Here is a 113483-nt window from a genome sequence, read left to right as displayed (position 1 = left end):
AGCTGCCCCACGGCGACAACGGTGTGGACATCGCGCTGGAATGCACCGGATTCTTCACGGATCGTGACAAGGCTGGTGCTCATCTCACTGCCGGCGCAAAGAAAGTGCTGATCTCGGCCCCCGCTAAAGGCGTCGACCTTACCGTCGTTTTCGGAGTCAATCACGACAAGCTGTCGGCCGATCACACGATCGTCTCGAATGCCTCCTGCACCACCAATTGCCTGGCGCCCGTCGCCAAGGTGCTGAACGACGCGATCGGCATCGAGCGTGGCCTGATGACCACCATCCACGCCTACACAAACGACCAGAAGATCCTCGACCAGATTCACCCGGACAAGCGGCGCGCCCGCGCCGCGGCCATGTCGATGATCCCCACCACCACCGGGGCGGCGCGTGCGGTCGGCGAAGTGCTGCCCGAACTCAAGGGCAAGCTCGACGGCTCGGCGATCCGCGTTCCAACGCCCAATGTCAGCATCGTCGACCTGACCTTCACGCCGGCGCGCGAAACCAGTCTCGACGAGGTCAACGGCGTCCTTCGCGCGGCTGCCGAAGGCGCGTTCAAGGGCATTCTGGCATATTCCGAAGAGCCGCTGGTCTCGATCGACTACAACCATGACTCGCACAGCTCGACCGTGGACAGCCTCGAAACCGCTGTGCTCCAAGGCCGCCTTGTCCGCGTGCTGAGCTGGTACGACAATGAATGGGGATTCTCCAACCGCATGGTCGACACGGCCGGCGCGATGGCCAAGCTGATCTAGCTCGATGGCGAGCTTTCGCACGCTTGACGATCTGGGCGACGTTTCGGGACGGCGCGCGCTCGTGCGCGTGGACCTGAACGTGCCGATGGCGGACGGGCGACCCTCGGACGACACCCGCCTGCGGGCGACGTTGCCGACGGTCACCGAACTGGCCGATCGCGGCGCTATCGTGCTCCTGCTCGCCCATTTCGGCCGGCCGAAGGGGCAGCGCAGCCCGGACATGTCGCTCTCGCTGGTCACTCGCGCTTACCAGGACGTGCTTGGCCGTCTGATCCGCTTCGTCGGCGACTGCGCCGGCCCGCTTGCGAGCGAGGCGGTCGCCGCCATGCAGCCGGGCGATGTTGCCATCCTGGAGAATACCCGCTTCCACGCAGGCGAGGAGAAGAACGACCCCGAGCTTGCCCGCGCCATCGCCGAACTCGGCGACTTCTACGTCAACGACGCCTTTTCCGCCGCTCACCGCGCGCACAGTTCGACCGAAGCCCTGGCGCATCTGCTCCCCGCTTATGCGGGGCGAGGCATGGAAGCCGAACTGACCGCGCTGGAAAAAGCGCTGGGCGCGCCCGAGCGCCCGGTCGCGGCGGTGGTCGGCGGGGCCAAGGTCTCCACCAAGCTCGACGTGCTGCGTAACCTGGTAGCCAAAGTCGACCACCTCATCATCGGCGGCGGCATGGCCAACACCTTCCTCGCGGCGCGCGGAGTCGCGGTCGGCAAGAGCCTTTGCGAGCATGACCTGACGCAGACGGCGCTCGACATTCTCGAAGCCGCAGACCGGGCAAACTGCACCGTGCATCTCCCTTACGACGTCGTCGTTGCCAAGGAGTTCGCGCCCAATCCAACCAGCTTGCGCACTTGCAACGTCCACGAGGTCGCACCCGACGAGATGATCCTGGACGTGGGACCCGCCGCGGTCGAAGCGCTTGCCGACGCGCTCAAGACGTGCCGCACCCTTGTCTGGAACGGCCCGCTCGGCGCGTTCGAGACGCCGCCCTTCGACGCCGCCACTGTCCAGCTCGCCCGGACGGCCGCTGCGCTGACGCAGGCCGGGGCGCTCGTATCCGTCGCCGGCGGCGGCGACACGGTCGCGGCGCTCAACCAGGCCGGGGTCGCCGATCAGTTCAGTTTCGTCTCGACCGCGGGCGGCGCCTTCCTGGAATGGATGGAAGGCAAGGAACTGCCCGGGGTCGCCGCGCTGCGGCAGCCGCACTAATTGCAGATCAGGAGCTTACCCAATGACCTTCACGCCTGTCATCAAGCAGATCCTTGCGAATTACGAATCCGATAACCCGGGAGTGAAGGCGAACCTCGCGCGGATCCTGACGCAGGGGCGGCTCGGCGGCACCGGCAAGCTCATCATCCTGCCGGTCGACCAGGGCTTCGAGCATGGCCCTGCGCGCAGCTTTGCGATTAACGAGGCGGCCTACGACCCGCACTACCATTTCCAGCTCGCGATCGACGCGGGTCTTTCCGCCTATGCCGCCCCGCTGGGGATGATCGAGGCGGGCGCCGACACCTTCGCCGGCCAGATCCCAACCATTCTCAAGGTCAACAGCTCGAACAGCTGGGCGACCTCGATCAACCAGGCGGTCACCGGGACGGTCGATGATGCGCTGCGCCTTGGCTGCGCCGCGATCGGCTTCACCATCTACCCGGGCTCCGACAACATCTTCGAGATGATGGAGGAGATTCGCGAGATGTCGGCCGAGGCCAAGTCGGTCGGCATCGCCACCGTGATCTGGTCCTATCCGCGCGGCGGCAACCTTTCCAAGCAGGGCGAGCTCGCGCTCGACGTCGGTGCTTATGCCGCGCACATGGCGACCCTGCTCGGCGCGCACATCATCAAGGTCAAGCTGCCGACCGACCATGTCGAGCAGAAAGACGCGCAGAAAGTCTATGAGAAGTTCGACGCATCCACCCAGGCCAAGCGCGTAGCCCATGTGGTGCGGAGTTGCTTCAACGGGCGGCGCATCGTCGTGTTTTCCGGCGGCGCGTCCAAGGGTGTTGAAGATGTGTTCCAGGACGCGCGCGATATCCGCGACGGCGGTGGCCACGGCTCGATCATAGGCCGGAACACCTTCCAGCGCCCGCGCGAGGAAGCGCTCGCGATGCTCGACCGCCTGGTGCGCATCTACAAGGGCGAGGAGTGAGCCAGGCGAGCGCAGGGAGGGGTGGCGCGTATCGCCTCTACCTCGGCCTGGCGCTCGTCGGCGCGGTCCTGCCTTACGCGATCCTTCTGCCCTGGCTCGCTCGGCACGGATTGGACGTCACGCAGTTCCTGGCAGGTCCGTTTGCGAATGGACCGGCCAGCATCTTCTCGGCTGACGTGCTGTTCTCCGCCGCCGTGTTCCTGACCTTCGTCGCTGTCGAGGGCCGTCGGCTGGGCATGCGCCGCCTCTGGGTTCCGCCGCTGATCGTCGTCGCCATCGGGCTTTGCTGTGCGCTGCCGCTCTTCCTGGCACAGCGGGAGCGAGCGCTCGCCCCACATGGCTGACCCGGAGTTGATGCGCGCGCGCTACCTCGCCGGCCAGTTTGCCCGCCCGCGCGGGCGGATCGGGCGTTGGCTGATCGCCCCCTGGCTCGACCGGATTGCCGGTCCCAGCAATCGGCTTGCGTTCCGCAAGCTCGACGTCCGCTCCGGCGACCGGGTGCTCGAGGTCGGTTTTGGAGGCGGTGGGCTGCTCGGGCGGCTGTTGGCCGCCGGCGCGGACGTGGTCGGGGCCGACATTTCGGAAGCGATGATTGCCCGGGCTCGGCTGCGCTTTCGGCGCGAAGCGGGGCAGGGCCGGCTCCGCTTGCTGCATTGCTCCGTCGATCGGCTGCCGCTCGACACGGCGAGCATCGACAAGGCCGTCAGCGTCGCAAGTCTTTACTTCTGGCCCGATCCGGCGGCCGGGATAGCCGAGCTTGCGCGAGTGATCCGGCCGGGCGGGCGGCTGGTCCTTTGCTTCGAGCCTGCCGAAGAGTTGCGGAAATGGCCCGGTCACCGCTTCGGCTTCCGTTTGTTTGGTCAAGAGGAGGTGGAGGCACTGCTCGAGGCAGCAGGGTTTCAGGTGCTCGACGTCCAAGTCGGGCATGGGCGCAAACCGGATCGCTTTCTTTGCTTGAGCGCCGAGCGGGTTGCTGCGAACGGCTGAACGCATGGAAATCGAAGACGATCTCAGCCTGGACCCGAATTTCGCGGGGATGTTCCAGCCGGTCGAGCGGCCGGCCTGCCAGCTTTACTTGATCTCACCGGTTCAGACGGGACCGGGTCTCGGGGAGTCGCTCAAGGCCGCGCTCGATGCCGGCGACGTCGCCGCTTTCCAGTTGCGGCTCAAGGGCCTCGACGATCATGCGGTCGCCAGGGCCGCCGAGCCGCTCCAGCGCATCTGCGGGGATCGCGAGGTCGCCTTCATCGTCAACGACAGCATGGCGCTCGCCAAGCGTCTCGGCGCCGACGGAGTCCATCTGGGGCAGGGGGATGGCGATCCGCGAGAGGCGCGGGCGCTGCTCGGACCATCGGCACAGATTGGGGTGACCTGCCATGACAGCCGCCACCTTGCCATGGCGGCGGGCGAGGCGGGGGCCGACTATGTCGCGTTCGGCGCCTTCTTTCCGACGAGCACCAAGGACACCCGCCACCGTCCGGACCCGTCTATCCTGTCCTGGTGGTCGCGACTGTTCGAGCTGCCATGCGTGGCAATCGGCGGCATTACGCCGGAGAATGGGCGCGTGCTGGTCGAGGCGGGAGCCGACTTCCTGGCCGTCTGCAGCGGCGTCTGGGCACATCCTGAGGGCTCTGCGGCGGCCGTGCGGGAGTTCCAACGCATCCTCGAACGTTAAGCCGAGACTTCTCGTTCAACGCAGCGCCTGCGCCACCATGGCCCGCAGGGTCAGGGCATCGTCGATCGCATGGGCGTGGATGTCGTTGTTGAAATAGGCCCAGACTTCCCGGCCGGCACGCGCCTGGCCCACCATCCAGTCGCTCGCCGTAAGCAGGCGCTCGTCGGGATATCGGCCCCAATATTTGCCTTCCCCGCCATGAAAGCGAAGATAGGCGAGCGGGCCCGAAGCCCAGAACGGCGTGGTCGACCCGGCCATGTCGTGGACGCAAAAGCCGATGCCGCTCGCATCGAGCAGCTCCAACATTTGCGGCTCGATCCAGCTCGGTTCCCGAAACTCGAAGACGTGATGGAGGTCGGGCGGAAGCAGCGCAAGGAAGGCTTCTACCCGCTCGCGATCGAAGACCCAGCGGGGTGGCAGCTGGTAGAGGATCGGCCCGAGCGTCGGCCCCAGCTTCCGTGCCCGACCGAGAAACTCCTTCACCGGCTCCGCGCATTCGCTGAGCTTCTTCATATGAGTGATGAAGCGCGGCGCCTTGACCGCATAGCGGAAGCCGGGCGGCGCCTGGTCCTGCCACTTCGCGAACGTCTCGGGCTTGGGCAGATGGTAGAAGCTGGAGTTGAGCTCCACTGTCCCGAACGTATCCGCATAATGATCGAACCACCGCTTCTGGGCGAGCTTGTCCGGGTAGAAGAGGCCCCGCCAGTGCCGGTAGGTCCAGCCTGAACAGCCGATCCGGATCGCGTGCCTCGGGTGCATCGTCGATCAAAGCCGCGGCGGTGGAAATAAGTTTCGGCTGCCGCGTTTGAGGTTCCGATTCCCTAGTCAGTTGCGGAGCGTACCTCGTGAACAAAACTCATCTCGTGAACGGCTTTCTTCTCGGCAGCATGGCGATGGCGGTCGCCGGGGCAGCCGTCGCGCAGGATCCGGCGGCCAAAGCGGGCGCTCAGCCCAGAGCTGCGCAGGCGCGGCCCGGCGGAGCTGCGGCCGAGGACAAGTTCGACGGCCAGGTCTTCCATGCCCAGGTGCTGCTGGATCGGGCCGGCTTCTCGCCCGGAGTGATCGACGGCATGGCGGGCACCTCGCTCCAATATGCCCTGAAGGGCTTCCAGGAAGCGCGCGGCCTCCAGGTCAACGGCCAGCTCGACGGGCCCACCCGCGCCGCCTTGCTGCAGGACCGCGCGCCCTCCTCGCTGACCCTTCGGATCGCGGAGAGCGACGCGCAGGGGCCCTTCACTCCCATCCCCAAGGAGCCCGAGCAGCAGGCCAAGATGGAGCGGCTCGCCTACCGCAATCTGCTCGAGAAGTTGTCCGAGAAGTTCCACACTACGCCGGCAACGATCATTGCCCTCAATCGCCCGGACATGATCCTGCGCGCCGGCACCGTGCTTCGGCTGCCCAACGTGCTTCCGGCCTCGCGCAGCTACTCGAACGTGAAGCCCGATGTCGCCCAGCTGCTCAGTGACTTGAACGTCAACGGCACCCAGCCCAAGGCCGACCGGGTCGTGGTGGACAAGTCGGACAAGGTGGTGCGGGTGCTGGGCGAGGACGGCCGCCTGCTGGCGCAGTTTCCGGCGACCCTCGGCAGCGACAAGGACCCGCTCCCGCTCGGCAACTGGAAGGTCAACGCGCTGTCCTACAACCCGCCGTTCAAGTACCAGCCCAAGCTGTTCTGGGACGTTGACGACAAGGAAAAGGAGCAGATGCTCCCGCCTGGCCCGAACGGGCCGGTCGGCCTGGTCTGGATCGATCTCAGCAAGGAGCATATCGGTATTCACGGCACGAACAGTCCGGAGACGATCAAGCGGGCGGAGAGCCATGGCTGCGTGCGGCTGACTAATTGGGACGCGGCGCGCCTGACGCAGATGATCGGCAACGGCACGCCCGTGGTCTTCCAGGCCTGATCCGTGTAAGCTTCGCGTATGGGTAGGCTAAAGCTGATCGGCAGCAACCTGGTCACCGCGACACTGGTATGCGCGCTGACCAGCGCCTTTTGGATCAATGCTTACGGAGGCGAGAGCACTCAGCACGCCAAGGTGGAGCCTGCGCCGGAAGCCGCGGAGAAGCAGGCCTCAGCGGCAACCGCCAAGCAGGAAGTCGCGCTCGCTCCGTCCGGGCTCGCTGTTCCCGTTGCCGGTATCACGGTCGATCAGCTGACCGACACCTACAAGCAGTCGCGCGGCGGCGGCAGCCGCGTGCATGATGCGATCGACATCATGGCCGATCACGGGACCCCGGTCGTGGCGGCGGCGCCCGGCCGGCTGGAGAAACTCTTCTACAGCAAGGGGGGTGGCGGGATAACCGCTTATGTACGCTCCGACGACGGCAAGTGGCTCTATTACTACGCTCATCTCCAGGATTACGCCCCGGGCCTCAAGGAAGGGCAGGCGATCAAGCGCGGCGATCCGATCGGGCGGGTCGGCGTCACCGGCAATTCCAACCCGGACGGCCCCCATCTTCACTTCGCCATAAACCGTATGGCGGACGGTGAGAAATGGCATCAGGGCAGGCCGGTCAATCCATATCCGCTGCTTGCCGGCAAGAACGGGCGCTGACTGCGGTCGTCTGTCAAAAACCGAGAGCGCAGCATGGTGGCAACGATCCAGGAAGGGGGATGCGAATGCGGCCGCAGCCGCTACCGGCTGAAGGCCAGCCCCATTGCCGTGAATTGCTGTCACTGCCGCGATTGCCAGAAGCTCAGCGGATCAGCTTTCGCTCTCAACGCCCTGGTCGAGGCGGAGTATGTGCAGCTTCTTTCAGGGAGCGATGCTGTCGAGAGCGGCGCTGGCGGTGCCACGCGGTGCGGGACCTGCGGCGTGCTCCTTTGGGCAACGCACCCCATGTTCGGGGATCGCATCCTGTTCCTGCGTGCCGGGACGCTGGACGAAGCTGAGCACATGGAGCCGGATGCGCATTTCTTCGTTCGCAGCAAGCATCCCTGGATCGTGCTGCCAGCCGACTCTCGCGTGTTCGAGACCCTTCCGGGTGACGCGGACCCGCCGTTGTTTGGGCCCGAGGCTCTGGTCCGCATCGAAGCGGCGCGCGGCGGCTGACTTGCTCCGCTTCGGAGCGGCGGCTAAGGCCGCTGCGGCTCCCCCATTCATTCTTCTCAGAGACACGGCATGAAGATCAGCGGCGTGGACATTCGTCCCGGCAACATCATCGAATATGAAGGCGGCATCTGGCGCGCGGTGAAGATCCAGCACACCCAGCCCGGCAAGGGCGGCGCCTACATGCAGGTCGAGATGAAGAACCTCATCGACGGCCGCAAGAACAACGTCCGCTTTCGCTCGGCCGAGACGGTGGAGCGGGTCCGGCTCGACACCAAGGATTTCCAGTTCCTGTTCCGCGACGGCGACATGCTGACCTTCATGGACAAGGACAATTACGAGCAGATCACACTACCCGCCGACCTGCTCGGCGACGCCGCCGCCTTTCTTCAGGACGGCATGGACGTGGTGATGGAGCTTTATGACGAGCGGCCGATCTCCGTGCAGTTGCCCGACACGATCGAGGCGATGATCATCGAGGCTGACGCGGTGGTGAAGGGGCAGACCGCTTCGTCCAGCTACAAGCCCGCCATTCTCGAGAACGGAGTGCGAGTGATGGTCCCGCCGCATATCGGCGCCGGCACTAAGATCGTCGTCGATGTTTATGAGCAGACGTACGTGAGGCGCGCTGATTGATGCTCGCTTGGCGGCTCCTGCTTGCACCTGTCTTGCTGGCTCAGGCGGCTGCGCTCGCGCAACCGGCCTACGATCCGGCTGCCGAGGTCGGAGCGTGGGCGGCCGGTTTTATCGAAGCGGTGAGTGAGCCCAATATCGTGGCGGCACGGTGCGCGCCGGCGATGAACGCGGCACTGGCATCGATGCGGGACTCGGCCTCGGCGCGCGCGGCAATGGTCAAGGTTCGCCCGTGCGGGGAGCAGATTCGCTCCGCCTACGCCGGCGTGAATGCGAAGCTCGACGGTCTCCACCCACTGCCTCCGGAGATTGAGGCCAAGACGGGCTTCTCGTCCGCGCGCTTCATCGCCGATCAGCGACGGCTCGCTGCTGCAACGACCGCCTATGTCGATGACTTGAATCGCTTCATTGACGCGATGGCGGCCGGCGATCGCGCCGCTCTACCCGGATTGCTGGCCCGTGTGCGCACTGGCGGCGGCTCGCTGATGGATGCGAGTATCCTGATGCTCCGCCTGCAGCAATCGGCCTCGCGGCTTGCTTTCGTGCGGCGTGCGATGGAGCTGCGGATCGTGCTGGCGGAGGCGGCGAAAGGCTTGTTGGTAGCGGTGCCAACCGCTGCCGGGTTGCCCGTCGGCAACACGATGCGCGTGCTCGCCGGCCGCGCTCGGGCCGCCGTCCCGGCAGCCCGGATGGCCTGGCAGGAGGATCGAGTCATATTGACCCGGCTCTCCGGGCACGAAACTTCATCGGTGACGCGCGTCCTCGCTGCGGGAGGCCAGCTGACCGAGGATATGCTGAGTCGGGGCGATCGGCTTGCCACCCTGCTCGACGCGGCCGGACGTCGACCGGTGCTTCCGCACTTGGAGGCGCAGCGGTTGGCGACTGAACTGAACAATCTTGAATTAGACATGCTGCGCTCGGGCCAAGCATTTGCGACCGCGCTACAGGCCGAGGGCTGAGCATGGTCGCCCACTCAGGCCTGATCACCGTCATGGAGCGCGCCGCACGCAAGGCGGCGCCGCGCATCCGCCGTGATTTCGGGGAAACCGAGCAGTTGCAGGTCAGCCGGAAAGGGCCGGCGGATTTCGTCTCGATGGCCGATCGCCGCGCTGAGCAAACGCTGGTCGAGGAATTGCGCAAGGCGCGGCCGGACTGGGGCTTCCTGCTTGAGGAAGGTGGAACGGTCGCGGGCGATCCGGTCAAGCCGCGCTGGATCATCGATCCGATCGATGGCACCTCCAACTTCCTGCACGGCATCCCCCATTTCGCGATGTCGCTTGCCGTCCAGGAGCCGAAGCCGGGGAGCGGCGGCTGGGGGGAGATCACGCAAGGGCTGGTTTATCAGCCGCTCACCGACGAGAGCTTCTGGGCCGAGAAGGGCAGGGGCGCGTGGCTCAGTGACCGTAGGCTGCGCGTGTCCTCCCGCCGCGACCTCGGCGACGCGCTGATCGCGACCGGAATACCCCACAAGGCGCATGGCGATCTGGAGCGCTGGCAGAAGATCCTGGATGCCGTTTCGCCCGAAGTGGCCGGCGTCCGACGGTTCGGCTCCGCCGCGCTTGATCTCGCCTGGGTTGCCGCCGGCCGGTATGACGGCTTTTGGGAAGAAGGCTTGCAGCAATGGGATATTGCGGCGGGCATCTTGCTGGTCCGCGAAGCGGGTGGCTTCGTGTCCGATTTCCGCGGCGCCGACCGGGCACTGGAAACGGGACAGGTGCTCGCCGCCAATGACGGGCTCCAGACGAAGCTGCATAAGCTCGTCGCGGGCGCGATCCGGACCTAGTAGCGGCTCGCTTCGGCTCGCCGCCCGGGCCGTTGATCTATTGCGACGGAGCGCAGTGAGCTTCCAATTCGCTGTAGCGGCATGTCAGGAAGTGCGCGCACCGGATCGGGCCGCTTCAAGCGGCTAAGAGCGCTCAAGCGCCTGCGGGTTCAGCGCCGTCATCTCAAGCGAGCGCTGCTCGCCACCACCCCGGGCATCGCTCTGTTGAGCGGTGGGAGCATCCCGGTTGCCAAGCTGGCGGTGCCGATCGCCATGTCGGCGACCGTCATCCCGATCGACTCTCAAGCTCGCGCGGCGATATCGCAGCAAGCCGCGCCGAGCCCCACACCGCCAGGGGCCGTCATCGCCGAAGCCGTGGAGGCCAGCTATTATGGCGACGGGTTCGCCGGCCGGCCAACGGCGAGCGGCGAAATCTTCGATCCAGCGCTTCTCACGGCAGCGCACCGGACCCTGCCATTGGGCAGTCTCGTTCGGGTTACGGAAGTGTCGAGCGGCCGCACTGTGGTTGTCCGGATCAACGATCGTGGTCCTTTTCACGGTGATCGAGCGATCGATCTGTCGACCGCAGCGGCTCATCAGATCGGGTTGCTGGAGCGCGGGACGGGCAACGTGACCTTGCACCTGATCGGAGACGTCTGACCTGCCAGTCCTTCACTCTCGCGTAAGTCTTTGCTTTGGGCAGGTTTAAAGCCGGCTTTCGAGCCGCCATATCCGCCCTGCAGCCGCCTTGCCGTTCGCGATCCCGCTCTGTCCGAGCGGTTGCGGTCGAGGGGCGGCTGGCCTAGAAGCCCGCGCGAAACGTCTCTTCCCGGAGTCCTGTCGATGGCGTCCACCGCCGCCGAATATCTGCCGATCATGCTGTTCATCGCTGTGGCGCTGGCGCTGTCCACGGCGTTCGTGTTCCTGCCGATGCTGGTCTCGCGTCTGACCGGGGCCAACAACCCGTATCCCGACAAGCTCGCCGAGTATGAATGCGGCTTCCCGGCCTTCGAGGACAGCCGTTCGCAGTTCGACGTGCGCTTCTACCTGGTGGCGATCCTGTTCATCATCTTCGATCTGGAAGCTGCTTTCTTGTTCCCGTGGGCGGTTTCGCTGGGGTCAATCGGCATCGCCGGTTGGGCCGCGATGATGATCTTCCTGGTCGAGCTCACCTTGGGCTTCGTTTATGCCTGGAAGAAGGGAGCTCTCGAATGGGAGTGATCCTCGATCCCCGGCACGAGAATCAGCGTCCTGCCGACCTGCAGCAGCCGGACCCCGAGTTCTTCAACCAGCTTCAGGGTGAGGTGGCGGACAAGGGCTTCCTCGTCACCTCCACCGAGGATCTCTTCCAGTGGGCAAGGACCGGCTCGTTGTGGTGGATGACCTTCGGCCTGGCCTGCTGCGCGGTCGAGATGATTCACGTGAACATGCCGCGTTACGACCTTGAAAGGTTTGGAGTTGCACCCCGTGCATCCCCCAGACAGTCGGACGTGATGATCGTCGCGGGCACGCTCTGCAACAAGATGGCCCCGGCGCTCCGCCGCGTCTACGACCAGATGTCGGAGCCGCGCTACGTCATCTCGATGGGCTCGTGCGCGAATGGCGGCGGCTACTATCACTACAGCTATAGCGTGGTGCGCGGCTGTGATCGGATCGTGCCGGTCGACATCTATGTCCCGGGTTGTCCGCCCACTGCCGAAGCCTTGCTCTACGGCATCATGCAGCTGCAGCGGAAGATCCGCCGCATCGGCACGATCGAGCGCTAAGCTCATGGCACGCAGCTCCGCACCCTGTGTCGCCCCGCGCGAGGGGATCATCGACGAGGTCAGGGCCGCGATCGGCGGCGCGTTCCTGGACGCCAAGGACGCTGCCGGCGAGGTCTCGATCACGGTCACGCGCGAGAGCATCGTCGAGGTCTGCCGGACGCTGCGCGACCGCTTCGAATATCAGCAGCTGATGGAAATCGCCGGCGTCGATTACCCGCAGCGGCCGGAGCGTTTCGAGGTCGTCTATCACCTGCTCTCGCTGACGCGGAACCACCGTGTCCGTGTCCGGGTGCTGACCGACGAAGAGAAGCCGGTCCCCTCGGTCACCGGGCTATGGCCGGTCGCCGGATGGCTCGAGCGCGAAGTCTTCGACCTGTTCGGCGTGCTATTCGACGGGAACGACGATCTGCGTCGAATCCTTACGGACTACGGATTCCGCGGCTATCCGCTGCGCAAGGATTTCCCGCTCTCCGGCTATGTCGAGATGCGCTACTCCGAGGAGCAGAAAAGGGTGGTCTACGAGCCGGTCAAGCTCGCCATGGACTTCCGCAGCTTCGATTTCCTGAGCCCCTGGGAGGGCGCGCAATATATCCTGCCCGGTGACGAGAAGGTCGAGGGCCAGGCGCCCGGTGCCCCCACTCCGGCCAGCGCGGGAGAGAAGAAATGAGCACCAACGCCACGGAGATCTGGACCGAAGAGGAGGCCGCCAGCTCCGGCGCCACCCAGTCCGAAATCGCCAACTACACGATCAACTTCGGCCCGCAGCACCCGGCCGCGCACGGCGTTTTGCGCCTCGTGCTCGAGCTGGACGGCGAGATCGTGGAGCGTGTCGATCCGCATGTCGGCTTGCTTCACCGCGGCACCGAGAAATTCTGCGAGTACAAGACGTACTTGCAGGCGCTCCCTTACATGGATCGGCTCGATTACGTCTCGCCGATGTGCATGGAGCACAGCTATGTGCTCGCCATCGAGAAGCTGCTCGATCTCGAAGTGCCGATCCGGGCGCAATATCTGCGCGTTTTTTTCGCTGAGCTGACCCGCATCAAGAACCACCTGCTCAACATCGGCTCCCACGTCATGGACGTCGGCGCGATGACTCCGAACCTGTGGCTGTTCGAGCTTCGCGAAGACATCATGCAATTTTACGAGCGGGCGTCGGGCGCGCGGATGCACGCGGCTTATTTCCGACCAGGCGGCGTTCATCAGGACGTGCCGCTGAAGCTCCTCACCGACATTGCCGAGTGGATGGACAATCGGCTGTTCGGCTTGTTCGACGATGCAATGAGCCTCGTCGTTGACAACCGCATTTTCAAGCAGCGCAATGTCGATATCGGCACGGTCAGCCGTGACGACGCGATCGCCTGGGGCTTTTCCGGCCCGATGATCCGCGCGGCCGGAATTCCATGGGACATTCGCAAGTCGCAGCCGTACGACGTATACGACCGGATGGAGTTCGACGTGCCGGTCGGCACGCACGGGGATTGCTACGACCGCATGATGGTGCGGGTCGAAGAGGTCCGGCAGTCGGCTCGCATCATGAAGCAGTGCCTCCAGCAGATGCCGGAAGGCCCGATCGCCTCGCTCGACCGCAAGGTGGTTCCGCCCAAGCGCGGTGAGATGAAGCAATCGATGGAAGCGCTCATCCACCACTTCAAGCTCTACACCGAGGGCTTCCATGTCCCCGCCGGCGAAGTCTATGTCGCAACCGAAAGCCCCAAGGGCGAGTTCGGCATCTACCTCGTCTCGGATGGCACCAATAAGCCGTACCGGGTCAAGATCCGCCCGACCGGTTTCAGCCATCTCCAGGCGATGGACTTCATGACCAGGGGCCACATGCTCGCCGACGCCACCGCCATTCTCGGCGCGATGGACATCGTGTTCGGGGAGGTGGACCGGTGAGTCCCGATCTCCTCCTTTTCGGCGGTATCGTAGCGGGATCGGCGCTGCTGTTCGCGTTCCTTCCGCCCTTCTTCGGCGGTTTCTTCTTCGTTGGGGCGGTGGCCGTTCTTCTTTGGCTCAGGTCAATGCATCACAGTCCGGACAGCCCGGGGCTCGGCTATGGCGTGGTCGTCTTCTGTGTAGGACTGGGAGCTATTCTGGCTGAGGCGATGCATCTTGTCCGCTGGCTCGTGAAACGGAGGCGCCCCGCGAATGGCTGACATCCTCCCCAACAGCCTCGACATGAGCGAAGTGCGCGCGCGCTGGGGCGCGTTTGCCTGGTCGCCGGAGAATGAGCGGCAGGCGCGGCTGATCATCTCGCGCTACCCGCCGGGACGGCAGCAGAGCGCGGTTATTCCGCTGCTCGACATGGCTCAGCGCCAAGTCGGAGCGGAGACGCGGACGCAAGGTTGGTTGCCGATCCCGGTGATCGAATATGTCGCGGGCTACCTCAAGATGCCCTACATTCGGGTGCTCGAGGTCGCGACCTTCTACACCATGTTCAACATGCGCCCGGTCGGCCGCTACCATCTCCAGGTGTGCGGCACGACGCCGTGCATGCTGCAGGGTGCCGACGATGTTTTCGCGGCCTGTTATGCGCGCGGCATGAAAAAGGGCGCGACGACGGAGGACGGGCTGTTCACCTTGAGCGAAGTCGAATGCCTCGGCGCCTGCGCCAACGCGCCCATGGTGCAGATCAACGACGATAATTATGAAGACCTGACGTTCGAGAGCACCACAGCGGTGATCGACGCGCTTGCCGCCGGCCGGATGCCGCGCCCTGGTTCACAGACCGGGCGTCAGGCCAGCGTCCCCGCGGGCGGACCAACGACGCTGCCGGAGATGATGAGCGAGAATCGTGATTATCGGGAGCTGTGGAAGTGACCGTCACCTCCATCACCGACAAGGACCGCATCTTCACGAACCTCTACGGCTATCAGCCCTGGGGTTTGAAAGCGGCGCAGAAGCGCGGGGATTGGGACAACACCAAGGCGCTGATGGCGGTTGGCCAGGACGCGATCATCGACGAGGTCAAGGCGTCGGGTCTGCGCGGCCGCGGCGGTGCTGGCTTCCCGACCGGCATGAAGTGGGGCTTCATGCCCAAGGAGCCCAAGCCCGGCAAACCCAACTTCCTGGTCATCAACGCGGACGAGTCCGAACCCGGATCGTGCAAGGACCGCGAAATCATCCGGCACGATCCGCACAAGCTGATCGAAGGCGCGCTGATCGCCGGCTTCGCAATGCGCGCCCGCGCCGCCTACATCTACATTCGCGGCGAATATATCCGCGAGGCCGAAGTGCTCTTCGCGGCGGTGCAGGAGGCCTATGATTACGGCCTACTGGGCAAGAACGCGGCCCGTTCCGGATACGATTTCGACGTCTTCGTCCACCGCGGCGCCGGCGCCTATATCTGCGGCGAAGAGACCGCGATGCTGGAGAGCCTCGAGGGCAAGAAGGGGCTGCCGCGCCTGAAGCCGCCATTCCCGGCCGGGGCCGGCCTTTACGGCTGCCCGACCACCGTCAACAATGTCGAGAGCATCGCCGTCGTCCCAACGATCCTGCGGCGCGGCGCGGCCTGGTTCGCCGGCATCGGCCGGCCGAAGAACGAGGGCACCAAGCTTTTCCAGATCAGCGGCCATGTCGAGAAGCCCTGCGTGGTCGAGGAGGCGATGAGCATCCCGTTCCGCGAACTGATCGAGAAGCATTGCGGCGGCATCCGCGGCGGCTGGGACAATCTGCTTGCCGTGATTCCCGGCGGCTCGTCCGTGCCTTTGGTGCCCGCAAATGAGATCATCGATTGCCCGATGGACTTCGATGCGCTCCGCGATCTCAAGTCCGGCCTCGGCACCGCGGCGATCATCGTCATGGACAAGTCCACCGACATCGTCCGGGCGATCGCGCGCCTCAGCTACTTCTACAAGCACGAGTCCTGCGGCCAGTGCACTCCCTGCCGCGAGGGGACCGGCTGGATGTGGCGCGTGATGGAACGGTTGCGCGAAGGCAATGCCGAGATCGGCGAGATCGACATGCTGTGGGACGTAACCAAGCAGGTCGAGGGTCACACGATCTGCGCGCTGGGCGATGCGGCCGCCTGGCCTATTCAGGGACTCATTCGCCATTTCCGCCCGGAGATCGAGCGGCGCATCATAGAAAAGCAGAGCCGGCAGTTGGAGGCGGCGGAATGAGACTGGTCATCGCACTCCTGGCGCTCGCCGCGCCCGCTCTCGTTCAGCCGGTGCGGGCGGCGCAGGATTTCGAGTATTCGACCGCGGAGACGCGGAAACTGATGCACGCATATGCACAATGCGCCGTTGCGCGTCAGGCCCGCAGGGCTTCAGAAGCGCTGGTAAGGAATGTCGACAACAGCGTCATTCTCCGTACATATCCACAGCTGATCGCGGGCGACTGCCTGGCGAAGCAGACGCGCCGGAGCACCAAGATGAGCTTCAGCGGCGATCTTTATCGCTATGCGCTCGCCGATGCGCTGGTCAGCCATGAGTTTTCAACGTCCGAAGCGCTGCGGTTCGAGTCCGTACCGCGGCTGGATCATCGGGATCCCGGAGAGCTGCCGAAGCCAATCGGCGCGAACGGGAAGAGGCTCAGTGCAAGGAAGTATGAGGCGGCGGTGAAGGACCACAAGCAGGGTGCCGCGATCGCTTACATATCCAGGTACGGCGAATGCGTGGTTCGTTCGGCGCCGGGCGAAGCGAGAGCGCTCCTGAAAACTGCGCCGGACTCCGCCGAAGAATCAGTTCGTTTCGGGGCTCTGCGCGTTGCCCTGGGGACTTGCCTTCGGGAAGGGGAGAGCTTGCGGTTCGGCAGGACGACTCTGCGCGGCACCATCGCCGTCAATTACTACCGCCTGGCCTACGCGGCGCGGGCAGGTGCAGCTGGAACCGCGCTCTGATGCCCAAGGTGAGAGTCGACGGCGTCGAGATCGAGGTTCCGCAGGGCGCGACCGTGTTGCAGGCGTGCGAGCTTGCGGGCAAGGAAATCCCCCGATTCTGCTATCATGAGCGGCTCACCATCGCCGGCAATTGCCGGATGTGCCTGGTCGAGGTGAAGCCGGGGCCGCCCAAGCCGCAGGCGTCCTGCGCGTTGCCGGCCGCCGACAATCAGGAAATCATCACCACCTCCGAGCTCGTTAAAAAGGCGCGTGAGGGGGTGATGGAGTTCCTGCTCATCAATCATCCGCTCGACTGCCCGATCTGCGACCAGGGCGGCGAATGCGACCTGCAGGACCAGGCGATGGCCTATGGCCGCGGCCACTCGCGCTTTGCCGAGAACAAGCGGGCGGTGACCGAGAAATATATGGGTCCGATCGTCAAGACCCAGATGACGCGCTGCATCCAGTGCACCCGCTGTGTGCGCTTCGCCGAGCAGGTCGCCGGCGTCGAGGAGATCGGCGCGCTTGGTCGCGGCGAGAATATGGAGATTACCTCCTACCTCGAAGGCGCCGTCACTTCGGAGCTGAGCGGCAACGTCATCGATCTGTGCCCGGTCGGCGCGCTCGTTTCCAAGCCCTACAGCTTCGAGGCGCGGCCGTGGGAGCTCAACAAATATCCCGGAATCGATGTCATGGACGCGGTCGGCTCCAACATCCGGATCGACGCGCGGCTGCGCGAGGTGATGCGCGTGCTGCCGCGCATCAACGACGAGGTCAACGAGGAGTGGATCAGCGACAAGACCCGGCATGCCTGTGACGGCCTGCTCCGGCGTCGCCTCGACCGGCCTTGGGTGCGCCGCGACGGCAAGCTCCAGCCGGCGAGCTGGGAAGAAGCATTCGCAGTTATCGCGGCGCGTCTCGACGGCGCGGGCGGAGACCAGGTCGCGGCGGTCGCGGGCGATCTGCAGGACGTCGAGTCGATCTACGCGATGAAGCAGCTGCTCCGTGCTTACGGCTCGGAGCTGCACGAATGCCGGCAGGACGGGGCCCAGTTCGACCTGTCGAGTCCAACGGCATATCGCTTCAATTCGACCATTACCGCCATCGAGGAGGCGAAAGCCATCCTCCTTGTCGGCGCAAATCCGCGGTGGGAAGCGCCGCTGGTCAATACCCGCATTCGCAAGGCCGTGAAGGCCGGCGCGCGCGTGTTCCGGATCGGGGAGCCGGTCGATCTCACCTATCCCGTGACCGAACTCGGCAACGATCTTTCCCTTCTCGGGCGCGTACCCCGCGACGTGATCGACGCCTTCCGGGCCGCGGCCGACGCCTCGGCGGTGATCGTCGGCACGGGCGCGCTTCAGCACCCGCTCGCCTATCAAGCTACGCGCACACTGGCGACGTTCCTCGGAGCCCGCTTCAACTTGCTCCACACGGCCGCCTCGCGCGTCGGCGCGCTCGATCTCGGCTTTGCAACTGGAGGCGGCCTGCACGCGATCCGGGCGAGGGCAGGGGAGCTGAAAGCGCTGTTCCTGCTCGGCGTGGACGAGGCGGACCTCTCCGCATTTGCCGACACGTTCACGGTGTACATCGGGACGCATGGCGACGCCGGTGTGCAGGTCGCGGACGTGATCTTGCCGGGCGCCGCCTACACGGAAAAGCACGGCACCTACGTCAATATGGAAGGCCGGGTGCAGATGTCCGAGCGCGCGGTCGATCCGCCGGGCGAAGCCCGCGTCGACTGGACGATCCTGCGCGCGCTGTCCGACGTGCTCGGCCATCGACTCCCGTTCGACGACCTGAGTGCGCTCCGGCGCGCTATGGCTGCCGAGCATACGCACCTCGTCGTACCGGGCCTGACCACGTTCGATCCGCTGCCCGCAATGCCGGGTCCGGCGCCGAGTCTCAGCGGGCCGATCCACTACCCAATCCAGGATTTCTACCTGACCAACCCGATCGCGCGCGCCTCGCCGACGATGCAGCGCTGCTCGGCCGAGATCCTCCACGGCCAGGATTTTGCCGAGGCCGCGGAGTGACTCGGCGAGTAGCTAGCGTTGCCCTTCTCCTTACCAGTATCGGGCTGATCGGTTTTGCCTGGCTGTTATACAGGATGTCTGACCTAACCGGCATTCCTTGCGTCTTCTACAGCGCGCCTGACTTAGACACGGTGCGCTACCCGTGTTCGATCGTCGACGATCTAGAGATCGTTCTTCCCTATGTTTTGGCGATCCTTAGTCTCTTGGCCAGCGTGACCCTCCAAGCGTTTGGGCTCAATCGACATCGCGGAGCCGTTTCGTGATAGGCGTGTACCCCGACGGCTTTCCTAACTGGGAGACTGCCGAGATCGAGAAGTTCATGGACAGCAATCCCCGGCTTTACGAAGAGCGGAAGACGGCCCATCTGCGGCCAACTCTTGTCCCCTACTACACGGTTTCCGATGAGGATATGGAGCGCTCCCGACGCCTCCACGAGCAGTGGGCGCGTGAGTATGGCGACCGCATAAGATCCAGGACGCGCAATGACTGAATGGTTCCAGGGTACGCTCGGGTACGGCTTCGGCTGGCTGACCGCGACCACCATCCTCATCCTGATGATCGCGCTGCCGTTGATGCTCAGCGTCGCGATGATCATCTACATGGATCGCAAGGTGTGGGCGGCGATGGCGCTGCGGCGCGGGCCGAATGTGGTCGGGCCGTTCGGCCTGCTTCAGAGCTTCGCCGATGGATTGAAGGTCTTCCTCAAGGAAACCATCATCCCGTCCTCGGCCAATCGCGGCCTGTTCCTGCTCGCGCCGATCATCACCTTCACGCTGGCGCTGATCGCCTGGGCGGTGATCCCGTTCGGGCCGGACATGGTGCTTTCCAACATCAATGTCGGCCTGCTGTACATCCTCGCCGTCTCTTCCTTGAGCGTCTACGGCGTGATCATCGCCGGCTGGTCGTCGGCGTCCAAATATCCCTTCTATTCCGCGCTTCGGGCGGCCGCGCAGATGGTGAGCTACGAAGTCTCGGTCGGCTTCGTGCTGATCGCCATCATCCTCTGGTCGGGCACGTTCAACCTGCAGGGCATCATCGATTCGCAGCGCAGCCACGTCGCCTTTTTGAACGGCTTCGGCTTCAATCCCCTGCTGTTTCCGATGAGCGTAATCTTCTTCATCTCCGCCCTCGCCGAGACGGCGCGTGCGCCGTTCGACCTCACCGAAGCGGAGTCCGAGCTCGTCGCAGGCTTCCAGACTGAGTACAGCTCGATGAGCTTCGCGCTCTTCTGGCTCGGCGAATATGGCAACGTGCTCTTGATGTGCGCGCTTAACGCGACCCTGTTCTGGGGCGGCTGGCTGCCGCCGATCGACTGGGCGCCGCTCTACGTCGTGCCGGGCATCTTCTGGCTGTTCGCGAAGATCTTCATCTTCTTCTTCATCTTCAGCTGGGTAAAGGCGACGGTGCCGCGCTTCCGCTATGATCAGCTGATGCGGCTCGGCTGGAAGATATTCCTCCCGATTTCGCTCATCTGGGTGTTCCTCGTCTCCGGCTATCTTATGCTGACGAAGGAGCAATGCCCGACCGACGAGGCGACCATTGCCGGCGTGATCACCGATACCCAGGCCGACCGCTACCTGCCGAGCTGCCGCAGCGCCTTCCTCAATCTTTCACACGGCCAGCGTCGGGCCGGAGCACCCTCATGATCAAGCACTGGATCAAGTCCTTCTTCCTCTGGGAGTTCGTGAAGGCGCACGCTTTGACGCTGAAATACTTCTTCAAGCCCAAGGCGACACTAAACTATCCGTATGAGAAAACACCGCTAAGTCCTCGTTTCCGCGGCGAGCATGCCCTGCGGCGCTACCCGAACGGCGAGGAGCGCTGCATCGCGTGCAAGCTGTGCGAGGCGGTCTGCCCGGCCAATTGCATCGTGATCGAGTCCGAGCCGCGCGAGGACGGCAGCCGCCGCACCACCCGCTACGACATCGACATGACGAAGTGCATCTATTGCGGCTTTTGCCAGGAAGCATGCCCGGTGGACGCGATCGTCGAGGGGCCGAACATGGACTTCTCCGTCGAGACCCGCGAGGAGCTGATCTACGACAAGCAGAAGCTCTTGGATAATGGCGACAAGTGGGAGCGGGTCCTCGCCGCCAACCTTGCCGCCGATGCACCCTACCGCTAAGCGCACCCGCAATGTCTGAATCGGAGCTTGAATCCTCCCCGGGACGGGGAGGGGGACCGCGCGTAGCGTGGTGGAGGGGGCCCTCCATTCGCACTGCGGGTCTCCAGACCCCCTCCACCGCTTCGCGGCCCCCCTCGCTGTGCCGGGGAGGATCTCGGTGATCCAGGCAGCCGCTTTCTACCTGTTCGCGACGGTGGTCGTCGCCTCGGCGGTGCTGACAATCGCCAGTCGCAACCCGGTCCACAGTGTGCTGTGGCTGATCCTCGCCTTCTTCAACGCGGCCGGCCTGTTCCTGCTGCTCGGCGCCGAGTTCATCGCGATGCTTCTGGTCATCGTCTATGTCGGCGCGGTTGCGGTGCTGTTCCTGTTCGTGGTGATGATGCTCGACGTCGATACCGCCTCGATGCGGGCCGGTTTCGCGCGCTACCTGCCGTTCGGCGCGTTGCTGGCGATCGTGCTGCTCGCCGAGATCGTGTTCGCGATCGCCGCGTGGAATGCCGGCTCGATCGAGCTTGCAGCCAAGGCTGCGCCGGTCGATCCGCGCGTGCCGAACATCCAGTCGCTCGGCACCGTGCTCTACACCCGCTACCTCTATATCTTCGAAGGCGCGGGGCTGGTCCTGCTCGTCGCGATGATCGGTGCCATCGTGCTCACCCATCGCACCCGCAGCGGCGTACGCCCGCAGAACGTCTCGCGCCAGATCCAGCGCCGGCCGGAGGACGCGACCCGCAACATCTCTCAGCCTGTCGGGGAGGGCGTCACGCTGTGATCGGGCTTGGTCATTACCTTGTCGTCAGCGCGATCCTGTTCGTGCTCGGCGTGTTCGGCATCTTCCTCAACCGCAAGAACATCATCGTCATCCTGATGGCGATCGAACTGATCCTGCTCGCCGTGAACATCAACCTGGTCGCTTTCTCCGCCTATCTCGGCGACATGGTCGGGCAGGTGTTCGCCATGTTCGTGCTGACGGTGGCGGCGGGCGAGGCGGCGATCGGCCTCGCCATCCTCGTCATCTACTTCCGCGGCCGCGGCACGATCGCGGTCGACGATATCAATCAGATGAAGGGCTGACGGGTTGATCCAGCTCATTGTCTTCCTGCCGCTCGCGGCGGCCATCATCGCCGGGCTTGGCAACCGCGCGATCGGCAGCCTTGCGGCCAAGCTGATCACCACCGCTGCCTTGTTCGCCTCCTGCATCCTGTCATGGCCGATCTTCCTCGGCTTCATCGCGGGTACGGAGCAGGCGCATGTCGCGCCGGTGCTCGATTGGATTCACTCGATCGACCCGGCGACGGGGCAGGGGCTGCGCGTCGATTGGGCGTTGCGGGTGGATGCGCTGACGGCCGTGATGCTGGTGGTGATCACTACCGTGTCGGCGCTCGTCCACCTCTACTCCTGGGGCTATATGGAGGAGGATCCGGACCAGCCGCGTTTCTTCGCTTATCTTTCGCTGTTCACCTTCGCGATGCTGATGCTGGTGACGGCCGACAACCTCGTCCAGATGTTCTTCGGCTGGGAAGGGGTGGGCCTCGCCTCCTACCTGCTGATCGGCTTCTGGTACCACAAGCCGTCCGCCAACGCCGCCGCGCTCAAGGCCTTCGTCGTCAACCGCGTTGGCGATTTCGGGTTTAGCCTCGGCATCTTCGGCACGTTCCTGGTGTTCGGCACCGTCTCCATCCCGGCCATCCTCGAAGCCGCCCCGTCCATGGCGGGCGCAACCTTCGGGTTCCTCGGCGACCGCGTCGACGTGATGACCACGCTTTGCCTGCTCCTGTTCGTGGGCGCGATGGGCAAGTCGGCGCAGCTCGGCCTCCACACCTGGCTCCCGGACGCGATGGAGGGCCCGACGCCGGTGTCCGCGCTGATCCACGCCGCTACGATGGTCACGGCTGGCGTGTTCATGGTCTGCCGCTTGTCGCCGATGTTCGAAGTCAGCCCGACTGCACTCGGCGTCGTCACGTTTGTCGGGGCTGCGACGGCCCTGTTCGCGGCGACGGTGGGAACCGTGCAGAACGACATCAAGCGCGTGATTGCCTATTCGACCTGTTCGCAGCTGGGCTACATGTTCTTCGCGGCGGGCGTGGGCGCCTATTCGGCGGCGATGTTCCACCTGTTCACGCACGCCTTCTTCAAGGCTTTGCTGTTCCTCGGCGCGGGCTCGGTGATCCACGCCATGCATCACGAGCAGGACATGCGCTTCTATGGCGGCCTGCGGAAGTCGATCCCGCTCACCTTCTGGGCGATGGTCGCGGGTACGCTCGCGATTACCGGCGTCGGCGTGCTCGGCGTGTTCGGCTTCGCGGGCTTCTATTCCAAGGATGCCATCATCGAGAGCGCCTATATGGCCGGAACAAGCACGAGCGGATTTGCCTTCGCGGTCGGCATCTTTGCGGCTTTGCTGACCAGCTTCTATTCGTGGCGGCTGATTTTCCTGACCTTCTTCGGCAAGCCGCGCTGGGCCGCGTCTGAGCATATCCAGCATGCCGTCCACGACGCGCACGGGCACGGGCACCACGACAATGATCCTGCCCAGGAGCATTCGGGTGACGATCCCCACGGCGAAATTCCCAGTGCGCGGCGCCTGCCGGAAGGCACCGCCGGCTACCATCCGCACGAGAGCCCGTGGACCATGCTGGTACCACTCGGGCTGCTCGCGATCGGCGCGATCTTCGCCGGCATGGCCTTCCATCACCCCTTCATCGAAGCCGTCGACGGCGCCCGCTTCTGGGCGGGGAGCCTCGCCTTCGACGCGCATTTGATGGAGGAAATCCACCACGCGCCGCTTTGGGTGAAGCTCGCCCCGGCCGCGGTGATGATCTTCGGTTTTCTGATCGCGCTGCAGGCATATATCCGCCGCACCGACATTCCGGGCCGCTTCGTCGAGCAGTTCCGCGTTCTGCACGCCTTCTTGCTCAACAAATGGTATTTCGACGAGCTCTACCACTACCTGTTCGTGGTCCCCGCCTTTGCTTTCGGGCGGCTGTTCTGGAAGGGCGGCGATGAGAAGGTCATCGATCGCTTCGGCCCGAACGGCGCCGCGGCGGTGATTGCGGGCGGCAACAAGCTCACCGCCCGGCTGCAATCCGGATACATCTACACTTACGCGCTCGTGATGCTCCTCGGCCTGGCCGCCGCCGCCACCTGGGCGATGGCACGGTGAACCAGCTCGGCTTCCCCATTTTGACGCTGATGCTCGCCGTTCCGCTGGTCGCGGCGGGCGCTTGCCTGTTCCTGTCCAACAACGGCGCGCGCTGGCTCGCGCTCGGCGCGACGCTGGCGATCCTTGCGCTCGGCATCCTGCTCTGGGCCGCTTACGATATCGGTGGCCAGCAATGGCAATTCGTCGAGAATGGCCTCAGCTTTGGCGCCTTCTCCTGGGCGCTCGGCATAGACGGCATCGCCTTGATGCTGATCCTGCTGTCCGTCTTCCTGATGCCGATCTGCATCGCGGCGAGCTGGTCCTCGATCGAGCACCGCATCCCCGAATATATGGCGTCGTTCCTGCTGATGGAGACGCTGATGATCGGCGTCTTCGCGGCGCAGGACATCTTCCTGTTCTACATCTTCTTCGAAGCCGGCCTCATCCCGATGTACCTGATCATCGGCATCTGGGGCGGCGCCGAGCGGATCTACGCGTCGTACAAATTCTTCCTCTACACCCTGCTCGGCTCGGTGCTGATGCTGGTCGCGATGCTGTGGATGGTGAACTTCGCCGGGACCACCAGCATCCCGCGCCTGCTCGCGACCGACTTTCCGCCGGAAGCGCAGACTTGGCTGTGGCTCGCCTTCTTCGCCTCCTTCGCGGTCAAGATGCCGATGTGGCCGGTTCACACCTGGCTGCCGGACGCGCACGTCCAGGCGCCGACCGCGGGCTCGGTGATCCTGGCCGGCGTGCTGCTCAAGATGGGCGGCTACGGCTTCATCCGCTTTTCCCTGCCCATGTTCCCCGAGGCCTCGGCCCAGCTCTTCTGGCTGGTGATGGGGCTGAGCATGGTCGCCATCGTCTACACGTCGCTGGTCGCGCTGGTGCAGAAGGACATGAAGAAGCTGATCGCTTATTCGTCCGTCGCCCACATGGCGTTCGTCACCATCGGCCTGTTCGCGTTCAACCGGCAGGGCCTGGAGGGCGGGCTGATGGTGATGCTGAGCCACGGCCTGATCTCCGGGGCCTTGTTCCTGTGCGTTGGCGTCATCTACGATCGCCTCCACACCCGCGAGATCGAGCGCTACGGCGGCTTGTCCGACAATATGCCGGTCTATGCATTGCTGTTCCTGCTGTTCACGATGGGGTCGATCGGGCTTCCCGGCACGGCAGGTTTCGTCGGCGAATTCCTGAGCTTGATGGGTGCGTTCGAGGCGAACACCTGGGTGGCTCTGGTCGCGACCACAGGCATCATCCTGGGCGCGGCTTACATGCTCTACCTTTATTGGCGCGTTGCCTACGGCAAGCTCGTCAAGCCCGACGTGGCCGCCATGCCGGACTTGAACAGGCGAGAGCTTGCCATGCTGGGCACCATCGCCGCGGTCGTGCTCTGGATGGGCATCTATCCCGAAAGCTTCTTGGCGCCGATGCGCCAGGATGTGAGCGTGCTGCTCGCCCGCATCGATCGTGTGAGCCCGCCCAGCGATCCACGCCTGGTGAGGAACAGCAATCCCGCTCCGAAGGCCGTCGAGGCTGACGGAACCGTGCCCCAGGCCGCGGAAGGCGCGCATTGATGACCCGGTCGCTCCTCCTCACCCTGCCGGAGATCGTGCTGACGCTCGGGGCGCTGTTCGTGATGATGTTGGCCGCTTATTCCGGCGACCGCGTGTCGAAGATCGCGACCTGGATGGCGGTCGGCTTCCTGGCGGTTGCGGCGATCACCATGCCCGGCGTCACCAATGCCGGCGGGGTAGGCTTCGACGGGCTCTACATCGCCGACAGCTTCGCGGCCTTCTCCAAGATCCTGATCTACATCGCCGCTGCCGCCTCGCTGCTGGCCGCCAATGGCTGGTTCGCGCGCGACGGGACGTTCCGCACCGAATATCCGGTGCTGGTCCTGCTCTCGTCGGTCGGCATGGGCATGATGGTCTCGGCCGGCGACCTCCTGACCCTCTATGTCGGCCTCGAACTGCTTAGTTTGAGCTCCTACGTGCTTGCATCGTTCCAGCGCCGCGACACGCGCTCGGCCGAGGCGGGCCTCAAATATTTCGTGCTCGGCGCGCTCGCCTCGGGCATCCTGCTCTACGGCATCTCCTTGCTCTACGGCTTTACCGGATCAACCCTGTTCGGCGAAGTGAACCAGGCTCTTGGCAGGGACGGGGTCTCGACCGGCGAGCTGTTCGGACTCGTTTTCGTCCTGGCCGGCCTCGCCTTCAAGATCTCGGCCGTGCCGTTCCACATGTGGACGCCGGACGTTTACGAAGGCGCGCCGACACCAGTTGCTGCCTTCTTCGCATCCGCTCCGAAGGTCGCCGCGATGTGCCTGATGGTGCGCGTCGCGATCGAAGGCATGGGTCCGGCGACGTTCGAATGGCGCCAGATCGTGATCTTCTCCGCGCTCGCTTCTACCGTGCTCGGCGGGGTCGCTGCAATCGGTCAGCGCAACATCAAGCGCCTGCTCGCCTACAGCTCGATCAACAATGTAGGGTTCGCGCTGATCGGCCTCGCCGCCGCAAACCGCGACGGCGTCGCATCCGTGCTCTTCTACATGGCCGTTTACGTTGTGATGACGGTGGGGTCCTTCCTTTGCGTGCTGCAGATGCGGGACGAGCAGGGGCGCCCGGTCGAGACGATCGAGTCTCTATCCGGCCTGTCGCGGACCCGGCCCGGCCTCGCGGCGGCGCTGGCGATGTTCATGTTCAGCCTGGCCGGCATCCCGCCCTTGTTCGGCTTCTGGCCCAAGTTCCTGGTCTTCAACGCGGCCGTGAAGGCGGACCTCACCTGGCTCGCGGCCGTCGGCATCGCCACATCAGTTATCGGTGCCTTTTATTATCTGAAGATCATCAAGACGATGTACTTCGACGATCCTGCGCCGGCATTCGAGCCCGGCCGCGATCGCATTAACGGCGCGATGATCGCCGCGGCGGCCGTGTTCGTCTCGCCGCTCGGCTATCTCACAATACCCTATCTCGGCGCCGCGACGCAGAACGCCGCCGCAGCTCTCTTCTGAGACGCACCGGCCAGCGGCTCTCCGCCTGATGGACTTGCGAACGGTCGGGGAGACTGGTTCAACCAACACCGATCTTTTGGCGCTCGCCCGCGCAGGAGCGCCCGAAGGGACCTGGCTCCGTGCTGAGCGCCAGACCGGGGGCAGGGGCCGACAGGGCCGAACTTGGGTCTCGCCCGCGGGCAATTTGTACGCGAGCACGCTCGTTCGCCTGACGCCTGTCGACCCGCCGGCGCCGACCCTGGCGCTTGTCGCCGCAGTCGCAATGCATCAGGCGATCTCGACGCTGGGTCCCGGCCAGGCTCTTCAGATCAAATGGCCGAACGACATCCTGTCCGGGCCCGCAAAGCTCGCCGGCATCCTGCTGGAGCGCGCCAACGATGCGGTCGTGATCGGCTTCGGCGTCAACCTTGCCCACCATCCGGACGGTCTCGAGCGCCCGGTGACCAGCCTTGCCGCCTTGACCGGGACGGCACCGGATCCCGGCGCGTTCCTTGATGTCCTCGCGGACGCCTTTGCCCGCTGGCTCGGCACATGGCGCCGTCGCGGGCTGGCCCCGGTCCGCGAACGCTGGCTGGCGTCCGCCCACCCGCGCGGAACCGCTCTGTCGACGCCTGCCGGTGTCGGCCTGTTCGAGGGGCTGGACGAAACAGGCGCGTTACGGCTTCGCTTGGCGGACGGCTCGGTCCGTGTCATCCACGCCGGCGACGTTTTCCTGATCTGAGTCCATCCATGCTCCTCGCCATTGATGCCGGAAACACCAACCTCGTCTTCGCGCTCGTCGATGACGGCGCGATCCGAGCCCGCTGGCGCATCGCGACCGATCCGCGCCGCACCGCCGATCAATATGCGGTGTGGCTGCATCAGCTACTCGAATTGGAGGGCTATACCCGCGGCCATGTCGACGCCGTCATCATCGGGACGGTCGTGCCGCGCGCCCTGCACAATCTGGAGGTGCTCGCGGTCAAATATTTCGGCGTCAAGCCGCTCATTGCCGGACAGGGCGCGGCCGCCTGGGGAATCGAGCTGGACGTTGCCGAGCCGCGCTCGGTGGGCGCCGATCGCGCTCTGAACGTCATCGCTGCGCATGCCGCTCACACCGGCGATCTCATCGTGATCGACTTTGGCACGGCGACTACCTTCGACGTGGTCGATTATGGCGGCGCCTATAAAGGCGGCATCATCGCGCCCGGCATCAACCTGTCGCTGGACGCGCTCGTCACCGCTGCGGCGCGCCTGCCGCGCATCGCCATCCAGGCGCCGAACACGAACTCTGTGATCGGCCGCACCACCGAGGACCAGATGCTGGTCGGCATCTTCTGGGGCTATGTCGCCATGATCGAAGGCCTGGTGGAGCGGGTGAAGGCCGAGATCGGCCGGCCCGCCCGCGTCATCGCGACCGGGGGCCTTGCCATCCTGTTTGACAAGCACACGCAGGCGTTCGACGCGATCGAGCCCGACCTCACCATCCAGGGCCTCGCGCTGTTGTATAAGCGGGTGAGTTCCACCACCTAGGGTCCGCACTCCACGTCACCCTGAACTTGTTTCAGGGTCCATCTTATCGCCCGAATCGCGGTTTGAAGATGGATGCTGAAGCAAGTCCAGCATGACGAGTTTCTGCTCAACATCGGCTCAAAATTCAGAAAGCAATCTGCTTGACCAACCCGAAGAACGAACTTCTCTTCCTTGCCCTCGGCGGCTCGGGCGAGATTGGCATGAACGTCAATCTCTACGGCTGCGACGGCAAGTGGATCATGGTCGATCTCGGTATGACCTTCGCCGATCCGGCCTATCCCGGCATCGAGCTCGTCCTGCCCGATCTCTCCTTCATCGAGCGTCGGCGCGAGGATCTGCTCGGCATCGTCATTACCCATGGCCACGAAGATCATATCGGCGCGATCCCCTATCTGGCCGCCGATCTCGGAGTCCCGCTTTACGCGACGCCGTTCGCGGCTGCCTTGATCGCCAACAAGCTCGAGGAAGAAGGATTGAGCGGAGACGTCGAGCTCAACACGATCGAGATCGGCGGTTCGCTCCAGCTCGGGCCGTTTGACATCGGCTATGTTCCGCTCGCCCACTCGATCCCTGAATCCAACGCTTTGGTCATCGATACGCCGTACGGCCGCGTGTTCCACACCGGCGACTGGAAGCTCGATAACGCGCCCCAGATCGGCCACCCGACCAGCGACGACGCCCTGAAGGCGATCGGCGACGAGGGCGTGCTCGCGATGATCTGCGACTCGACCAACGTGTTCAATGCGCAGCCTTCGGGTTCAGAGGCGACCGTGCGCGGCGGCCTGGAGGACGTGGTCGCGGCAGCAAAGGGCAGGGTGGTCGTGACCACCTTCGCATCAAACGCCGCGCGCCTGCACACGATCGGCGAGGTCGCCAAGGCCACCGGGCGACGGGTCTGCGTTGCCGGCCGCTCGCTCGATCGCATCCTGCGCGTGGCGCGGAGCACGGGCTATCTGCTCGACTTCCCTGAAACGGTCAGCTTCGACGAGGCGATGACCTTGCCCCGCCGCGAGCTGCTGATCGTCGCAACCGGCGGCCAGGGCGAGCCCCGCGCAGGGCTCGGCCGCATCGCCGCGGGCGAGCACAAGCTCAAGCTCACCGAAGGCGACACGGTCGTGTTCTCCTCGCGCCAGATTCCGGGCAACGAGCTCGCGATCGGCCGGATCATGAACCAGCTCGCCCGCTCCGACGTGATTACAGTCACCGAGCGACAGGCACATGTCCACGTCTCCGGCCACCCCGCGCGTCCGGAGCTCGCAGCCATGTACCACTGGATTCGACCGGAAATGCTGATCCCGGTTCATGGCGAAGCGCGGCACTTGCACGAACATGGCCGCTTCGCGCTCGAACAGGGCATCCCAAAGGTGCTCGTGCAGGAGAATGGCGAGGTCATCCGACTTGCCCCGAACGGCCCGGCCAAGATCGGCAATGAACAGGTCGGCCGCCTCATCCTCGATGGCGATGTGATTCTCGCCGCCGACGGCGCGACCATGAACCAGCGGCGGAAGATCTCGGTCAACGGCATCATCTCAGTTGCCATTGCGGTCGATGCGCAGGGCCGGCCTCGCGGCAACGCGGAGCTTCGGCTGCAGGGCGTTCCGGTCGAGGAGGACAGGGAAGCCCTTCTGGCCGAAGCGCGCGATGCCGCCTCAGCCGCCGCTCGGAATTCGAGCGGAAATGAAGAAAAGCAGCGCGAGGCGATCAGGTTGGCCGTGCGCCGCTGTGCCACCGACTGGACCGGCAAGAAGCCGATCATCGACGTCTTGCTGATCCGGGTGTGACCTAGATGAAGTGGACGTCCGCGCTCGCGATCTTCACTCTGTTCTGGACGATGTCGTTGTTCCTCGTGCTGCCGTTCGGGGTTCGGACCGCCGAGGAGGCGGGGGTGGAGCATCAGCCCGGCCACGCCGAAAGCGCCCCGCATGGCTTCAGCTTGCCGAGAACCGCCGCTCGCGCGACGATCCTCGGCGTCGTCCTTTTCGGGCTATACTATCTGAACTACGTCTATGGCTGGATCACGGCCGAGAGTTTGGACTGGGCTCACTAGGCGCGGATGCGCTCGATCGCCTGGGCGAGTGCGACATACAGCTTTCCCATGTCGCTGCCGAGCAGCGTCACGCCGAGCGCCGAGCTGTCGCGGTCGGCAAGGACGCGGCGGAGCATCGCTTCGAAATCGTGGATGTAGCGGTTGACCTGCTCGCGGAACTCCGGCTCGGCTTCGTAATGGGTCATGATTTCGCGGGCATCGCCAGCGTCGATCAGCCGCACCGCGCGGCGTGTGAAGACACCGCGATCCCCCTTCAAATAGGCCGCCCATGCGCTGTCGGTGACTTCATTGGAAAGGATCTTGGTGACGTCGATCGCGGTTGAGTTGAGCGACTCGATCAACAGTGCGACACGCCGGGAGAAATTCTCATTCTCCTTCGCCTCGCGCTCCTTGCGCGACTGATCGATGCGATCCTCCACCGCGGCGGTAGTCTCGCCAATGGTAAGCATCTGGCGCGTAAGCCGTTCGGAAGCGCGCCGCGCCGCCTCGACGGTGCGCTCCGCCAAAGCCTCGAGTTCGACCATCTGCTGGCCGACCGCGCCGCCGACCGCCTCCCGCACTGCACGCCGGCTCGCCTCGCCCAAGGCCGCTGCGCTCTCCGGGATGACCGACGTGATTGCTTCGCGCGCGCGCTCGGCGGCCTGGCTTGCCGCCTCGCGGACGCGGACCAGCGCGTCGATCAGTTCGGGGCCGGTCTTGGCCGTAAGCTGGCCCGCGGCTTCGTTCGCTTCCACGGTGGCGCTCGAAAGTGCGCGGATCTGTTCCTCCGCGCTGGTCGCGCCTTCGCTCAGCACCGCGAGCATTGTCTCAAGCACCTGCTGCTGCCGCCCCAGCATCAGCTCCGCGTCCTCCAGGCGCTGGGCCGCGGTTTCGGACGAGCCGGCAAGCATCTCGACCTGCGGAGCGATCCCGGCAACCGTCGAGCGTGCCCGTTCAGCCTGCTGCTCGATCGCCTGTAGCCGCTCGGGCACCTCGGCACCGAGTTGGTCACCAACGCTCGTCACCAGCCCGGAAAGGGACCGGGCGCGCTCGGCGAGTTCGGTGGTCCTGTCGTTGCTTGCCGCCAGTTCCTCGGCCAGCTGGCGAACCGAGGCGCGCACCGTGTCCAAGGCCTCGCCGCCCCGCACTTTGGAGAGGCGCGCGTCGAGTTCGTCGAGCTCGTGCGCCAGATTGGACACCAAGCCGCGGCTCGTCTCATCCTGAGCGGCGAGATGAGCGGCGACCGTCTCGATCCGGCCGCCGATCGTATCGAGTCGCGCGCCGAGACCGCTGATCACGTCCTCGCCGGCGCGATCAAGCGCGGCCCGGCTTTGATCGATCATCGCCAGCATGGCCGAACCTTGCGCTTCCAGGCCTGTGCGGGCGGCATCGACCGCCTCGGCGGCGCGGTTCATGCTGCCATCCAGCGTGGCAGACATGGCGTCTGCCGCTTCCTGCATCCTCGCGGCGGCCGCGCCGGTGGTTGTCTCGACCCGGTCGAGGTGGGCACCGAGCCGTTGAGCCGCCCCGCCGACCACTTCATCCGCCTCCCGGCCGCGCGCGATCAGGGCGGAGAGCTGCGCCTCCAGCGCACCAGCCTCCGCATGCGCGCCGAGGCCTGCTTCCTTGATCACATCGGCGACTTGCCTGGCTCGCTCTTCCGCCTTGGGCAGGTCGGAGAGCAGCACGCCCAGTTGCTGCTGCGCCTGTTGCGCCGCCCGCTCGAGCGCTTCCGAACGCGCGTCGAGCTTGGCGCCTTCCTTGGAAAGATAGTGGGCAACGCGTCCGAGCCGGTCGGAAGCCTCGTCCCCGAGCGCCATCAGCGTGGCGGCATCGGCGCTTAGCTGTCCGTGCTTTTCCTCCAGCCGCGTCGTCAGCGAGGCGAGAACGCGATCGAGTTCGACGCCTTCGCTGCGGATCGCGTCAGAAACACGCGTGAACTGACCGGACTCCTGCGGCGCACGCTTCCCCAAGAGCAACCACGCCAAGCCCATCAGCGCCAATGGCCCGCTCGCTAGCGCAAGCCATTGCACAACGCTTTTGATGCCCTCGCCTCCGTCGTTGGCGAAGGCGGCCCAGGCTGTCAGAGCGAGCCAGACCAGCGCGAGGCCGATCAGTACGGAGCGAAGCACGCGACCTTCGGGGGGCTCTCTTTCATGCTCCGCCCCGCTCCAGGGCAGGTCCGGAACCTGGCTGCTGTTCAAGGGAATAGCAGCCCAGCTTCCTTCATTCGCTCCGTCCAGGCCGTCACTCGACTGCTGCGCTTCGGCGCGCTGTGCCCCCATACTCATGGGGCATGTTTACCACGTTTGCCCCCGCTGGAAAGGCGGCAACCGCTCCTTAACGGCTCACCGCTATGACCCGCTCATGGCTTATGATCCCGGAGCGTTGAACGCCTCGCTCGCTGCTGTCGTCGGCAGCGACGGCGACCTTATGGCGGAGCTGCACGCCGCCTTTCTCGAATCCGCGCTGCGCCATGTCGATCTCATGGGGCGCGCACGCTGCGACGCAAACTGGCAGGCTTCCGCGGAGCGGATGAAGAGCCTGGCCGCCAGTTTCGGCGTGATCGGGCTTCAGGCGCTCGCCCAGGAGGCGCTCGACGGTGCGCCGGGCGATCCCGTCGTCCTCCGGCGCCTTCGCGCGGCAATCGACGACTTCGCGGCCGCATAAGCCGAACCGCTTTGCAAGCGGGCGGCCCGCCGCCTATCCCTTGTGCTTTCCGCGAGGGGTTTTCGGACGGTGGCGCTGGCTGCACTGATTTGCGCTTACCAGGATGCGCCCGATTCCCCGGGCGGGCTGCGCGCGACATTGCCCCTGGCCGGTCGAACGCTTGTGGAACGCCAGGTCAGGCTTGCCGCGCAGGCTGGTTGCAGCCCGGTCGTCATCCTGGTCGAGCGTGTGCCCGCGGAACTCGTTGCCGTGATTGATCGGCTTCGCTCGGAAGCCCTGCCCGTGCTGGTTGCCCGCAGCGCAGCCGATGCGGCCGACGCCGTGCGCACGGACGATCAACTGCTGGTGATGGCCGATGGTATGGTGGCTGGCGAGGCGCATGTTGCGCGGCTCCTCTCGATCGGGAGCGAGGCATTGCTCACGCTGCCGGACCACGGCTCGGACGAACGCTACGAGCGGATCGACGGGGAGGTGCGCTGGGCTGGGCTCGCGGTGATCGACGGAGCGGCGCTTCGGCAGACAGCGGCGATGCTGCAGGACTGGGACCTGCAATCGACACTGCTTCGCCGTGCGGTTCAGTCCGGCGCCCGCCAGCTCGCAATCCGCGCCGACCCGGCGGAAGCGCCGGTCGTCATTGCCGAGCGCCAGTCCGACCTCGCGCTGGTTCAAAGCCGGATCCTGGACCGGTCCAGCGGAGCGCGCGACGATTGGGCGTCGCGCTATCTGCTCGCGCCGCTGGAGGCGAGTGTCACCCGTGCGCTGATGCCATCTTCGCTGACGCCCACCTGGCTGTATGTCGCCGCGGGCGTACTGACCGGCCTCGCCGCAATCCTGTTCGCCGGCGGCTGGCTTTGGATCGGCGGCTCCATGCTGCTTCTGGCGACACCGCTGGACGGGATTGCGGAGCGCCTCGCGGCGCTGCGCCTCCAGGCGAGCGGGGAAGGGAGCTGGCCCGCCCGCGCTGTGCCCTTCCTCGCCGGCTCGGCTCTGTTCGCCCTCGGCTACACTCTTGCCGGCGTTTACGGCTGGGGTTGCTTGGTCCTTGCAATAAGCACCATCACCTTTCTGTGGGCTCTAGCGGGCGAGGTGAGTTGCCGTCGTCCCCCCGAGCGGCTCTTCCTTGCGGAGCGCAAAGGGATGACTTTGCTGATGTTTCCTTTCGCGATCGCCGGCGCTTGGGTGACGGGATTGGCCGCGCTCGCGATCTACGTGGCGGGCTCATTCTTCTGGGCGCAACATGAGGCGCACCGGACCATCAAGCCGGGGCAACAGGATTAGCGACAGCTTAACCTCGAGCGGGCTAGAACATGCCGATGTCCGAACCGCCGGGGAGCCAAGCAAAACGGGACGACGCCGCGCGGCTATTGCGCGGCGCCGCCCAAAGGCGCGCGGTCGAGGCTGAAGACCTGTTCCTGCCGGAACGGATGCGCCTGAGCGAGCGCGAGCGGCTGACGGCGCGCGCCTTGCTCGGCCGGCTGGTGCGCACGATCGAGGACGAGCTTCGAGCAGCGCTGGCCGACCGTTTCAACGCCCACGAGGCGCTCCATGCCGCGCTGGCCTCGGCCCATGTCGAGATTGCCGGCCCGGCATTCGACGGCTCGGCCGCACTCGAAGATGCCGAACTTGTGAGTCTGCTGCTCCGCCGCAGCGAGGAGCACCGCTTGTTCCTTCCCGCGCAACGCAACGGGGAGCGGCTACAGGCCCTGATTGCGGACCCGGACTCGGAGATTGCAGCTCACGCGATGGCGGTGCTGGTCGCCCGGAGCAGGCGCCTCGACCGGTTCCAGGAACCCATCCTGGCGCGCACCGAGCTTCCCGCCGAATTGCAGCACCGCCTCGTCTGGACGGTCGCGGCCACGCTTCGGGCTTATATGGTCGGAGCGCACCAAATCGATCCGGCTGCTGCGGACCTGGCCTTGGGGCAGGCCGCAGCCGGCCTGATCGCTGGCTATGACGAGGGCGACGGTCTCGAGGCCCGTTGCAACCGGCTTGCGCAGCTGCTGCATGGCGCGCGCCGGCTGGACGGCGCCGCCATCGCCGACTTCATTGCAGAAGGGACGTTACCCTTGTTCCTGGCCGGCCTCTCCGCCGCGACCGGAGTTGGTTATTCGGCCGTTTGGGACCTGCTTCGGGAGCCCGGGGGCCGCGGACCCGTTTTCCTCCTGAAAGCTGCCGGTCTCAGTCGTCAGGAGGCGGGCTCGGTGCTGCTCCTGCTCGCCTGGCAGCCGGACGACGATCGGCTGATCCGGCAGATCGACCTTTTCGATGCGCTCCGTGACGGCGAAGCGGCACAGGCGCTCAGCCTCTGGTCACTGGATTCCGCCTACCGAGATGCGGTGCTCCGGCTGGACCGACCGAGGCATGGGCTATGAGCGTCGCCATGAACCAGTCTGCCGTGCGCGGCCGGATCAATCCGGAGGGACGCCTGGTCGAGGCCGACCCCAAGCTGACCGCCCTCAACAAGCGCGCAGGCGGACAGGAGGGGGGACCGCTCGCGATCCCGCCGATCGCCTCGCTGGTCCGGCTCGCCGGCCGGCTCGGCATCGTCATCTCGCGCGCGGTTGTCGCCGCCGACGGCGATTGCGACCTCGATCTTTGGGTCCGGGCTGAGCCGAGCGATGAGGGCGTCGCGCTCACGATCACCGGCTGGACCGAGCGCCCGCCGCGCACGCCTGCCGTTTTCCCGGAGGATCATCGCGAGGCCGATTTCATGCGCGCCGCCGCCGACTGGCTGTGGGAAACCGACGATTCGCTCCGTTTCACCTCCCTCTCGGCGACCGCAGCGGCGGCAATCGGGAAAAGTCCGGCCGAGCTGGTCGGCAAGCAGCTGACCCGCTTGTTTCGTTTCCTGGAGGCCCAGGACGGCTCGCTGCCGATCCTCAACGCCTTGGCCGAGCAGCGCCGCTTCGACGATCAGATAGCCGAGCTGCGCGGCATGACTCGCGCCCGTTACAGGCTCAACGGCGTGCCTCTGATTGACGGCTCCGGCCGGTTCGCCGGCTTTCGCGGGCACGCGACGAGCATCGCGGCCGAGTCCGAGCGCGCCGCTGAAATGCTACCGCGGGACGAAGGTCCCGCTTTTGGTGAACGCCTGGACCGGGCACTACGGCTTCCACTCGACCGGATCATCAACAGCGCCGAGCGGATCAGCGGTCAGCCCGACGGGCCGCTCCAGAGCGACTACGCTTCCTATGCTGTCGATATTGCGACCGCGGGACGCCACCTGCTGGCGCTGGTCGATGACCTGGTCGACCTCCAGGCGATTGAGCGTCCAGACTTTCAACCCAGTCTCGAGCAGCTTGATCTCGCCGATGTCGCGCGCCGCGCGGCCGGCCTGCTCAGCGTTCGCGCTTCGGCCCGCAACGTAAAGATCGACCGGCCGGGCGAAGGCGAGCGGGTTCTCGCCACCGCGGAGTTCAGGCGGGCCCTTCAGGTGCTGATGAACTTGCTCACCAACGCGATCCGCTACTCGCCCGAGGGCGGCATGATCTGGATCCGCGCCGAGCAGGAGGACGGCGTCGCATCCGTGGTCATCGCCGACCAGGGAAAAGGCATAGCGCCCGAGGACCAGACCCGCATCTTCGAGAAGTTCGAGCGGGTCGACCCCGCCGAGCCCGGCGGCACCGGTCTTGGCCTCTACATCGCCCGCCGGCTTGCACGCGCGATGGGCGGCGACATCAGTGTGGATAGCGCGCCGGGCCAGGGCGCACGCTTCACGTTCACATTGCCCGCGGCTGGCTGAGCCTGCCGCCTAAAGCGGCACGGCCGTGACCGTGAAGAGGCCAGCGAGCGACAGAAGCAGGCCGATCTCGACCTTGAACCGGCCAACCAGCCGGGCAAACATATTGGCGCGCTTGGACATGGCAAACCTCGATCCGTTCTCCTGAAGCAACAGCACCGCCTGCGGCTCCCGCGACTTCGACCCGCGGAACTAAGCGGTTGAAAACGGACGAAGTTCCGGCTTTGTGGAGTGCGGCAAAGGCGTTACGTCGCGCGAATCCTGCGATTCAGCCCTTCAGGAAAGAAGCCGCCCTGGAAGATGTCCGGCGCCCGGTTGACGTAGAAGATATTGAGCACATGCAGGTCCAACGGCAAAGCCGCGAAGCTGGTCCCATTCCGGCGCAAACGGGCTAAAGCACATCCGTGACACAGGGTCCGATCTCCTCGCTCGTGGCGGCCGAGTTAAACTTGCCGGTCGATCCGCGCGTCGCCGAGATGGCCGCCGCTCTTGCGGAACGCTACGGGGCCGCGGCTCGCGCCGTTCTGTTCTACGGGTCATGCCTGAGGTCGAGCGAACTCGACGGACAGATGCTTGATTTTTACCTGGTCGTGTCGAGCTACCGCGACGCCTATGGCGGAAGCTGGCTCGCGACCGCGAACCGGCTGGTTCCACCCAACGTCTTTCCGTTCGCGCATGGCGGCCTCGTCGCCAAATATGCGGTTCTGAGCGAGGACGATCTTTTCCAACTGAACGGTCCCAAGACGCTGTCCGTCTCCGTCTGGGCGCGCTTCGCCCAGCCGTCACGGCTGGTCTGGCAAGCCGATGTGCGTGCCGCCCAGCTCTGCATCACTGCCATCTCCCGCGCCGCGCCGACCCTGCTCGAAGCGGCGCGACCCATGATCGAGGAAGACCGCTCGGCGGACCCGCTCGAGCTGTGGCGCGAAGCCTTCAGGCTGACCTACCGTTCCGAGCTTCGCGCCGAGCGGCAGGGCAGGGCGGCTTCGGTCGTTGACGCCGATCCTGAGCGCTACCGGCGCTTCACCGAACCCGTGTTGGAAGCGGCTTCAATCGGACGTTTGCTTGCCGACGGGACAGTGGCGCTGGCGCCGGTGACGGATCGGCAGCGCGCCCGCGCGCGAGTGCTCTGGGCCCGGCGGGGGCGCACCGGAAAGGCGCTCACGGTGCTGCGGCTCGCCAAGGCGAGCGGCACCTATGCAGGGGGGATCGATTATCTTGCCTGGAAGATCAACCGCCATGCCGGCACCGCGATCGAGATAAAGCCCTGGCAGCGGCGCTGGCCGCTCCTCGGCGCGCTTATTCTGCTGCCTCGCTTGCTGAAGCGGGGAGCGATAGGCTGACGTGCCGCGACAGCACCGCCGCTACTGCGTCGCGCAGCGCCGACACGGTGAAGGGCTTGCGCAACATGTCGTAGCCGGAAAGCTCCTCCGCCTCGCCGGCGTCCCCGACATAACCGGTGACGAACAGCACCGCGATCTGCGGATGATGCTCGGCGACGATGCGGACAAGCTCGGGCCCCGTCATCTCGGGCATCATCACGTCAGTGATCAGTAACGCGACATCGCCGCGAGCCGCCAGAATGTCGATCGCCTCCGCGCCGCTGCCGCAGGCGAGCGGGTGATAGCCGAGTTCCTCCAGAGAGCCGACAGTCGAGCGGCTGACCCGCGGATCGTCCTCGACCACGAGGATGACCGTGCCGGCAGGGGCGGGCACGAACTCTTCGCCCGCGCCCGCGGTCGCAAGCCGATCTGCACCGCTCTCGGCCGTACGCAGCGAGCGCGGCAGGTACAGCGAGACGGTCGTCCCCGCTCCAACCGTCGAGTCGATCGCCACGTCACCGCCCGATTGCCGCGCGAATCCGAACATCTGGCTCAGCCCCAGCCCGGTGCCCTTGCCGACGGGCTTGGTCGTGAAGAACGGCTCGAATACGCGCTCGAGATGTTCGGGCGCGATGCCGGTGCCGGTGTCCGCGATGCTGATCCGCACATAGTCGCCCGCCGGCAGCTGGCCGACCTGGTTGGTGTACAGGCTCACATTGTCGACGAAGATGCCGAGTTGCCCCTCGCCGTTCATGGCGTCGCGGCCGTTGACGCACAGGTTCAGGATCGCGTTTTCGAGCTGGTTGGTATCCGCCCAGACCCGCCATGGCTCGCGCGGGAAGCGGGTTTCGACCTGAATGCGCTCGCCGAGCGATCGATCGATCAAGTCGAGCATCCCTTCGACCAGCTCGGCGGGAGACGCGGCCTGCGGCGTCAGCGCCTCTGAGCGGGCGAAGGCGAGCAAGCGGCGGGTGAGAGCTGCGGCGCGGGTGGCCCCCTCCATTGCATTGTCGAGATGATACTCAACGTCCCGCTTGGGGCCGCGCAGCTTGCGCCGGGCAAGGTCGATCCCGCCGACGACCACGGCAAGCATGTTGTTGAAGTCGTGCGCGATGCCCCCGGTCAGCTGCCCGATCGCGTCCATCTTCTGGGCCTGGCGCAGCTTCTCCTCGGCGGCCGCGCGCTCGGCGGCCTCGGCTCGTAGCGCCTCGTTCGCGTCGAGTAATTCCCGGGTGCGCTCCTCGACAGCTTGTTCAAGAGCGACCGCGCGGCTCGCCTCGACTTCGGCATCTTCGCGAGCGATCAGTCGTTCGCTGATCGCCTTGTACGCGGCGAACCCGAGCACGATCGCGCCGAAGCCGATCAGTACACCGAACCAGCCGAGATATTCGGTCAATTTGTCGGCCTGTTCATCGAACCGCCGCGTCTCCGCCATGCGCTCGCGCAGCTTGACGCGTTCGGCGGTGGAGATCTGTGCGAGCACGTCCCGCAGCGCCGGCCCGGTTCGCGACAGCCCCGCCTGGTAGAAGAAGGGAACGCCCCCGCTTTCCTTCTGGCCGACGGCGCTGGAAGCCGCCTGCGCGAACTCGGCGCCGCGCTCCCGGTAAAGCCGGTTCAGCTCCTCGATCCGCCGGCTCTGCTCGGAGTCCTTGCGCATCAGCCGCTGAAGCTGGCCGATCTGGTACCCCGCCTGCCGCCACTGGCTGTAGTACAGACGCCCGGTCTGCGGGTTCTCGTCGAGCACGAAGCGGGCCAGTGTCGATTCCGCCCGCGCCATGCTGCCGTCCACGGTGCGGCTGAGCAGCATCACGTCATACGTATGCCGCTCCCAGGCGAGCGCTTCGTCGCGGGCGCGATTGGAAAAGGCGACCATGACGACCAGGCCCACGAGCAGGATTGTCGCAATGATCGCGCCGGCGCTCGCCCAACCGCGGCGCCATGAGCCGGAATTCTCCTCCGGTAAGGCGCCGCTCTCCTCATCCGCCATAAGGGAAGACTAATCCAACACCCCTGATGAAGAAAGCCGTAAGCACAACGAGTTCCGCAGCCCGTCGCTAGAAACGCGTCGTATTGGCGCAGTCGGGCGGGTGCTAGGTGGTGATTACGCCCATTGCTCGGCCTGCTCGTTCGAACATGCCTAGGATCTGATCGACGTGTTCGTCGCTATGCTCGGCGCAGAGCGAGCAGCGCAGCAGATACATTCCGGCGGGAGTGGCCGGCGGCCGGGCCATGTTGACGTAAACGCCCAGTTCCAGCAGCGCCTGCCACATCATCACCGTGATCTGCTGGTCCGGCAGAAGGATCGCGATGATCGCAGACTGCGCTTCAGGCGTTGCAATGTCGAAGCCGAGTTCACGCAGCCCTGCATGCAGACGACGGCTGTTCTTCCAAAGGTGGGCACGCTTCTCGCCGGCATGGCGGAGCTTGCGGATAGAGGTCGCCGCCGTGGCCACCACCGAGGGCGGCAGCGATGCGGTGAAGACGTAGGGACGGCAGACCAGCCGCATCACCTCGAACTTGGGATGGTTCGAGACGACGAATCCGCCGACCGTTCCGACCGATTTGGAGAAGGTGCCGACAACGAAGTCGACATCCTTTTCCACACCGGCTTCCTCGAACACGCCGCGTCCGTTCGCCCCGAAGAAGCCCATTCCGTGCGCTTCGTCGACGACGATCATCGCGCCCGCCCTTTTGGCGACCGCGACCATCTCCTTGAGCGGCGCGATGTCGCCCAGCATCGAATAGACGCCTTCCAGGACCACCAGCTTGCCCGCGCCGGCCGGCAATCGCCGAAGCCTCTTCTCCAGGTCCTCGACGCTGTTGTGGCGGAAGCGGACGATCTGCGCGTTGCCGAGCGCGCAACCGTCATAGATCGACGCGTGGCTGTCGGCGTCGAGGATGATGTAATCCTCCTTGCCGGCGATCGTCGACATGAGGCCGAGATTGGCCTGGTAGCCGGTCGAGAACACCATTGCTGACGAGGTGCCGTAAAATTCCTTCAGAGCTTCCTCGCACTCGCGGTGGCCCTGGTAGGTTCCGTTCAGCACCCGGCTGCCAGTCGTGCCGGAGCCGAACTCGTCCAGCGCCTTCTTGCCGGCCGCGACGACGTCCGGATCGAACGTCATGCCCATGTAATTGTAGGTGCCAAGCAGGATCGTCTGCTTGCCATTGATCGTGGCGAGCACCGGCGAATGGACCTCGTCCATCACAATCGCGAACGGATCGCGCACGCCGGTGTCGAGCAGCGCCTGGCGCTCGGCGATCAGCGCGTCGAACTTTGAGAGGAGGTCCCCGCCGACTTGGTCCTGGACCGGAGCGGCGGTGAAGATGTCGGCTTCGGTCATCAGCGGCTCTTCAATCGCTCAACAGCATCGACCAGCTGCCCGACCGTCTCGATTTCCGCCTGCATGTTCATGGTGATCAGGATGTCGAACTCGTCCTCGACTGAGGCCACGAAATCAAGCACGACGAGGCTGTCCCATTCCAGATCGCCGGCGAAGCTGGTCGTCTCCTTCAGGTCGACGCCCTTCTTGTTGAACGGCTCGATCAGCTCGGCCACGCGGGCGAAAGTCTCTTCACGGTCGGTCATGCCGGTCCTTTAGGTTTGCGGCCTCGCCGTGCCAAGCGATTGCGGCGCGGGCGAGGCCGTGGTTAGATGACAATATGATGACGGACGGGAGCGATTCAGAGCCGGTGAAGGCCAGGTCCTTTCCGCCCAACGCCATTCATCTCGTCCGCACCACGCAGCAGATCCACGTCCAGCTTTCCGCAATGGCCGATCACAAGGCGAGCATCCTGATGGGCGCCACCTTCGTGATCTTCACCATCACCATCGGCCAAGCGCGACAGGCCTCTCCGCCGATCGCCTTGCTGATCCTGGGCGCGTCCGCATTCTTCTCGGCCGTGTTCGCCGTGCTCGCGATCCTGCCGGCCACGCATTACAAGCAGGTCGGCCCGATCAACCTGCTCTTCTTCGGCTCGTTCACGCGGCTGAGCGAGAAGGAATATCTGGACAAGATCGTCGAACAGCTTGGGCAGGACGAGAGCATCTACCGGACCATGTCCCGCGACATCTACCAGAACGGCGTGGTGCTCGAACGCAAGAAGTACCGGATGCTCGGCTATGCCTACCGCATCTTCCTGGCAGGACTGACGGCGAGCTTCCTCGCCTTCCTGGCCGAAACCCTGATCTGGTACCGCTAGACGCGGAGTTTCGCCCGGATCGCGTCCGTCACCTTGCCGGTCAGGCCCGGAACTTCCTCCAGCTGGCGCAAGTCGGTGAAGCCGCCGCGCTCCTCGCGGTAGCGGACGATCTCGGGGCCGTGCCCTTGGAGGCCTTCTACTTCGTCCAGCACGCCCTGCGTGGCGCGGTTCACATCGACAGCATCGCTCATGGCTGGCCCAAACGGATCAAAGGTCCGGAAGTGCCTGCGCCGCCTCGCCCCAGCCCTGGAGCGCGCGGGAGGAGGCGCGCTGCACCAGCAGGGCGGCGTCGCGCACGGTGAAGCGATTGCCGCCGGGCATGTCGTCGAGCTCGTCCCAGACGATCGGGGCCGAAACGGGCGCGTTCTCGCGGGCGCGGGCGCTGTAGGGCATGATCGCAGTGGCGCCGCGCTGGTTGCGCAAATAGTCGAGGAAGATGCGGCCCGTCCGCTTCGCCTTGGCCATGTTGGCCGTGAACCGGTCGGGCTCCGCGGTGGCGAGCGCGACGCAGAAACGCTGGGCGAAGTCCTTGACCTCCGGCCATTCGGCTTCAGGCGTGAGCGGCACGATGACGTGGAGCCCCTTGCCGCCGGTCAGCAACGGAAATGTCTGAAGCCCCATGTCGGCCAGGTAACGTTTCAGGTCGCGCGCCGCCCTTTTGACTTCGTCGAAGCCGAGGCCCTCGTCCGGATCGAGATCGAAGACCAGCCGGTCGGGCTTCTCCACATCCTCCACCCTGCTGCCCCAGCCGTGAAACTCGATCGTGCCCATCTGCACGCAGGCCATGATGCCGGCCTGGTCGGCGAAGTAGATATAATCCTCGATCTCGCCCTTCTTCTCCTCGATTGGCACGTGCAGCACGTGCGGGCCGAACGTGCCGGCGTCGTGCTTCTGAAAGAAGCATTTCTTCGCCCGCCCCTGCGGGCAGCGCACCAGACTGATCGGGCGGTTGGCCGACCAGACCAGCATCAAAGGCGCGACCGCGCGATAATAGGCGGCGAGCTCGCCCTTGGTGATCCCGCCCTCGGGGAAGACCACGCGTTCGGGATTGCTGATCTTGATCGAATCCTCGGCGGGCGGGGGGAGGGGCGCCGGCTCTTCGACCACCACTTCGCGCGCCGGCTTGTCGCCGCGCAGCCCCAGGAAGCTGGCATGGCGGACCACGTTGTCTGCGGTAAACTCGGCGAAGGCGACTTCCGCGACAAGCTCCGGCTTCAGCCAATGCGCGCCGCGGGCATCCGCTTTCGGCACGGGGGCGGCCGGAGCGTCGGCGCCGAGTTTCTCGAAGCGCGCAAGCAGGTCTTCCTGCACCTGGTTGGAGAAGCCTGTCCCGACCTTCCCGGCATAACGCAGCTTGCCGCCCTCATGCAGCCCGAGCAGCAGCGCGCGAAAGCCGCGGCCCTTTTTGTCGCTCTGCGACCAGCCGATGATGACGAATTCCTGCCGCCGCGTGCATTTGACCTTGAGCCAGGCCTTGCTGCGGGTGCCGCGATAAGGCGCGTCCGCCTTCTTAGAGATGATGCCTTCGCCGCCCGCCTGGCACATGGCGTCGAACAGCTTCTCGCCGGCGCCGACGATATGGTCGGCATAAAGGATGAAGGGCGGATTGCCTTCCCCGAGCATGGAGGCGAGGCGCTGCTTTCGCTCGATGTTGGGCAGCGGGGTGAGGTCCTCCCCCTCGATCTCGAGCGCGTCGAAGACGAACAGGCTGAGACCGCGCCCGCCCTCGCTGATCGCCTGCTGGAGCGCGGAAAAGTTGGTGTTGCCCTTCTCGTCGAGACTGACGATCTCCCCGTCGAGCAGCGCGGAGCCGACTTCGAGTTCGCGGGCGGCTTCGACGATCTCGGGGAACTTGTCCGACCAGTCCAGGCCCGAGCGTGTGAAGACCCTGGCTTCGCAGCCGCCCACGGAGAGCATGCAACGATAGCCGTCGAACTTCATCTCGTGGATCCACGCGGAACCGGCGGGTACGCTGTCGACGAGTGTGGCTTTCTGGGGTTCGCGGAACGCTGGCGGTCTTGATCCTCCTCGGGACGGGGAGAGGGACCGCGCGCCCCTAGCGCGTGGTGGAGGGGGCTTCGTGCCACGCGCAGACCCCCCTCCACCTTGCTTCGCATGGTCACCCTCCCCGTCCCGGGGAGGACCGTTCATCAGCTTCTGGGAAGCGGTCAGTTCCTTCGCCTTCTTGCCGGCCGCGATCTCTTCCATCGAGCGGCCTGTCCGGACGCTGGTGAGGTACTGATCGACGAGCCCGCCCGAGCTTCCGGCGTGATCATCGGCGATCTTCCGCAATATCCAGTTCTCGTTCTTCTCTCGCCCACGCGGCTTCAGCCGGATCATGATCCACTCGCCCTTCATGCGCTGCCCCTCCAGCGTGAAATGAAGGTGGCCTTGTTCCAGCGTCTTGCGCGGGTCCTTGCGCGGGTCGGGCGTCCAGGTGCCGTAATCCCACAGCATCACCGTGCCGCCGCCATATTCGCCCTTGGGGATCGTGCCTTCGAACGTGGCGTAGCTGAGCGGATGATCCTCGGTACGGACGGCGAGCCTCTTGTCCTCGGGGTTGAGACTGGGTCCGCGCGTGACCGCCCAGCTTTTCAGCGTCCCGTCCAGCTCCAGCCGAAGATCGTAGTGGAGCCGCGTCGCGTCATGCTTCTGGACCATGAACGCGAAGCCTTCGCCCCACGGCAGCCGCTCGCATCCACCCGCCGGCTCCGCGGTCTTCGTGAAGTCCCGCTTTTGATTGTAGCGCTCGAGCGGGTCGGCCACTTAAAATCCTCCCCGGCACGGGGAGGGGGACCATGCGAAGCATGGTGGAGGGGGCCCGCCTCGCGCGCTGCGGGTCTTCGGGCCCCCTCCACCACGCCGCTTCGCGTCGCGGTCCCCCTCCCCGTCCCGGGGAGGATTGCTCACGCCCGCTTCCTCGCTGGTTCCTTCGCCGGCCCTTTGTTCGCCGTGGGTTTCTTCGGCGCCGCTTTCGCCGGTGGCTTCTTCGCGGCAGCGGGCGATCCGGCCCCCTCCTTGCCCCCCGGTTTCTCGATCGAGCGCTTCAAAGCCGCCATGAGGTCGACGACGTTCGACCCGCGGCTCGGCGCAGGTTCGTCTTCCGCCTGGACGGTCTTGCCCTTGCTCTTGCGATCGATCAGGTCGCGCAAGGCATCCTGATAGCGGTCGTGGAATTGCGCGGGATCGAACGGCGCCGTCTTCTTGCTGATCAGAGCCTCTGCCAAGTCCAGCAGCTCCGAATCCGGCTTCGCGTCCGAGATCTCCCGGAAATAGCCCTGCGCCTTGTGCACCTCGTCCGCATAGCGGAGCGTCTCCAGCACGATTCCGCGCCCGCATGGCTTCAAGCTCACGATGAATTCGCGGCCGCGCAGCGCGAGCTGGCCGATCGCCACTTTCTTGGTCTGCCGCAGCGCCTCGCGCAGCACCACGAACGCCTCTTCGGCCAGATCGTCGGCCGGCACGACGTAGTACGGCTTCTCGAAATAAAGCACGTCGATCTCGTTATGATCGACGAACTGGGTGAGCTCGAGCGTCTTCTTGCTCTCCAGCTTCACCGCCTCGATCTCGTCATCTTCGAGCAGGACGTAATTGCCCTTCGCGACCTCGAAGCCCTTGACGATCTCCTCGGCCGGCACCGCCCCGACGCCGGGCACCACCTTCTCATATTTGATCCTTTTGCCGGTCGGCTCGTGGATCTGGTTGAAAGCGATGCTGGCCCCGCTTTTGGTCGCGGAGAAGATCTCGACGGGAATCGAGACCAGAGCCAGCCTGATCTGCCCCTTCCAATACGCGCGCGCGGCCATGTTTCTGCTCCAATCGATTCGCAGGCGATTCAATTGCTGGCGGGGGAAGGGGTTCCAGAGGGCCTGGGCGGTCGTCTCTATCTAGCTCAGCCGGCTACTCGGCATTCCGTGGCATAGTGGGACACAACATGATGAATTTCAGGCGATACCCTCGGGCGGAGCCACGCGAGCAGTTCGTCAACATCCATCAGCCTGGCAGGTTCGTCGAGCATGACGTAGCGCAGGAGCGGTCCTCGGAGCGCCGACAGCTGATCGCGACTAAGCTGGCCAGCCACCCCGTCAACGGCGCAGCGCGCCTCCGGGCGCTTGAAGCCAGCATTCTTGAGGCTCTTATGGATGAAATATTCGGTCGACTTCGAGCAAGCCGAGAGCAGCGCGACCGCGGCTGCAGCAGACATCAAGAGCCGCCATTTAGACCTTAGGCCTATGTAGCTCACACCGGTATTTCCGTCGTATACTTCACCTGCCGCAGCGCAAAATTGCTGGCGGCGCTCGCCACGCTCGGATGCGCGAGCACCCCGCGCATGATGAAGCGGTCGTAATCGGCGACGTCGCGAACCGCGATGCGCAGCAGGTAATCCCATTCGCCGCTCATCGCGTAGCATTCGACGATCTCCTCGCGCGACTGGATGAACTCCTCGAACTCGGCGCGGGCGGTGACTGTCTGGCGAGTCATCCGCACTTGGCAGAGCACGTTCACCGCGTGGCCGAGCGCGTGCGGATCGGCGAGCCGTACCGTCCGCCCAAGCACGCCCGCCTGTTCGAGGCTGCGCACCCGCCGCCACACCGAAGCCGCCGACGCGCCGACCCGATCCGCCAGCGCGGCGTGCGACAGGCTCGCGTCGCGTTGCAGCTCGCGGATGATTCGCCGGTCGACAGGGTCGATCTGAGCAGTTTCTTTCATGATTGGCCGCATAGCGGAACGTGCAGTCCGCAACTAGTCGATCCGGCGCGCAGAATGATACGCATTTGGTGCGCGGCCGCTCTAGGCCTATCCGGGGCGAAACAGGAGAGCTTGGGATGGCGGACGCGATCGTGGCTGACAGGCCGATGCTGCTGGACCGGCTCGAGGCCAAGCCGACGGACTCTCTTCTTGCGCTGATCCAGCTGTGCGACGCTGATCCGCGGGCCGAAAAGATCGACGTCGGTGTCGGCGTCTATCGCGATGCGGCCGGCAACACGCCGATCCTGCGTTGCGTCAAGGCCGCCGAGCGTATCCTGCTCGAAGGCCAGGAGACCAAAGCCTATCTCGGCTCGGCCGGCGACACCCGGTTCGTCGAGCTGATCAAGCCGATCGTGTTCGGCGACAATCCCTCCGGCTATATCGTCGGCGTGCAGACGCCGGGCGGGTGCGGCGCGCTCCGGCTCGGCGCCGAGCTCGTCCACGCGGCCGACCGGCAGGCCCGGATGTTCGTCGGCCAGCCGACCTGGATCAACCACGGCCCGCTGATCGGCTGCGCGGGCGTCGAGATGATCGACTATCCCTATTACGACAAGGCGAGCGGCGCGATCCTGTTCGATGAGATGATGAGCGCGCTCGGCCAGACGAGGGCGGGCGATCTTCTCCTGCTTCACGGCTGCTGCCACAATCCGACCGGCGCGGACCTGAGCCTCGATCAGTGGCGGGAGGTGGCGGGTCTGGTCTCCGAACGCGGTCTCGTCCCCTATGTCGACATTGCCTATCAAGGCTTGGGCAATGGCCTGGAAGCCGACGCGGCCGGCACCCGGCTGGTGGTCGAAGCGGCCGAGCAGGCGATCATTGCGCAAAGCTGCGACAAGAATTTCGGCCTGTATCGCGAGCGGACCGGCTCCTTGTTCGTGAAGACATTGAGCAGCCGCACGGCCGAGGCCGTGTTCGGAAACCTGCTCAGCCTCGCGCGCACCATGTGGTCGATGCCACCCGATCACGGTGCGGCGGTGGTCCGGACCGTGCTGGAGGAAGACGCGCTGCGCGCCGACTGGCGCTCGGAGCTGGACGATATGTGCACCCGCATTCGGGCGATCCGCGCCCGCATGGCGGCCTTCGACCCACGCCTGGCCTTCGTCAACGACCAGAACGGGATGTTCTCCATGCTCCCGCTCACCAAAGGTCAGGTGTTGGAGCTGCGCGCCGACCACGGCATCTACATGGCGGATTCGGGCCGGTTCAACGTGGTCGGGCTGTCGGACGACAATGTCGACCGCTTCGCCGCCGCGGTCACGGAGAAGATGGATGGCTGACCAGGCTTCCGTTCTCGATCGATCGTCGGTCGGCAATGCGCCCGACCCCGACTTCGACTGGCGCCGCATCGCCTATCTGGTCCAGGTCAGCCGCGCGCTCGACAATCTCGAGGAAACCCGCCTCGTCCCCGAGCGCAAGATCTCCTACCAGTTCAGCGCGCGCGGGCACGACATGGCGCAGGTCATGCTGGGCTCGCGCCTGACCAACCCGCGCGACGCGACCTGCGGCTATTACCGATCGCGTCCGCTCCTGCTCTCGCTGGGCGTGCCGATCGAGGACGCGCTCGGCTCGGCGATGGGCCGGGCAGGGGGCTATTCGGACGGGCGCGACATCGGCGTCGTGTTCAACTTCCCCAATCCGGGCGGCGTGCCCGCTTTGCCGATGTCGGGCGGGGTCGGCGCGCAATATACGCCGACTGCGGGCTGGGCGCAGGCGATCGAATATTACCGCACGGTTCTGAACAGCGAGGCGCATCGCGACGCGATCGCCGTGGTTTTGGGCGGCGACGGCTCGGTCGCGGCCAACGGCTTCTGGGCGGCGCTCACCATAGCGACCACGCAGAAGCTGCCGATGCTCTTCTACATCGAGGACAATGAATACGGCATCTCCGTGCCGTCCACTTACCAGACGCCCGGCGGCAACATCGCCCGCAACTTGGAAAGCTTCGGCAACCTGCACGTCCTGTCTGGCGACGGGACCGAGCCCGCCGAAGCCGCGCGGTTGGTGAAGGCGGCGGCCGCGCATGTCCGCTCCCGCAAGGGGCCGTGCCTCCTTCGCCTCACGGTGCCGCGCCTTCAGGGCCACAGCTTCCAGGACACGCAGACCTACAAGTCGCAAGAGTTCGTCGCGTCCGAATGGACCCGCGATCCGCTGCCCAAGCTCAGATCTTATCTGGTCGGCTCGGCTCTGGACGAGGCGGAGTGGGAGGCGATCGAGCGCGAGGCCGGAGAAGCGGTCGAGCACGCCCTTGCAGAAGCCCAAGCGCGTCCCGTCGCGAGGCCCGAGACGGTGCTCTCCAATGTCTTCTTCGAAGGCGAAGTGCAGCAGATTGGCGGGCAATGGACCCACGGCTACCAGGCGCCTGTCGCCCATGAGGAGCCCCGCCCCGAGGGCCAGCGGATCAACATGGTGACGGCGATCCGCCGCACGCTTGACCGCGAACTCGAGATCAACCCGCGCGTGCTCCTGTTCGGCGAGGATATCGGGCCAAAGGGCGGAGTCCACGCGGTGACCTTGGGGCTTCAGGAGAAATACGGGATCGAGCGCGTCTTCGACACGAGCCTCAACGAGGAAGGCATCATCGGCCGCGCGGTCGGCCTCGCGCTCGCCGGGCTGATGCCGGTGCCCGAAATCCAGTTCCGTAAATATGCCGAACCCGCGACCGAGCAGATCAATGATTGCGGGACGATGCGCTGGCGCACCGCCAACCGCTTCGCGGCGCCGATGGTGCTGCGCATCCCCGGCGGCTTCTTCAAGGTTGGCGATCCCTGGCACAGCCAGACCAACGAGGTGCAGTTCGTGCACAATCCCGGCTGGCTGGTGGCGGTGCCGTCCAATGCGGAGGACGCCGTCGGCCTGCTCCGCTCCGCGCTGCGCGGCAATGATCCGGTGATCTTCTTCGAGCATCGCGCGATGCTGGACGATGCCTGGGCGCGGCGGCCCTATCCCGGCGACGACTATGTCCTGCCGTTCGGGCGGGCGGAGAAGGTGCGGGAAGGGGACGACATCACGATCGTCACCTGGGGCGCGATGGTGCCGCGCTGCGAGGAGGCGGCGTCGCACGTCTCCGCGGACGTGATCGACCTGCGGACCTTGATGCCTTGGGACCGCGAGATGGTGCTGGAATCGGTCCGCCGCACCCGCCGCTGCCTGATCGTCCACGAGGATCTGAAGAGCGGCGGCTTTGGCGCGGAGATCGCTGCGGTGGTGGCGGACGAAGCCTTCCTCGATCTCGATGCTCCCGTCGCCAGGGTGACGATGCCGGACATACCCAGTCCGCACCATCCGACCCTGCTCAACTGGGCAGTCCCCAGCGTCGAGAAGATCCGCGCCAGGATCGACGACCTGGTGGGCTTCTAGATGATCGACATCGTCGTTCCGGCCGAGCAGGAAGGCACCAAGGCTGTGGTGCGCGCCTGGCTGAAGGCGGTCGGCGACCGCGTCGAGGTCAACGACCCGCTGGTCGAGCTCGAGACCGACAAGGTCGCCGTCGAAGTGCCCGCGCCGGCGGCCGGGGTGTTACGCGAGATCCTGCTCCACAGTAACCAGGACGCCGCCCCGGGTGCGGTGCTGGGGCGTATCGCTGTGGTGGCGGAGGTGGTCGGGCATGAGCCCCAGAACGACCCCGCCGAGGCTGAGCCTGTCGAGGCCGTGTCTTTCCGTTCTTGGAGTGGCGGACAGCAAGGACACCCCCTCGACAAGCTCAGGGCAAGCGGGGGAGGGGAGACCAGGCTTTCCCCTTCCGTCAAGCGTGCGCTCCTGCAACACGGCCTCGACGCCGGCGCGATCGAAGGCACCGGCCGTGCTGGCCGGATCACCCGCGCAGACGTCGACAAGGCAGTTGCGGTCAGGGCGGCTCAGCCCGTGCGCGCCGCGCTATCAGAGCCGACTGACGCCTCCATCGCCTCCCACTCGATTCCGCACGATCGGATGCGCCTGCGCATCGCCGAGAACATGCTGAATTCGGTCACACAGGCACCGCACGTCACTGCTATGTTCGAGTGCGACTTCTCCGCCATCATCGCCCACCGCGCCCGTCACAAGGACGATTGGGCGCGTCAGGGGGTGAAGCTCACCTATACTGCTTACCTCGTCGCAGCCGCGGCCGAGGCCATGAAGGTCGCGCCCGCGATCAACAGCCGTTGGCACGCCGACCGGCTCGAGATTTTCGATGACATCAACATCGGCGTCGGGACCGCGCTCGGCAGCAAGGGCCTGATCGTCCCCGTCCTCCGCCAGGTCCAGCGCCTGTCATTGCAGGGAGTCGCCGCCGGCCTGGATGAACTCGTCGAACGCGCCCGAGCCGAGAAGCTCACGAGCGCCGACGTGAAAGGCGGCACCTTCACCATCTCCAATCACGGTGTTTCCGGATCGCTCTTCGCAACGCCGATCATCATAAACCAGCCGCAATCCGCGATCCTGGGCGTCGGCAAGCTCGAGAAGCGCGTCGTCGTCCGCGAAGTCGGAGGGGTCGACACGATCCAGATTCGCCCGATGGCCTATGTCAGCCTGACGATCGACCACCGCGTCGTCGATGGGCACCAAACGAACGCCTGGCTCAGCCGCTTCGTCGAGCTGATCGAGACCTGGCCACCGGATTAAAGCGCAAGGAGAAACGCCCCGGCGTTGGCCAGGGCGTCTCATCAAAGCAACTGGTCGAGCTTAGCGGCAGCGCCGGCTGAGCACGTTGCGCTCCACGTGGCGGCCGAGCAGGGCGCCGACTGCGCCCCCGAGTACGGAGGCGGTGGTGCGGCTGCCACGCTTGTCGATCTCGCGGCCGGCGAGCACACCCGCGGCGCCGCCGACGATGAGGCCGGTCGTGCCCGAACGCTTCTGGCAGTAGACCTGATGCTGCGCGGTGTGGCTGTGCCGGTATCCGGTGCGGTGCGCTTCGGCAGCGCTGGTAGCGATGACCGGGGTGGTGAGGGTAAGGGCCGAGGCGGCCAGGAGGAACTTACGCATAACAAACACTCCGAAACTGAGAACCCGACACGGAGCCATTACGCCGCTCCGTGCCGAGAACCGTATCGGCGATTCGCCTTGAGCCTTTGCTGAATCAATCGGTTAGGCGCCGTTCAGCTTCACGGGCGCCAGCCGACGGCGCGAGCGAAGGCCTCGATCTCGCGCCTGCGCCCGTCCATGTCGGCCGGCCTGAACTCAGGGGCGCTTTCCTTCCGATGGTGAGCGATCGCATCCTTCAGCGGTCCGAGTCCTACCCCCTGCCGGCGTTCGTCGACCCGTTCCGGACGCTCGATCGGCTTAGGGCTCATCTGGCCCTCCTCGTCCCAGTCGAAGCTGGTGCCGTAAAGCTGCGGCCGCCCTTCGAAGACGCGGATGCGATCCTCGAGATACGCGGCCTGCCAGCGCGGCGCCTCGCCCGCCTCGCCGAGCCGCTTCAGTTCGATCAGCACCTCCCGGCAAAAGGCGGGACGCGAAATGGCGTGCTGGACGATCAGCCACGCCGCCTCTGCCCCATCCACGCCGACCCGCTCCTCCGTTGGCCATCCACCTTCCGCGACCAGCTGGGCGAGCGCATCCGCATGCCGCTCATGCACCGCCCGCATCTCAGGATGGTAGCCGTCGAACAGGGAACCGTCTTCAGCAAGCCGCGCGCGCGTCGCGAGGTCCGTCTCGGCCATGCCGAGCAGCCGATCACGCAGCGCTTCGTCGATCATGGGCGGTTCATCGTGAGCAGGTCGTAGGTCGCGACCACCTCGTCCCGCTGGTTGAAGACGTAGACCGCCCAGCGGACCTCGCCCCGTTCTTCGTCGCGCACGCTCTTGGACTTGACCGTCAGCTCCACCCGCATGCTGTCGCCGGGGTAAAGCGGGGTCTGGAAACGCAGGTTCTCCAGGCCGGTATTGGCGAGCACCGGGCCCGGGGAAGGCTCCACGAACAGCCCTGCGGCGAAGCTCAGGATCAGGTAGCCGTGTGCGACGCGGCCCTCGAAGATGGGGCTCGCCCTCGCGGCTTTATCGTCCATGTGCGCGTAGAAGGTGTCGCCGGTGAAGTGTGCGAAATGCTCCACATCGTCCAGCGTCACCGTCCGGCTTTTCGTCCTCAGCGTGTAGCCGACCTCCAGTTCCGACATGTGCCTGCGGAAGGGGTGAACGTCCCCCTCGGGCTTGGGCGCGCCGGGCAGCCATTGCTTGACGATCGACGACAGCAAAGCGGGCGAGCCCTGCAGCGCCGTCCGCTGCATGTAGTGCGTAACCCCGCGCGCGCCGCCCATCTCCTCGCCGCCGCCGGCGCGTCCGGGGCCGCCATGGGTGAGGACGGGGAGGGGGGAGCCGTGCCCGGTGCTTTCCCCGGCGCTGGTCCGGTCGATGATCATCATGCGGCCGTGGAAAGAGCCGGCGCCGAGCACGAAATCCTCCGCCGCCGCCGGGTCGAAGGTGAACAGCGACAGCGCCAGGCTGCCCATTCCGCGATTGGCGAGCGCGATCGCGTCGGGCAGGTCGCGATAAGGCATGATCGTGGAGACCGGGCCGAACGGCTCGATGTCGTGGACGTCCGGCGAACCCCAGGGATCATCGGATCGCAGCAGGATTGGCTGGATGAAGGCGCCCTCCCCAGCAACGGGCGAGTCCTCCGGATCGCCTGAGACGATCCGCGCGGAACGGGACAGTTCGGCCACGGCCTCACGGACGGAACGAAGCTGGTCGCGGCTGGCGAGCGCACCCATGTGCACGCCCTCCTCACGAGGGTCACCGATCCGCACCTTGGCCAGCCGGGCGCTGAGTGCGTTCTGGACTGCATCCATTTGCTCGGCAGGAACCATGGCCCGTCGGATCGCGGTGCATTTCTGCCCCGCCTTGACGGTCATCTCACGCGCGACTTCCCGCACGAACGCGGCGAATTCGGGCGTGTCCGGCCCCGCGTCCGGCCCCAGCACGGACGCGTTGAGGCTGTCCCGTTCGGCGATGAACCGCACCGCCTCGCGCGCGATCACCGGGTGGGTCTGCAGCTTCACCGCCGTGTTGGCGGAGCCCGTGAAGGAGATCACGTCCTGCCCGGTCAGATGCTCGAATAGATCGCCGACGCGGCCCATGATGAGCTGGATCGCGCCCGGCGGTAGAATTCCCGCTTCGATCATCACCCGGAACGCCGCTTCAGCGACATAGCCCGTCGCCGATGCCGGCTTCACGATCGCCGGCACGCCCGCCAGCAGGGTCGGCCCAAGCTTTTCCAGCATGCCCCAGATCGGAAAGTTGAACGCGTTGATGTGGATCGCGGCACCCTGCAAAGGTGTCCAGACATGCTGCCCGACGAAGGTGCCGCCCTTGGAAAGCGGCTCCATGTTTCCGTCGATCAGGATGCGCTGGTTGGGAAGCTCGCGACGGCCCTTGGACGAAAAGGAGAAGAGCGTGCCCGCACCGCCCTCGATATCGATCCAGCTGTCCGTCCGCGTCGCGCCGGTCGAGTAGGAGAGCTCGTACAGCTCCTCCTTGCGCGCCATGATCGCTTGTCCAAGCGCCTTCAGCATGTGCGCGCGCTCGTGGAACGTCAGACGCCGCAGCGCCGGCCCGCCGACATTACGGGCGTGGTCCAGCATCGCCTTGAAGTCGAGACCCTGGCTGCCCGTCGTCGCGACCAGCTCGCCGGTGACGGCGCTGTGCACCTCCGCAAGGCCGCCGCTTGCGCCATACCAGCCGTCCTGCGCGTAATTGAGGAGGTTCAGCGTCTTCATCTCAGCTCCTACCGCCCTGCGAACACGGGCTTTCTCTTCTCCATGAAGGCCGCCACGCCTTCACGATAATCGTCGCTGCCGCCCAGCTCGCGCATCGCGTCGCGCTGCAGGTCCAGTTCCTGATCCAGCGAATGGCCCCAGCTCTGGCGGATCATACGCTTGATCGCGGCAAGGCCGCGCGTCGGCGCCGAAGCGAATTTCGCGGCGAGCGCATCGACTTCGGCCTCAAGCTCGGCATCCGGCACCGCCTTCCAGATCAGGCCCCATGCCGCCGCCGTTTCGGCCGCCAGCGGCTCCGCCGTCAATGCAAGACCCAGGGCGCGTGCTTGCCCCACCAGCCGCGGCAGCACCCAGGTTCCGCCGCTGTCGGGGATGAGCCCGATCGAAGCGAAGCTCTGGATGAACTTGGCCGAGTGGGCCGCGATCACGATGTCGCAGGCGAGCGCGATGTTCGCTCCGGCGCCGGCCGCCACCCCGTTCACCCGGGCCACGACCGGGAAGGGCAGGGAGGTGAGCTTGCGGATCAGCGGGTTGTAATAAGTCTCGACCGAATGGCCGAGATCGACGCTTTGACCCGGCGCCACCGCCCGGTCGTTCAAATCCTGCCCCGCGCAGAAGCCGCGCCCGGCGCCGGTCAGCACCAGCACCCGCGTTTCGTCGAGCTTCCCGAGCGCGTCCTGCACTTCCTCATGCATCTCGACGGTAAAGCTGTTGAGCCGATCGGGGCGGTTCAGCGTCAGCCGCGCGATCCCGCCCTCGGCCTTGAAGTCGATGGTCCGGTAAGTCATGGCCGGCCTGATAGACCGCTCGTTCGACAAACCCAAGGGAGCAGCACGTGGCGCGAGAGATGACCGAGGCCTTCATCTGCGAGGCGGTGCGCACCCCCATTGGCCGCTATGGCGGCGCGCTTAGCTCTGTCCGCGCCGACGATCTCGCCGCCATCCCGATCAAGGCGCTGATCGACCGCAACCCCGGTGTCGACTGGAGCGAGATCGACGACGTCATCCTCGGCTGCGCCAACCAAGCCGGCGAGGATAATCGCAACCTTGCCCGCATGGCTGGCCTGCTCGCGGGCCTGCCGCACGTTTCTGGCGGAGTGACCCTCAACCGGCTGTGCGGGTCCGGCATGGACGCAGTCACGATGGCTGCGCGCGTGATCCGCGGCTCGGATGCCGACATGGTCATCGCCGGCGGCTCCGAGAGCATGAGCCGCGCGCCCTTCGTGATGGCCAAGGCGACCAGCGCCTTCGATCGCAATGCGGAGATGTACGACACCACCATCGGCTGGCGCTTCGTCAATCCAAAGATGAAGGGCGCCTATGGCGATGACACCATGCCGTCGACGGCGGAGAACGTGGCGCAGGAATATCAGGTAAGCCGCGAGGATCAGGACCGTTTTGCCGTCCACAGCCAGGAGAAGGCGAGCGCGGCACAAGAGAATGGCCGCTTCGCCGCGGAGATCGTACCGGTCGCCATCCCGCAACGCAAAGGCGACCCGCTCGTCGTCGATCGCGACGAGCACCCGCGCAAGACGAGCGTCGAGGCGCTCGCCAAGCTCAAGCCGATCGTGCGTGGCGACGGCACGGTGACGGCCGGCAACGCCTCCGGTGTGAATGACGGCGCCGCCGCCATGATCGTGGCCTCGGAGGAAGCCGCCAAACGCAACGGCCTCACCCCGCGCGCCCGCATCGTCGGCGGCGGAATCGCCGGCGTCGAGCCTCGCATCATGGGCATCGGCCCAGCGCCCGCTTCGCGGAAACTGCTGAAGCGCCTCGGCCTAAGCATTTCGGACATGGACGTGATCGAGATCAACGAGGCCTTCGCCGCGCAGGCTCTCCCGGTGCTGCGCGAGCTCGGCCTGCCCGATGACGCGCCGCACGTGAACCCCAACGGCGGCGCCATCGCGCTCGGACATCCGCTCGGCATGTCCGGCGCGCGCCTCGCGCTGACCGCAACCGAAGAACTGCACCGCACCGGCGGCCGTTATGCGCTCTGCGCAATGTGCATCGGCGTGGGTCAAGGCATCGCCCTCGTCATCGAACGCGTCTGAGGAGGAGCGACATGGACCAGCAGATCAGCAATTGGATCGACGCCGGCGAAGCCGAGCTCGACGGCGTTATCGCCCTGCGCCGCGCCATCCACGCCGACCCGGAGATCGGGCTCGACTGCCGCCGCACCACCGCCAAGATCAAGATCGCGCTCGCCGGCCTGCCGCTCGAGCTGCGCGAGGGGCCCTCCACCAGCGGTCTTGTCGCGATCCTGCGCGGCGGTGGCGACAATGGACGGGCCGTGTTGCTTCGTGGCGACATGGATGCGCTGCCGATGCAGGAGGAGACTGGGCTGCCGTTCGCCAGTCAGGTGCCGGGTGCGATGCACGCTTGTGGCCACGACGCGCATACCGCCATGCTGGTCGGCGCCGCCCGCGCGCTCTCCGCCCGTCGCGACTCTCTGCCCGGCACCGTCGTCTTCATGTTCCAGCCCGGCGAGGAGGGCTATGCCGGCGCCCGTCACATGATGAAGGATGGGCTGCTCGACGATGTCCTGCCCGGCCGCCGCCCCGACGCCGCATTCGCCCTCCATATCTGGCCGAACATGCCGCGCGGTCTCGTCGCCAGCCGGCCCGGGCCGCTGCTCGCATCGGCCGATACGGTCAGCGCGACCATCACCGGCAGGGGCGGCCACGCGGCCATGCCGCACGAGAACCTCGATCCGATTCCGGTCGCCTGCGAGATCGTGTCGGCGCTGCAGGCGCTGATCGCGCGGACCGTGCCGGTGACCGATCCGGCGGTGCTATCCATCACCAAGATCGAAGCCGGCAGCGCGCACAATATCATCCCGTCCAGCGTGGAGTTGCTCGGCACGCTTCGCACATTGTCTGAAGAGCGCCGCGCGGCCCTGCAGGAGGCTTTCGTCCGCATTGTGCACCATGTCGCAGCCGCCCACGGCATGAGCGGTGAGGGCCGGGTCGAGGATGGCTATCCCGTCACCCGCAACGATCCGCGCGCCTACGACTTCGTCCGGCGCTGCGCCGGGGGCATGGGCGAATGGCAGGAGATACCGGCCCCGATCATGGGCGCGGAGGATTTCGCCTTCGTGCTCAAGGGGATACCCGGCGCTTTTGCGATCCTCGGCACCGCTCCGGAAGGCACTGACCCCGCCTCCAACCCGCCGCTCCACAACACCCGCATGATGCTCGACGAAGCAACCATGGCCAAGGGCGTCGCACTCCATTGCACCTTTGCAGAGCGTTTCCTGGCAAACGGCTTCGACTGAGCGAACCGGAGGCTTGCCGGGGCGTTGAAGCGTCGGGACGCCAAGCGTCATTCGTTGACCGTTCGGTCGGTGAATGGTAGAAGCGGGCCCAAGGAGACAGGCATGTACACGACCGAGTTGCAGAAGACGCAGAGCGTCCAGGCGATCGAGGATCCGGACAAGCTGGCGGCCTTCGAGGCGCGGGTCGCGGCCGACGAGTTCATCGAGCCCAAGGATTGGATGCCGGAAGCCTATCGGCGCACGCTAACCCGCCAGATTTCGCAGCACGCTCATAGCGAGATTGTCGGCATGCTTCCCGAAGGCAATTGGATCACCCGCGCGCCGTCGCTGCGGCGCAAGGCGATCCTGCTCGCCAAGGTGCAGGACGAGGCGGGTCACGGCCTGTACCTTTACTCCGCCGCGGAAACGCTCGGGACCTCGCGCCAGGAGATGATCGAGGCGTTGCACAGCGGCAAAGCCAAATACTCCACCATCTTCAATTATCCGACGCTGACCTGGGCGGACATGGGTGCGATCGGCTGGCTGGTCGACGGCGCCGCGATCATGAACCAGGTTCCGCTACAGCGCACCTCCTACGGCCCCTACGCCCGCGCGATGGTGCGGGTGTGCAAGGAGGAAAGCTTTCACCAGCGCCAGGGCTACGAGATCTGTATTGCGCTGATGGCGGGCACGGCCGAGCAGAAGCGCATGATGCAGGACGCGTTCAACCGCTGGTGGTGGCCGTCGCTGATGATGTTCGGCCCGCCCGACGACAATTCCCCCAACACCGCCCAGTCGATGCGCTGGAGGATCAAGCGAGAGACCAATGACGAGCTTCGCCAGAAGTTCGTCGACATTACCGTGCCGCAGGCTGAGGCGATCGGGCTCACCGTGCCGGATCCGGATCTCCACTGGAACGAGGAAAAGGGCGGCTACAGTTTCGGCGAGATCGACTGGAGCGAGTTCTACGCGGTTGTGAAGGGCGAAGGCCCGGTCGCGAAGGAGCGCATGACGGCGCGGCGTGAAGCCTGGGAGAGCAATGCGTGGGTGCGCGAGGCCGCCGCGGCCTATGCCGAGAAGCGGCAAGTCGAGAGGGTCGCGGCGTGAGATCCTCCCCAGGACGGGGAGGGGGACCAGCCGGAGGCCGATGGAGGGGGCTCTCCACCGGCACCGTGGCGGTCAAGTCCCCCTCCACCAGGCTTCGCGCGGTCTCCCTCTCCGTGCCGGGGAGGATCAGATGAAGGATTGGCCGCTCTGGGAAGTGTTTGTGCGCTCGCGCGGCGGGCTGTCGCATCGCCATGTCGGCTCGGTCCACGCCCCCGACGGTGAAATCGCCGTCCGCCACGCCCGCGACACCTACACGCGGCGAATGGAAGGCGTGAGCCTTTGGGTTGTGCCTTCCGCCGCCATCATGGCGTCCGATCCGGCCGAGGACGGCCCGATGTTCGAGCCCGCCGAGGACAAGATCTACCGTCACCCGACCTTTTACAACATCCCCGACGGCATCACGCACATCTGATGCCTTCTCTGCCGCCAATCCGTCCCGAGGACGAAGCAGCCGCCAGGCGTCAGGCGCCCGTTGGTGCTTTCGACGCGCCGGTACTCGAGGAGGCTGACCAGGCTCGGTTCGACTACCTGTTGCGCCTGGGCGACGACAGCCTGATCCTTGGTCAGCGTCTATCCGAATGGACCGGCCGCTGCCCTTCGGTCGAGGTCGACCTCAGCATCGCCAACTTCGCGCTCGATCTGGTCGGGCAAGCGACCTTCTTTCTCCAGGAAGCGGGTAAGGTCGAAGGGCAGGGGCGAGACGGCGACGCGCTGGCCTTCCACCGTGACGTGCTCGATTACCGTAACTGCCTGCTGGTCGAGCAGCCGAACGGCGATTTCGCGCAGACGATGGCGCGGCAGTTCCTCTTCTCGACCTGGCAGAAGATGCTGTTCGAGCATCTGCGCTCGTCGCGGGACCCGCTGATCGCGGCCGTCGCGGCAAAGGCGGTCAAGGAAGTCACTTATCACGAGGAGCTCTCGGTCGAATGGGTGATCCGCCTCGGCGACGGCACGGAGGAGAGCCGCCGGCGGATGCAGGACGGCTTGGAGTGGAACTGGCGTTTCATCCCCGAGCTGTTCGAGATGGACCATGTCGCGACCGAGATGTCGGAGCGCGGCATCGCGCCCGATCTGTCCGCCATGCGCGACGATTTTCACCGCAAGGTGCAGGCGGTCGTCGCAGAGGCCACGCTCGATCTGCCGCGCGAGCAGCGCCCGATCCTTGGCGGCCGCCGCGGCCATCACAGCGAGCATCTCGGCCACCTGCTCGCCACCATGCAGTTCCTCCCCCGTGCCTATCCGGACGCGACATGGTGATTTTGATCGAGCGTTCCGACGTGGTCGAGCGGATCGGCGCGTTACTGGCCGAAGTGCCGGACCCGGAGATTCCAGCGGTTTCGCTGGTCGATCTTGGCATCGTGCGCGAAGTGCATGCCGATCGCGTGGTGCTGACCCCGACCTACACCGGCTGCCCGGCGACCCGGGTGATCGAGACTATGGTCCGGGTCGCGCTTGACGAGGCCGGCTTCAAGAACGTGCGCATCGAGACGGCTCTGTCGCCGCCCTGGACCACCGACTGGATCACGGAGCAGGGCCGCGCCAAGCTCAAGGCCTATGGCATCGCCCCGCCGGTCCCGGCCGGCACCCGCGCCGTCGAATGCCCGCAATGTGGTTCGGTCGAGACTCAGGAGGTGAGCCGTTTCGGATCGACGCCGTGCAAGGCGCAATGGCGCTGCCGCGACTGCCTGGAGCCCTTCGACCTGTTCAAGTGCCACTGACCAGCAATGGACACGCGCCTCTATTCTCTGACCATAGCCGACGTGATCCCTGAGACCGCCGAGGCTAAATCGATCAGGTTCGATCTGCCGGAGGAGCTTCGCCCGGCGTTCGCCTTCAAGCCCGGCCAGCATCTGACACTCAAGGCCGACATCCAGGGCGAAGAAGTCCGCCGAAACTACTCGCTCTGCGTCTCGCCATCTGAGGGTCAACTCAAGGTCACGGTGAAGCGCATCGCGGGCGGCGCCTTTTCAAATTGGGCCAACGACAATCTGCGCTCTGGCGATCGCCTCGAAGTCATGGCCCCGCACGGCTCCTTCACTTGGGACTTCGATCCGGCCGCCCGCAATCTGTATGTCGGCTTTGCGGGCGGTTCGGGGATCACGCCGGTCCTGTCGCTGCTCAAGACAGCGCTCGAATTGGAGCCGCATAGCCGATTCACCTTGCTCTTCGGCAATCGCGACAGCCAGTCGGTGATCTTCCTGGAAGAGCTGGCGCGGCTGAAGAATCGTTACATGAACCGGCTGCAAGTGCATCATTTCTTCGCCGAAGAGGCGGAGGATATTGAGCTGTTCAACGGCATGCTCGACCGCACCAAGTGCGACGACATTCTCACCCGCCTCGTCGATCCGAAGCAAGTCGACGCCTTCTTCATCTGCGGCCCCGGCCCCATGATGGATGCCGCCGAAGCCGCGATCGAGGCGCATGGCGTCCCCAAAGGGCGCATCCTCGTCGAACGCTTCACCGCCGGCCGGCCTTCCGCAGCACTCGCGGCGCAGATGCAAGCGCTTGGAAGTCAGGCGCAGGGCTTGTCGATGCTGGTGACGCTGGACGGCCGCAAGCGCCGGGTGCCGTTCGCTGCGAGCGCCGGCAATATCCTCGACAGCGCCCGTGTCGCCGGCCTGCCCGCGCCTTTCGCCTGCAAGGCCGGAGTGTGCGCCACCTGCCGTGCCCGCGTCGTCTCCGGCGAGGTAGAAATGGCCGCGCGCTATGGCCTGTCGGACCAGGAAGTCGCGGCCGGATACGTCCTCACCTGCCAATCCGTGCCGAAAGGCAAGGGCGTCGAAGTCGATTACGACGCCTGAAGCCGTGGCACTCCGCCCAGAAGCAAATCGACGGCCAGTCCCGCGAGCCGCTCGGCCGAGACCGCGCCGCCTTCGCGAAACCAAGTGTGCGTCCAGTTGATCATTCCGAAGAACAGCATCGTCACGGGCAAAGTCGCGCGATCGAGCTCCGGCCGGATCTCCCTCACCAGCCCCTCGACCATCGCGATGATCCGTCTTTGCTTGGCAACCACCTCGGCTCGACGCGGCGGCGGGAGATTGTCCAGTTCGTTCAACAGCACCTTGTGATGGTCCTGCGCGCCGACATAGAGCCGCATGAACGCAAGCGTCAGCGCGCGCAGTCGCTCCCGCGCTTCGCCGGCCCGCATCGCATCGTCGGCAGCCTCGACCAGCGCATCGAGATGCGCGGCCATGACTTCATACAGGATGTCGTCTTTGGACGGGAAGTAATGGTAAACTAGAGACTTCGACGAGCCGCATGCCTTGGCCAGGTCGGAGATCGACGCCCCCGGAAAGCCCCGCCTGGCGTAGAGGCACGCCGCCGCCGCCACGATCGCTTCGCGTCTTCTGTCGTAATCGGTCGATTGTGGGCGAGCCATCCCCACAGCTTACAGGCGATTTGGAGCCATGCCAGCATGCGCCTGCCCCTATTTGCTGCCGGAGCCGGTTCCCGCACCGGCGCTGGCCCAATTTCCGCCACGGCCCGATGCGCGATCATAATCGATCACGGCGCGGGTCACATTCTGCATCATCTGCATTCGCGCCGGCAGCGGCGCCTTGGTGTATTTGATCATCACCGCCACCGCATAGGAGCGGCCGTCGGGGCCGGTGACGATGCCGATGTCGTTGTAGCCGGCCTGCGCGCCGCCCAGGACCTGCCCGGTGCCGGTCTTGTGAGCCAGGCTGTAACCCGGAGCGAGCCCTCCGCGGAGCCGCTGCTTGCCGGTCTGCGTGTTGGACATGATCGACAGCATTCGCGATGTCGAGGCGGGCGAGAGCAGCTGCCCCTTCTTGAGCTTGGCCAGCCCGTCGACCAGACCGAGCGGCGTCGCCCCGTCGATCGGGTCGGCAACGTAGCGGGCGAAAGCGGCGGAGCGAACGGATTGCGGAATCGCGTCGCGAGCGGCGTAGAAGGCGCGCCCGATCGAGAAGCTGTCCTGCCATCTCACGCCCGCAATGCCTGCCTGGAGCAGCTTCTCGCCGGGGCCGAAGCGGATGCCCTGGATGCCGTTTTCGGCCAGGAACTTGCGCACCGCGTCGGGCCCGCCCGCCCGGCGCAGGATGATATCATTGGCTGTGTTGTCGCTCTGCTGCAGCGCGCGGTGGAGCAGCCCATCGAGCGTCGTGTTGAACACGCCGTTCTTCATTGCGGCGCGGATCGGCTGGTGAAAGACCGTCATGTCGGATGCGGTTACCGCCACCGGCGCGAAGAAATTGATCTGGCCGCGATCGGCCTTCTGCAGGGCGGCCAGCGCGACCCAGAACTTGCTGACGCTCTGCTGCGGATAATGCGAGTAGCCGTCATGATGCGCGGTCCATCCGGTCTGGATGTCCTTGATCGCGATCCCGACGTCACCGTTGAAGCCGCGACCAATCGCGCTGATCCGGGCATTGAGTGCGCTCTGCGCCGCCAGCATGGCGGGTGTCGCAGGCGCTGCGGCCACTTCGCCGAGGACCGATCGAACCTTGTCGCGAAGCGCCGGGCTGACCTGGGTGACCTTTTGCGCGGCAGGCCTTGCCGGCTGCGCCGCAGTGCCGGTCCCCGCATCGATCTGCGAAACGCCCGCCGCGAGGAGAATGGCGAGACTGGCCGAAACGCGCCGCCCTCCCGGCGTGCGGACCCACTGACTGAAACGCATAAGCCACTACCCCCAAGCTCACTGCCCTAGGAACATCAGCATATGCAAAAGGCGCTTGCTGTCAGCTGAATTTCGGGTGGGAGCGCCCAGCCGTGATCCAGTCGCGCCCAAGCGAATCCAGCACGCTAATCAGTGTTGGAACCAATCGCTTTCAGCCCCGCCAATCGGCATTCCGGGCGGCACGGCCGGAAGACGCCGAGGTTCTGCGAGCACCTTGTCCAGCGCTTCGCGGTCGGTCAGCAGCCGGCCAAGGCCGCGCGCCCAATCGCGATCGGCGCCGCCGTCGCGGCGCTGATCGAGGTCAACCGCCAGTCGGCGCAGCCGGGCGTCAAGGGCGAGGGCAAGCGGGGCAGGCAGCGCCGGATCGCGTTGCACCCGCGCAAGCGCAAGCGTCGTCGTCGTCGCGATCCGCCGCTGCACCCCGGCCAGTGCCGGATCGGACGCCTCACGCGCAAAGGTCGTTGCGATCAGTTGATCGATCACTTCGCTCGCGCCGATCTGCGACGGGTCCATCCGATTCTGCTCGGCCAGGCGGTTGAGCCGTTCGGGCGCGAGCAGGGCGGCCAGCGTGACGTTCGCCGCGGCATCGCTGGCGGCAAGCGGATCGAATACCGGGCCGCCCGCCGTGCGGAAGATCTCGATGTCGAACTGCCGGTCCGGCGACCCCGACCAGCCGGCCGAGAGGTAGGGCAGGAGCTGGGCCGGCACGGCGAGCGCCTGGGGCGAGAGCGTGGCAAGCAATGCCTGAAGCGCGCGCCGCTGGTCCGCTTCGCCCACGCGACGCGCCGCTTCGCGGCCGTCGCCACGGATCGAGTATGCGTAATCGACGCCTCCGACCAGCTTGGCCGCGCCTTCCACCTGATAGCGATGAAGCAGCCAGATCGGCACGAACTTGCGCCTGAGATTGGAAACCGGTTCGCCCGCCGCCAGCGCGCTCGGCCCGAACCGGTCCACCGCCGCGCGGCGAACCTTCAGCATCCGCTCGAGCTCGGCCACAGGATCGGCTGTGTCTTCCCACATGCTGCCATAAGGCTGGGCGGCCGAAACCGCTCGTGCATCTGCGTCGGTGACGTAGCGAAGCCCGTCGCGGAGGCCCGCGGCGGCGATCTCGGCCGCCTGCGCCTCGTTGCGCGCGCCATAGAGCCAGTTGACCGCGAACATGTCCCAGCGGCCCATGCCGGCGCCATAGGCGTCGCTGAGGTCCGGCGCGCCGTCGACCAGCCCGATCCGCGGCGCCGGATAATCCATCACCGAATAGCGGCCCTGGGTCGAACCGGCGAAATTGTGGGCGAGCCCCAGAGCGTGTCCGACTTCGTGCGCCGCCAGCTGGCGGATGCGGGCGAGCGCCGCGTTGATCGGGTCGTTCGGCCCGCCGCGGCCGACCTTGTCCGCCCCGACCAGCCCTTCGAAGATCAGCATATCCTGCCGCACCCGCAGCGAGCCCAACAGAACCTGCCCCTTGATGATCTCGCCCGTGCGCGGGTCTTCGACCACTTGGCCGTAGGACCAGCCGCGCGTCGCGCGATTGGTCCAGTTGACGACGTTGTAGCGGATATCGAGCGGGTCGATGCCCGGCGGCAGCATCTTGACCTGGTACGCATCGAGGTAGCCGGCCGCCTCGAACGCTTGTGTCCACCAGCTCGCGCCTTCGAACAAGGCGGTGCGGATCGGTTCGGGCGCCGACGTGTCGATGTAAAAGACGATCGGCTTCTTGACCCGCGAGCGCGGCGCGTTCGGGTCGATCTTCTCAAGCCGGAAGCGGTTGGCGAGTTCCTGCACGATCGGGCTGCCCAGCGGCGCCGCGAAGTCGAGCACCTGCGTCCCGAACGATCCGGTGCGCGGGTCGAAGCGGCGCACCTGGTAACCCGCGTCCGGCAGCTTCACGAGGCTATGGCGGACGATGAAGCTTAGATTGCCAGCGGCGGGAGCGATGTTGTTCACTTCTGCGCTCGGCTCGCTTGAGACGAAGGTCTGGCGCGCTTCAAATTCGATATTCTCGGGGAATGCCCTGACGCTGCTTGGATCGGCGACGCTGAGGTCGTTCGACAGCGCGAAGCCTTTCTCGCCAGCGCCTTTGAGCGCCTGGCCGATTCCGGCCGCGTCGCGCGTCAGGAACGGCGCCAGATCGACCAGTACCCGCCCGTCCGCCGTTTCGCCCGCCACATCTCCGGTCCACAAGGTCGAATAAGCGAACGACTCCCGCGCCGCGGCCTGCTCGGGCGCGGGCGCGTTGGTTGCGCGAAAGCGCGGATTCTCCACTTCCACCACGACCTTCTTGCCGAGCCGCCGGAACGCGACCAGCTTCGACCCGGAGCTCAGCGCGCGATCCAGTCCGATCGGCGCCGATCCGAGCCCGGTCCTGAGCGCCGCGACATAAAGATAGCGGCCCATCAGCCCCTGCGCGTCCGGCCGTGGCAGGGAGAGCAGGATGCGCCCCCCTTTCGCATCAACATGGACGGGAAGAAGCCCGCTCTGCTGAGTCGTGCCGGCCAGAGGTTTCGAACCTTGCGCGATCGCGGCGAGCGGCGCGCCCGCGACGAGCAGCGCGAGCAGGGGCAGTACGGGCTTCATCTTGGCAATCCTCCGACCGGACCTGACTAGGGCAGGGCCGGAGCGCCTGTCGAGCGGCTAAACCGCGTTGGCGGACCGCCACTGCGGGCCGGGCAAGCGCATCGGCTGGGCCTTGCCGTAGGTCAGGGTGCGCCACAGCCATTCGAGCGGTCCGAACCGGTAACGGCCTAGCCACCAGCGGCTGCAGGCAAGCTGGAGGCGGAAGATCGCGATCGCGACCAGCGGCAGGAACCCGAGGTGGAGGCGGCCCATCAACGCGAAACCCCAGCCGAAGAAGAGCAGGCACATGAGGACGGTCTGGGCGAGATAGTTGGTCAGCGCCATTTGTCCGGCCGGGGCGAAGTTGGTCAGCCGCCCGCCCGAGGAGCGGCTCCAGAGAAGCGCGAAAGCGGCCGCGTAGGCGAGCGCTAGAACCGGCGTGCCCACGCAATAAGCGACTTCCTCCAGCAGCTGCCGCGCTGACGATCCCCCGTCTGCGGCGCCGAGCCAGGCCCGCGCGAATGCGAGCGGGAGGCCGAGCAGGAACCCGCCTATTGCAATCCTGCGCAGCAACGGCAGGTGCGCGCCCGGATCGGCGAAGATGCGGCGGCGTCCGGCCCAGAGCCCAAGCAGGAACATCGCTAGCACCTTGGCCGGCCGCAACTGCTCGACGAAATCGTGGTACCGGACCAGGATCTCCCCGGGATGGGAGCGCAGATGGATCAGGTAATCAGGGCTGGTCCAGATCGGGAAGGGACCCTGGCGGGCATCGATGCCGAACTGCGTGAACGTCCAGATCGCCGCGTCAATGAGTGGCTGCTGGGGCGCGAAGCCTGCATAGCTCATCGTCGCCTGCCATAGGATCGGGAGGAGCCAGAGCAAGGCCGCGCAGACAAGCAAAGTCCGGTCCGAAGCGCCCCGGAACAGCAGCAGTGCGAGACCGACCAGCGCGTACAGGCTTAGAATGTCGCCGATCCAGAGCAGGAGCATGTGCGCGAGCCCAAAGCCGAACAGCACGACAAGTCGCCGAACATATCGTCCCGTCCCTTCGCCGCGCACTTCCAGCCGCTGCAGTTGGATCGCGAAGCCGATCCCGAACAGGAGCGAGAAGAGCGAGTAGAACTTTCCGACCACCAGCCATTCGAGCGCGAACTCGACGGGGCCGGCCAGGGCTGCGCCGACATGGACGGTTCGCATCGACACCGGAGCGGGGCCGACGACGAACCCCATCAGATTGGCGAGCAGGATCCCGAACAGCGCGAAGCCGCGCAGCGCGTCGAGCATTGCTACCCGTTCGGCAGCGGCGACTGCCTTCAGCTCAACCGGTTTGTCCATGCTCCCCCTCCCGAAGCCTGCACACTCTTCGTCAGCTTAGACGCGGTTTGCAGCGCCCAAGCAACCATTGGTCGACAAGCCGCCCGAAGCGCTTGTGACAATGTATCGTAACCGTTAAGCGCGCGCCGTCCCCCCGGAGTGCCCGATGACTCGTTTCACCTTGTTGCTTGCGTCCACCATCCTCGCCGCGCCTGCTGCGGCCCAGCAGGCCGCCCCTGCGCCCCCCCCGGCAACTGCGCAGCAGGGTCGGGCGGGGGATGACTATCATACCACCGCGCCCGGCGAGATCGTGGTGACCGCCAATTTCGTGCGCGAGCTCGACATTCTTTCCGGCACCTCGGTGCTGAGCGGAACCGACCTCGTCCGCGACATCCGGCCGCAGATTGGGGACACGCTGGCTCGGCTGCCTGGTGTCTCGGCGACTTCGTTCAGCCCCGGTGCTTCCCGGCCCGTTCTGCGCGGTTTCCAGGGCGAGCGCGTGCGCGTTCTGACGGACGGCATCGGCTCGATCGACGTGTCCAACACTTCCGCCGACCATGCGGTGACGATCGACCCGCTCACCGCCGAGCGGATCGAGGTGCTGCACGGCCCGGCCGTCCTGCTGTTCGGCAGCCAGGCGATCGGCGGCGCGGTCAACGTGCTTGACCGGCGCATCCCGCGGCGCGTGCCCGACGAGCCGGTCCATCTCGACCTGATCGGCACCTACGGCTCGGCTGACGATGAACGCAGCATCGGCGGCGGCGTCGATCTTCCGCTCGGCAGCGGCGGCCTGGTGGCGCATCTCGACGGCAGTTATCGCAAGACCAACGATCGCGAGATTGGCGGCTTCCTTCTTTCGCCGGAACTTCGCGCCGAGCAGCTCGAGATCGCCGCCGAGGAACTGGCGGAGGGCCATGCCGATGAGGCGGCCGAAGCGCAGGAACTTGCTGAGTTCCGCGGTGTCATTCCCAACAGCGCGACCGAGACCTATACGCTCGGCGCCGGCCTCGCCCTCATCCGTGACCGGGGCAATCTCGGCGTTTCGGTGAGCTACTTCAACACGGATTACGGGGTGCCGTCCCGCCCCGGCGCCGGGCACCATCACGGTGAGGAAGGCGAGGAAGAGGAGGGCGGCGAGGAAGAGGAAGCGCCGGTCACCATCGCCATGGACCAGATCCGCGTCGATCTGCGCGGCGAATATGAGGTGGACGGCGGCTTCATCGACAAGGTGCGCGTGCGCGCCGGCTATGCCGATTACGAGCATATCGAGTTTGAGGGCGACGAGGTCGGCACGCGCTTCCTGACCGACGGCTTCGAAGGCCGATTTGAGCTTGTTCAGGCCGACCGCAATGGCTGGCGCGGTGCCAGCGGCGTCCAGTATTTCACGCGCGACTTCGACGCGATCGGCGCCGAAGCATTCGTCGCGCCGAACAAGACCAGCCAGTTGGGCCTGTTCACCCTTCAGGAATTCGAGTTCGGCCCGCTCCAGTTCGAAGCGGCCGGCCGTTACGAGCGCAGCAACGTCAAGTCGCGCCCGCTCGGCATCTCGCGCGACTTCAACGCCTTTTCCGCGGCGGCCGGCGCAGCCTACAAGCTCACACCGCGTGTGAGGATTGGCGCCAATGTGTCTCGCGCGGAGCGCGCACCCGCGGCCGAGGAGCTGTTCTCCAACGGCCCGCACATTGCGACCCAGGCGTTCGAGATCGGCGATCCGACGCTGCGCAAGGAGAAGAGCGTTGGCGCCGAACTGTACGCACGCGCCGAAACGGACGACTTCCGCCTGAGCGCGAGCGTCTTTGCCAATTGGTTCGACGATTACATCTTCCAGTCCGACACCGGCGAGGAGGAGGACGGGCTTCCCGTGTTCCAGTATTTCCAGCGCGATGCGCGTTATCTCGGATTTGAGGCGGAAGCTTCGGCGACCCTGTTCCGCAGCGACGGGTTGAAAATTGTCGGCGATGTCGTGACCGACTATGTCCGGGCGACGATCCGCAACGAGGGTGGCCCGGTGCCTCGCATCCCGCCGCTGCGGGTTCTTGGCGGCATCGAAGCGCAGACGGCGGCGCTGGATGCACGAGTCGAATTCGAGTGGGCGGACGATCAGGAGCGGGTCGCCGCGTTCGAGAACCCGACCGACGGCCACACTCTGGTCAACGCCTCGATCGCATGGCGTCCTTTAGGGCGCGAGAATGGAACCACTCTTCTGCTGTCCGCCAACAACATCTTCGATGTGGATGCACGCCGGCACGCGAGCTTCACCAAGGATTTCGTGCCGCTCGCCGGCCGCGACATCCGCCTGAGCTTGCGGGCGAGCTTCTAGAACTTCGCCGGGACGGGGAGGATCAGTCCTCGAACGGCTCGGTCGCCGTGCGTCGGCCGACCAGGAAGGCGTCGGCGACCAGCCTGAGCGGGCGGAGATCGACGTGGCTGCGGCGCTCATCGATCAGGTCGAGAAACTGGCCGTACAGCGCCGGATACTCTCCCGCGCCCTCCACCGGACGCGGTGCGCCGTCGACCTCGAGCCGGCCGCCTCCGTCCAGCAGCCGCACGTGCCGGCCTGCTTCGGTGCGAATGTCGATCGTCCAGGCTTCGCCGCCGCTGTGTCTCCAGTCGAAGCTCGCGGTCAGCGCGCCGTCCGAAGCCGGGCTGGCGAAGCTGAGCTCGGCCGCGATCGGGCTCTGCTTGTTGGCCGGATAGGTGAGTTCGGCGTCGCGGACGAACAGCGCGCCGGGTAAGATCTGGGCAACTATCGACAGTGCGTTGATCCCCGGATCGAACACGCCGAAGCCGCCCGGCTCCCAGATCCAGTCCTGGCCGGGATGCCATTTGCGCACGTCCTCGTGCCAGATCACCTCCATCGAGGCGATCCGCTCGCCGGCCAGCAGCTTCGCTGCCGCCCCGACGGCGGGGTTGGCCTGGGTGTGCCAGGTGGTGAACAGGGTCATCTCGCGCGCCCCGGCGATGCGGGCCAGCTCCTCCACTTCACCCAGGGAAACACCCGGCGGCTTTTCCAACAGGCAGTGCAGCCCCGCTTCAAGGCAATCGCGCGCGATCTCGTAGCGTACCGAAGGCGGGGTGCAGATGGCGACCGCGTCCAGTTCGGCGTCCCGGATCATGGCGCGGTGGTCCGCAAAGCAGGGGACGCCGGGCTGGCCGTTGCCGCCGCGGCTCCCCGTCGCGGCCAGTTCGAAGCGCGGGTAACCCGCGATCGAGGGCACATGCTGCTCGCGCGCGATCTTGCCGAAGCCGATGATGCCGATCCGGATCGGGCGCATGTCAGGCCAGCGCCCGGACGTAGGCGCGCGCCTGCCCCGAGACCTGATCGGGCGTTTGACCCGGCTTGTAGACGCCTGATCCCAGCCCGAAACCGTTCGCGCCCGCCTCCAAATACGACCGCATATTGTCCGGTGTCACTCCACCGACCACAAGCAAGGGAACATGCTTCGGGAGCACGGCGCGTTGCCCCTTGATCAGCGCCGGCGAGCCGATCTCCGCCGGGAAAAGTTTGAGAGCCGTCGCGCCGGCCCGGAGCGCCTCGAAAGCTTCGGAGGGCGTGAAATAGCCGGGCGCGGACACCATGCCGGCCGCTGCCGAGGCCTCGATGACCGGCGTGTAGGTGTTTGGCGATACGATGAGCTTGCCGCCGGCATTGGCAACCCGCTGGACATCAGCAGGATCGAGCACGGTGCCGGCGCCCACCAGCGCCCGGTCGCCAAGCGCACCGGCCAGCAACCTTATGCTTTCGAGCGGCTCAATCGGCGAGTTGAGCGGCACCTCGATGATGCGAATGCCCTCAGCGTAAAGCGCCTCGCCGATGGCGACGACCTCGCCCGGCGTGACTCCCCGGATGATCGCGACCAGCGGACATTCTGCCAGGCGCTGGTTCAGGGTTTCGAGCGGGCTCATCGGATCAGCTCCACGAGGTGGCGGCACCCCGCCAGGAACGCCTGCTCGCCATCCACCTCGCGCGCGCCGCGTCCCGCGATGCGCAAGGCGGCTGCGAATAGGCTGGTCAGCTCCGGCCGCCCCATTACCACAACGTCGTCGTCGCCGCCCTCGCCAAGCCCGATCCGAAGATCCGTCCCGATCAGGAGACCGCTCGTATAGGATGCCGCTTCCTCACGCCGCGCCTGGCCGAGCAGCACCCGCGCCCGCACCGAGAACAGTTCGGCGCTGAGATCGTCCTTGTCGAGACCGTGCGCCACGCCGCGCTCGAAGGCCGCGTCCACTCTGGCGGGCTCGCGCAGCAAGTCGGCGAGAATGCTGTGCTCGCGAAGCAGGTTGAACAGCTCGCCCGTCATCACCGTCCGAAACGCGCCGATCCGCCCGTCGTCCAGCCGGATCCACTTATTGTGCGTGCCCGGATGACAGATCAGCGCGTCGGCCGGCACGAGCCCGTCGCCGAACGCGCCGAGGATCTGCACTTCCTCGCCGCGCATCACATCGGCCCTGTTCCCGGCCAGATAGGAGACGCCGGGCACGATCGCGACCCTGCCGGGCTCGACCCATTGCAGCCCGGCGGCAAGCTCGGGCAGGCCGGCCGGGCAGGGGGCGTAAGGCGCCTCGATCCAGCCCCGGTTGGAGCCGATCATCCCGGCGAGCAGCAGCGGCCGATCCCCCAGCCTCTCGCTGATCTGGTTGAGCGCCTCCGGGAAGCCGCCCTCGCCGACCGCCAGGATGCCGCGATCATCCTCGAACTCGTCCGTCATCCGGCCGTCGGCCTCGACCAGATAGCCGCGCCGGTTGGTCGTGCCCCAGTCGACGGCGATGAAGCCTTCAGCCCAGCTCATGCTCTCCTCTCGCCCCGCCTTTCAACGCAGCCGGTCGCCAGCCGCTCCCGTCCGTCTTGCCAGCGGGGCGGGGGCCGCTATCGGGAAAGTCATGGCGACAAGCAAGACAGCAACCTTGGTGGCGGATGTTCACGCGGTGCTCGGCGAAGGGCCGGTCTGGGTCGAACGGGAGCAGGCGCTCTATTGGGTCGACATCAAGGGCTACAAGGTGTTCCGCCACAGTCCGGCCGACGGCGCGCTCAAGACCTGGGAAACGCCCTATCGCGTCTGCTCGCTGGCGCCGCGAGCGAGCGATGGCTTCATCGCCGGCACGGAGGACGGCTTCTCCCGCGTCGATCTTGAGGCCGATCGCTTCGTGCCCCTGGTCAATCCGGAGCCGGACCGGATCACCAACCGCTTCAACGACGGCAAGCTCGATCGCGCCGGCCGCTTCTGGGCCGGAACCATGGACAATGACGAGGTCGAGGCGTCCGGCGGGCTCTACCGGCTCGATCCGGATCGCAGCTGGGTGCGGGTCGATGATGGCTACAAGGTCACCAACGGCCCCGCCTTCAGCCCCGATGGCCGGCTCATGTATCACAATGACAGCGCGCGCCAGGTCACTTACCTGTTCGACCTCGACGATAGCGGCAATGCCGCCAATCGCCGTGTCCACCTCCAGTTCGGCGAGGGCGACGGCTATCCGGACGGAATGACGGTGGACGGCGAGGGCTGCCTCTGGATCGCCTTCTGGGACGGCTGGTCGGTGCGCCGCTTCTCTCCGGAGGGCGAGCTCATCGGTCGTATCGAAGTCCCAACGGCCCGCCCGACCAGCTGCGTATTCGGCGGTCCCGCGCTCGACCAACTTTTCATCACCTCTGCGAGCATCGGCATCAGCGGGGAGGAGCTTGCAATGCAACCTAATGCGGGCGGGCTGTTTATGGTCCTTCCAGGTGTTGCCGGGATCGCCGATACTCCCTTCGGGGGCTAAGCCAGCGCATCAAGCCAGGGGGGAGGTACGTATCGCCAATTTCATGTTCGCGACCGGGATCGAGAACAGCATCCCGACCGTCAAGAACGGCCGCGTCCGCGTCGATCAGATGGATGTGTGCGGCCATTACGAGCGCTGGCGCGAGGATTTCGAACTGGTCGAGGACATGGGCATCCAGTTCCTCCGCTACGGTCCGCCGATCTATCGGACCTTCCTCGGCCCGGGCAAATATGATTGGGAATTCACGGACCTGACTTTCGCTGAGCTCGAGCGGCGCGACATCACGCCGATCGTGGATCTTTGCCATTTCGGCGTACCCGACTGGATGGGCAACTTCCAAAATCCTGATTTCGCGCCGTTGTTCGCCCGCTACGCTGCCGATTTTGCCGAGCGCTACCCCTGGGTCCAGCTCTACACGCCGGTCAACGAGATGTTTATCTGCGCCGCCTTCTCGGCCCGATACGGCTGGTGGAACGAGGAGCTGAAGACGGACCGCGCCTTCGTCACCGCGCTCAAGAACATCGTCAAAGGCAATGTCCTCGCGATGACGGAAATCCTGAAGCGTCGCCCCGATGCGATCTTCATCCAGAGCGAGTCTTCGGAATATTTCCACGCCGACAGCCCGGCCGCGATCGGCCCGGCGGAAGTCATGAACTCACGCCGCTTCCTCAGCCTCGATCTGAATTACGGCCGCCGCGTGGACAGCGAGATGTATGAGTATCTGCTGGATAACGGGATGACGAAGGACGAGTACCACTTCTTCCTCAACCAGCACCTCAAGCAGCACTGCATCCTCGGCAACGATTACTACATGACCAACGAGCATCGGGTGCATGCCGACGGCCTTACCGAGTCGTCGGGAGAAGTGTTCGGATACACCGAGATCACGCGCCAATATTATGATCGCTACCGGCTTCCGGTCATGCACACCGAGACCAACATGAAGGAAGGTCCGCGGGGCGACGAGGCCGTCCAGTGGCTGTGGAAGGAGTGGGCGAGCGTGCTGCGCCTTCGCAACGATGGCATCCCTACCGTCGGCTTCACCTGGTATTCGCTCACCGACCAGGTCGATTGGGACACCGCGCTGCGGGAGCAGAACGGCAACGTCAATCCGCTCGGCCTGTATGATCTCGACCGCAACATCCGCGCGGTCGGCAAGGCCTACAAGCAGCTGATTCAGGATTGGCGCGACGTATTGCCGGCTTCCTCGGTCTGCTTGACGGTGCCGATCGTGCCGCCGAGCCAGGCGGGCGGCAGTTACGCCGACAGCCTGATGGCGGCGGCTGCCCGGCGCAACGTCCGCGAAGAGCCGCAGATGGGCAGCAACCCCGAGATGGGGCCGTAGCCAATCCGCCTTGCCACCACATTTCGTCATGCCGGACTTGATCCGGCATCCACCTTCTTGTTCAGCGAAGAAGATGGACCCGGGGGTCAAGCCCGGGGTGACGATAACGCGATAAGGAGCCAGCCCGTGAAGATCGGCCGCATCGAGACCTTCTACGTGCCCCCGCGCTGGCTGTTCGTGCGGGTCGAGACGCAGGACGGTGCGGTCGGCTGGGGCGAGGCCAGCCTGGAGGGCTGGGCGGAGGCGGTCGACGGCGCGTTCGAGGCGCTGCGCGATCGCTTCATCGGCCATGACGCGCGTCGGATCGAGGATATCTGGCAGGTTGCCTATCGCGGCGGCTTCTACCGCGGCGGGCCGGTGCTGATGTCGGCGCTGGCTGGGCTCGAGCAGGCGCTCTGGGACCTAAAGGGCAGGGCGTTCGGATTGCCGGCTTGGGAAATGCTGGGCGGCAAGGTGCGGGAGAAGATCCGCGCCTATGCCTGGATCGGCGGGGACCGACCGGACGATGTCGCAAGCGCCGCGCGCGCGCGGCGCGAGCAGGGATTCTCGGCGATCAAGATGAACGCCACCGCCGAGCTCGACTGGATCGGCACGCCGCGGCTGTTCGACGAGGTGCTTGAGCGCGTGCAAGCGGCGCAGGGCGAGGGTGTCGATGTCGGCCTGGACTTCCATGGCCGCGTTCACAAGCCGATGGCAAAGCAGCTCGCCAAGGCCCTTGAGCCGTTCGGACTGCTGTTCATCGAGGAGCCGTTGCTGTCCGAAAATGTCGAGGGACTCGCCCAGATCGCGAACCTCACCGCGACCCCGATTGCGCTCGGCGAGCGGCTCTACTCGCGCTGGGACTTCAAGCCCTTCTTCGAATCCCGCTCGGTCGACATCATCCAGCCGGACCTCAGCCACGCAGGCGGCCTGATGGAATGCCGCAAGATCGCCGCCGTGGCGGAAGCCTATGACATCGCCGTCGCGCCGCATTGCCCGCTGGGTCCGCTCGCGCTCGCCGCCTGTCTGCAGCTTGCCGCCTGCACGCCAAACGTCGCAATTCAGGAAATGAGCCTCGGCATCCACTACAATGTCGGGCACGACCTGTTGAACTTCGTCACCAACCAGGATGCGCTGTCGCCGGTCGACGGCTACCTGCCGATCCCGGAAGGGCCGGGACTCGGCATCGACATCGACGAGGCGGCAGTTCGCGAGGCGCACAAGGAGCGCCACCGGTGGCGCAATCCGATCTGGCGCCAGGCGGACGGCAGCTTCGCCGAGTGGTGAGTTCCAGCACATCGAGTGCTCCTGCGAAAGCAGGAGCCTAGTTCCGAAGTGCTTGATGCGTTCCTGCGCAGGAACGTCAGGCGACCATTCTTAGCCGACGCCCCCGGTTGCGCGGGGCATGTCCCGTAGCGCCGCGCTCGTCCGCGATGCGCGACTGCTCACGCTCCCGCGAGGCGCGGTAGGCATCCGCATAGCGCGCATCGCATTCCGCCTCCTCGGCGGTCTGCGGACGCTGGAAGGAGATAGAAAGCTTGCGCCCGAACACATCGTCGCCGCGCATCCGGACCTCCGCTTCTCGGCCGGCCGGCAGACCGTCCCGGATCTCGATCAGCCGCGCGATCAACTCGTCGAGCGTGCCTGGATTTTTGATGTCGATAAAGTCTTTGACTGAACGCGTCATACAAACCTCCCCCAGACCCCGGAGCACTAATAAACTGCGCCTGAATCCCGAAGCAACCGTTAACTTGGGTTATCCACAGCGCGCCTGTCCTTCGTCTGAACAGCTGTGTCCGCGTTGTTCAGCCGCGCCAGTCCCGCTTCAGCCGAGACGCCGCTACGAAATAGAGGAGCGAACTCAACAGGTAGAAGGCGAGCCCGTAGAGGATCGAGTAGCGCAGCGCTTCCTGCCCATGGGCCGCCGTCATCCGATCGGACATGAACCCTAGGAAAAAAATCCCGAAGCCGATCCCGATCAGGTTGTTGATGAACAGGAAGCTTGCCGATGCGGTCGCGCGCATATTGGGCGGTACGATGTGCTGGACCGCCGCGATCACCGGCCCCAGCCAGGCCAATGCGAGCATCTGCCCGACCGTGAAGAGCAGCCAGGCTACCGGCAGCGACGGCGCGAACAATCCAGCCGCGAACGTGGGTGCGGCGATCAGGAAGCAGATTGCGGGTATCAAAGCGTAGCTGCCGGGCCGGTCAGGGCCGGTCCGATCGCCGAGCCAGCCGCCCAGCAAGGTGCCGGCCACGCCCCCGACGAGCACGATCGATCCGTAGAACCAGCTCACCTCGATCAGTTCGAGCCCGAAGCTGCGGCTGAAGAACGAGGGCAGCCAGAAGATCAGGCCGTAGCCCAGGATCGACCCCGATGCCGCACCGAGCGAGAGGAGCCAGAAGCTGGGCGTTCGATTGAGAGTGGCGGCGACCGTCAAGAAGGGCGGCGCGGGCGCGCTCGCGCTGCCGTCAGCATTGTCGAACCCGCCCCGCACCGGCTCCGGGATGAGCAGCTTGACCAGCAAGGCCGCGGGGAGCCCGGCGAGACCGACGATGATGAAGGCCGATCGCCAGTCGAGATTGGTTGCGATCCAGCCGCCGAAGAAGACGCCGAGCGCCGATCCGATCGGGATACCCAGCGAGAACAGCGCGAGCGCCCGGGCGCGCCGCTCCTTGGGAAAGAAATCGGAAATCAGCGCGTAGGAAGGCGCGACGCCGCCCGCCTCGCCGATGCCGACGCCCATGCGGGCGAGGAACAGATGCCAGAAATTCTGAGCAAGCCCGCACAAGGCCGTGAATGCGCTCCACAATGCGACGGAGAATGCGATGATGTTGACGCGGCTCTTGCGGTCGGCGAGCCAGGCGACCGGGATCGCGATGCCGCTGTAGAATAGGGCAAATGCGATCCCGCCCATCAGGCTCAGCTCGGTATCGCTGAGCTTCAGCTCCGCCTTGATCGGCACCGCCAGGATGCCGATGATCTGCCGGTCGATGAAGTTGAAGATGTAGGCGAGCAGGAGAACGGCCAGCACACGCCCACCGGCACCCCTGGCAGACTGATGCGCTTCATTATCCAGCTTCATGATCGCTCACCGCCGTCACCCCCGGCTTGATCCGAGGTCCACCTTCCCAAGCGCCCCAACAGGAAGGTGGATGCCCGATCAAGTCCGGCATGACGGCCGTGCATCAGAAGTTCAGACCCAGTGTGAGGAACACCTGGCGCGGGTTGCCGTAGAAGGCAGTCACCACGCCCTCCCGACCGAGCGACGAGGCAACGCCCGGCCGGTTGAAGTTGGCCGATGCTGGAGACACGGAAAGAACAGGCACACCCGTCACCGGATTGACCGTGAGGAACTGATAGCCCGAGGTGATATACTGCTTGTCGGTGATGTTCTTGGCGTGAATGCCGATCGTGAACCGGTCGCCGGGGCTGGTATAGACCAGGCTGGCATCCCACAGCGCGTAGCCGGGCTGATCGAGGAACGGACTCGGCGTCTCGAACTGGAAGGTCTTGCTGCGATAGGAGACGGTCGTGTTGGCGTTCAGTTCACCGCCGCCTTCCCCAAGCGGCGTCGAGTAATCGAGCGTTCCGGACACGGTCCATTTGGGCGTATTCTGGATGCGACGGAAGTCGGCAACGTCCACCGGCCTCGCCGCCGTGCCCGGCGCCGGATTTCCGCTCGCGTCGAAATTGGCGACGTTGGTGATGAACTCCTTGTACTGGGCGTCGAGGTAACCGAGCGTGCCGGTGAAGTTGAGCCGCGATCCGGCAACGCCCAGATCCCTGGCGAGGGTCGCCACCGCTTCGGCTTCGAAGCCTTTGAAATTCGCCTGGCCGGCATTGGTGGTGACGCCGACGAAAGTCGGGATCCCGTTCACCACCGCGCCCACCGAGCCGGGCACCTGTACATCCTGGTAGTCCGCGTAGAAGCCGGCCAGCGCGAGCCGGAGCCGCCGGTCGAACAACGAGGCTTTGTAACCAAGCTCGTAGCTGTCGACCTTCTCCGGATCGAACAGGAAGTAATCGAAGATCTCGTTCGCCTCCCGCGTCCCGTTTGCATTGAGATCGGGCGCGACGGTGGACAGGCCGCGCGGATCGAAGCCGCCGCCTTTGAAGCCCTTTGAGTAGCTCGCATACAGCGTGTTGTCGTCGTCCGGCTGGACGCTGACCGACGCGCGCGGCGTGAATTCCTTGAAGGTTTCCTCGCCGGCGAAATCAGAAGTGAGCGCTCCGACTTGTCGACCGGTCGGGTTGGTCGCGCCGAACATGCCATTGATTGGGCCACCGCCGAGCTCGGGCGAAGGTCCGCCGCGCAGGTTGCGCCGGATCACCACCGCCTGGCGTTTGTCGTTCGTATAGCGCCCGCCCAACGAAAGCTCGATCTGCGGGGTTACCTTGTAAGTGAAGTCGCCGAACACGGCGAAGGTCTTGGTGTCGACGTCGCCGAAGGTCGAGGCGGTGAAGCCCGGAACGCCGATGAGGGCGCCGGTCGTGCTGAGGATCACGTCGAAGATATTGTTGGCGTTGGCGTCCAGATAGTAGACGCCGGCGACGCCTTGCAGTTGCGATCCTTCATAGACGATCTGAAACTCGTTCGAGAACTGCTTGTTGCGGTAAATGGCGGGCACATCGACGTCGGCCGCCGGAAGCGCGTCGAAGTCGATCGGGGTGCGGCTGCGGTCCTTGCGGTAGGCCGTGATGTTGCGCAGCATGAACTCTTCACCGAGCTTCAGCTCGATCCGCAGCGCACCGCCATAAGCCTCGATGTCCTGCTTCGGGGTATTGAGCCCGGCACGGGTGTCGTAAACGTCGTCTAGCACGGGGGCGCCGCTCAACAGACTTGGGATCAGTCGATGGCCGTTGCGCGGGTCGCTCTTGTCCCTCGTGTAATCGCCGGAAAGGCGGATGAAGAGATCGGGCGTCGGATCGAGCTCGATCGTGCCGCGCGCCGCGTACAGATCGCGGTTGTAGTTCTCCAGACCTTGAATGTTCAAATTGTCGCCGAACCCGCCGCGGCTGAGGCGCGCGCCGGAAGCGCCGATACGGATGCCCTCACCGAGGGGCGTGCTTGCCGTCAGGATCAGGTCCGCCTGCTTGTAGGTGCCAAGGTTGGCGCGAGCGCGGATGGTCGGATCATCGTCGAGCCGGCGGGTCACATATTTGATCGCGCCGCCGATGGTGTTGCGGCCGTAAAGCGTGCCCTGCGGCCCGCGCAGCACCTCGATGCGCTCGACATCGTAAATATCGAGCACCGCGGCCTGCGGGCGGTTCAGGAAGACATCGTCCAGGTAGATGCCGACACCCGCTTCGAAGCCGGCCACCGGATCCTGCTGGCCGACGCCGCGGATGAAGGCGGTCAGCGTGGTGTTGGTGCCGCGCGAAGTCTCCAGCGTGACGTTCGGCGTCGTGTCGGAGATGTCCGTGATGTCGAGCGCGCCTTGACGCTCCAGCGCCTCACCGGAGTAAGCGGTCACCGCGATCGGCACGTCTTGCAGGCTTTCCGCACGGCGTCTGGCGGTGACGACGATGTCGGTATCCTGGGTGGCGCCGTCTTCGCCAGTCGCCTCGTTGGCTGCAACCGCCTGCTGCTCGGAGGAGGCGGCGGTGCCGGCCGGCTGTTCCTGCTCCTGAGCGACCTGCGCCCAGGCGGGAAGGGCGGCGCCGAGCGCAAGCATGGCGGTGCCGATCCTCAAACTCAGTCGAAACGTGCTGCGGGCCATATCTTCTCTCCTATGCAAGCGTGCCGACTTCGTGCCCGACGGCAAGTCCCGCGGCGAAGTCGATGATCCGTTTGTTGAAAAGCTCGGGTTCTTCGAGATTTGGCGCATGGCCGGATCGGCCGAACTCGACGATCCGGGCGCTCGGCAGCGCGCTTTCCAGATACCGCGCCGTGTCGGGCCCGTAGAGATAGCTGTGCGCCCCGCGAAGGATCAGCGTCGGCTGGCTGATGCGGGCCAGCAACGGCCGATAATCCTGCTCGGCAAGCGAGGCCCACAAGGTGCTCATCGCGCGATTGTCGTTGCGCGCGAACTCGGCTCCGGCCCAGGCGGCGAGCTCCGCCTCGCCGTCGGCGATCGGCGGGGCGAGGACGGCGGTTCCCGCGGCGTGAGCGAATGCGGCGAAGTCGTCTCGGAAGGCAGCCGCGCGCGCCTCAACCAGCTCCGGCGCAAGGCCCAGGGTCCATCCGCCCTCGTTCAAGACCTTCGGCGTCATGTCGACCACCACTGAGCCGGCGAAGCGCGCAGAGACGCGTCCGGCGAGCAGCGGCCACGCGATCGCCGCTCCAAGCGACCAGCCGACGACGATCGCCCCTTGCAGATCCAGCGCCTCTGCGAGCTCCTCCGTGTCGCGGACCAGGCGATCCACCGTGACGGAGCGCGGCTCGGCGCGCGACTCCCCGTGGCCACGAAGGTCTGGAGCGATCAGGCGAAAATCTTCGGACAAGGGCTGCTGCGCCGCCCAGAAGCCGCCATGCGCCATCAGACCGTGGAGCAGCAGCAGCGGCCGCCCGGCGCCTTCCGCCCGATAATGAATGCGGACACCGTCCGTCGCGGTGAACTCGGCCAATCATGCCCCCTTCGCGAGTCGGGTCTTGACCCATCCTCGCGGCCACAGATTGCTCTACTCTGAAACATGAGTCAATATTCAACTCTGCACGAATGCTTCCTCCGGGCCTGCTATCGAGGCATGCTGAATCCAGGACGATTCGGCGGGAGGGGTATGAAGACCGACTCGAAAAGCGGCCGTTCATCGACGTCGCCGCACTGGCCAGGCGGCGGCGTGATGCGCAATGTCCCGAACTTCATGAACTTCGGCGGTCGGAATGGCTGATCCTGCGATGGTTCCCGCCGACAAGAGCCCGCGCACCGAGCGTGGACGCAAGACGTTGCGCCGCCTGCTGGAAGCCGCCGCGTCGGAATTTGGCGAACGCGGCTTCCACGAAGCGGCGATCACCGGCATCACCCAGCGCGCCGGCGTCGCGCTCGGCACCTTCTACACCTATTTCGATGGGAAGGAGGCGCTGTTCCGGGCGCTCGTCAGGGACATGAGCCAGACGACCCGAGCCCATGTCGCCGAAGCGGTGCGCGGCGCTCCCGACCGCCTCACTGCCGAGCGGCTCGGCCTGGAAGCCTTCATCGGCTTCGTCCGGCGCCACCCCGAACTTTACCGGATCATCGAGGAAGCGCAGTTCGTCGCCGAGGATGTCTACCGCGAACATTATCTGACCTTCGCCGACGGCTACAGCCGCAACCTTGCTGCGGCTCGCGGGCGGGGGGAAATAGCCGAAGGCCCGGATGAGCCGCGTGCCTGGGCTCTGATCGGCATGAGCGTCTTCCTGGGCATGCGTTATGGATTGTGGAAAGATGATCTGTCGCCCCGCCAGGTCGCGACCATGGCGATCGATCTGGTTTCGGAGGGGCTGAGGAAACGGTGATCGACCAAATTCCGGACATCACCGCCAAGCGCGCCGAGCTTTCTCCGAACAGCGTGGCGTTCGAGGAGGTCGCGACCGGGCGCGTGTGGAGCTACGGCCAACTCGATCACCGCGCGGGCCAGCTCGCTTCGCTCCTCGCGGCCCGCGGGATCACGCCGGGCGATCGCGTCGCAATCCTTTGCCGCAACCGGGTGGCGTTCTTCGAGCTGCTGTTCGGCTGCGCCAAGCTCGGCGCCATCCTGGTCCCGCTCAACTGGCGTATGCCGCCCGCGGAGTTGGCCCAGCTTGTGGCCGACGCCGCCCCAAGCCTCCTCCTGTTCGGCGCCGAGGACGAAGCGGCCGCTGCCATGCTCGGCATCGAGCGGATCGGTCTCGACCTCGATTACGAGGCGACGCTGGCCGTGATGCAGCCGTACCCGGCCCGGGCTCACTGGCCGGCCGCCGACACCTGGTATCTGCTCTATACCTCGGGCACGACCGGAGCTTCCAAGGGGGTCATCTACACCTACCGGATGGCGCTCGCGAACTACGTCAATCTGCGCTCGGCCATTGATCTGCGCTCAACCGACAGCACGGCCAATTTCCTTCCGCTGTTTCACACCGCCGGCATCAACCTCCATGCGTTGCCGACCCTGCTTGCGGGGGGCAGCGTGCTTGTCCTGCCCGGCTTCGACGAAGAGGCCTTGATCGCGTTGTTCGAAGCCCGGCGTCTGGACGTCTTTTTTGCGGTGCCAGCGGTTTACCAGGCGTTGCTCAGCCATCCTCGGTTCGCGACGCTACCGCTGGACGCCGTCCGCCACTGGGGCTGCGGCGGCGCGCCGCTTCCCGACCAACTTGTCGAGCGCTGCCGCGCGCTCGGCATCCGCGTCTGCAACGGCATGGGGATGACGGAAACAGGGCCGACCGCCTTTCTCATCGACCCGGCCGACGCCTGGGATCGGATCGGCTCTGTCGGCAAGCCCCAGCTGCTGTGCAGCGTCCGGATCGTCAACCAGGCCGGCCGTGACGTGCCCGATGGGGCGGAAGGTGATTTGCTGTTTGCGGGGCCTGGCGTCACCCCAGGCTACTGGCGCAACCCGCAGGAGACGGCAGCCGCGTTCACCGCGGACGGCTGGCTCCGCTCCGGCGACATCGCCCGGCGGGACGAGGACGGCTTTTGCTACATTTCGGGCCGCCGCAAGGAGATGTTCGTGTCCGGAGGCGAGAACGTCTTCCCGGCCGAGGTCGAGAATGTCCTGTGCGCCCATCCGGCTGTCGCGGAGGTGGCGGTGGTCGCTGCGCCCGATCCGAGGTGGGCCGAGGTCGGCCGCGCCTTCATCCTGCCCATCCCTGGCGTTGCAGCGCTCGATTATGTGGAGCTTGAATCCTTCTGCCGCGCCCGCCTCGCGCCGTACAAGGTGCCCAAATATTTCGAGATCGTCTCCGACTTTCCGCGCACCGCCGCCGGGAAGATCAGGAAGCATCTGCTGGTGGAGGAACCTCAGCCCCTGCGGGCGATTGGCGGTCGATGATCAAAGCGGTTCTTTTCGACGTCGACGGCACCCTCATCGACAGCAACGACCTCCACGCCGCCGCCTGGCGCGAGGCCTTCCTCCACTTCGGCGTCGACCTGCCGCACGATGTCATCCGCAGTCAGATCGGCAAGGGCGGCGACAATCTGATCCCGGCCTTGCTCCCGCCCGAGCTCGTGGAAGCGCGCGAGGAAGAGATCGACAGCTACCGATCCGACCTGTTCAAACGCGATTATCTGCCGCGGGTCGTTCCGTTCCCAGGCGTTCGTGACCTGTTCGAGCGGCTGCGCGCCGATGGCAAGCGCATCGTGCTCGCGTCCTCGGCAAAGGCGGAAGAAGTGCATTTCCACCTCGGCGTAATCGGGGCGGAGGATCTGGTCGAGGCGACCACCTCGGCCGACGACGCCAAGCATTCCAAGCCCGACCCGGATATTTTCGCCGCCGCAATCGCCAAGCTGTCCCCGCTCGGGCCCGGAGACGTGGTGGTCGTCGGCGACTCGCCCTACGACATCCAGGCTTCGGCCAAGCTCGGCATCCGCTCGGTCGGTTTTCTCTCCGGCGGCTTTCCGGAGGAGGTGCTCCGCGATGCCGGCGCCGCCGAGATCTACGACGGCCCGCAGGACCTGCTCGCCCGCTACGACCGGTCCTTGCTGAGCAGCTGATCGAGCGTCACCGGCCGGAAGCCGCGGGCATCGGCCCCGACATCGTACTGGCGGGGCAGGGGCTTCATCTGCCCGTGGCTGTGACCATGCAGGTTGATCGCGCCGCGGTGTTGCCCGTTCCAGCTCCGGAACGGGTAATGGCACAGCACCAGCAGCCGATCGCCGATCCGGAGCTCATGATAGTCGTGGACGCTCGCCCAACCTTCGGCCTCACAGGTGCCGGGCGGATCGTTGTTGCCTCGGATCAGATGCTTAGCGCCGTGAAGTCGGGCGAGCAGGTCCGGCACCTCAATGGCGCGGCGCGCCACGTCGCCCAGGTGCCAGACCTCGTCTTCCCCACCGACGACCGCATTCCAGCCGGCCACCAGCGCTTCGTCCATCTCGGCGACCGATTCGAACGGCCGCTTGCCGATGTTGAGCGTCCGGTGATCGCCGAAATGGGTGTCGCTGGTGAAGAAGAGCGTCATTCGTGCCGGTGCGGCCAGGCCTCCTCGATCGCCTCGGCAACTTCGTCGGTCGCAGTGTAGTGGACCATGTGGCCGGAGCCTTCGATCAGCCGCAGCTTGGCCTGGGGCAGCGCATCGGCAAAGCGCTGCGTCTGCGACTCGGGCGTGACCATCAGGTCGCCGGCGCCGGCGACCACCGTCACAGGAAGGTCGAGCTGTGCATAACGGGGGCTCAAGGTCGCCGCTGCCGGGATCATCAGCGCCGCCTCGGCCGCACTCGCCCGGATTTGTGACGGCCGGAGCGACATATCGAGCGGGAAAGCCGCGAAGCTGTCCGGGACGGGCGCGGGGCTGAAAACCTTCTTGACCACCGCCGGGCTCGTCGCCGCGCCGAGCAGAGGCGAGACCGTATAGCGCATCACGTCTCCGACTCCCGGCACCGCCGGCGGCGAGGCGAGCAGCACATCGCCGCGCACGCTCGGATAATAATATCCGCCAAGCAGAACGATGCCGGCCAGCTTGCCCGGGTTGTCGAGCGCCAGCGCCAGCGTCACCAGCGTTCCCCAGCTGTGCCCGACCACCAGCGGCCGCTCGATCCCGAGCTGCGCCAGCGCTACCGCGATCAGCCGCGCCTGCGCTTCGGCCGTCCAGACGGTGGAGCGCGGCCGCTCGCTATGCCCGAAGCCGGGCCGGTCGAAGGCGATCACGCGGTGCTTGAGCGCAAGCTGGTCGAGCAGACCGCTCGCCACCCAATCCTGCGCCATGGCGCCGTTGCCGTGCAGCAGCACAATCGGCTGGCCTTGTCCGCTCTCCAGATAATGCAGCTCGACCCCATCCACCTCGATGAATTCGCCGAGCGGCGGATTGTCGGCTTCGGCCCGTCGGGCGCGAAGCTGGTTGTAGACGGCGGTGGCGGCAAGCGCAGTGACGGCGGCCGCGCCAGCGCCCCACTTCCAGAGGTTGCCCGACTTGCTCGATTTCTCCCGCCTCGCCGGGCGCTCCGCGGGGCTCGAATGGACGTCGGCTTCGATCGGCGGATTGACGGCTTCGTTCAGCATGCTTCTTCCTTTAAGTTGCCCGGCGAACGATTGTGCACTGCAATAAGTTCAACCCGCCTCCAGCGCGAGCAAGGCGAAGGTGGCCAGCCAATGCTCGCCCATATAGTCGCCGGCGACGTGGGGCAGGCTGGCGGCGAGATGCGCCTCCGCCGTGGCCCGGGCCTGCTCCGCGAGGGCCGGCTCCAGCGCATCGGCCAGCTCCGGCCAGCACCATGCCCGGCACAGGTTGAACCCGTCGAGATGCGCGATCTTGCCGTCCGAGCGGTCCGACACCGCGGCCGGGTTGAACAGGCTCCGCGGCTCGCCCGCGGCAAGCTCGGGCAGGAACCCGCCCAGCCAGACCCGGAACGGCTCCTCGCCGAGCACGCGGCGCATGCACAAAGCCTCGACCAGCGCGGAGGAGAGGAAGTCGTCCCCGCTCGGCTCCCAGCCCGGGCAGTTCCAGTCCTCCCCATACCAGGCCGCCGCCCGCTGCCGGATCAGCCCGGCGAGCGGGGGATGCCAGTCCTGCGCCCACTCAAGCGCGAGGATCAGCGCGAAGGCAGTGTTGAAGTGGGTGCCGGTGCGGATCGGGTAGGTGAGCTTGGGCAGATAGGCCATGAACCGCTCCGCAAAGGCGAGGGCGAGCGGCTGCAGCGCCTGCGCCCAATCCTGCCGGTCCTGGAGCGATGCCTCCCGGTGCAGCGCCAGCAGCCACGCCCAGCCATAAGGGCGCTCGAAACCGCCCGTATAGGCCCGGTCCAGATAGGCGAGTTCGCCCGCGACCTTGCCGATCGTCAGCATCTCGTCGGCAAGCTCCGCGACGGCCGCCGCCTCGGGCAGCTCCGGAAACAGCCGCCGGATGCGAAGTAGCAGCCAATAACCGTGCACGCAGCTGTGCCAGTCAAAGCTGCCGAAGAAGATCGGATGCAGCGCGCGCGGGCCGGCCACATCCTCCGGCCCGTCCATCACATGATCCAGCTTGTGCGGATATTCCTGGCCAACATGGCCGAGCGCGATCCGCGCGAAGCGTCCCGCGTTCTCGGGAGTAAGACTGTGGGGCATCTAGAACGCCAGGAAGTAGATGAGGAGGATGTTGACGAGGAGCAGGGGCAGGGCAGTGCCGATCTGCGCCTTGATGACGCCGTTCTGGTCCTTGAGCTCGAGCAAGGCCGCGGGCACGATGTTGAAGTTCGCCGCCATCGGCGTCATCAAAGTCCCGCAGAAGCCGGCAAGCATGCCGATCGCGCCCACCACTGCCGCATCGCCGCCATAGCCCTGGATCAGCAGCGGGACGCCGATCGCTGTGGCCATCACCGGGAAGGCCGCGAACGCGTTGCCGGTGAGGATGGTGAAGATCGCCATGCCGAGACCATAGGCGATCACCGCCGGCAGCACCGTTCCTTCCGGGATCACGGTCAGCACCAGACCGCCTATCGTCTTCCCCACCCCCGTATCGGCGAGCACCAGCCCGAGCGCAGCCAGCATCAGCGGAAGGACCGCCGCCCAGCCGACCGCGTCGATCAACCGCCGGCCCTCGTCGAGCGGCGCCAGCGGCGGCGGCTTCAGCCACGCGAAGATGAGCGCCAGCGCCAGCAGCACGCCGAGGCAGAGCAGGATGAAAGTCTCGCGGTTCGGCTCGAACAGGCCGGTCCCGTGCAGCGGTGTGTAGAGGTAGAGCAGGGTTCCGGCCACGGCGGTGATCAGGACGACGAGGATCGGGAGGAACAGCTTGTTGCCGTAGCGCTCGCCTGCGGCCGCCCGGTCCGCCTCACCTGTCGAGGGTGCGCCCCTGCCGATCAGCTTCAGTGTGGCGAGCGCGGCAAGGCCGAGCACCAGAAATCCGTTGGCGACGTCGCCGAGCCGGTGCCCCGCGACCAGGCTCAGCGCCACGAGGCCCCAGAAGGCGGCGTTGCCGAACCGCTTCGGATTGGTGCGGTCGAAGGCGCTGAGCAAAGCCCACGCGCCAAACAGCCCGCCGACGAGATAGAAGACATGCTGGATGGTGATCACCGCAGCGCCTCCGCCGCTCGTCGCGCGAGCGTTCGATCGAGGAGCAACAAACGCGAGCCATGGATGAGAAAGGCCGCGATCGCGGTCGGGATCGCCCAAACCGCCAGCTGCAGCGGCGAGAGGAAGATGTCGTAAGCCTCCAGGGTCTGCTGGATGAGAACGATGGAGCCGATCGCGAAGAAGATGTCCTCGCCGAAGAAGAGCCCGACATTGTCGGTCGCGGCGGCATAGGCCTTGACCTGCTCGCTCATATGTTCGTCCAGCTCGGCCTGTCGCTCCGCCGCTGCAACCGCCATCGGCGCCACCAGGGGACGCACGGTCTGGGGATGGCCGGCGGTCGAATGGAGCCCGATCGCCGAGATGATCTGCCGGTAGAGCAGGTAGAGGATGAGCAGCCGTCCAACGGTCGCTGCGCGAAAGCCCGAAATCACCGCACGCGCCCGCTGCTGCAGCCCATAGCGTTCAAGCAGCCCGATGACCGGCAGCACGACCCAGGGGATGATGATGATTCGCGCATCGTTGAACGCCTTCCCGAGCTTGCCGATCACCTCGATGAGGTCGAAGCCGGCGAGGAGCCCCGTCGTCAGCGCCGCGGCGGGCACGACGAGCATCGGATTGAACCTCAGCGCGAAGCCGACGATCACGACCAGGATGCCGAGCAGGGGGAGGTATTGGCTCACGCAAAAATCCTCCCCGGGACGGGGAGGGGGACCAGCCGCAGGCTGGTGGAGGGGGCCCTCCACGCGCGCCGCCCTGCACTTGGCCCCCTCCACCGCGCCGCTTCGCGTCGCGGTCCCCCTCCCCGTGCCGGGGAGGAACTAAGGTCGTCCATATCCGCCTCCACCTGGCGTTTCGATGACGAACAAATCGCCCGGCTGCATCTCGGCAGAGGCAGTCGCACCGAGCGTCTCCTCCGTCCCATCCGCCCGAACGATTCGGTTGACTCCTGGCGTGGCATCCTCGCCTCCGGCAAGCCCGGCCGGAGGCACCTCCCGCCGGTTCGACAGGATGTTCGCCCGCATCAGCGCGCGAAATCGTACGTGGCGGACCGTGCCGTCGCCGCCGCGATGCGCGCCGGCGCCGCCCGACCCGCGCCGGACCGCGAACCGCTCGAGCAGCACGGGAAAGCGGGTCTCCAGGATCTCCGGATCGGTCAGGCGGCTGTTGGTCATATGCGTCTGCACCGCGCTCGCGGCGTCATGATCCGGCCCCGCGCCCGCGCCGCCGGCGATCGTCTCGTAATATTGGCGGGCCTCGTCGCCGAAGGTGAAATTGTTCATCGTGCCCTGGCTCGGCGCCAGCGCTCCGCAGGCGGCGAACAGACAATCGGTGATCACCTGGCTGGTCTCGACATTGCCGGCCACGACCGCCGCCGGATAGCGCGGGTTCAGCATCGATCCTTCGGGCACGATCAGCGTGATCGGGCGCAGGCAGCCGTCGTTCATCGGGATCGCATCGTCCACCAGCGTTCGGAACACGTAAAGCGTCGCCGCGCGGCAGATCGAGAGCGGCGCGTTGAAGTTGTTGGGCTGCTGCGCGCTCGTGCCGGTGAAATCCACGATTGCCGACCGGCTCACCGGATCGACCGCGATGCGGACCGAGACCTGCGCGCCATTGTCCATCCTGTAGGTGAACGCACCGCCCGAAAGGCTCGGCAGCAGGCGACGCACGGCTTCCTCCGCCGTCGCCATCACATGCCCCATATAAGCGTCGATCACGTCGCGCCCGTACTCGCCCGCAACGCGCCGGAGCTCATTCGCCCCGCGCGTGCAGGCGGCGACCTGCGCCTTCAGGTCCGCGATATTCCGGTCGGGATCGCGGGCCGGCCAGGCTCCGGACGCGAGCAGCGCCCGCATCTCCGCCTCGCGGAACCGCCCGGCATCGACGAGCAGTTCATTGTCGATCAGCACGCCTTCTTCATCGACCGTGCGGCTGTCCGGCGGCATCGATCCCGGCGCGATCCCGCCGACATCGGCGTGGTGGCCACGCGCCGCGACGTACCAGGCGGGGGACCCTTCGCCGACCAGGAAGACGGGCATAATCACCGTGATGTCCGGCAGGTGCGTGCCGCCGCGATAGGGCGCGTTCAGCACGTACACGTCGCCCGGCTTCATTCCGCGCCCGTCGCGGGCCCCGCCGCGCGCCGCGATGATCGTGCGGATGCTGTCGCCCATCGAGCCCAAGTGGACGGGAATGTGCGGAGCGTTGGCGATCAGCGCGCCTTGCGCGTCGAACAGCGCGCAGGAGAAATCGAGCCGCTCCTTGATGTTGACGGAAGACGCCGTGTTCTGGAGCGCGACCCCCATCTCCTCCGCAATCGCCATGAACAGATTGCCCATGATCTCCAGCGTCACCGGGTCGGCGTCGGTGCCCGCGCGGGTGGCCGCCCGGGGCGAGGATCGGGTGAGGATCAGATTGCCGAGCGGATCGACCTCCGCCTGCCATCCGAACTCGACGACGGTGGTGGCGGAAGGGTCGATGATCAGGGCAGGGCCGAAAATCTTGGCGCCGATAGTCAGTGTGGCGCGGTCATGCAGATCCTCCCCGGGACGGGGAGGGGGACCGCCGCCGTGGGCGGGGGTGGAGCGGGCCTCGCGCGCGCACTGCGGGTCTCCTGACCCCCTCCACCAGCCTTCGGCTGGTCCCCCTCCCCGTCCCGGGGAGGACCTTGCCTCCACAATTGCCGTCTCGATCACGATCGGCGCGTCGGACGCGAAACCGAACCTGCCGCGGTGCAAGTTCACGAACTCCCGCTCCATCTCCGGCCCGACCGGCACTTCCAGCGCCGTATCGCTGCCCTCGTACCGCAGCGCCGCGCGGAGACCGATCTCGATCCGCTCGGCCCCCTGTGCCCGGAGCGCCGCCTCGGCCTCGTCCGCCAATTCGGCGAGCACCGGCTCCAACTCCGCCCCGCCCACCGTCCGCTGCCTCAACTCCGTGATATCCGCCAGTCCCATGCCATAGGCCGAGAGCACGCCGGCCAGCGGGTGGATCATCACCCGCTCCATGCCGAGCGCGTCCGCCACCAGGCATGCATGCTGCCCGCCCGCGCCGCCGAAACATTGCAGCGTGTAGCGGCTGACGTCATGGCCGCGTGCGATCGAGATCTGCTTGATGGCGTTCGCCATATTCTCGACCGCAATGCGGATGAAGCCCTCGGCCGTGTCCTTCACGCTCAGGCCCGCCGCCTCCCCGATCTCCGCGCAACGGGTGCGCGATGCTTCCGCATCGATCGGCTGATCGCCGTCCGGGCCGAATGCAGCCGGGAAATGATCGGGCCTGATCTTGCCGAGCACGACGTTGCAATCGGTGACGGTCAGCGGGCCGCCGCGGCGGTAGCAGGCCGGGCCGGGCACCGCGCCGGCCGATTCCGGCCCCACCCGGAAGCGCCGTCCGTCATAATGGCAGATCGATCCGCCGCCCGCCGCGACCGTGTGGATCTGCAGCATCGGCGCGCGGACCCGCACGCCCGCCACCATCGTCTCGGTGGTGCGCTCGTAGCTGCCCGCATAGTGGGACACGTCGGTCGAGGTGCCGCCCATGTCGAACCCGATCACCTGGCCGAAGCCGGCCTCCTCGGCCGTTCGCGCCATGCCGACGATCCCGCCCGCCGGCCCCGACAGGATCGCGTCCTTGCCCTGGAAGGCGCCCGCGTCCGTCAGCCCGCCGCTAGACTGCATGAAGAACAGGCGCGCACCGGTATCCAGCCCGGATACGACCTTGTCGACGTAGCGGCGCAGCACGGGTGAAAGATAGGCATCGACGACCGTCGTATCGCCGCGCCCGATCAGCTTGATCAGGGGGCCAACTTTGTGGCTCACCGACACCTGCGTGTACCCGATTTCGCGGGCGAGATCGGCCAGCACGGCCTCGTGCGCGGTCCAGCGCCAGCCATGCATCAGCACGATCGCGATTGCGCGAAAACCGGCGGAGAAAGCGTTCGAAAAAGCCTCGCCTGCGCTCTCCAGCTCGAGCGGACGGAGCACTTCGCCCTCGGCGGTCATGCGCTCGTCGATCTCGATCACCCGATCATAGAGCGGCTCCGGGAGCACGATGTTGCGCGCGAAGATGTTCGGTCGGGCCTGGTAGCCGATGCGAAGCGCGTCCGCGTGGCCGCGCGTGATGGCGAGGACCACAGGCTCGCCCTTGCGCTCGAGCAGGGCGTTGGTCGCGACGGTGGTACCCATCTTGACCGCCTCGATCGGCCCACCGCCATGCTCGGCCATGAGCCGGCCGATGCCCTCAACCGCGGCATCCTCATAGCGCCCTGGATTGTCGGACAGGAGTTTTGCGGTGAGCAGCCGGCCGTTCGGCGCCCGGGCGACGATGTCGGTGAAGGTGCCGCCGCGATCGATGAAGAAGGACCAGCTTGCGCTCATGCTATCGAGCGTTGCCTCTGATCATGGCGCTCCACAACGTGAAAAGCAGCACCTGCCAAAGCCGGCGCATGGCGCCTGCGAGAAAACTTGGCTAGGGGCGGAGGGGTGATCGATGCCGCCGAAAAGCCTTCAACGTCGCCGTTCGCCGTGTCAGGCTCGCGGCCGCTCGACCCGGCCAAGTTCCGCGATCCGCTCGTCACCGCAAAGGGCGAGCCTCGCGCCCATGTCGATCTCGATCGGCTGGATACGCTCTGGATCAATACCGGCACGCTCTGCAACCTCGCTTGCAAGACCTGCTACATCGAAAGCTCGCCTACCAACGACGCGCTCGTCTACCTGACCTTGGCCGAGGTCGACGCCTATCTCGACGAAGCCGAAGCCATGGGCACGCGGGAGATCGGCTTTACCGGGGGCGAGCCGTTTATGAACCGCGACATGATCGCCATGCTTCGTTCCGCACTCGACCGCGGGTTCGAGGTGCTGGTGCTCACCAATGCGATGCGGCCGATGCGCCGTTTCGAGGACGCGCTGAAGGCGATCCGGCTCGCGCATGGCGCCCGGCTCACCATGCGGGTCAGCCTCGATCACCACACGGAGGCGGTGCACGAGGGGGAACGTGGTTCCGGCACCTGGGCCAAGGCGCTGGACGGCCTCCGGTGGCTGTCGGACCACGGTTTCCGTATCGCCGTTGCGGGCCGCAGCCTGGCTGGTGAGAGTGAAGCCGAAGCCCGCGCGGGTTATGCACGACTGTTCCTCGCCCACGGCCTGCGCGTCGACGCCGGCTTGGTGCTTTTCCCGGAGATGGACGCGAGCGTCGACGTGCCGGAGATCAGCACCGGTTGCTGGGGCATATTGGGCGTGCCTCCGAGCGCTATGATGTGTGCGTCCAGCCGCATGGTGGTGAAGCGCAAGGGAGCCGAACGGCCGGTCGTCGCCGCCTGCACCCTGCTTCCCTACCATGACGAATTCGCGCTCGGGGCGACGCTCCGCGAAGCAAGTGGCCGCGTCATGCTCAACCACCCGCACTGCGCCCGCTTCTGCGTGTTGGGCGGCGCGAGCTGCTCCGGCTGAAGCTGTCGGTCGTCATCCCGGCGCTGAACGCCGCCCGGACGTTGCCGGAGTGCCTGGCGGGGCTCGAAGGCGCAATCGACGAGTTGATCCTGGTGGACGGTTGTTCCGGAGACGAAACGGTTGCGATCGCGCGCGCCGCTGGCGCCCGGGTCGTGGTCGCCCCCAGGGGCCGGGGCTCGCAGCTCCGCGCGGGCGGCGAGGCGGCATTTGGCGATTGGCTCCTCTTCCTCCACGCCGACACCCGCCTCGGGCTCGGTTGGAGAAGTGCCGTTGCGCGCCACCTTCGGCAACATCCAGCCCGCCCCGCATGCTTCCGCTTCCGGCTGGACGATCCCGCGTGGCAAGCCCGGCTCATCGAACGCGGCGTTGCCCTCCGGGTCGCTTTATTTGGCCTGCCCTATGGCGACCAGGGCCTGCTCGTCCCGGCTGCGCTCTATCACCGCGTCGGTGGCTACCGCTGCCTGCCGCTGATGGAAGATGTCGATCTGGCCGGCCGGCTCGGCCGCATCCATATGCTGGAGGCCGACGCGCTAACCAGCGCCGAGCGCTGGCGGCGCGATGGCTGGCTGCGGCGTTCGGCGCGCAACCTGCTCTGCCTCGGTTTCTACCGGGCAGGCGCGAGCCCGGAGCGCGTGGCGCGCCTCTATGCGGGCGCCGAGAGTCAAAAGGCCGCCCGCGTAAGATGAGGCGGATGAGGCCACCAGATAGCGCAATCGTGGCCCGCTCCGCGCTTAGCCGAACACGCGCCGCCCGATCGCGTCCAGCTTTGCCAGCATCGCAGGATCCCGCGCGCCGGGCGCGGTGATGATGGCGGCATCGAGCGCCGTGTCGATAGGGGAGGGCGAGCGCTCGGGGGGAAGCGCCCGCGCGAGCTCAACCACAAGGCGGCGCCCCGTCTCCGCGTTCGCCATCAACTGCGCGATGATTGCCGCGACCTCGACATGCTCGCCGCGGCCACGCCAGCCATCGTAATCGGTGACCATCCCAACCAGCGCATAAGGCAGTTCCGCCTCCCGGGCGAGCTTCGCTTCCGGCATCGCGGTCATGCCGATCACGTCACAACCCCATGCCCGGTACATGTGGCTCTCGGCGCGGGACGAGAATTGCGGGCCTTCCATGGCGAGGTAGGTGGCGCCGCGGGCGACGCTCGCGCCCGCGGCCTCGCCCGCAGTGGCGGCCAGCGCCGACAGACGCGGGCAAACCGGATCGGCCATCGATACATGGGCGACCAGCCCCGGACCGAAAAAGCTGCTCGGCCGCGCTACCGTGCGGTCGATGAACTGGTCGACCACCACGAACCGCCCGGGCGCCAGCTCCTCGCGCAGCGAGCCGATCGCGGAGATGGCGAGGACGTCCGTGCATCCTGCCCGTTTCAAGGCGTCGATGTTCGCCCGGGCGTTGACCTCGCTGGGCGGAATGCGGTGGCCCCTGCCATGGCGGGGCAGGAACATAAACCTGACGCCCGCAATGCGCCCGATCAGCAACTCGTCGGAAGGTGGGCCCCAGGGAGTGTCGACCGCGAACCATTGAGCCTCTTCCAAAGCCTCCATTTCGTACAGGCCGGAGCCGCCGATGATGCCGATCGTCCATTCGCTCATGCCGTCGCCCTAGACCCACAAGCTCATCCCGGCGCAAGCGGGAATCCAGGCTGTCTCAGTGGCGCGGGGATGACGCGAGGATGGTGCTCGCGCTAAGCTGTCGATGTGAAGCGGCCACAACCTCGTTTTCTGCTCAAGGCCACCGCGATCGCCTTGGCGGTCCTCCTCGCACCGCCGCTTCTCTACTTGGTGGCGGCCCTGGTCGGCGGCGTCATTCCCGCCAATGCGGGATGGCGGGAGGCGCCCGCCGGCGTCACGATCTTTGTCCGCACTAATGGAGTCCATACCTGGGTCATGGTGCCGACGGTCACCAGCGAGATGGACTGGCGCCCGCTGGCGCCTGCGACGCACATTCGCGATCAACGCTATTCCGGCAATTACCTGGCGTTCGGCTACGGCGACCGCGAATTCTATCTGAACACCCCGCGCTGGGCGGACCTGCGCCTTGGCACCGCGCTCACCGCTGCTTTCGGCGAGGGCCGCAGCCTGATGCACGTCGAGCATGAATGGAATCCTCGACCCGGCGAGGACCAGCGCTCGTTCCGCATCTCCCGGGAGCAATATCGCCGGCTCGCCGAGCACATCCTCCACAGCTTCGAGCGCGACCGGCAGGGCCGCACGATCCCGCTTCTCGGGCGGGGTTACGGGCCGGCTGACGTCTTCTACGAGGCCCGTGGTCCGTACAACGCCTTCCTCACCTGCAATGAGTGGACGGGAGCGACGCTGCGGACGGCGGGCGTTCGCATCGGGATCTGGACACCCTTGTCACAAAGCGTGATGGCCCGTTTCTGATGCGGCGCCCGGCCATCATTTCCCCAGCCTGATCGAGGATGTTGTGAAGCCTCGCAACGCTGAACAATCGCTGTCAGCCTCATTCAGCACTTCCTCAACCGAATCAGCATATTAGTGCATTCGTCGCTCAGGGTAGGCGGCGTTGAAGCGGGGAGTTGATCCGCTTTTTGCCTCCCCGGACCGATCCCTCGCGTCGCGTAACGAGGGCGGGGCTGGCGCTTCCCCCGAAGCGCCGGCCCCGAATGCGTCATGCGATTGTCGGTTCAGGCCATTCCACGCTCAGGCGCCTTGCAAGCAACGGCAGAGAAAGCGGGAAGTCGCCGGTTCCTTGACTAGCGGATCCGGCGGTAGGGAATGAAGTCGCCGAGAAAGACCACGCCAGTCTCGAACCGAGATGCGCTGTCGTAAAGGCGCACGACCTCCGGTCGGCACAGCTGATTGGTGTGCAGCCGAGTGACCAGCGTATCCCACTGGTCGAGCGACTCCGCCCCGCCGCGGGGCCGATTGACGTAGAGGACGCGGCCCGCATCGTAGATGATTGCGGTGCGATTGATGATGCGGACCGAACGGACATTCGACAGGTTGATGCAGCCAACGGGCTCACCGGCGACGCGGCCCTTGATCGCGTCGGCAAGCTCCGCTTCGGGCGCAAGCCGGGACTTCGAAAGGGCGGGGGTGGCGAGAAGGGCGGTGCCAAGAAGGGCGGTGAGAAGGCGGCGCATATCTCTGATCCGATCGAGAGGAAGCGTGCACGCTTAGCGCGCGCCGGCTGAACCGCTGCTGACGGCGTTTACAGAGCTCGCTAGGAAGCGGCATGGACTTCGCCACGCGCGCTTACAACCACAGCTTCCCGTTCGATCCTATCGTCCGGTCCTTGCTCGACACGGACTTCTACAAGCTTCTGATGCAGCAGTTCATCTGGGAGCATTACCCGAACGAGCAGGTGAGCTGGCGCGTGACGAATCGGACGCGCAAGGTGAAGCTTGCCGCGGAGATCGACCTCAGCGAGCTTCGCGAGCAGCTCGACCATGCTCGGGAGCTGCGCTTCACGCCGTCCGAGATCATCCATCTGCGCGGGCAGAGCTTCTACGGCCAGAGCGGCATCTTCAAAGAAGGCTATCTGCATGCGCTCGCCGCCTTCCGCCTTCCGGAGTATCGGCTCGGACAAAGCACCGACCGACAGATCGATCTCAGCTTCGATGGGCCGTGGTGGCAGACGACGCTTTGGGAAATCTACGCCCTCACCATTGTCAACGAGCTTCGCTCGCGCGCGCTGATGCGGGCAATGTCGCGGTCGCAACTCGACATCCTCTACGCTCGAGCCAAGGTGAAGCTTTACGCCAAGCTCGAGCGGCTTCGCGGACTTCCTGGGCTCAACGTCACCGACTTTGGTACGCGGCGGCGGCACGGCTTCTTGTGGCAGGAGCATTGCGTGCTGACGGCGCGCGAAGTGCTCGGCGAGCATTTTACCGGGACGTCCAATGTCCACCTGGCGATGAAGCACGAGCTGGAGGCCAAGGGCACAAACGCACACGAATTGCCGATGGTCCTGGCGGCGCTCACTCGCCAGCGCGCCCCGCGCGATGCCGAGGCGCTACGGCAGTCCCAGTATAAAGTGCTGCAGCAATGGCAGAACCAGTATCGCGGCAATCTGCTGGTCTTTCTGCCCGACACATTCGGCACTACGCAGTTTCTCGATCAGGCGCCGCAATGGGTGAGCTACTGGACCGGCGCGCGGCCGGACTCGAAGGAGCCGATCGAGGGCGGTGAGGAGCTGATCCGCTTCTGGAAGCGTATCGGCCTGACCGATGAGGAGATCGCTTCCAAACGCCTGATCATCTTCTCGGACGGTCTCGACGTGCATCTGCCCGGCTCTGCCGCGAATGGCGCGGACATCGCGGACATCTACCACCACTTCGACGGCAAAGTGCTGGCGGGCTTCGGCTGGGGCACCAACCTGACCAATGATTTCATTGGCTGCCACCCGGTCGATTCGGACCGGATGAAGGCGATTTCGCTGGTCTGCAAGGTGCAGGCGGTGAACGGCCGTCCCGCGGTCAAGCTCAGCGACAATTATGAGAAGGCGACCGGCCCCTTCGAGGAGGTCGAGGCCTATCGCGCTGTATTCGGCAGCGCCGGCGTCAGAAACGCGCCGGTGCTCGTATGAGGAAAGTGGACATGGACCTCGAAATCGCCGCGAGCGATGCGCTCGTCATCGTCGATCCCCAGAATGACTTCTGCCCGGGCGGTGCGCTCGCTGTAGCGGCTGGCGATGAAATCATGTCCGGCATCGACGCCCTCGCCCTTCGGTTTCCGCTGGTGGTGATCACCCAGGACTGGCACCCAGCCGGCCACAGCAGCTTCGCGAGCAGCCACCCCGGCGCGGCGCCGTTCAGCATGACGACCATGCCTTATGGGCCGCAGGTGCTTTGGCCGGATCACTGCATCCAGGGCAGCCCGGGAAGCGCCTTTCACGTCGACATCGCCGGTGCGGTCGATCGCGCCCACCTCATCATCCGCAAGGGGTACAATCCGGCGATAGATTCCTATTCTGCCTTTTACGAGAACGACAAGACCACGCCGACCGGCCTCGCCGGCTTCCTACGCGACAGGGGCGTGAAGCGCTGCGTGCTGGTCGGCTTGGCCTATGATTTCTGCGTCGGTTATTCCGCGCTCGATGCTCGCCGGGAGGGGTTCGAGGCGCTGGTGATAAAGGAACTCACGCGGGCGATAGCGATGCCGACGGAGGGTGGCGGCACTACGGTTGATGTGATCGAAGCCCGGTTCGCGCAAAGCGCGGTCCAGCTCGCCGCCTGACCGGCGGAAGTGCGGCGCGGTGCGCGCCTTGCCGTCGACGAACGACTGATCCGCGCGACGAAGGCGGATCGACTTCACAAGCCGTTCATGGGAAATTGCCGCCATGTTGATGAGGACAAGCAGCGCCGATGCCGCCGAGACCAGCCCCACAATTCCAAGCGCCGGGCGCATGTTCGCGCTCGGCATCCCGTTCTGGCTGTGCATCGTCGGAGGATCGGCGCTCAGTCATACGCTCAAAGGCTGGCAGTGGGATGTCTCACATCTGCCGACCGATCTGGCGATCATCTTTGGCGGCGCGGGAATTGGCGCGGGCATATACGCATTCCTAAGGCGCAATACGGCGCTTGAATTCAATCGTCAGATTGCCGCGGCTTTGCTGCTGATCCTGGTAATCGCGATCCCGACCGAATCGATGCTCCGCGGCTTGAAGCTGATCAACCCGATCGCGAAGCCGAAACCGGCCTATGAAAACGTCATGTTGTTTCCGGGACCGAACGGAAAGGTTCGCCGGCAGGTGGTGAGGTTCCCGGCCGAGCCGGCAACCGCGGCCCAGATGTTTCGACCGAAAGAAGTCCTGCGCGGGGGCATTTTCTGGCTGGCGATTTTCTCGCTGTGGGCGGCGGTCTGCATCGCAATGCTGCGCGATCGCGAAGCGCGCCATAGGGAGCGGCGCATGGCCGCACTGCAGGCCGAAGCCTATGATGCTCAGGTCCGCGCGTTGCGCTACCAGGTCAACCCGCACTTCCTGTACAACACGCTGAGCTCCATCTCGACGCTGATCCTGGAGGGCAAGAGCGAAGTCGCCGAGCGCATGACGATGCAGCTTTCCGCCTTTTTCCGCGCCAGTCTCGCCACCGATCCTTTCCAGGACGTGCGATTGGGCGACGAATTGGCGCTTCAGCGGCTTTACCTACAGATCGAGCAGACCCGCTTCGCGGACAGTCTGAAGGTCGAATATGACGTGCCCGCGGTGCTCGACGATGCCCTGGTGCCGAGCCTCATCCTGCAGCCGTTGATTGAGAATTCGATCAAGCACGGACTTCAGGAAGCCGGCAAAATTACGGTGCTGACCATTTCCGCACGAAAGGTGGCCGAGCGGCTGGTGCTCGAAGTCGCCGACAACGGGCGCGGCCCGGGATGCGAGCATGGAACCGGAGTGGGACTTGGCAATGTGCGGCGGCGGCTGACTACTCGTTTCGGGAGCAGTTGCCGCTTTCTTGCGGGCGCAGTGGAGAGGGGAGGCTTTGCGGTGAGATTAGAAATGCCCCTGCAGTTAGCGGCATGACGCCGCTTCGGGTGATGGCGATCGACGACGAGGCGCTGGCGCTTCGCCGGATCGAGATCGCGATGAGTCGGGTGCCGGACGTCGAGCTGATCGGCACGGCCCGGGGCGGGCGCGAAGGGCTGGAGCTCGTTGAAAAGCTCCGGCCGGACGTGCTGCTGCTCGACATCAACATGGCCGGGTTCGGCGGGTTCGACGTCGTAGATGGCCTGAGCGCGGCCAACGCGCCGCTGGTCATCTTCATCACCGCTTTCGATCAATATGCGGTGCGCGCGTTTCAGGTCAGCGCGGTCGACTATCTGCTCAAACCCCTCGAGTTCGAGCGCCTGCGGTCCGCTCTCGACAAGGCTCGCACGACACTGCGCCTGATCGATGCCGAGGATCGCGCGGCTGAACTCAAGGAGCTGGTTACCACGCTTCGCCAACATCGCGCGACCGATCACGAGCCGAGCCGCTATGAGACGGAGATATGGGCGCCGCGAGGCTGCGGGTTCGAACGTGTGCTGGTTGCCGACATCAACTGGGTGGAGGCGGAGCGGGACTATGTGCAGCTGCGCACCGGCGCGCGCTCCTATCTGATCCGCGAGACGATGAGCGGAATGGAGTCCCGGCTCGATCCGGAGGTGTTTATCCGCGTCCATCGCTCGGCGCTGGTAAGGATCGACCGGATCGGCTCGATCCGGCGTCCGGGCTATGGCCGCTTCAGCCTGCAACTGACCAGCGGCGAGGAGGTCCCGGTCGGGCGCACCTATGTGAAGCAGATCAAGAAGCTCATCGGTGCGGGGACGGGCGAGCAGGAGCCCGAGCCCGAGCGGCAGCTCCTGACGGCGCGGGCCTGATATCCCAGGTTCGATTCAGCACCTCAGGCCTCTGCGGCAAATGGGTTTGCTTCACTCGTCTCCCAACGCTGGTTTGTCTTGGCTGAGAGCCCGTGTAAGTTTCGCCTGAGCTGTTCGGGGGAGCGGGGCGATGCGTGGGTTGTTTGTTCTGTCGGCGGCCATTGGCGCTTGTGCGCTGATCGTGTGGTTCGGCCCGGCCACCGCCGAGCGACTGGTTCCACTGCTTGGCGGCTTCCAGCAGAGCATGGCGGCAGTCGAAACCCTTTATACCGTCGTCATCTTCGGCGCACTCTTGCTGGTGGCCCTCGCCGGCGGCACCTTGTGCAAGCTGAACCCGTTCCGCATGGGCGAACATCGGGCGGCGATGCTCATCCTCGGTGCGCTCGCCGGCGCCGCCGGAATCTTGGCGGCGACTCTTTATGCAAGGCTCGCCGGTAGCCTGGATCCGGGCGTTGCTACGCCGGGTTTTGTGGTGACAATCCTCTGGGGCTCGCTGGTGATCCTGTTTGCGGCCGCCGTGGAGGAAATCTACTTCCGCGGCTGGCTTCAGCCCGTTCTTGCGCGCGACTACGGCTTGCCCGTGGCTCTGCTCTTGTCCTCGCTCGCCTTTGCCGCGCTCCACGTGATGGGTGGGGCGCGCAGCCCCACCACGCTCGCCAACCTGTTCCTCGGTGGCCTCGTCTTCGGCCTGCTCGCGGCGCGAGGCGGCGGTCTCGCCGGAGCCATCGCTGCCCATTTCACCTGGAACTGGACAGAGCAGATCGCGCTCGGGCTGGATCCCAATCCCGGCATGGGCAGCTTCGGCGCGCTTGCCGATCTCGAGCTCACCGGGCCCGCCATCTGGGGCGGCTCGGACGAGGGGCTCAACGCCAGCATCGCCATGACCGTGGCCTTGTTCGCGCTGCTGGTACCGTTGCTCATCTGGGCGCGCGACAGCCTGGTCCCGATCTCGGCCGGCTCACGCCCCGCTCCGGCCGAATAGGGCTTCGTCCAAAGAGCTTGGTGACGGCGTCAAGCTGTGCTTAGGTGGGTTGTGTCCTGGGGGGCGGGGGCGATGAATTTGACTTGGCTGCATTGTAGAGGTCGGGCGTGAACTCGTCTTCCATGCGCGTGGAAACCGGCGCTCTCACGCATGTGGGCAAGGTCCGGTCCAACAATGAGGACAGCCATCTCGCGCGCGAGGAAAGCGGGCTGTGGGTGGTCGCCGATGGCATGGGGGGCCACGAAGGCGGCGAATGGGCGTCGGCGAAAATCGTCGAGGAACTCGGCGATCTGGTGCTGCCCGCCGACTTCGAGCCGGCCTGCGAGAAGATCGCCGGCGCCATCCACGCCGCCAACGCCGCCATCTTCCGCAAGGCCACGCAACGCGGGCGGCAAATGGGCTCGACCGTTGTGGCCTTGTTCGTACGAGGCAGCCGCTTTGTCGTCTTCTGGGTCGGCGACAGCCGCGCCTATCTGCTCCGCGATGGCAATCTAGTTCGGATCAGCCGCGATCACAGCCAGATCCAGCAGATGCTGGATCGAGGGTTGATCAGCGAGCAAGAGGCCACTGGTCACCCAATGAGCCATGTCCTCGCCCGCGCAGTCGGCGTGGTCGAGACGATGGAATTGGATTCCCGAGAGGGGGAGATCGAGCCGGGCGACACCTTTCTGCTCTGCAGCGATGGCCTTCACGGCTTCGTGCCTGAAGCCGACATTGCCCGCTTGCTCCGCGGCAGCCCCGACACCAGCCCGGAACAGCTCGTTCAGCTGACCCTCGAGCGCGGCGCTCCTGACAATGTGACGGTGATCACCGTTATGTTCACCGAACCGACCCTTCTTTCCCTGCCCGAAAGCGCTACGGCATGAACCAGGATGACGCCTCGAATCCGCCTGAGGACGACGAGCCGCGCACCGTTTTCACTCCGCCGCCCAGCGGGAATGAGCCTGCGCCCGAGGATCGCACCATCGTATCGCCGGCAATCAGCGGTGACGCCGAGCGCACGGCGATCGCGGCCTCCGCGCCGGCTTCGGGTGCTTCTTCGGGCGGCTCAACTCCTCCGACCTCCATGCCATTCACTAATTTCGCGCCGCGCGAGGACGGGCAGGGCATTCAGGTGGGCGACTGCCTCAATCACATTTTCCGGGTCGACCGCTTTCTTGCCCGCGGCGGCATGGGCGAGGTGTTCGAAGGCTGCAACATCAACACAGACGAGCGGGTCGCCATCAAGGTGATGTTGCCGGCTCTGGCGGCGGACGAAAAGGTCATCGCCATGTTCCGCAAGGAGGCGAAGACCATGACCCGCCTCCATCACGAGGCGTTGGTCGGCTACCGCGTGCTGGCGCAGGAACCGCAGCTCGGCGTCCTCTACATCGTCACCGAGTTCATCGACGGCGTGAACCTGTCCGACGCGCTCGGCAAAATCCAGCCGACCGAGGAGGAATTGGCGGGGCTCCTGAAGCGCCTGGCCTCCGGACTCGCGGTCGCGCATCGGCTCGGCGCGATTCACCGCGATATTTCGCCCGACAACATCCTGCTCGAGGGGGGCGACTATCATAAGGCCAAGGTGATCGATTTCGGCATCGCCAAGGATCTCGATCCGAGCTCCAAGACGATCGTCGGGGAGGGCTTCGCCGGCAAGCTCAACTATGTCGCTCCTGAGCAGCTTGGCGACTTCGGCCGGGAGGTCGGGCCGTGGACGGACGTCTACAGCCTGGCGCTGGTGATACTGGCCGTCATCACGGGCAAGAACGTCAAGATGGGTGGTTCGCTCGTCGATGCCGTCGACAAGCGCCGCGCAGGGGTGGACCTCAGCCCGGTGCCGGAGAAGCTGAAGCCGGTCCTGGAAGCGATGCTCCGCCCGGACCCGAAACAGCGGCTTCGCTCCATGGACGACGTGGTCGCCATGCTTGGGGGCGACGGCACAACCGCGCGGCCGATCACATCCCTCGATGGAGCGATCGCTTCCGCGCCGCCCAAAGGCGGCATGTCGAAAGGCGCGCTGATCGGCTCAGCCGCGGCAGCGGTCGCCATCCTCGGGGCTGGCGCCTGGTTCGCGATGAATGCCGGGCCGAGCGCTGATGAGCAGGTTGGGATCGCGCGCACCGCCATCGACCAGGCTTTGCCCGGTGTTGAGTGCAGCTGGCTGCAAGCCGCCGAAGTGAAGGTGGGAGAGCCTTTGTCGGTCCGCATGACCGGCGTTGCCGGCAATCCCACCGGTGCCCGTAACCAGATCGCCCAGGCGGTTCAGGCAGCCGGCGTCACCGGTGCGAACGTCAACGTCGAGGAAGTCGCGCTGATCCAGCCGCAGGGCTGTTCTGCGCTGCAAACTTTCGGAAAAGTGCGAGCTACGGGCGAACAGCATCTGGCGGTCGACCAGCGCGAGTTCGAAATGGCCAAACAGCCCGCCGGTGCGCAATATGCGATTGCTTCTGTCGCAAAGGTGAAGTTCCGGCCGCCTTCCGGCAAGGACTTGTCGCTGCTCGGCATCGAGCCGAACGGGGAATTGTCCGAGCTGCTCCCGAACCGAGCCGCGCTCGATCAGGCGGTTGCCGCCGGGATCGTGACGCAGCTGCCCAGCGGAGAGTTCGAGCTCAGCATCGACATGGACCACACCGGCTGGTCCGGCCTCGTCCTGCTGACCGGAGATGGTCCGTTCGACAAGGCGGTGACCCAGCCCGCCCTGAGCGCCCGCGGCCCCGACTGGCAGAACCAGTTCGTCGCTGCCGCCTCGGAGCGCGAATGGAAGTCGGAAATGCTCTGGTTCAAGTCGGTCGACAAGCAGCCGAACTAGTCGAAGAGCGGGGCCAGCTGCGCTCGTATCAGCGCGTCGTCATAGCTTTACGGGCGCTGCTGCTTCTGCAGCTGTTTGTCGTAATATTTCCGAAATTCCTTCGAGAAGACCTCCATGAAGGCCTCGTCCGATTCGGCCGCGACCTTGGCGAACTCACGCTCGTAATTGTGCCACAAGGCGGCATCGCGCATTGCGGGGATGACCCGGGTGAGCACGCCCATATTCTCGGCCCGCCGCTTGATCGATCCGGGCGAGAAGCGCTCAAGTGTCGCCTTTAGCGAGCCCGGAATAGCGGCAAGGGTAGCAATTTGATGCGATTGAAGATCGAGGTAGCCGTCCTCGATCGCCCTTTCGGCTTCCATGAAGCCGCGCTCCTTAGGATTGAGCAACTGCTTCAGCGCGGCCTCGGGCGTGCGCGCGAACTTGATGGGATTGTTGCCTTCCACCTGGAGGCTCGTGGACTCCGCGCCCATCTGGGATTTGGCGCGGGCGCGTGATTCCACCATCACGACCATCCCCGACACGAGCCGTCGGATCAGCCCGCCCGCTCGCGCCATCAACTCGACTGCGGAAAGGTTGCTGTCGCCGCGCTGCAGCCCCGCCGAAGTCATGAAGGCCTCGACGGGATCGGAGCCGTCGCTCGGGGCGGGGGCCGCGGCCGTGCCCCCGAAGCCGCTCCGGGCCCAGTCTAGATCGTTGGCGCTGATGAACTGGGTGAAGGCCTCGGAAGGCTCGTCCTCGACGTCTGCAGGGTTTCCACTAGGCCGCGAGGCCGGCTCCTTCTGCGGCGCGGGCGGGGGTGCCGGGGCGGGGGCGACCGGAGGCGCGGCCTGGGCGGCTGAAACGGCACCATCCGCACCGCGGCTCCAGGTGGATGTGCTCCCTGCAAAGCTCGGAGCTGTCTCAGCCTTTGCCGGGGTTGGTTCCGTCGCGTCGACGGCAGTTGTTCCCTGCGCGCGATCCTCCAGCGCAGCCTCGACTTGATACTGGCCGATCAAGAACACGTCGCCCGACTCGATCTTGCGTTCGCCGGTCATGCGCTCGGAGCTGCCATTGAGCAGAGTGCCGTTGGTGCTGATGTCTTTCAGGTAGTAGCCGTCGGCACGATTGCTGATCTGGCAATGGCGACTGGAGATGTAGTTCTTGTCGTCAGGCAAGCTCCAATCGCACGCCTTGGAACGGCCGATCGTCGCATCGCCATCCGCCAGCCTGAACTCCGCTTCACCCCTGCCGGCGAGGCTCTCCGGATTGCGTATGCTGAGTCTCAGCATCATGCCGGATCACGCGCGGCGCGCCGACCCTGGTCTTGCTCCAATCCGTAGCCCATGCACCGTCTCCCCCTCTGTCGACGTGCCAATCTCGGTTACGCGGGACCATAATGTCAGCTGACGGGCTGTGCAACATCGCGGAGCCGGAGTGCCGAACATCATCGCTTTGGCTTGCAAACGCGACAAGTGGTTAACGGGCCCGATTGGCAAGCGCTGCTAAAGGCCGTAATCAACGATAGAATGAATTTGCGCTGCCTTTTTGGATATCACCGCGCCTCGCTGAGCTCGATCGCCCGGCGGCAGAGCGGCTATTCGGCGATCTGCGAGTCCTGCGCGCGCCCGCTCGAGCGGACCAGCAACAGCCGCTGGGTCGCCTCCGACCCGCTCTACGACACCAAGGGTAGCTCCGCCGGCTAAAGCGCTGGCGGAGCTGCCGGTCAGCCAACCTGCCGTGATCGAAGCCGCGCCGGTACCCAGCGCCGGCGACGCTCCGCGCGTTTGCTCAGGATTCGCTGTCGACGCATGCTGAAACCAGCGTGGAAGAACATGTAGCCGAACATCGCGGCGATCAGGAGAGGGAACGCTATGTACATCATGCGCGGCCCAACTGAGCTGCGTGCGCCGAGTTCCACTAGAATTCGCTGACGAAATAAACTCAGCCAATGGCGCACCCAGCATGAAAACGATTGGCACTCGGATCATTGGGAAACGCTGTTCTTGTAATGCGGGTAGAGCCTGCCTTCGGGAGTGGGCGGCGCGACTGCAACAGGAATGCCGGTCATCGGTCTGTTCTAAAGGTGCGCGACCGGTGCGTCACTCATCTGAACGTCTTCTTTCCACCAGTCCCGGACGTTAGGCGGAACGGTCGAAGCTGCGCCGAACGGCACCCTCGGCGACAACGCGTCGATCCGGCGGGCGACACGTACTGGGGCAGTTCGTCGACGAGGACATCACCTTCGATCGGCCTCAAGCCTCTCGAGGCTCAACCACCCGGACCGGCTTGCCAACTTCCGCACCCCCGCTTCGAGCTGGACAGCCTGTACGGCGAGGGCCCGAGCTCATCCATCATGACGAAGGTGTCGGCGCGGGACGCCAGGTCTTTTTGGGCCGGTGATGCTGGACAGCCGCGCAGGCGCCGATTATCTGCCCGGGTCTGGCGCGCCGCTTCGGCGGCCACCTCCCGATCGGCATAGCCCGGGAGCCCGGCGTGGGCGCGTAGCTCAGTGGTAGAGCACACCCTTCACACGGGTGGGGTCGTAGGTTCAATCCCTACCGCGCCCACCACGCCGGTCCTGACCCGCTCGGTTCCCCAGCGTCATTCCGCATGTGCTCGCCGACGGGCATCCAGCGCGATTGCAGCCACTTAGAGGTGCCTCAATCCACACTTGAATTGCTCAAGTCACCGCAATTGAGAAACAGCCTACCACCAAATGGGGGTAAATTCGACGTTTATGTAACAATGTCTCCGGAACGGGATGGCGTTTGACCTGTTCTAATCCCGTGTGACGAAAGCGGTTTTTCGTCGCGGGGACAGGAACAGGGCTGTTGAAACAAGCCGCCGTCTATTCTGGAACGAAGCTCCCCGGCAGGTATGTAAGCCGGATCGGAGCCCATTGGTGTTGGTTCCGCGGTTCCGCGAACGCACCTCCATTAGCCAAATCGTAGTCCGAACCCGGTTCTCGGGTTCCGCAACGTAGCGTCGCTTCGCGACGGCTCGATTGCAATGCGTACCTCTAATCGCTGCCTGGAGCGCCCTCGGCGTCTCCGAACCCTGGCGGCTGGCCTCAACTGATCGAAGATAATCAAAGGGAGAGAAAACTAATGTGCTGGATGTGTGATCAAGACGGACGGTCCAACCTCACCAACCAATATTGGGGGAACAAGCTCGGCATTTCGGCCACGCATTTCGGTGCGCTTTCAAGCGGCAAGGCAACGACTGCGCCCCTTACGGACGGCAGCACGACCGGCTTTGCTCCGGACGCTCTCCTGGTCGTTGGCGCGGACGAAGCCGGCAGCGGCATCGGCGTTGCGCCCGGGAACCCCGCGCTGATCGTCGGTGGCACACCAACGGTGGCGACGCTGCAGACGATCGGGGACGAAGACTATTTCCAAGTCACCCTGGAAGCGGGCAAGACCTACGAAATCGGTCAGTTCGCCAAGATCGGCGGTCCGAGCGGTACTCCGCTGGCCGACGCCTATTTCGAGATTTACGATGCGGCCGGGAATCTGCTCCTCAGCGTCGACGGCGGCGGGCCCAATACGCCTTCCGGTCTGGACGCTCTGAGCACCTTCACTCCCCAGGCGGGTGGCGTCTACTTCATCAACGCACGCGCTTTCGATCAGGACCCCACGAACGGCACCAAGGGCGACGCGGTCGGTGATTATGAGCTGTTCGTCAAAGAGGTTGAGGCCGGCGCCCCCGTCTACACCCCCTTCTACGACATCAACAGCCCGCTCCATTCGCTCGACTGGGGCTCCGAATTCGCGCGCAGCTCGCGCAACCCTGACGGGGACAACGGCACCCGCAGCGACAATGGCGTCACTCAGGCGGACCTGCTGACCGACTCGCGCGCAGGCATCGAAGGCAAGAACGTCATCCGCGTCTATTTCGCCAAGCAAGGCGACGTGTTCGTGAGCTCGGACCCGACCACACCCGGTGTCACAGCCGACATCGTTCAGGTGCTGCCGATCACCGAAGCAGAGAAGGCCGCCTACCGGCTCGCCTTCGAGCAATATGAGAATGTCGCCGACCTGATCTACATCGAAGTCGACAATCGCAACGAAGCCGATCTCACGATCATCACCTACAAGGGCACGCCCGGACCGGGCGCCAGTCTGCTCGGCCGTGCTTCGCCTCCGGGTGAGGAGAGCGCGGGTCAGATGGAGTTCAACTCCGGCGACGAGCGCTACACCGACGCTGGCCTGACCCAGGGTGGCTTTTTCTTCACGACGCTGCTGCACGAGTTCGGCCACGCCCACGGCATGGCCCACCCGCACGACAATGGCGGGCGTTCCTCGATCATGCGCGGCGCCGGCGGCGGCACCGGCGGGATCGGCGGCGCCTATGGCGACTTCGGGCTGAGCCAGGGCGTCTTCACCGTCATGTCCTACAATGACGGCTACGATCTTCGTCCGGACGGCACCAAGAGCCCGGACGATTCCAAGGACAATGGCTGGGTCGGCACCCTGTCGCCGCTCGACATCGCCGTCATCCAGGACAAGTACGGCGTCAACGAGGAGTATCGGACCGGCAACGACACTTACGTCATCAAGGACGTGCAGGAGAAGGGCACCTTCTACGCCTCCATTTGGGACGGCGGCGGCGTCGACGAGATCGTCTATGAAGGCGCCCGCAACACGGTGGTGGATCTGCGCGCCGCGACGCTCAAGTACGAGGAAGGCGGCGGCGGCCGTGTCTCTTATGCGACCGGCATCCACGGCGGCTTCACCGTCGCAAATGGCGTCACCATCGAGAACGCCCGTTCCGGCGCCGGCAACGACACGGTGAACGGAAACGACGTCGCCAACAAGCTGAGCTCCGGCGCCGGCAACGACACGGTGAATGGGTTCGGCGGCGACGATACGATCAGCGGCGGCGCCGGCAAGGACATTCTGACCGGTGGCGCCGGCAAGGACACCTTCCTGTTCGCCGAACTGGCGGACAGCGGGGTCGGCGTGGATCGTGACGTCATCACCGACTTCGTCGATGGCGAGGACGTGATCCAGCTGGACAGTCTGGGCGGCAAGTCGTTCATCGGCAGCAGCGCCTTTACCGGATCGGCAGGCCAGGTCCGCGTCGCCACGTCGACCGGGCAGACCATCGTGGAGTTGGACAGCAATGGTGACGGTGTCGCCGACCTGCAGATCGAACTGACCGGCGGTTACCAGCTCGACAAGGGCGACTTCATCCTGGCCGTGACGCCGGGGCAGACACTGAGCGGCACCCGCAACTCCGACACGCTGCGCGGCGGTGAAGGTGACGACACGCTCGGCGGCCTTGGCGGCAACGACACGCTGATCGGTGGCGACGGCGACGACCGACTGAATGGCGGCGCCGATCGGGACACGCTGACCGGCGGGACCGGTGCGGACATCTTCGTGTTCGACACGGCCAACCACACCGGCACGCGTTCGTCGGCGGACCGGATCACCGACTTCCAGTCGGGCCTGGACCTCATCGACCTTTCCGCGATCGACGCCAACCGCAAGACGGCCGAGAACGATGCGTTCACCTTCATCGGCGGCGCGAACTTCTCGAAGAAAGCGGGCGAACTGCGCTACTCCAGCACCTCTTCGGGCACCTACGTTTCGGGTGACACGAACGGCGACGGCGTTGCGGATTTCGAAATCCTGCTGGTCAACAAGGCGACCCCGGTCGTCACCGACTTCCTGCTCTGATCCAGCACGGAGCGGAAGGACTGGAGCCCCGGCGTTGCCGGGGCTCTTTTTTGTGGGACCGGTCTGTTCCCCCGTGGCCGTTCTATTCGGGGATGGGCGCGCCGAGCTTTTCGGCGATTCGTCTGACCTCTTCGTCGGTCGGCGGGTCCGGCAGTTCCTGGCCCGGTGCGAGCGCCTCGTCCGGAAGGCCGGGTGCCGTGCCGGCGATCGGCTCGTTCACCGCCCGCTCGTTCGGGCCTGTGCTGATCTTCTCTCTGTCTTCAGCCATGGTCACCTCGTCTGGTTGCGCGAAGGGTAAGAGCGAGCGGCCCGGTGGTCCGGTTCCAGCCCGTCCTTGACGCTCGGGCGGGGGCGGGCCTATGTGCCGGCCACGCGTTCATCGAACGCAAATGGCGATCGTAGCTCAGCTGGTTAGAGCACCGGTTTGTGGTACCGGGGGTCGCGGGTTCAAGCCCCGTCGATCGCCCCACTTTCTCGAAGTTTCACTACAGGATCAACGCATGCAGTCGCTTTGGGATTATCCCGATTTCGACGACCATGAGGTCGTGCACTTTGTCACCGACCGGACATCGGGTCTCCGGGCGATCATCGCCGTCCATTCGACCCATCTCGGGCCCGGCGCGGGGGGGACGCGGCTGTGGCATTATCCGGAGAAGGGCGAGGCCGTGCGCGACGTGCTGCGGCTGTCGCGAGGCATGAGCTACAAGAATGCGATGGCGGGCCTGTCGCTGGGCGGCGGCAAGGCGGTGATCCTTGCGGATGAGGCGCGCAACAAGACCAACGAGATGTTCGCCGCCTTCGGCCGTGCGGTCAACGGGCTGTGCGGCAAATACGTGACCGCCGAGGATGTCGGCATCACCGTTCCCGACCTGGTCGAGGTGTCGAGGCATACGGGCTACGTGTCGGGCCTGCCGGTCGCGTCGGGCGCGGTGGGCGGCGATCCGGGCCCGCACACCAGCTACGGCGTGTTCCTGGGGATCAAGGCGGCTGTGCGCAACAAGCTCGGCAACGTCAGCCTGGCCGGGCTGCATATCGCAATCCAGGGCGCCGGCAGCGTCGCCGGCGGCGTCGCCCGCCGAGCCGCAGCGGAAGGCGCGCGGATCAGCATTGCCGACATCGACCCCGCCCGGGCGCAGAAGCTTGCGGACGAGGTTGGCGGGACGGTGGTCGCTCCCGACCAGATCATGACGCTGGAGGCGGAAGTCCTGAGCCCCAACGCGCTGGGCGCGATCCTCACCGCCCAGAGCATCGCGGCGCTTCGGACGCCGATCGTCGCGGGCGGGGCCAATAACCAGCTCGCCACGCCCGCCGAGGGCGATCTGATTCATGCACGCGGCATCCTCTACGCGCCCGATTATGTGATCAATGCAGGCGGCATCATCAACGTGGCCTCCGAGTATCTGAAGGACGCGGACGAGGCCGGGGTTCGGGCGAAGATCGAGCAGATACCGGGCCGACTCGAGCAGATCTGGGCGGAGAGCGACGCGACCGGGCGCAATCCGGCTGCCGTGGCGGACACGATGGCGCAGCGGCTGATCGGGCGGGGATAATTCTTCTCGTCCCCGGACTCGGTCCGGCAACCCTCTTACCTCCTGCACAGCAGAAGAAGGTGGGCCCCGGATCAAGTCCGGGGTGACGGCTATAGGGTAGTCACGAGTTCTTTCTTCTCTCGGCCGAGCTTGTGCTCGCGGTAGAGGGTGTAGAGGCCGCTGGCGATGATCACGGCGGCGCCGGCCCAGGTGGTCGCCGGGGGGTGATTGCCGAACAGCAGGTAGCCAAGCAAAACGGCCCAGAGCAGCTGCGTATAATCGAACGGCACCACGACGGAGACCGGCGCGAAGCGGAGCGATGAGGTCAGGCACAATTGGCCGAGCCCGCCGAACAGGCCGAGCGCGACCAGGATGCCCCAGGTGCCGGGATCGTGGGCGCGGGCGTAGAAGGGCAGGACGGTGGCGAGCGCCAGCATGGAGAGCAGGCTAAACCAGAGCACCGTCGTCTGTGTACCCTCCGTGCGGCCGATCTGACGAATGGTGATGGTGACGACGCCCACCCCGAACGCGGCCAGGATTGCGAGCACGAGCCCGATCGTCGGGACATGGGTGCCGCCGGGGCGCATCACGATCAGCACGCCGACGAAGCCGAGCGCGACCGCGCTCCAGCGATGGCGACCCACCTTCTCCTTCAGAACCAGCGCGGAGAGGGCCACCGCGAACAGGGGCGCGGCGAAGCCGATGGTCGTCGATTCCGCGAGGGGGAGATAAGAAAGGGCGCTGAACGCCAGCAGCATGGTGGTGAGGCCGATCGCCGCCCGGATCGCGTGCGCCTTCGGCCGCTCGGTCCGCCATGCGCCGAGATTGCGCGACCAGGCGATCCAGCCGAGCAGCGGGATCAGGCCGAAAGCAAAGCGATAGAATGCGAGCTCGGGCGTGCTGACGCCCGCCTGGTAGCCGAGCTTGATGGTTGCCGCCATGAAGGCGAAGCAGGTGGTTGCGCCGATCCGCAGCGCGATGCCGAGCAACCTGTTCTGGTCGGGACGTGAAGAGGCCGTGTCAGGCATGAACTTGGGTGGCGGCTTCGCGTCCGAGACGCGAAAAGGCAAGCGGCGCTTGTTAAGACTTTCCTACAAGCCCTTGCGCCGCTAGATAAGCTGCGGGGTTAGGGCATGCACGTTTACGCAAATCCGGCGCGGTTTCTGAAGCTCGCGCGTCCGCTCACCGTCTGGCTTGGCTGGTCGGGTGCGGCGTTGATCGCGTTCGCCCTGATTTCGGGGCTGTTCCTGGCGCCGCGCGACTATCTGCAGGGCGATAGCGTCCGCATCATGTACGTCCATGTGCCCGCCGCCTGGCTCGGCATGGGCGGCTGGACCGGGATTGCGGTGTCCAGCATCGCCACCCTGGTCTGGCGGCACCCGCTGGCGAGCATCGCCGGACGGGCCCTGGCTGTGCCCGGCGCGCTGTTCACCGCGCTTTGCCTCGTGACGGGGTCGCTCTGGGGCCGCCCGACTTGGGGAACCTATTGGGAATGGGACGGCCGCATGACTTCCATGCTCGTCCTCCTGTTCCTCTACATCGGCTACATCGCGCTCGCCGATGCGGACCGCGAGCGGGGCGGGGAGGGGCGGATCACCGCCATCTTCGGCCTGATCGGCGCGATCAACATTCCGATCATCAAATATTCGGTCGAATGGTGGAACACGCTCCACCAGGGCCAGAGCATCTCCGTGGCCAGCGGTTCGAGCATCGATGCATCGATGTTGTGGCCGCTGCTGATATCGACCCTCGGCTTTTCATTCCTGTTCGGGGCCATCGTGCTGATGCGGATGCGGGCGATGCTGGCCAGGGCAAAGGTGGAAGCGCGTCTGCGGAGAATGGCGGCATGAAC

General features: G+C 65.8%; 107 protein-coding genes, 2 tRNA genes and 1 pseudogene (1 of these 110 running past the window's edge). 73 read left to right on the top strand and 37 right to left on the bottom strand.

The annotated features are described in order from the left end of the window. The 6 genes in view from gap to thiE are tightly spaced (at most 22 nt apart) and all read left to right on the top strand, a layout consistent with a single transcriptional unit that may run on beyond the window. Positions 1-758, top strand: the 3' portion of a protein-coding gene (gap, locus tag VF631_RS03900; RefSeq protein WP_431848959.1) for a type I glyceraldehyde-3-phosphate dehydrogenase. It extends 250 nt beyond the left edge of the window; 758 of the gene's 1008 nt are visible here — the last part of the coding sequence; its start codon lies off the left edge, out of view; the stop codon is at positions 756-758. Between the two features lie 4 nt (positions 759-762). Beyond that, positions 763-1968 carry a phosphoglycerate kinase gene (locus VF631_RS03895; protein WP_431848958.1) on the top strand — a complete coding sequence of 402 codons (1206 nt, stop codon included), beginning with the start codon at positions 763-765 and terminating at the stop codon, positions 1966-1968. 22 nt (positions 1969-1990) lie between these two features. Further along, positions 1991-2905 carry a class I fructose-bisphosphate aldolase gene (locus VF631_RS03890; RefSeq protein WP_431848957.1) on the top strand — a complete coding sequence of 305 codons (915 nt, stop codon included), beginning with the start codon at positions 1991-1993 and terminating at the stop codon, positions 2903-2905. Beyond that, positions 2902-3249 carry a DUF2834 domain-containing protein gene (locus tag VF631_RS03885; RefSeq protein ID WP_431848956.1) on the top strand — a complete coding sequence of 116 codons (348 nt, stop codon included), beginning with the start codon at positions 2902-2904 and terminating at the stop codon, positions 3247-3249. Before VF631_RS03890 ends, VF631_RS03885 begins: the two co-directional genes overlap by 4 nt. Further along, a complete protein-coding gene (locus VF631_RS03880) occupies positions 3242-3892 on the top strand; it encodes a class I SAM-dependent methyltransferase (RefSeq protein WP_431848955.1) in 651 nt (216 codons plus the stop codon). The genes VF631_RS03885 and VF631_RS03880 overlap by 8 nt, the downstream gene beginning before the upstream one ends. Positions 3893-3896: 4 nt before the next feature. Beyond that, on the top strand, positions 3897-4580 hold the full coding sequence (gene thiE, locus VF631_RS03875) for a thiamine phosphate synthase (RefSeq protein WP_431848954.1): 684 nt from the start codon (positions 3897-3899) through the stop codon (positions 4578-4580). A gap of 15 nt (positions 4581-4595) precedes the next feature. On the opposite strand, the gene VF631_RS03870 is transcribed toward thiE, so the two are convergent. Then, complete coding sequence (locus VF631_RS03870; RefSeq protein WP_431848953.1) at positions 4596-5339, bottom strand: DUF72 domain-containing protein; 744 nt, start codon at positions 5337-5339, stop codon at positions 4596-4598. A gap of 86 nt (positions 5340-5425) precedes the next feature. Between VF631_RS03870 and VF631_RS03865 the strand changes: the two genes are divergently transcribed. The 28 genes and pseudogenes from VF631_RS03865 to VF631_RS03730 all read left to right on the top strand — a co-directional run bounded on the left by VF631_RS03865 (position 5426) and on the right by VF631_RS03730 (position 30485). Then, positions 5426-6484 carry a L,D-transpeptidase family protein gene (locus tag VF631_RS03865; RefSeq protein ID WP_431848952.1) on the top strand — a complete coding sequence of 353 codons (1059 nt, stop codon included), beginning with the start codon at positions 5426-5428 and terminating at the stop codon, positions 6482-6484. Between the two features lie 18 nt (positions 6485-6502). Then, positions 6503-7135 carry a M23 family metallopeptidase gene (locus tag VF631_RS03860; RefSeq protein ID WP_431848951.1) on the top strand — a complete coding sequence of 211 codons (633 nt, stop codon included), beginning with the start codon at positions 6503-6505 and terminating at the stop codon, positions 7133-7135. A 33-nt stretch (positions 7136-7168) separates the two neighbouring features. Then, positions 7169-7633 carry a GFA family protein gene (locus VF631_RS03855; protein ID WP_431848950.1) on the top strand — a complete coding sequence of 155 codons (465 nt, stop codon included), beginning with the start codon at positions 7169-7171 and terminating at the stop codon, positions 7631-7633. A gap of 69 nt (positions 7634-7702) precedes the next feature. Further along, positions 7703-8266, top strand: a complete 564-nt coding sequence (gene efp / locus VF631_RS03850; protein WP_431848949.1) for an elongation factor P — start codon at positions 7703-7705, stop codon at positions 8264-8266. A 32-nt stretch (positions 8267-8298) separates the two neighbouring features. Further along, positions 8299-9222, top strand: a complete 924-nt coding sequence (locus tag VF631_RS03845) for a hypothetical protein (protein WP_431848948.1) — start codon at positions 8299-8301, stop codon at positions 9220-9222. A 2-nt stretch (positions 9223-9224) separates the two neighbouring features. Beyond that, positions 9225-10046 carry an inositol monophosphatase family protein gene (locus VF631_RS03840; protein WP_431848947.1) on the top strand — a complete coding sequence of 274 codons (822 nt, stop codon included), beginning with the start codon at positions 9225-9227 and terminating at the stop codon, positions 10044-10046. Between the two features lie 81 nt (positions 10047-10127). Then, positions 10128-10685 (top strand): septal ring lytic transglycosylase RlpA family protein, encoded by a 558-nt coding sequence (locus VF631_RS03835; RefSeq protein WP_431848946.1) that lies wholly within the window; start codon positions 10128-10130, stop codon positions 10683-10685. Between the two features lie 183 nt (positions 10686-10868). Then, a complete protein-coding gene (gene ndhC / locus VF631_RS03830; protein WP_431848945.1) occupies positions 10869-11246 on the top strand; it encodes an NADH-quinone oxidoreductase subunit A in 378 nt (125 codons plus the stop codon). Beyond that, positions 11237-11791 carry a NuoB/complex I 20 kDa subunit family protein gene (locus tag VF631_RS03825; RefSeq protein WP_431848944.1) on the top strand — a complete coding sequence of 185 codons (555 nt, stop codon included), beginning with the start codon at positions 11237-11239 and terminating at the stop codon, positions 11789-11791. Before ndhC ends, VF631_RS03825 begins: the two co-directional genes overlap by 10 nt. Positions 11792-11795: 4 nt before the next feature. Next, positions 11796-12443: pseudogene (locus VF631_RS03820) on the top strand (NADH-quinone oxidoreductase subunit C); the annotation flags it as partial. Between the two features lie 11 nt (positions 12444-12454). Next, positions 12455-13690, top strand: coding sequence for an NADH-quinone oxidoreductase subunit D (locus VF631_RS03815; RefSeq protein ID WP_431848943.1), 1236 nt, complete (start codon positions 12455-12457; stop codon positions 13688-13690). Further along, complete coding sequence (locus tag VF631_RS03810) at positions 13687-13950, top strand: hypothetical protein (RefSeq protein WP_431848942.1); 264 nt, start codon at positions 13687-13689, stop codon at positions 13948-13950. The genes VF631_RS03815 and VF631_RS03810 overlap by 4 nt, the downstream gene beginning before the upstream one ends. After that, positions 13943-14614 (top strand): NADH-quinone oxidoreductase subunit NuoE, encoded by a 672-nt coding sequence (gene nuoE, locus VF631_RS03805; RefSeq protein WP_431848941.1) that lies wholly within the window; start codon positions 13943-13945, stop codon positions 14612-14614. The genes VF631_RS03810 and nuoE overlap by 8 nt, the downstream gene beginning before the upstream one ends. Next, a complete protein-coding gene (gene nuoF / locus VF631_RS03800; RefSeq protein WP_431848940.1) occupies positions 14611-15915 on the top strand; it encodes an NADH-quinone oxidoreductase subunit NuoF in 1305 nt (434 codons plus the stop codon). Before nuoE ends, nuoF begins: the two co-directional genes overlap by 4 nt. Beyond that, positions 15912-16637: a hypothetical protein gene (locus VF631_RS03795; protein ID WP_431848939.1), complete on the top strand. Its 726-nt coding sequence runs from the start codon at positions 15912-15914 to the stop codon at positions 16635-16637. The genes nuoF and VF631_RS03795 overlap by 4 nt, the downstream gene beginning before the upstream one ends. After that, positions 16637-18649 (top strand): NADH-quinone oxidoreductase subunit NuoG, encoded by a 2013-nt coding sequence (nuoG, locus tag VF631_RS03790; RefSeq protein WP_431848938.1) that lies wholly within the window; start codon positions 16637-16639, stop codon positions 18647-18649. Before VF631_RS03795 ends, nuoG begins: the two co-directional genes overlap by 1 nt. A gap of 259 nt (positions 18650-18908) precedes the next feature. Continuing rightward, the gene (locus tag VF631_RS03785) at positions 18909-19139 is read left to right on the top strand and encodes a hypothetical protein (protein WP_431848937.1); all 231 of its coding nucleotides are present in this window, start codon (positions 18909-18911) and stop codon (positions 19137-19139) included. After that, positions 19132-20295, top strand: a complete 1164-nt coding sequence (gene nuoH, locus VF631_RS03780) for an NADH-quinone oxidoreductase subunit NuoH (RefSeq protein ID WP_431848936.1) — start codon at positions 19132-19134, stop codon at positions 20293-20295. The genes VF631_RS03785 and nuoH overlap by 8 nt, the downstream gene beginning before the upstream one ends. Then, on the top strand, positions 20292-20774 hold the full coding sequence (gene nuoI, locus VF631_RS03775; RefSeq protein WP_431848935.1) for an NADH-quinone oxidoreductase subunit NuoI: 483 nt from the start codon (positions 20292-20294) through the stop codon (positions 20772-20774). The genes nuoH and nuoI overlap by 4 nt, the downstream gene beginning before the upstream one ends. Before the next feature lie 157 nt (positions 20775-20931). Further along, positions 20932-21543 (top strand): NADH-quinone oxidoreductase subunit J, encoded by a 612-nt coding sequence (locus tag VF631_RS03770; protein WP_431848934.1) that lies wholly within the window; start codon positions 20932-20934, stop codon positions 21541-21543. Further along, complete coding sequence (gene nuoK, locus VF631_RS03765) at positions 21540-21845, top strand: NADH-quinone oxidoreductase subunit NuoK (protein WP_431848933.1); 306 nt, start codon at positions 21540-21542, stop codon at positions 21843-21845. Before VF631_RS03770 ends, nuoK begins: the two co-directional genes overlap by 4 nt. A gap of 4 nt (positions 21846-21849) precedes the next feature. Continuing rightward, positions 21850-23934 (top strand): NADH-quinone oxidoreductase subunit L, encoded by a 2085-nt coding sequence (gene nuoL / locus VF631_RS03760; RefSeq protein ID WP_431848932.1) that lies wholly within the window; start codon positions 21850-21852, stop codon positions 23932-23934. A gap of 29 nt (positions 23935-23963) precedes the next feature. Then, positions 23964-25490 (top strand): NADH-quinone oxidoreductase subunit M, encoded by a 1527-nt coding sequence (locus VF631_RS03755; RefSeq protein WP_431848931.1) that lies wholly within the window; start codon positions 23964-23966, stop codon positions 25488-25490. After that, a complete protein-coding gene (gene nuoN / locus VF631_RS03750) occupies positions 25490-26926 on the top strand; it encodes an NADH-quinone oxidoreductase subunit NuoN (RefSeq protein WP_431848930.1) in 1437 nt (478 codons plus the stop codon). Before VF631_RS03755 ends, nuoN begins: the two co-directional genes overlap by 1 nt. Before the next feature lie 28 nt (positions 26927-26954). Next, complete coding sequence (locus VF631_RS03745; RefSeq protein WP_431848929.1) at positions 26955-27647, top strand: biotin--[acetyl-CoA-carboxylase] ligase; 693 nt, start codon at positions 26955-26957, stop codon at positions 27645-27647. An 8-nt stretch (positions 27648-27655) separates the two neighbouring features. Further along, positions 27656-28438: a type III pantothenate kinase gene (locus tag VF631_RS03740; RefSeq protein WP_431848928.1), complete on the top strand. Its 783-nt coding sequence runs from the start codon at positions 27656-27658 to the stop codon at positions 28436-28438. Between the two features lie 200 nt (positions 28439-28638). Beyond that, complete coding sequence (locus VF631_RS03735; RefSeq protein WP_431848971.1) at positions 28639-30219, top strand: ribonuclease J; 1581 nt, start codon at positions 28639-28641, stop codon at positions 30217-30219. Positions 30220-30224: 5 nt separating this feature from the next. Beyond that, positions 30225-30485 carry a DUF1467 family protein gene (locus VF631_RS03730; protein WP_431848927.1) on the top strand — a complete coding sequence of 87 codons (261 nt, stop codon included), beginning with the start codon at positions 30225-30227 and terminating at the stop codon, positions 30483-30485. Here VF631_RS03730 and VF631_RS03725 read toward each other — a convergent pair. Continuing rightward, positions 30482-32755, bottom strand: a complete 2274-nt coding sequence (locus VF631_RS03725; RefSeq protein WP_431848926.1) for a hypothetical protein — start codon at positions 32753-32755, stop codon at positions 30482-30484. The two genes, VF631_RS03730 and VF631_RS03725, sit on opposite strands and share 4 nt — an antisense overlap. A gap of 76 nt (positions 32756-32831) precedes the next feature. Between VF631_RS03725 and VF631_RS03720 the strand changes: the two genes are divergently transcribed. The 4 genes from VF631_RS03720 to VF631_RS03705 all read left to right on the top strand — a co-directional run bounded on the left by VF631_RS03720 (position 32832) and on the right by VF631_RS03705 (position 36876). Continuing rightward, positions 32832-33134: an Hpt domain-containing protein gene (locus VF631_RS03720; protein WP_431848925.1), complete on the top strand. Its 303-nt coding sequence runs from the start codon at positions 32832-32834 to the stop codon at positions 33132-33134. Positions 33135-33203: 69 nt separating this feature from the next. After that, positions 33204-34412 carry a hypothetical protein gene (locus tag VF631_RS03715; protein WP_431848924.1) on the top strand — a complete coding sequence of 403 codons (1209 nt, stop codon included), beginning with the start codon at positions 33204-33206 and terminating at the stop codon, positions 34410-34412. Between the two features lie 35 nt (positions 34413-34447). Continuing rightward, positions 34448-35506: a DUF2336 domain-containing protein gene (locus tag VF631_RS03710; protein WP_431848923.1), complete on the top strand. Its 1059-nt coding sequence runs from the start codon at positions 34448-34450 to the stop codon at positions 35504-35506. An 8-nt stretch (positions 35507-35514) separates the two neighbouring features. Then, on the top strand, positions 35515-36876 hold the full coding sequence (locus VF631_RS03705) for a sensor histidine kinase (protein WP_431848922.1): 1362 nt from the start codon (positions 35515-35517) through the stop codon (positions 36874-36876). Between the two features lie 9 nt (positions 36877-36885). On the opposite strand, the gene VF631_RS03700 is transcribed toward VF631_RS03705, so the two are convergent. After that, on the bottom strand, positions 36886-37032 hold the full coding sequence (locus VF631_RS03700; protein WP_431848921.1) for a hypothetical protein: 147 nt from the start codon (positions 37030-37032) through the stop codon (positions 36886-36888). 317 nt (positions 37033-37349) lie between these two features. Between VF631_RS03700 and VF631_RS03695 the strand changes: the two genes are divergently transcribed. Further along, complete coding sequence (locus VF631_RS03695; protein WP_431848970.1) at positions 37350-38213, top strand: hypothetical protein; 864 nt, start codon at positions 37350-37352, stop codon at positions 38211-38213. Here VF631_RS03695 and VF631_RS03690 read toward each other — a convergent pair. The 3 genes from VF631_RS03690 to VF631_RS03680 form a co-directional block, all read right to left on the bottom strand. After that, the gene (locus VF631_RS03690) at positions 38170-40179 is read right to left on the bottom strand and encodes an ATP-binding protein (RefSeq protein ID WP_431848920.1); all 2010 of its coding nucleotides are present in this window, start codon (positions 40177-40179) and stop codon (positions 38170-38172) included. The two genes, VF631_RS03695 and VF631_RS03690, sit on opposite strands and share 44 nt — an antisense overlap. A gap of 103 nt (positions 40180-40282) precedes the next feature. After that, the gene (gene spt, locus VF631_RS03685) at positions 40283-41536 is read right to left on the bottom strand and encodes a serine palmitoyltransferase (protein WP_431848919.1); all 1254 of its coding nucleotides are present in this window, start codon (positions 41534-41536) and stop codon (positions 40283-40285) included. Beyond that, positions 41536-41781 (bottom strand): acyl carrier protein, encoded by a 246-nt coding sequence (locus VF631_RS03680; RefSeq protein ID WP_431848918.1) that lies wholly within the window; start codon positions 41779-41781, stop codon positions 41536-41538. Before VF631_RS03680 ends, spt begins: the two co-directional genes overlap by 1 nt. A 74-nt stretch (positions 41782-41855) precedes the next feature. Between VF631_RS03680 and VF631_RS03675 the strand changes: the two genes are divergently transcribed. Beyond that, on the top strand, positions 41856-42395 hold the full coding sequence (locus VF631_RS03675; RefSeq protein ID WP_431848917.1) for a Pycsar system effector family protein: 540 nt from the start codon (positions 41856-41858) through the stop codon (positions 42393-42395). On the opposite strand, the gene VF631_RS03670 is transcribed toward VF631_RS03675, so the two are convergent. The 5 genes from VF631_RS03670 to VF631_RS03650 all read right to left on the bottom strand — a co-directional run bounded on the left by VF631_RS03670 (position 42392) and on the right by VF631_RS03650 (position 47105). Continuing rightward, positions 42392-42586 carry a ComEA family DNA-binding protein gene (locus VF631_RS03670; RefSeq protein ID WP_431848916.1) on the bottom strand — a complete coding sequence of 65 codons (195 nt, stop codon included), beginning with the start codon at positions 42584-42586 and terminating at the stop codon, positions 42392-42394. The two genes, VF631_RS03675 and VF631_RS03670, sit on opposite strands and share 4 nt — an antisense overlap. A gap of 16 nt (positions 42587-42602) precedes the next feature. Then, positions 42603-45161, bottom strand: a complete 2559-nt coding sequence (gene ligD, locus VF631_RS03665) for a DNA ligase D (protein WP_431848915.1) — start codon at positions 45159-45161, stop codon at positions 42603-42605. Positions 45162-45301: 140 nt separating this feature from the next. Continuing rightward, positions 45302-46201, bottom strand: coding sequence for a Ku protein (locus tag VF631_RS03660; RefSeq protein WP_431848914.1), 900 nt, complete (start codon positions 46199-46201; stop codon positions 45302-45304). 86 nt (positions 46202-46287) lie between these two features. Continuing rightward, on the bottom strand, positions 46288-46599 hold the full coding sequence (locus VF631_RS03655) for a hypothetical protein (RefSeq protein WP_431848913.1): 312 nt from the start codon (positions 46597-46599) through the stop codon (positions 46288-46290). Between the two features lie 35 nt (positions 46600-46634). Further along, the gene (locus VF631_RS03650) at positions 46635-47105 is read right to left on the bottom strand and encodes an Lrp/AsnC family transcriptional regulator (RefSeq protein ID WP_431848912.1); all 471 of its coding nucleotides are present in this window, start codon (positions 47103-47105) and stop codon (positions 46635-46637) included. Positions 47106-47221: 116 nt separating this feature from the next. Between VF631_RS03650 and VF631_RS03645 the strand changes: the two genes are divergently transcribed. Genes VF631_RS03645 through VF631_RS03635 form a run of 3 tightly spaced genes read left to right on the top strand, consistent with a single transcriptional unit; the run spans position 47222 to position 51743 of the window. Next, positions 47222-48421 (top strand): aromatic amino acid transaminase, encoded by a 1200-nt coding sequence (locus VF631_RS03645; RefSeq protein WP_431848911.1) that lies wholly within the window; start codon positions 47222-47224, stop codon positions 48419-48421. After that, positions 48414-50501 carry an alpha-ketoacid dehydrogenase subunit alpha/beta gene (locus tag VF631_RS03640; protein WP_431848910.1) on the top strand — a complete coding sequence of 696 codons (2088 nt, stop codon included), beginning with the start codon at positions 48414-48416 and terminating at the stop codon, positions 50499-50501. The genes VF631_RS03645 and VF631_RS03640 overlap by 8 nt, the downstream gene beginning before the upstream one ends. Further along, positions 50502-51743 carry a dihydrolipoamide acetyltransferase family protein gene (locus tag VF631_RS03635; RefSeq protein ID WP_431848909.1) on the top strand — a complete coding sequence of 414 codons (1242 nt, stop codon included), beginning with the start codon at positions 50502-50504 and terminating at the stop codon, positions 51741-51743. Positions 51744-51803: 60 nt separating this feature from the next. Here the strand turns inward: VF631_RS03635 and VF631_RS03630 are convergent, their stop codons facing one another. The 4 genes from VF631_RS03630 to paaG form a co-directional block, all read right to left on the bottom strand. Next, complete coding sequence (locus VF631_RS03630) at positions 51804-52103, bottom strand: glycine zipper 2TM domain-containing protein (protein WP_431848908.1); 300 nt, start codon at positions 52101-52103, stop codon at positions 51804-51806. 119 nt (positions 52104-52222) lie between these two features. Then, complete coding sequence (locus VF631_RS03625) at positions 52223-52816, bottom strand: DUF6624 domain-containing protein (protein WP_431848907.1); 594 nt, start codon at positions 52814-52816, stop codon at positions 52223-52225. Further along, positions 52813-54831, bottom strand: a complete 2019-nt coding sequence (paaZ, locus tag VF631_RS03620) for a phenylacetic acid degradation bifunctional protein PaaZ (RefSeq protein WP_431848906.1) — start codon at positions 54829-54831, stop codon at positions 52813-52815. Before paaZ ends, VF631_RS03625 begins: the two co-directional genes overlap by 4 nt. A gap of 8 nt (positions 54832-54839) precedes the next feature. Beyond that, a complete protein-coding gene (paaG, locus tag VF631_RS03615; protein WP_431848905.1) occupies positions 54840-55619 on the bottom strand; it encodes a 2-(1,2-epoxy-1,2-dihydrophenyl)acetyl-CoA isomerase PaaG in 780 nt (259 codons plus the stop codon). A gap of 59 nt (positions 55620-55678) precedes the next feature. Here paaG and pcaF point away from each other — a divergent pair, with 59 nt between their 5' ends. From pcaF to VF631_RS03580, 7 genes are all read left to right on the top strand, one after another. Next, positions 55679-56881, top strand: coding sequence for a 3-oxoadipyl-CoA thiolase (pcaF, locus tag VF631_RS03610; protein ID WP_431848969.1), 1203 nt, complete (start codon positions 55679-55681; stop codon positions 56879-56881). An 11-nt stretch (positions 56882-56892) separates the two neighbouring features. Then, entirely contained in the window at positions 56893-58104 is a 1212-nt protein-coding gene (locus VF631_RS03605) for a M20 metallopeptidase family protein (protein ID WP_431848904.1), read from the top strand. A 102-nt stretch (positions 58105-58206) separates the two neighbouring features. Continuing rightward, on the top strand, positions 58207-59190 hold the full coding sequence (paaA, locus tag VF631_RS03600) for a 1,2-phenylacetyl-CoA epoxidase subunit PaaA (RefSeq protein WP_431848903.1): 984 nt from the start codon (positions 58207-58209) through the stop codon (positions 59188-59190). A gap of 130 nt (positions 59191-59320) precedes the next feature. Beyond that, on the top strand, positions 59321-59602 hold the full coding sequence (gene paaB, locus VF631_RS03595; protein ID WP_431848902.1) for a 1,2-phenylacetyl-CoA epoxidase subunit PaaB: 282 nt from the start codon (positions 59321-59323) through the stop codon (positions 59600-59602). Then, on the top strand, positions 59602-60447 hold the full coding sequence (gene paaC / locus VF631_RS03590) for a 1,2-phenylacetyl-CoA epoxidase subunit PaaC (protein ID WP_431848901.1): 846 nt from the start codon (positions 59602-59604) through the stop codon (positions 60445-60447). The genes paaB and paaC overlap by 1 nt, the downstream gene beginning before the upstream one ends. Next, positions 60441-60908 (top strand): 1,2-phenylacetyl-CoA epoxidase subunit PaaD, encoded by a 468-nt coding sequence (gene paaD, locus VF631_RS03585; protein ID WP_431848900.1) that lies wholly within the window; start codon positions 60441-60443, stop codon positions 60906-60908. Before paaC ends, paaD begins: the two co-directional genes overlap by 7 nt. Before the next feature lie 6 nt (positions 60909-60914). Then, positions 60915-61991, top strand: a complete 1077-nt coding sequence (locus tag VF631_RS03580; RefSeq protein WP_431848899.1) for a 2Fe-2S iron-sulfur cluster-binding protein — start codon at positions 60915-60917, stop codon at positions 61989-61991. On the opposite strand, the gene VF631_RS03575 is transcribed toward VF631_RS03580, so the two are convergent. From VF631_RS03575 to VF631_RS03560, 4 genes are all read right to left on the bottom strand, one after another. Beyond that, a complete protein-coding gene (locus tag VF631_RS03575; protein ID WP_431848898.1) occupies positions 61979-62569 on the bottom strand; it encodes a TetR family transcriptional regulator in 591 nt (196 codons plus the stop codon). The genes VF631_RS03580 and VF631_RS03575 overlap by 13 nt on opposite strands. A gap of 48 nt (positions 62570-62617) precedes the next feature. Next, positions 62618-63829 (bottom strand): class A beta-lactamase, encoded by a 1212-nt coding sequence (gene bla, locus VF631_RS03570; RefSeq protein WP_431848897.1) that lies wholly within the window; start codon positions 63827-63829, stop codon positions 62618-62620. 129 nt (positions 63830-63958) lie between these two features. Then, positions 63959-66400, bottom strand: coding sequence for a zinc-dependent metalloprotease (locus VF631_RS03565; RefSeq protein WP_431848896.1), 2442 nt, complete (start codon positions 66398-66400; stop codon positions 63959-63961). Positions 66401-66457: 57 nt separating this feature from the next. Beyond that, positions 66458-67714 carry a DUF418 domain-containing protein gene (locus tag VF631_RS03560; RefSeq protein ID WP_431848895.1) on the bottom strand — a complete coding sequence of 419 codons (1257 nt, stop codon included), beginning with the start codon at positions 67712-67714 and terminating at the stop codon, positions 66458-66460. Positions 67715-67859: 145 nt separating this feature from the next. Between VF631_RS03560 and VF631_RS03555 the strand changes: the two genes are divergently transcribed. Continuing rightward, positions 67860-70013, top strand: coding sequence for a TonB-dependent receptor (locus tag VF631_RS03555; RefSeq protein ID WP_431848894.1), 2154 nt, complete (start codon positions 67860-67862; stop codon positions 70011-70013). Between the two features lie 22 nt (positions 70014-70035). Here the strand turns inward: VF631_RS03555 and VF631_RS03550 are convergent, their stop codons facing one another. The 3 genes from VF631_RS03550 to VF631_RS03540 are packed head-to-tail and all read right to left on the bottom strand — an operon-like array spanning position 70036 to position 72483. Next, positions 70036-70968 carry a Gfo/Idh/MocA family protein gene (locus VF631_RS03550; protein ID WP_431848893.1) on the bottom strand — a complete coding sequence of 311 codons (933 nt, stop codon included), beginning with the start codon at positions 70966-70968 and terminating at the stop codon, positions 70036-70038. 1 nt (position 70969) lies between these two features. Beyond that, positions 70970-71599, bottom strand: coding sequence for a 2-dehydro-3-deoxy-6-phosphogalactonate aldolase (locus VF631_RS03545; RefSeq protein WP_431848892.1), 630 nt, complete (start codon positions 71597-71599; stop codon positions 70970-70972). Next, positions 71596-72483 carry a 2-dehydro-3-deoxygalactonokinase gene (locus VF631_RS03540; protein WP_431848891.1) on the bottom strand — a complete coding sequence of 296 codons (888 nt, stop codon included), beginning with the start codon at positions 72481-72483 and terminating at the stop codon, positions 71596-71598. Before VF631_RS03540 ends, VF631_RS03545 begins: the two co-directional genes overlap by 4 nt. 91 nt (positions 72484-72574) lie before the next feature. Here VF631_RS03540 and VF631_RS03535 point away from each other — a divergent pair, with 91 nt between their 5' ends. From VF631_RS03535 to dgoD, 3 genes are all read left to right on the top strand, one after another. Next, positions 72575-73453 carry an SMP-30/gluconolactonase/LRE family protein gene (locus tag VF631_RS03535; RefSeq protein ID WP_431848890.1) on the top strand — a complete coding sequence of 293 codons (879 nt, stop codon included), beginning with the start codon at positions 72575-72577 and terminating at the stop codon, positions 73451-73453. 43 nt (positions 73454-73496) lie between these two features. Further along, positions 73497-74798 (top strand): family 1 glycosylhydrolase, encoded by a 1302-nt coding sequence (locus tag VF631_RS03530; protein ID WP_431848889.1) that lies wholly within the window; start codon positions 73497-73499, stop codon positions 74796-74798. A 126-nt stretch (positions 74799-74924) separates the two neighbouring features. Then, the gene (gene dgoD / locus VF631_RS03525; RefSeq protein WP_431848888.1) at positions 74925-76064 is read left to right on the top strand and encodes a galactonate dehydratase; all 1140 of its coding nucleotides are present in this window, start codon (positions 74925-74927) and stop codon (positions 76062-76064) included. Between the two features lie 76 nt (positions 76065-76140). Here the strand turns inward: dgoD and VF631_RS03520 are convergent, their stop codons facing one another. The 4 genes from VF631_RS03520 to VF631_RS03505 form a co-directional block, all read right to left on the bottom strand. Then, the gene (locus tag VF631_RS03520; RefSeq protein ID WP_431848887.1) at positions 76141-76464 is read right to left on the bottom strand and encodes a hypothetical protein; all 324 of its coding nucleotides are present in this window, start codon (positions 76462-76464) and stop codon (positions 76141-76143) included. 118 nt (positions 76465-76582) lie between these two features. After that, entirely contained in the window at positions 76583-77863 is a 1281-nt protein-coding gene (locus tag VF631_RS03515; protein WP_431848886.1) for a spinster family MFS transporter, read from the bottom strand. A 103-nt stretch (positions 77864-77966) separates the two neighbouring features. Beyond that, positions 77967-80501, bottom strand: coding sequence for a TonB-dependent receptor (locus VF631_RS03510; protein ID WP_431848885.1), 2535 nt, complete (start codon positions 80499-80501; stop codon positions 77967-77969). A 10-nt stretch (positions 80502-80511) separates the two neighbouring features. Then, positions 80512-81348 carry an alpha/beta fold hydrolase gene (locus VF631_RS03505; RefSeq protein ID WP_431848884.1) on the bottom strand — a complete coding sequence of 279 codons (837 nt, stop codon included), beginning with the start codon at positions 81346-81348 and terminating at the stop codon, positions 80512-80514. 256 nt (positions 81349-81604) lie between these two features. On the opposite strand from VF631_RS03505, the gene VF631_RS03500 reads away from it, so the two are divergent. The 3 genes from VF631_RS03500 to VF631_RS03490 are packed head-to-tail and all read left to right on the top strand — an operon-like array spanning position 81605 to position 84389. Beyond that, positions 81605-82216 carry a TetR/AcrR family transcriptional regulator gene (locus tag VF631_RS03500; protein WP_431848883.1) on the top strand — a complete coding sequence of 204 codons (612 nt, stop codon included), beginning with the start codon at positions 81605-81607 and terminating at the stop codon, positions 82214-82216. Further along, positions 82213-83727, top strand: a complete 1515-nt coding sequence (locus VF631_RS03495) for an AMP-binding protein (RefSeq protein WP_431848882.1) — start codon at positions 82213-82215, stop codon at positions 83725-83727. The genes VF631_RS03500 and VF631_RS03495 overlap by 4 nt, the downstream gene beginning before the upstream one ends. Continuing rightward, positions 83724-84389: an HAD family hydrolase gene (locus tag VF631_RS03490; RefSeq protein ID WP_431848881.1), complete on the top strand. Its 666-nt coding sequence runs from the start codon at positions 83724-83726 to the stop codon at positions 84387-84389. Before VF631_RS03495 ends, VF631_RS03490 begins: the two co-directional genes overlap by 4 nt. Here VF631_RS03490 and VF631_RS03485 read toward each other — a convergent pair. From VF631_RS03485 to VF631_RS03460, 6 genes are all read right to left on the bottom strand, one after another. Further along, positions 84362-84856: a metallophosphoesterase family protein gene (locus VF631_RS03485; protein ID WP_431848880.1), complete on the bottom strand. Its 495-nt coding sequence runs from the start codon at positions 84854-84856 to the stop codon at positions 84362-84364. The genes VF631_RS03490 and VF631_RS03485 overlap by 28 nt on opposite strands. Further along, positions 84853-85893, bottom strand: coding sequence for an alpha/beta fold hydrolase (locus VF631_RS03480; RefSeq protein WP_431848879.1), 1041 nt, complete (start codon positions 85891-85893; stop codon positions 84853-84855). Before VF631_RS03480 ends, VF631_RS03485 begins: the two co-directional genes overlap by 4 nt. A gap of 48 nt (positions 85894-85941) precedes the next feature. Further along, positions 85942-86937: a DUF2891 domain-containing protein gene (locus tag VF631_RS03475; protein ID WP_431848878.1), complete on the bottom strand. Its 996-nt coding sequence runs from the start codon at positions 86935-86937 to the stop codon at positions 85942-85944. Then, positions 86938-87885 carry a DUF979 domain-containing protein gene (locus VF631_RS03470; RefSeq protein WP_431848877.1) on the bottom strand — a complete coding sequence of 316 codons (948 nt, stop codon included), beginning with the start codon at positions 87883-87885 and terminating at the stop codon, positions 86938-86940. It lies immediately after the preceding gene. After that, positions 87882-88565 (bottom strand): DUF969 domain-containing protein, encoded by a 684-nt coding sequence (locus VF631_RS03465; RefSeq protein WP_431848876.1) that lies wholly within the window; start codon positions 88563-88565, stop codon positions 87882-87884. The genes VF631_RS03470 and VF631_RS03465 overlap by 4 nt, the downstream gene beginning before the upstream one ends. A gap of 138 nt (positions 88566-88703) precedes the next feature. Next, complete coding sequence (locus VF631_RS03460; RefSeq protein WP_431848875.1) at positions 88704-92264, bottom strand: hydantoinase B/oxoprolinase family protein; 3561 nt, start codon at positions 92262-92264, stop codon at positions 88704-88706. A 105-nt stretch (positions 92265-92369) separates the two neighbouring features. On the opposite strand from VF631_RS03460, the gene VF631_RS03455 reads away from it, so the two are divergent. Next, positions 92370-93335 carry a radical SAM protein gene (locus VF631_RS03455; RefSeq protein ID WP_431848874.1) on the top strand — a complete coding sequence of 322 codons (966 nt, stop codon included), beginning with the start codon at positions 92370-92372 and terminating at the stop codon, positions 93333-93335. Next, entirely contained in the window at positions 93230-94021 is a 792-nt protein-coding gene (locus VF631_RS03450) for a TIGR04283 family arsenosugar biosynthesis glycosyltransferase (RefSeq protein WP_431848968.1), read from the top strand. The genes VF631_RS03455 and VF631_RS03450 overlap by 106 nt, the downstream gene beginning before the upstream one ends. A gap of 45 nt (positions 94022-94066) precedes the next feature. On the opposite strand, the gene VF631_RS03445 is transcribed toward VF631_RS03450, so the two are convergent. Next, a complete protein-coding gene (locus VF631_RS03445) occupies positions 94067-94933 on the bottom strand; it encodes an S-methyl-5'-thioadenosine phosphorylase (protein WP_431848873.1) in 867 nt (288 codons plus the stop codon). Positions 94934-95038: 105 nt separating this feature from the next. Between VF631_RS03445 and VF631_RS03440 the strand changes: the two genes are divergently transcribed. Continuing rightward, on the top strand, positions 95039-95725 hold the full coding sequence (locus tag VF631_RS03440; protein ID WP_431848872.1) for a TIGR02117 family protein: 687 nt from the start codon (positions 95039-95041) through the stop codon (positions 95723-95725). Between the two features lie 332 nt (positions 95726-96057). Here the strand turns inward: VF631_RS03440 and VF631_RS03435 are convergent, their stop codons facing one another. Next, a complete protein-coding gene (locus tag VF631_RS03435; protein ID WP_431848871.1) occupies positions 96058-96447 on the bottom strand; it encodes a hypothetical protein in 390 nt (129 codons plus the stop codon). Positions 96448-96539: 92 nt separating this feature from the next. Here VF631_RS03435 and VF631_RS03430 point away from each other — a divergent pair, with 92 nt between their 5' ends. The 7 genes from VF631_RS03430 (at position 96540) to VF631_RS03400 (ending at position 104436) form a co-directional block, all read left to right on the top strand. Further along, complete coding sequence (locus VF631_RS03430; RefSeq protein ID WP_431848870.1) at positions 96540-97892, top strand: nicotinate phosphoribosyltransferase; 1353 nt, start codon at positions 96540-96542, stop codon at positions 97890-97892. An 11-nt stretch (positions 97893-97903) separates the two neighbouring features. Further along, complete coding sequence (locus VF631_RS03425; protein ID WP_431848869.1) at positions 97904-98542, top strand: nicotinamidase; 639 nt, start codon at positions 97904-97906, stop codon at positions 98540-98542. Between the two features lie 109 nt (positions 98543-98651). Further along, positions 98652-99827, top strand: coding sequence for a sensor histidine kinase (locus VF631_RS03420; protein ID WP_431848868.1), 1176 nt, complete (start codon positions 98652-98654; stop codon positions 99825-99827). Then, positions 99824-100663, top strand: coding sequence for a LytR/AlgR family response regulator transcription factor (locus VF631_RS03415; RefSeq protein WP_431848867.1), 840 nt, complete (start codon positions 99824-99826; stop codon positions 100661-100663). The genes VF631_RS03420 and VF631_RS03415 overlap by 4 nt, the downstream gene beginning before the upstream one ends. 130 nt (positions 100664-100793) lie before the next feature. Next, complete coding sequence (locus VF631_RS03410; protein WP_431848866.1) at positions 100794-101645, top strand: CPBP family intramembrane glutamic endopeptidase; 852 nt, start codon at positions 100794-100796, stop codon at positions 101643-101645. Positions 101646-101752: 107 nt separating this feature from the next. After that, a complete protein-coding gene (locus VF631_RS03405) occupies positions 101753-102511 on the top strand; it encodes a PP2C family protein-serine/threonine phosphatase (protein WP_431848865.1) in 759 nt (252 codons plus the stop codon). Continuing rightward, on the top strand, positions 102508-104436 hold the full coding sequence (locus VF631_RS03400; RefSeq protein WP_431848864.1) for a protein kinase domain-containing protein: 1929 nt from the start codon (positions 102508-102510) through the stop codon (positions 104434-104436). Before VF631_RS03405 ends, VF631_RS03400 begins: the two co-directional genes overlap by 4 nt. A gap of 47 nt (positions 104437-104483) precedes the next feature. Here VF631_RS03400 and tagH read toward each other — a convergent pair whose 3' ends face one another. Further along, entirely contained in the window at positions 104484-105710 is a 1227-nt protein-coding gene (gene tagH, locus VF631_RS03395) for a type VI secretion system-associated FHA domain protein TagH (RefSeq protein ID WP_431848863.1), read from the bottom strand. 234 nt (positions 105711-105944) lie between these two features. On the opposite strand from tagH, the gene VF631_RS03390 reads away from it, so the two are divergent. From VF631_RS03390 to VF631_RS03380, 3 genes are all read left to right on the top strand, one after another. Continuing rightward, complete coding sequence (locus VF631_RS03390) at positions 105945-106121, top strand: hypothetical protein (RefSeq protein WP_431848862.1); 177 nt, start codon at positions 105945-105947, stop codon at positions 106119-106121. Positions 106122-106913: 792 nt separating this feature from the next. Next, positions 106914-106988 (top strand) — tRNA-Val (locus VF631_RS03385). Between the two features lie 546 nt (positions 106989-107534). Next, positions 107535-110102 carry a M10 family metallopeptidase C-terminal domain-containing protein gene (locus tag VF631_RS03380; RefSeq protein WP_431848861.1) on the top strand — a complete coding sequence of 856 codons (2568 nt, stop codon included), beginning with the start codon at positions 107535-107537 and terminating at the stop codon, positions 110100-110102. Between the two features lie 82 nt (positions 110103-110184). Here the strand turns inward: VF631_RS03380 and VF631_RS03375 are convergent, their stop codons facing one another. Then, positions 110185-110370, bottom strand: coding sequence for a hypothetical protein (locus VF631_RS03375; protein ID WP_431848860.1), 186 nt, complete (start codon positions 110368-110370; stop codon positions 110185-110187). Between the two features lie 124 nt (positions 110371-110494). Here VF631_RS03375 and VF631_RS03370 point away from each other — a divergent pair. Continuing rightward, positions 110495-110571: transfer RNA gene (locus VF631_RS03370), tRNA-His, on the top strand. Between the two features lie 31 nt (positions 110572-110602). After that, positions 110603-111652 (top strand): Leu/Phe/Val dehydrogenase, encoded by a 1050-nt coding sequence (locus VF631_RS03365; protein WP_431848859.1) that lies wholly within the window; start codon positions 110603-110605, stop codon positions 111650-111652. An 89-nt stretch (positions 111653-111741) separates the two neighbouring features. On the opposite strand, the gene VF631_RS03360 is transcribed toward VF631_RS03365, so the two are convergent. Then, the gene (locus VF631_RS03360) at positions 111742-112659 is read right to left on the bottom strand and encodes a DMT family transporter (RefSeq protein WP_431848858.1); all 918 of its coding nucleotides are present in this window, start codon (positions 112657-112659) and stop codon (positions 111742-111744) included. Positions 112660-112764: 105 nt separating this feature from the next. Between VF631_RS03360 and ccmC the strand changes: the two genes are divergently transcribed. Then, positions 112765-113481, top strand: coding sequence for a heme ABC transporter permease CcmC (ccmC, locus tag VF631_RS03355; protein WP_431848857.1), 717 nt, complete (start codon positions 112765-112767; stop codon positions 113479-113481). Positions 113482-113483 lie beyond the last annotated feature (2 nt).

This window comes from Allosphingosinicella sp., assembly GCF_036387615.1.
Taxonomy (GTDB): domain Bacteria; phylum Pseudomonadota; class Alphaproteobacteria; order Sphingomonadales; family Sphingomonadaceae; genus Allosphingosinicella.
The sequence above is the reverse complement of the archived record's forward strand: the minus strand, read 5'-3'. Positions and strand labels throughout refer to the sequence as shown.

Coding starts and splice junctions, on each gene's coding strand:
- VF631_RS03655 (WP_431848913.1), bottom strand. CDS start 46,599: ATGTCTGCTGCAGCCGCGGTCGCGCTGCTCTCGGCTTGCTCGAAGTCG.
- VF631_RS03640 (WP_431848910.1), top strand. CDS start 48,414: ATGGCTGACCAGGCTTCCGTTCTCGATCGATCGTCGGTCGGCAATGCG.
- bla (WP_431848897.1), bottom strand. CDS start 63,829: ATGCGTTTCAGTCAGTGGGTCCGCACGCCGGGAGGGCGGCGCGTTTCG.
- VF631_RS03725 (WP_431848926.1), bottom strand. CDS start 32,755: ATGAGTATGGGGGCACAGCGCGCCGAAGCGCAGCAGTCGAGTGACGGC.
- VF631_RS03695 (WP_431848970.1), top strand. CDS start 37,350: ATGGCCGCCGCTCTTGCGGAACGCTACGGGGCCGCGGCTCGCGCCGTT.
- VF631_RS03520 (WP_431848887.1), bottom strand. CDS start 76,464: ATGACGCGTTCAGTCAAAGACTTTATCGACATCAAAAATCCAGGCACG.
- VF631_RS03445 (WP_431848873.1), bottom strand. CDS start 94,933: ATGAGCGAATGGACGATCGGCATCATCGGCGGCTCCGGCCTGTACGAA.
- VF631_RS03835 (WP_431848946.1), top strand. CDS start 10,128: ATGTCAGGAAGTGCGCGCACCGGATCGGGCCGCTTCAAGCGGCTAAGA.
- VF631_RS03735 (WP_431848971.1), top strand. CDS start 28,639: ATGAACGTCAATCTCTACGGCTGCGACGGCAAGTGGATCATGGTCGAT.
- VF631_RS03730 (WP_431848927.1), top strand. CDS start 30,225: ATGAAGTGGACGTCCGCGCTCGCGATCTTCACTCTGTTCTGGACGATG.
- VF631_RS03480 (WP_431848879.1), bottom strand. CDS start 85,893: ATGCTGAACGAAGCCGTCAATCCGCCGATCGAAGCCGACGTCCATTCG.
- VF631_RS03895 (WP_431848958.1), top strand. CDS start 763: ATGGCGAGCTTTCGCACGCTTGACGATCTGGGCGACGTTTCGGGACGG.
- nuoE (WP_431848941.1), top strand. CDS start 13,943: ATGGCTGACATCCTCCCCAACAGCCTCGACATGAGCGAAGTGCGCGCG.
- VF631_RS03670 (WP_431848916.1), bottom strand. CDS start 42,586: ATGAGCGATGCTGTCGATGTGAACCGCGCCACGCAGGGCGTGCTGGAC.
- VF631_RS03560 (WP_431848895.1), bottom strand. CDS start 67,714: ATGGACAAACCGGTTGAGCTGAAGGCAGTCGCCGCTGCCGAACGGGTA.
- VF631_RS03580 (WP_431848899.1), top strand. CDS start 60,915: ATGGACACGCGCCTCTATTCTCTGACCATAGCCGACGTGATCCCTGAG.
- VF631_RS03400 (WP_431848864.1), top strand. CDS start 102,508: ATGAACCAGGATGACGCCTCGAATCCGCCTGAGGACGACGAGCCGCGC.
- VF631_RS03430 (WP_431848870.1), top strand. CDS start 96,540: ATGGACTTCGCCACGCGCGCTTACAACCACAGCTTCCCGTTCGATCCT.
- VF631_RS03365 (WP_431848859.1), top strand. CDS start 110,603: ATGCAGTCGCTTTGGGATTATCCCGATTTCGACGACCATGAGGTCGTG.
- VF631_RS03415 (WP_431848867.1), top strand. CDS start 99,824: ATGACGCCGCTTCGGGTGATGGCGATCGACGACGAGGCGCTGGCGCTT.
- VF631_RS03650 (WP_431848912.1), bottom strand. CDS start 47,105: ATGAAAGAAACTGCTCAGATCGACCCTGTCGACCGGCGAATCATCCGC.
- VF631_RS03540 (WP_431848891.1), bottom strand. CDS start 72,483: ATGAGCTGGGCTGAAGGCTTCATCGCCGTCGACTGGGGCACGACCAAC.
- VF631_RS03515 (WP_431848886.1), bottom strand. CDS start 77,863: ATGAAGCTGGATAATGAAGCGCATCAGTCTGCCAGGGGTGCCGGTGGG.
- VF631_RS03890 (WP_431848957.1), top strand. CDS start 1,991: ATGACCTTCACGCCTGTCATCAAGCAGATCCTTGCGAATTACGAATCC.
- VF631_RS03510 (WP_431848885.1), bottom strand. CDS start 80,501: ATGGCCCGCAGCACGTTTCGACTGAGTTTGAGGATCGGCACCGCCATG.
- VF631_RS03545 (WP_431848892.1), bottom strand. CDS start 71,599: ATGAGCCCGCTCGAAACCCTGAACCAGCGCCTGGCAGAATGTCCGCTG.
- VF631_RS03575 (WP_431848898.1), bottom strand. CDS start 62,569: ATGGCTCGCCCACAATCGACCGATTACGACAGAAGACGCGAAGCGATC.
- VF631_RS03690 (WP_431848920.1), bottom strand. CDS start 40,179: ATGGCGGATGAGGAGAGCGGCGCCTTACCGGAGGAGAATTCCGGCTCA.
- paaB (WP_431848902.1), top strand. CDS start 59,321: ATGAAGGATTGGCCGCTCTGGGAAGTGTTTGTGCGCTCGCGCGGCGGG.
- paaA (WP_431848903.1), top strand. CDS start 58,207: ATGTACACGACCGAGTTGCAGAAGACGCAGAGCGTCCAGGCGATCGAG.
- VF631_RS03485 (WP_431848880.1), bottom strand. CDS start 84,856: ATGACGCTCTTCTTCACCAGCGACACCCATTTCGGCGATCACCGGACG.
- efp (WP_431848949.1), top strand. CDS start 7,703: ATGAAGATCAGCGGCGTGGACATTCGTCCCGGCAACATCATCGAATAT.
- VF631_RS03660 (WP_431848914.1), bottom strand. CDS start 46,201: ATGGCCGCGCGCGCGTATTGGAAGGGGCAGATCAGGCTGGCTCTGGTC.
- VF631_RS03425 (WP_431848869.1), top strand. CDS start 97,904: ATGGACCTCGAAATCGCCGCGAGCGATGCGCTCGTCATCGTCGATCCC.
- nuoI (WP_431848935.1), top strand. CDS start 20,292: ATGATCAAGCACTGGATCAAGTCCTTCTTCCTCTGGGAGTTCGTGAAG.
- VF631_RS03860 (WP_431848951.1), top strand. CDS start 6,503: ATGGGTAGGCTAAAGCTGATCGGCAGCAACCTGGTCACCGCGACACTG.
- VF631_RS03680 (WP_431848918.1), bottom strand. CDS start 41,781: ATGACCGACCGTGAAGAGACTTTCGCCCGCGTGGCCGAGCTGATCGAG.
- VF631_RS03675 (WP_431848917.1), top strand. CDS start 41,856: ATGATGACGGACGGGAGCGATTCAGAGCCGGTGAAGGCCAGGTCCTTT.
- VF631_RS03500 (WP_431848883.1), top strand. CDS start 81,605: ATGGCTGATCCTGCGATGGTTCCCGCCGACAAGAGCCCGCGCACCGAG.
- VF631_RS03605 (WP_431848904.1), top strand. CDS start 56,893: ATGGACCAGCAGATCAGCAATTGGATCGACGCCGGCGAAGCCGAGCTC.
- VF631_RS03880 (WP_431848955.1), top strand. CDS start 3,242: ATGGCTGACCCGGAGTTGATGCGCGCGCGCTACCTCGCCGGCCAGTTT.
- spt (WP_431848919.1), bottom strand. CDS start 41,536: ATGACCGAAGCCGACATCTTCACCGCCGCTCCGGTCCAGGACCAAGTC.
- VF631_RS03645 (WP_431848911.1), top strand. CDS start 47,222: ATGGCGGACGCGATCGTGGCTGACAGGCCGATGCTGCTGGACCGGCTC.
- VF631_RS03410 (WP_431848866.1), top strand. CDS start 100,794: ATGCGTGGGTTGTTTGTTCTGTCGGCGGCCATTGGCGCTTGTGCGCTG.
- paaC (WP_431848901.1), top strand. CDS start 59,602: ATGCCTTCTCTGCCGCCAATCCGTCCCGAGGACGAAGCAGCCGCCAGG.
- VF631_RS03420 (WP_431848868.1), top strand. CDS start 98,652: ATGAGGACAAGCAGCGCCGATGCCGCCGAGACCAGCCCCACAATTCCA.
- VF631_RS03630 (WP_431848908.1), bottom strand. CDS start 52,103: ATGCGTAAGTTCCTCCTGGCCGCCTCGGCCCTTACCCTCACCACCCCG.
- VF631_RS03565 (WP_431848896.1), bottom strand. CDS start 66,400: ATGAAGCCCGTACTGCCCCTGCTCGCGCTGCTCGTCGCGGGCGCGCCG.
- nuoN (WP_431848930.1), top strand. CDS start 25,490: ATGACCCGGTCGCTCCTCCTCACCCTGCCGGAGATCGTGCTGACGCTC.
- pcaF (WP_431848969.1), top strand. CDS start 55,679: ATGACCGAGGCCTTCATCTGCGAGGCGGTGCGCACCCCCATTGGCCGC.
- nuoG (WP_431848938.1), top strand. CDS start 16,637: ATGCCCAAGGTGAGAGTCGACGGCGTCGAGATCGAGGTTCCGCAGGGC.
- VF631_RS03855 (WP_431848950.1), top strand. CDS start 7,169: ATGGTGGCAACGATCCAGGAAGGGGGATGCGAATGCGGCCGCAGCCGC.
- ndhC (WP_431848945.1), top strand. CDS start 10,869: ATGGCGTCCACCGCCGCCGAATATCTGCCGATCATGCTGTTCATCGCT.
- VF631_RS03475 (WP_431848878.1), bottom strand. CDS start 86,937: ATGCCCCACAGTCTTACTCCCGAGAACGCGGGACGCTTCGCGCGGATC.
- VF631_RS03625 (WP_431848907.1), bottom strand. CDS start 52,816: ATGATCGACGAAGCGCTGCGTGATCGGCTGCTCGGCATGGCCGAGACG.
- VF631_RS03550 (WP_431848893.1), bottom strand. CDS start 70,968: ATGCGCCCGATCCGGATCGGCATCATCGGCTTCGGCAAGATCGCGCGC.
- VF631_RS03710 (WP_431848923.1), top strand. CDS start 34,448: ATGTCCGAACCGCCGGGGAGCCAAGCAAAACGGGACGACGCCGCGCGG.
- VF631_RS03555 (WP_431848894.1), top strand. CDS start 67,860: ATGACTCGTTTCACCTTGTTGCTTGCGTCCACCATCCTCGCCGCGCCT.
- VF631_RS03745 (WP_431848929.1), top strand. CDS start 26,955: ATGGACTTGCGAACGGTCGGGGAGACTGGTTCAACCAACACCGATCTT.
- VF631_RS03635 (WP_431848909.1), top strand. CDS start 50,502: ATGATCGACATCGTCGTTCCGGCCGAGCAGGAAGGCACCAAGGCTGTG.
- VF631_RS03720 (WP_431848925.1), top strand. CDS start 32,832: ATGGCTTATGATCCCGGAGCGTTGAACGCCTCGCTCGCTGCTGTCGTC.
- VF631_RS03535 (WP_431848890.1), top strand. CDS start 72,575: ATGGCGACAAGCAAGACAGCAACCTTGGTGGCGGATGTTCACGCGGTG.
- paaZ (WP_431848906.1), bottom strand. CDS start 54,831: ATGAAGACGCTGAACCTCCTCAATTACGCGCAGGACGGCTGGTATGGC.
- paaG (WP_431848905.1), bottom strand. CDS start 55,619: ATGACTTACCGGACCATCGACTTCAAGGCCGAGGGCGGGATCGCGCGG.
- ccmC (WP_431848857.1), top strand. CDS start 112,765: ATGCACGTTTACGCAAATCCGGCGCGGTTTCTGAAGCTCGCGCGTCCG.
- VF631_RS03705 (WP_431848922.1), top strand. CDS start 35,515: ATGAACCAGTCTGCCGTGCGCGGCCGGATCAATCCGGAGGGACGCCTG.
- VF631_RS03375 (WP_431848860.1), bottom strand. CDS start 110,370: ATGGCTGAAGACAGAGAGAAGATCAGCACAGGCCCGAACGAGCGGGCG.
- VF631_RS03795 (WP_431848939.1), top strand. CDS start 15,912: ATGAGACTGGTCATCGCACTCCTGGCGCTCGCCGCGCCCGCTCTCGTT.
- VF631_RS03390 (WP_431848862.1), top strand. CDS start 105,945: ATGAATTTGCGCTGCCTTTTTGGATATCACCGCGCCTCGCTGAGCTCG.
- VF631_RS03840 (WP_431848947.1), top strand. CDS start 9,225: ATGGTCGCCCACTCAGGCCTGATCACCGTCATGGAGCGCGCCGCACGC.
- VF631_RS03825 (WP_431848944.1), top strand. CDS start 11,237: ATGGGAGTGATCCTCGATCCCCGGCACGAGAATCAGCGTCCTGCCGAC.
- VF631_RS03870 (WP_431848953.1), bottom strand. CDS start 5,339: ATGCACCCGAGGCACGCGATCCGGATCGGCTGTTCAGGCTGGACCTAC.
- VF631_RS03755 (WP_431848931.1), top strand. CDS start 23,964: ATGCTCGCCGTTCCGCTGGTCGCGGCGGGCGCTTGCCTGTTCCTGTCC.
- nuoH (WP_431848936.1), top strand. CDS start 19,132: ATGACTGAATGGTTCCAGGGTACGCTCGGGTACGGCTTCGGCTGGCTG.
- VF631_RS03740 (WP_431848928.1), top strand. CDS start 27,656: ATGCTCCTCGCCATTGATGCCGGAAACACCAACCTCGTCTTCGCGCTC.
- VF631_RS03435 (WP_431848871.1), bottom strand. CDS start 96,447: ATGCGCCGCCTTCTCACCGCCCTTCTTGGCACCGCCCTTCTCGCCACC.
- thiE (WP_431848954.1), top strand. CDS start 3,897: ATGGAAATCGAAGACGATCTCAGCCTGGACCCGAATTTCGCGGGGATG.
- tagH (WP_431848863.1), bottom strand. CDS start 105,710: ATGATGCTGAGACTCAGCATACGCAATCCGGAGAGCCTCGCCGGCAGG.
- VF631_RS03460 (WP_431848875.1), bottom strand. CDS start 92,264: ATGAGCGCAAGCTGGTCCTTCTTCATCGATCGCGGCGGCACCTTCACC.
- paaD (WP_431848900.1), top strand. CDS start 60,441: ATGGTGATTTTGATCGAGCGTTCCGACGTGGTCGAGCGGATCGGCGCG.
- VF631_RS03490 (WP_431848881.1), top strand. CDS start 83,724: ATGATCAAAGCGGTTCTTTTCGACGTCGACGGCACCCTCATCGACAGC.
- VF631_RS03530 (WP_431848889.1), top strand. CDS start 73,497: ATGTTCGCGACCGGGATCGAGAACAGCATCCCGACCGTCAAGAACGGC.
- VF631_RS03380 (WP_431848861.1), top strand. CDS start 107,535: ATGTGTGATCAAGACGGACGGTCCAACCTCACCAACCAATATTGGGGG.
- VF631_RS03815 (WP_431848943.1), top strand. CDS start 12,455: ATGAGCACCAACGCCACGGAGATCTGGACCGAAGAGGAGGCCGCCAGC.
- VF631_RS03360 (WP_431848858.1), bottom strand. CDS start 112,659: ATGCCTGACACGGCCTCTTCACGTCCCGACCAGAACAGGTTGCTCGGC.